At 68.8% G+C, this 112,746-nt stretch carries 107 protein-coding genes, 1 tRNA gene and 1 pseudogene (2 of these 109 cut by a window edge); 53 read left to right on the forward strand and 56 right to left on the reverse strand.

Annotation, left to right across the window (positions count from 1 at the left end; translation table 11 throughout):
• On the reverse strand, positions 1 to 23 hold the start of the coding sequence (locus tag H7F30_RS13505; protein WP_187035710.1) for a hemolysin family protein. The gene continues 1,342 nt to the left of window position 1, outside the view; only the first 23 of its 1,365 coding nucleotides appear in the window; the start codon lies at positions 21 to 23; its stop codon lies off the left edge, out of view.
• 178 nt (positions 24 to 201) lie between these two features.
• Here H7F30_RS13505 and H7F30_RS13510 point away from each other — a divergent pair, with 178 nt between their 5' ends.
• The 3 genes from H7F30_RS13510 (at position 202) to H7F30_RS13520 (ending at position 5,055) form a co-directional block, all read left to right on the forward strand.
• Positions 202 to 4,083: a multifunctional oxoglutarate decarboxylase/oxoglutarate dehydrogenase thiamine pyrophosphate-binding subunit/dihydrolipoyllysine-residue succinyltransferase subunit gene (locus H7F30_RS13510; protein ID WP_187035712.1), complete on the forward strand. Its 3,882-nt coding sequence runs from the start codon at positions 202 to 204 to the stop codon at positions 4,081 to 4,083.
• 118 nt (positions 4,084 to 4,201) lie between these two features.
• On the forward strand, positions 4,202 to 4,381 hold the full coding sequence (locus H7F30_RS13515) for a DUF6104 family protein (RefSeq protein ID WP_047310269.1): 180 nt from the start codon (positions 4,202 to 4,204) through the stop codon (positions 4,379 to 4,381).
• Positions 4,382 to 4,398: 17 nt separating this feature from the next.
• Positions 4,399 to 5,055: a GDSL-type esterase/lipase family protein gene (locus tag H7F30_RS13520; protein ID WP_187038073.1), complete on the forward strand. Its 657-nt coding sequence runs from the start codon at positions 4,399 to 4,401 to the stop codon at positions 5,053 to 5,055.
• 524 nt (positions 5,056 to 5,579) lie between these two features.
• On the opposite strand, the gene H7F30_RS13525 is transcribed toward H7F30_RS13520, so the two are convergent.
• Positions 5,580 to 7,043, reverse strand: coding sequence for a sugar transferase (locus tag H7F30_RS13525; protein ID WP_187035714.1), 1,464 nt, complete (start codon positions 7,041 to 7,043; stop codon positions 5,580 to 5,582).
• A 290-nt stretch (positions 7,044 to 7,333) separates the two neighbouring features.
• On the opposite strand from H7F30_RS13525, the gene H7F30_RS13530 reads away from it, so the two are divergent.
• The 6 genes from H7F30_RS13530 to H7F30_RS15165 all read left to right on the forward strand — a co-directional run bounded on the left by H7F30_RS13530 (position 7,334) and on the right by H7F30_RS15165 (position 11,167).
• Complete coding sequence (locus H7F30_RS13530; RefSeq protein ID WP_187035715.1) at positions 7,334 to 8,257, forward strand: ABC transporter substrate-binding protein; 924 nt, start codon at positions 7,334 to 7,336, stop codon at positions 8,255 to 8,257.
• A 9-nt stretch (positions 8,258 to 8,266) separates the two neighbouring features.
• Complete coding sequence (locus tag H7F30_RS13535; RefSeq protein WP_187035717.1) at positions 8,267 to 9,208, forward strand: amino acid ABC transporter permease; 942 nt, start codon at positions 8,267 to 8,269, stop codon at positions 9,206 to 9,208.
• 22 nt (positions 9,209 to 9,230) lie between these two features.
• On the forward strand, positions 9,231 to 10,040 hold the full coding sequence (locus tag H7F30_RS13540) for an amino acid ABC transporter ATP-binding protein (protein WP_129662687.1): 810 nt from the start codon (positions 9,231 to 9,233) through the stop codon (positions 10,038 to 10,040).
• Between the two features lie 50 nt (positions 10,041 to 10,090).
• Positions 10,091 to 10,456 carry a S26 family signal peptidase gene (locus tag H7F30_RS13545; RefSeq protein ID WP_187035719.1) on the forward strand — a complete coding sequence of 122 codons (366 nt, stop codon included), beginning with the start codon at positions 10,091 to 10,093 and terminating at the stop codon, positions 10,454 to 10,456.
• A 56-nt stretch (positions 10,457 to 10,512) separates the two neighbouring features.
• Complete coding sequence (gene sodN / locus H7F30_RS13550) at positions 10,513 to 10,914, forward strand: superoxide dismutase, Ni (RefSeq protein WP_047310274.1); 402 nt, start codon at positions 10,513 to 10,515, stop codon at positions 10,912 to 10,914.
• 178 nt (positions 10,915 to 11,092) lie between these two features.
• Positions 11,093 to 11,167 (forward strand): 50S ribosomal protein bL37, encoded by a 75-nt coding sequence (locus H7F30_RS15165; RefSeq protein WP_369798754.1) that lies wholly within the window; start codon positions 11,093 to 11,095, stop codon positions 11,165 to 11,167.
• Between the two features lie 74 nt (positions 11,168 to 11,241).
• On the opposite strand, the gene rsrA is transcribed toward H7F30_RS15165, so the two are convergent.
• From rsrA to H7F30_RS13570, 4 genes are all read right to left on the reverse strand, one after another.
• Positions 11,242 to 11,496, reverse strand: coding sequence for a mycothiol system anti-sigma-R factor (gene rsrA, locus H7F30_RS13555; RefSeq protein ID WP_047310275.1), 255 nt, complete (start codon positions 11,494 to 11,496; stop codon positions 11,242 to 11,244).
• A complete protein-coding gene (locus H7F30_RS13560; protein WP_165357823.1) occupies positions 11,493 to 12,146 on the reverse strand; it encodes a sigma-70 family RNA polymerase sigma factor in 654 nt (217 codons plus the stop codon). The genes rsrA and H7F30_RS13560 overlap by 4 nt, the downstream gene beginning before the upstream one ends.
• Positions 12,147 to 12,402: 256 nt before the next feature.
• Entirely contained in the window at positions 12,403 to 13,065 is a 663-nt protein-coding gene (locus H7F30_RS13565; protein WP_255464860.1) for an alpha/beta family hydrolase, read from the reverse strand.
• A 2-nt stretch (positions 13,066 to 13,067) separates the two neighbouring features.
• A complete protein-coding gene (locus H7F30_RS13570; protein ID WP_187035722.1) occupies positions 13,068 to 13,907 on the reverse strand; it encodes an SOS response-associated peptidase in 840 nt (279 codons plus the stop codon).
• Between the two features lie 111 nt (positions 13,908 to 14,018).
• On the opposite strand from H7F30_RS13570, the gene H7F30_RS13575 reads away from it, so the two are divergent.
• Genes H7F30_RS13575 through hisN form a run of 5 tightly spaced genes read left to right on the forward strand, consistent with a single transcriptional unit; the run spans position 14,019 to position 18,682 of the window.
• Positions 14,019 to 14,546, forward strand: a complete 528-nt coding sequence (locus tag H7F30_RS13575) for a DoxX family membrane protein (RefSeq protein ID WP_187035724.1) — start codon at positions 14,019 to 14,021, stop codon at positions 14,544 to 14,546.
• Entirely contained in the window at positions 14,543 to 15,889 is a 1,347-nt protein-coding gene (aroA, locus tag H7F30_RS13580) for a 3-phosphoshikimate 1-carboxyvinyltransferase (RefSeq protein WP_187035725.1), read from the forward strand. The genes H7F30_RS13575 and aroA overlap by 4 nt, the downstream gene beginning before the upstream one ends.
• 1 nt (position 15,890) lies before the next feature.
• Entirely contained in the window at positions 15,891 to 16,964 is a 1,074-nt protein-coding gene (gene rsgA, locus H7F30_RS13585) for a ribosome small subunit-dependent GTPase A (protein WP_187035727.1), read from the forward strand.
• Positions 16,961 to 17,794, forward strand: a complete 834-nt coding sequence (locus tag H7F30_RS13590) for a phosphatase PAP2 family protein (RefSeq protein WP_187035728.1) — start codon at positions 16,961 to 16,963, stop codon at positions 17,792 to 17,794. The genes rsgA and H7F30_RS13590 overlap by 4 nt, the downstream gene beginning before the upstream one ends.
• Before the next feature lie 60 nt (positions 17,795 to 17,854).
• Entirely contained in the window at positions 17,855 to 18,682 is an 828-nt protein-coding gene (gene hisN / locus H7F30_RS13595) for a histidinol-phosphatase (RefSeq protein WP_187038075.1), read from the forward strand.
• Positions 18,683 to 18,758: 76 nt separating this feature from the next.
• On the opposite strand, the gene H7F30_RS13600 is transcribed toward hisN, so the two are convergent.
• A complete protein-coding gene (locus H7F30_RS13600) occupies positions 18,759 to 20,198 on the reverse strand; it encodes an NAD(P)/FAD-dependent oxidoreductase (protein WP_187035731.1) in 1,440 nt (479 codons plus the stop codon).
• Between the two features lie 223 nt (positions 20,199 to 20,421).
• On the opposite strand from H7F30_RS13600, the gene H7F30_RS13605 reads away from it, so the two are divergent.
• The gene (locus tag H7F30_RS13605; RefSeq protein WP_187035733.1) at positions 20,422 to 21,504 is read left to right on the forward strand and encodes an FHA domain-containing protein; all 1,083 of its coding nucleotides are present in this window, start codon (positions 20,422 to 20,424) and stop codon (positions 21,502 to 21,504) included.
• A gap of 77 nt (positions 21,505 to 21,581) precedes the next feature.
• A complete protein-coding gene (locus H7F30_RS13610; protein WP_255464861.1) occupies positions 21,582 to 24,206 on the forward strand; it encodes an ATP-binding cassette domain-containing protein in 2,625 nt (874 codons plus the stop codon).
• Positions 24,207 to 24,222: 16 nt separating this feature from the next.
• On the opposite strand, the gene H7F30_RS13615 is transcribed toward H7F30_RS13610, so the two are convergent.
• The 5 genes from H7F30_RS13615 to H7F30_RS13635 all read right to left on the reverse strand — a co-directional run bounded on the left by H7F30_RS13615 (position 24,223) and on the right by H7F30_RS13635 (position 30,197).
• Positions 24,223 to 25,263, reverse strand: coding sequence for an endonuclease/exonuclease/phosphatase family protein (locus tag H7F30_RS13615; RefSeq protein WP_187035735.1), 1,041 nt, complete (start codon positions 25,261 to 25,263; stop codon positions 24,223 to 24,225).
• Positions 25,260 to 25,646, reverse strand: coding sequence for an RNA-binding S4 domain-containing protein (locus H7F30_RS13620; RefSeq protein WP_187035737.1), 387 nt, complete (start codon positions 25,644 to 25,646; stop codon positions 25,260 to 25,262). Before H7F30_RS13620 ends, H7F30_RS13615 begins: the two co-directional genes overlap by 4 nt.
• 134 nt (positions 25,647 to 25,780) lie before the next feature.
• Positions 25,781 to 26,860, reverse strand: a complete 1,080-nt coding sequence (locus H7F30_RS13625; protein ID WP_187035739.1) for a hypothetical protein — start codon at positions 26,858 to 26,860, stop codon at positions 25,781 to 25,783.
• Between the two features lie 180 nt (positions 26,861 to 27,040).
• Positions 27,041 to 27,114: transfer RNA gene (locus H7F30_RS13630), tRNA-Met, on the reverse strand.
• A gap of 86 nt (positions 27,115 to 27,200) precedes the next feature.
• Positions 27,201 to 30,197, reverse strand: coding sequence for a UPF0182 family protein (locus H7F30_RS13635; RefSeq protein ID WP_255464862.1), 2,997 nt, complete (start codon positions 30,195 to 30,197; stop codon positions 27,201 to 27,203).
• A gap of 138 nt (positions 30,198 to 30,335) precedes the next feature.
• On the opposite strand from H7F30_RS13635, the gene H7F30_RS13640 reads away from it, so the two are divergent.
• A complete protein-coding gene (locus tag H7F30_RS13640; protein ID WP_225911204.1) occupies positions 30,336 to 30,863 on the forward strand; it encodes a PPA1309 family protein in 528 nt (175 codons plus the stop codon).
• 15 nt (positions 30,864 to 30,878) lie between these two features.
• On the opposite strand, the gene H7F30_RS13645 is transcribed toward H7F30_RS13640, so the two are convergent.
• Positions 30,879 to 31,925, reverse strand: coding sequence for a PDZ domain-containing protein (locus H7F30_RS13645; protein WP_187035743.1), 1,047 nt, complete (start codon positions 31,923 to 31,925; stop codon positions 30,879 to 30,881).
• A gap of 189 nt (positions 31,926 to 32,114) precedes the next feature.
• Here H7F30_RS13645 and H7F30_RS13650 point away from each other — a divergent pair, with 189 nt between their 5' ends.
• Positions 32,115 to 33,785: a zinc-dependent metalloprotease gene (locus H7F30_RS13650; protein ID WP_187035745.1), complete on the forward strand. Its 1,671-nt coding sequence runs from the start codon at positions 32,115 to 32,117 to the stop codon at positions 33,783 to 33,785.
• Positions 33,786 to 33,808: 23 nt separating this feature from the next.
• Positions 33,809 to 34,372 carry an NUDIX hydrolase gene (locus H7F30_RS13655; RefSeq protein ID WP_187035747.1) on the forward strand — a complete coding sequence of 188 codons (564 nt, stop codon included), beginning with the start codon at positions 33,809 to 33,811 and terminating at the stop codon, positions 34,370 to 34,372.
• A gap of 64 nt (positions 34,373 to 34,436) precedes the next feature.
• Here H7F30_RS13655 and H7F30_RS13660 read toward each other — a convergent pair whose 3' ends face one another.
• Positions 34,437 to 35,423 (reverse strand): nitronate monooxygenase family protein, encoded by a 987-nt coding sequence (locus H7F30_RS13660; RefSeq protein WP_187035749.1) that lies wholly within the window; start codon positions 35,421 to 35,423, stop codon positions 34,437 to 34,439.
• 142 nt (positions 35,424 to 35,565) lie between these two features.
• Positions 35,566 to 36,213 carry a M48 family metallopeptidase gene (locus H7F30_RS13665; protein WP_222617812.1) on the reverse strand — a complete coding sequence of 216 codons (648 nt, stop codon included), beginning with the start codon at positions 36,211 to 36,213 and terminating at the stop codon, positions 35,566 to 35,568.
• Positions 36,214 to 36,368: 155 nt separating this feature from the next.
• Between H7F30_RS13665 and H7F30_RS13670 the strand changes: the two genes are divergently transcribed.
• Complete coding sequence (locus tag H7F30_RS13670; protein ID WP_187035751.1) at positions 36,369 to 37,031, forward strand: hypothetical protein; 663 nt, start codon at positions 36,369 to 36,371, stop codon at positions 37,029 to 37,031.
• A 41-nt stretch (positions 37,032 to 37,072) separates the two neighbouring features.
• On the opposite strand, the gene H7F30_RS13675 is transcribed toward H7F30_RS13670, so the two are convergent.
• From H7F30_RS13675 to nudC, 4 genes are all read right to left on the reverse strand, one after another.
• Positions 37,073 to 37,348, reverse strand: a complete 276-nt coding sequence (locus H7F30_RS13675; RefSeq protein ID WP_047310292.1) for a WhiB family transcriptional regulator — start codon at positions 37,346 to 37,348, stop codon at positions 37,073 to 37,075.
• Between the two features lie 152 nt (positions 37,349 to 37,500).
• The gene (locus tag H7F30_RS13680) at positions 37,501 to 37,743 is read right to left on the reverse strand and encodes a hypothetical protein (RefSeq protein ID WP_187035753.1); all 243 of its coding nucleotides are present in this window, start codon (positions 37,741 to 37,743) and stop codon (positions 37,501 to 37,503) included.
• Between the two features lie 161 nt (positions 37,744 to 37,904).
• The gene (locus H7F30_RS13685) at positions 37,905 to 40,025 is read right to left on the reverse strand and encodes an ATP-dependent DNA helicase UvrD2 (RefSeq protein WP_187038084.1); all 2,121 of its coding nucleotides are present in this window, start codon (positions 40,023 to 40,025) and stop codon (positions 37,905 to 37,907) included.
• A 20-nt stretch (positions 40,026 to 40,045) separates the two neighbouring features.
• A complete protein-coding gene (nudC, locus tag H7F30_RS13690; protein ID WP_187035755.1) occupies positions 40,046 to 40,987 on the reverse strand; it encodes an NAD(+) diphosphatase in 942 nt (313 codons plus the stop codon).
• Between the two features lie 41 nt (positions 40,988 to 41,028).
• Here nudC and H7F30_RS13695 point away from each other — a divergent pair, with 41 nt between their 5' ends.
• Positions 41,029 to 42,183, forward strand: a complete 1,155-nt coding sequence (locus tag H7F30_RS13695) for a phosphotransferase (RefSeq protein WP_187035757.1) — start codon at positions 41,029 to 41,031, stop codon at positions 42,181 to 42,183.
• A 16-nt stretch (positions 42,184 to 42,199) separates the two neighbouring features.
• On the opposite strand, the gene H7F30_RS13700 is transcribed toward H7F30_RS13695, so the two are convergent.
• From H7F30_RS13700 to H7F30_RS13715, 4 genes are read right to left on the reverse strand one after another with little or no spacing between them, the layout of a single operon-like run.
• On the reverse strand, positions 42,200 to 45,670 hold the full coding sequence (locus H7F30_RS13700; protein ID WP_255464863.1) for an ATP-dependent DNA helicase: 3,471 nt from the start codon (positions 45,668 to 45,670) through the stop codon (positions 42,200 to 42,202).
• Entirely contained in the window at positions 45,667 to 48,864 is a 3,198-nt protein-coding gene (locus H7F30_RS13705; protein ID WP_255464864.1) for an ATP-dependent DNA helicase, read from the reverse strand. Before H7F30_RS13705 ends, H7F30_RS13700 begins: the two co-directional genes overlap by 4 nt.
• Positions 48,865 to 48,909: 45 nt before the next feature.
• Positions 48,910 to 49,257: an MGMT family protein gene (locus H7F30_RS13710; protein WP_118912151.1), complete on the reverse strand. Its 348-nt coding sequence runs from the start codon at positions 49,255 to 49,257 to the stop codon at positions 48,910 to 48,912.
• Positions 49,254 to 50,438 (reverse strand): ThiF family adenylyltransferase, encoded by a 1,185-nt coding sequence (locus H7F30_RS13715; protein ID WP_187035761.1) that lies wholly within the window; start codon positions 50,436 to 50,438, stop codon positions 49,254 to 49,256. Before H7F30_RS13715 ends, H7F30_RS13710 begins: the two co-directional genes overlap by 4 nt.
• Positions 50,439 to 50,531: 93 nt before the next feature.
• Here H7F30_RS13715 and H7F30_RS13720 point away from each other — a divergent pair, with 93 nt between their 5' ends.
• The 3 genes from H7F30_RS13720 (at position 50,532) to H7F30_RS13730 (ending at position 51,981) form a co-directional block, all read left to right on the forward strand.
• Complete coding sequence (locus H7F30_RS13720; protein ID WP_118912153.1) at positions 50,532 to 51,167, forward strand: TetR/AcrR family transcriptional regulator; 636 nt, start codon at positions 50,532 to 50,534, stop codon at positions 51,165 to 51,167.
• A 93-nt stretch (positions 51,168 to 51,260) separates the two neighbouring features.
• Positions 51,261 to 51,482: a DUF3107 domain-containing protein gene (locus tag H7F30_RS13725; RefSeq protein WP_118912154.1), complete on the forward strand. Its 222-nt coding sequence runs from the start codon at positions 51,261 to 51,263 to the stop codon at positions 51,480 to 51,482.
• Between the two features lie 220 nt (positions 51,483 to 51,702).
• On the forward strand, positions 51,703 to 51,981 hold the full coding sequence (locus H7F30_RS13730) for a GlsB/YeaQ/YmgE family stress response membrane protein (protein ID WP_118912155.1): 279 nt from the start codon (positions 51,703 to 51,705) through the stop codon (positions 51,979 to 51,981).
• A gap of 79 nt (positions 51,982 to 52,060) precedes the next feature.
• Here the strand turns inward: H7F30_RS13730 and H7F30_RS13735 are convergent, their stop codons facing one another.
• Positions 52,061 to 52,774 carry a ferritin-like fold-containing protein gene (locus H7F30_RS13735; RefSeq protein ID WP_255464865.1) on the reverse strand — a complete coding sequence of 238 codons (714 nt, stop codon included), beginning with the start codon at positions 52,772 to 52,774 and terminating at the stop codon, positions 52,061 to 52,063.
• A gap of 201 nt (positions 52,775 to 52,975) precedes the next feature.
• Between H7F30_RS13735 and H7F30_RS13740 the strand changes: the two genes are divergently transcribed.
• The 3 genes from H7F30_RS13740 (at position 52,976) to H7F30_RS13750 (ending at position 58,426) form a co-directional block, all read left to right on the forward strand.
• On the forward strand, positions 52,976 to 54,631 hold the full coding sequence (locus H7F30_RS13740) for a DEAD/DEAH box helicase (RefSeq protein WP_187038089.1): 1,656 nt from the start codon (positions 52,976 to 52,978) through the stop codon (positions 54,629 to 54,631).
• A 136-nt stretch (positions 54,632 to 54,767) separates the two neighbouring features.
• The gene (locus H7F30_RS13745) at positions 54,768 to 56,276 is read left to right on the forward strand and encodes an AI-2E family transporter (protein ID WP_255464866.1); all 1,509 of its coding nucleotides are present in this window, start codon (positions 54,768 to 54,770) and stop codon (positions 56,274 to 56,276) included.
• 332 nt (positions 56,277 to 56,608) lie between these two features.
• Positions 56,609 to 58,426, forward strand: coding sequence for a BCCT family transporter (locus H7F30_RS13750; protein ID WP_118912156.1), 1,818 nt, complete (start codon positions 56,609 to 56,611; stop codon positions 58,424 to 58,426).
• A 96-nt stretch (positions 58,427 to 58,522) separates the two neighbouring features.
• Here H7F30_RS13750 and H7F30_RS13755 read toward each other — a convergent pair whose 3' ends face one another.
• Positions 58,523 to 59,374 (reverse strand): PHP domain-containing protein, encoded by an 852-nt coding sequence (locus H7F30_RS13755; protein ID WP_047311042.1) that lies wholly within the window; start codon positions 59,372 to 59,374, stop codon positions 58,523 to 58,525.
• A 24-nt stretch (positions 59,375 to 59,398) separates the two neighbouring features.
• Between H7F30_RS13755 and H7F30_RS13760 the strand changes: the two genes are divergently transcribed.
• Complete coding sequence (locus H7F30_RS13760) at positions 59,399 to 59,905, forward strand: hypothetical protein (RefSeq protein WP_147362579.1); 507 nt, start codon at positions 59,399 to 59,401, stop codon at positions 59,903 to 59,905.
• Between the two features lie 23 nt (positions 59,906 to 59,928).
• Complete coding sequence (locus H7F30_RS13765) at positions 59,929 to 60,750, forward strand: hypothetical protein (protein WP_118912158.1); 822 nt, start codon at positions 59,929 to 59,931, stop codon at positions 60,748 to 60,750.
• Between the two features lie 6 nt (positions 60,751 to 60,756).
• Here H7F30_RS13765 and H7F30_RS13770 read toward each other — a convergent pair whose 3' ends face one another.
• Complete coding sequence (locus tag H7F30_RS13770; RefSeq protein ID WP_187035763.1) at positions 60,757 to 62,223, reverse strand: threonine/serine exporter ThrE family protein; 1,467 nt, start codon at positions 62,221 to 62,223, stop codon at positions 60,757 to 60,759.
• 107 nt (positions 62,224 to 62,330) lie between these two features.
• Between H7F30_RS13770 and H7F30_RS13775 the strand changes: the two genes are divergently transcribed.
• Entirely contained in the window at positions 62,331 to 63,833 is a 1,503-nt protein-coding gene (locus H7F30_RS13775) for an aminopeptidase P family protein (RefSeq protein ID WP_370562647.1), read from the forward strand.
• A 79-nt stretch (positions 63,834 to 63,912) separates the two neighbouring features.
• On the opposite strand, the gene H7F30_RS13780 is transcribed toward H7F30_RS13775, so the two are convergent.
• Complete coding sequence (locus H7F30_RS13780) at positions 63,913 to 64,614, reverse strand: L,D-transpeptidase family protein (protein WP_052946711.1); 702 nt, start codon at positions 64,612 to 64,614, stop codon at positions 63,913 to 63,915.
• A 258-nt stretch (positions 64,615 to 64,872) separates the two neighbouring features.
• Between H7F30_RS13780 and H7F30_RS13785 the strand changes: the two genes are divergently transcribed.
• From H7F30_RS13785 to H7F30_RS13800, 4 genes are all read left to right on the forward strand, one after another.
• Positions 64,873 to 65,517 (forward strand): hypothetical protein, encoded by a 645-nt coding sequence (locus tag H7F30_RS13785; protein WP_052946713.1) that lies wholly within the window; start codon positions 64,873 to 64,875, stop codon positions 65,515 to 65,517.
• Complete coding sequence (locus H7F30_RS13790) at positions 65,514 to 66,821, forward strand: magnesium transporter MgtE N-terminal domain-containing protein (protein ID WP_047310304.1); 1,308 nt, start codon at positions 65,514 to 65,516, stop codon at positions 66,819 to 66,821. The genes H7F30_RS13785 and H7F30_RS13790 overlap by 4 nt, the downstream gene beginning before the upstream one ends.
• On the forward strand, positions 66,818 to 67,492 hold the full coding sequence (locus H7F30_RS13795) for a DUF1003 domain-containing protein (protein WP_370448500.1): 675 nt from the start codon (positions 66,818 to 66,820) through the stop codon (positions 67,490 to 67,492). The genes H7F30_RS13790 and H7F30_RS13795 overlap by 4 nt, the downstream gene beginning before the upstream one ends.
• A 99-nt stretch (positions 67,493 to 67,591) precedes the next feature.
• Positions 67,592 to 68,725 (forward strand): Mrp/NBP35 family ATP-binding protein, encoded by a 1,134-nt coding sequence (locus tag H7F30_RS13800; protein ID WP_187035766.1) that lies wholly within the window; start codon positions 67,592 to 67,594, stop codon positions 68,723 to 68,725.
• Positions 68,726 to 68,954: 229 nt separating this feature from the next.
• On the opposite strand, the gene H7F30_RS13805 is transcribed toward H7F30_RS13800, so the two are convergent.
• The 3 genes from H7F30_RS13805 to sigE are packed head-to-tail and all read right to left on the reverse strand — an operon-like array spanning position 68,955 to position 70,751.
• Positions 68,955 to 69,449, reverse strand: coding sequence for a hypothetical protein (locus H7F30_RS13805; protein ID WP_052946715.1), 495 nt, complete (start codon positions 69,447 to 69,449; stop codon positions 68,955 to 68,957).
• 31 nt (positions 69,450 to 69,480) lie between these two features.
• On the reverse strand, positions 69,481 to 70,065 hold the full coding sequence (locus H7F30_RS13810) for a hypothetical protein (protein ID WP_187035768.1): 585 nt from the start codon (positions 70,063 to 70,065) through the stop codon (positions 69,481 to 69,483).
• On the reverse strand, positions 70,062 to 70,751 hold the full coding sequence (sigE, locus tag H7F30_RS13815) for an RNA polymerase sigma factor SigE (RefSeq protein ID WP_187035770.1): 690 nt from the start codon (positions 70,749 to 70,751) through the stop codon (positions 70,062 to 70,064). Before sigE ends, H7F30_RS13810 begins: the two co-directional genes overlap by 4 nt.
• A gap of 204 nt (positions 70,752 to 70,955) precedes the next feature.
• Between sigE and H7F30_RS13820 the strand changes: the two genes are divergently transcribed.
• Positions 70,956 to 71,588: an O-methyltransferase gene (locus H7F30_RS13820; protein WP_187035772.1), complete on the forward strand. Its 633-nt coding sequence runs from the start codon at positions 70,956 to 70,958 to the stop codon at positions 71,586 to 71,588.
• An 89-nt stretch (positions 71,589 to 71,677) separates the two neighbouring features.
• On the opposite strand, the gene H7F30_RS13825 is transcribed toward H7F30_RS13820, so the two are convergent.
• Positions 71,678 to 71,845: a DUF3117 domain-containing protein gene (locus H7F30_RS13825; RefSeq protein ID WP_082128596.1), complete on the reverse strand. Its 168-nt coding sequence runs from the start codon at positions 71,843 to 71,845 to the stop codon at positions 71,678 to 71,680.
• Between the two features lie 231 nt (positions 71,846 to 72,076).
• Here H7F30_RS13825 and H7F30_RS13830 point away from each other — a divergent pair, with 231 nt between their 5' ends.
• Entirely contained in the window at positions 72,077 to 72,874 is a 798-nt protein-coding gene (locus tag H7F30_RS13830; protein WP_255464867.1) for an enoyl-CoA hydratase/isomerase family protein, read from the forward strand.
• An 81-nt stretch (positions 72,875 to 72,955) separates the two neighbouring features.
• On the opposite strand, the gene H7F30_RS13835 is transcribed toward H7F30_RS13830, so the two are convergent.
• From H7F30_RS13835 to H7F30_RS13845, 3 genes are read right to left on the reverse strand one after another with little or no spacing between them, the layout of a single operon-like run.
• A complete protein-coding gene (locus H7F30_RS13835) occupies positions 72,956 to 73,537 on the reverse strand; it encodes a DNA-3-methyladenine glycosylase I (RefSeq protein ID WP_187035776.1) in 582 nt (193 codons plus the stop codon).
• Positions 73,524 to 73,928 carry a DivIVA domain-containing protein gene (locus H7F30_RS13840; protein WP_187035778.1) on the reverse strand — a complete coding sequence of 135 codons (405 nt, stop codon included), beginning with the start codon at positions 73,926 to 73,928 and terminating at the stop codon, positions 73,524 to 73,526. The genes H7F30_RS13835 and H7F30_RS13840 overlap by 14 nt, the downstream gene beginning before the upstream one ends.
• A complete protein-coding gene (locus H7F30_RS13845) occupies positions 73,925 to 74,719 on the reverse strand; it encodes a TIGR00730 family Rossman fold protein (RefSeq protein ID WP_255464868.1) in 795 nt (264 codons plus the stop codon). Before H7F30_RS13845 ends, H7F30_RS13840 begins: the two co-directional genes overlap by 4 nt.
• Positions 74,720 to 74,939: 220 nt before the next feature.
• On the opposite strand from H7F30_RS13845, the gene H7F30_RS13850 reads away from it, so the two are divergent.
• Positions 74,940 to 75,569: a TetR family transcriptional regulator gene (locus H7F30_RS13850; protein ID WP_187035780.1), complete on the forward strand. Its 630-nt coding sequence runs from the start codon at positions 74,940 to 74,942 to the stop codon at positions 75,567 to 75,569.
• 90 nt (positions 75,570 to 75,659) lie between these two features.
• On the opposite strand, the gene H7F30_RS13855 is transcribed toward H7F30_RS13850, so the two are convergent.
• From H7F30_RS13855 to dapE, 4 genes are all read right to left on the reverse strand, one after another.
• Positions 75,660 to 76,241 carry a cysteine hydrolase family protein gene (locus H7F30_RS13855; RefSeq protein ID WP_255417449.1) on the reverse strand — a complete coding sequence of 194 codons (582 nt, stop codon included), beginning with the start codon at positions 76,239 to 76,241 and terminating at the stop codon, positions 75,660 to 75,662.
• Positions 76,242 to 76,487: 246 nt separating this feature from the next.
• Entirely contained in the window at positions 76,488 to 76,847 is a 360-nt protein-coding gene (locus tag H7F30_RS13860) for a DUF202 domain-containing protein (RefSeq protein ID WP_165357817.1), read from the reverse strand.
• Complete coding sequence (locus H7F30_RS13865) at positions 76,844 to 77,227, reverse strand: YidH family protein (protein WP_255464870.1); 384 nt, start codon at positions 77,225 to 77,227, stop codon at positions 76,844 to 76,846. The genes H7F30_RS13860 and H7F30_RS13865 overlap by 4 nt, the downstream gene beginning before the upstream one ends.
• A gap of 23 nt (positions 77,228 to 77,250) precedes the next feature.
• Positions 77,251 to 78,321: a succinyl-diaminopimelate desuccinylase gene (gene dapE, locus H7F30_RS13870; RefSeq protein ID WP_187035784.1), complete on the reverse strand. Its 1,071-nt coding sequence runs from the start codon at positions 78,319 to 78,321 to the stop codon at positions 77,251 to 77,253.
• A gap of 70 nt (positions 78,322 to 78,391) precedes the next feature.
• On the opposite strand from dapE, the gene dapD reads away from it, so the two are divergent.
• The gene (gene dapD / locus H7F30_RS13875) at positions 78,392 to 79,321 is read left to right on the forward strand and encodes a 2,3,4,5-tetrahydropyridine-2,6-dicarboxylate N-succinyltransferase (RefSeq protein ID WP_187035786.1); all 930 of its coding nucleotides are present in this window, start codon (positions 78,392 to 78,394) and stop codon (positions 79,319 to 79,321) included.
• Between the two features lie 152 nt (positions 79,322 to 79,473).
• A complete protein-coding gene (locus H7F30_RS13880) occupies positions 79,474 to 79,680 on the forward strand; it encodes a hypothetical protein (RefSeq protein ID WP_187035788.1) in 207 nt (68 codons plus the stop codon).
• Positions 79,681 to 79,751: 71 nt separating this feature from the next.
• Here the strand turns inward: H7F30_RS13880 and H7F30_RS13885 are convergent, their stop codons facing one another.
• The 3 genes from H7F30_RS13885 to fdxA form a co-directional block, all read right to left on the reverse strand.
• Positions 79,752 to 81,014 (reverse strand): citrate synthase, encoded by a 1,263-nt coding sequence (locus H7F30_RS13885; RefSeq protein WP_187035790.1) that lies wholly within the window; start codon positions 81,012 to 81,014, stop codon positions 79,752 to 79,754.
• Between the two features lie 121 nt (positions 81,015 to 81,135).
• Positions 81,136 to 82,251 carry a succinyldiaminopimelate transaminase gene (gene dapC, locus H7F30_RS13890; protein WP_187035792.1) on the reverse strand — a complete coding sequence of 372 codons (1,116 nt, stop codon included), beginning with the start codon at positions 82,249 to 82,251 and terminating at the stop codon, positions 81,136 to 81,138.
• Between the two features lie 140 nt (positions 82,252 to 82,391).
• Positions 82,392 to 82,715, reverse strand: coding sequence for a ferredoxin (gene fdxA / locus H7F30_RS13895; RefSeq protein WP_047310317.1), 324 nt, complete (start codon positions 82,713 to 82,715; stop codon positions 82,392 to 82,394).
• Between the two features lie 119 nt (positions 82,716 to 82,834).
• On the opposite strand from fdxA, the gene H7F30_RS13900 reads away from it, so the two are divergent.
• Genes H7F30_RS13900 through H7F30_RS13915 form a run of 4 tightly spaced genes read left to right on the forward strand, consistent with a single transcriptional unit; the run spans position 82,835 to position 86,202 of the window.
• Positions 82,835 to 83,902 (forward strand): GNAT family N-acetyltransferase, encoded by a 1,068-nt coding sequence (locus H7F30_RS13900; protein WP_187035794.1) that lies wholly within the window; start codon positions 82,835 to 82,837, stop codon positions 83,900 to 83,902.
• 31 nt (positions 83,903 to 83,933) lie between these two features.
• Complete coding sequence (locus H7F30_RS13905) at positions 83,934 to 84,716, forward strand: LamB/YcsF family protein (protein ID WP_187035795.1); 783 nt, start codon at positions 83,934 to 83,936, stop codon at positions 84,714 to 84,716.
• The gene (locus H7F30_RS13910) at positions 84,713 to 85,339 is read left to right on the forward strand and encodes an allophanate hydrolase subunit 1 (protein WP_222617813.1); all 627 of its coding nucleotides are present in this window, start codon (positions 84,713 to 84,715) and stop codon (positions 85,337 to 85,339) included. The genes H7F30_RS13905 and H7F30_RS13910 overlap by 4 nt, the downstream gene beginning before the upstream one ends.
• Positions 85,336 to 86,202: a biotin-dependent carboxyltransferase family protein gene (locus tag H7F30_RS13915; protein WP_187035798.1), complete on the forward strand. Its 867-nt coding sequence runs from the start codon at positions 85,336 to 85,338 to the stop codon at positions 86,200 to 86,202. The genes H7F30_RS13910 and H7F30_RS13915 overlap by 4 nt, the downstream gene beginning before the upstream one ends.
• 39 nt (positions 86,203 to 86,241) lie before the next feature.
• On the opposite strand, the gene H7F30_RS13920 is transcribed toward H7F30_RS13915, so the two are convergent.
• The 8 genes from H7F30_RS13920 to H7F30_RS13955 form a co-directional block, all read right to left on the reverse strand.
• Entirely contained in the window at positions 86,242 to 86,727 is a 486-nt protein-coding gene (locus tag H7F30_RS13920) for a hypothetical protein (protein WP_047310321.1), read from the reverse strand.
• Between the two features lie 124 nt (positions 86,728 to 86,851).
• Positions 86,852 to 87,841 carry a hypothetical protein gene (locus H7F30_RS13925; protein ID WP_187035800.1) on the reverse strand — a complete coding sequence of 330 codons (990 nt, stop codon included), beginning with the start codon at positions 87,839 to 87,841 and terminating at the stop codon, positions 86,852 to 86,854.
• Positions 87,842 to 87,979: 138 nt separating this feature from the next.
• Positions 87,980 to 90,892 (reverse strand): FAD-binding and (Fe-S)-binding domain-containing protein, encoded by a 2,913-nt coding sequence (locus H7F30_RS13930; protein WP_187038096.1) that lies wholly within the window; start codon positions 90,890 to 90,892, stop codon positions 87,980 to 87,982.
• An 81-nt stretch (positions 90,893 to 90,973) separates the two neighbouring features.
• Positions 90,974 to 92,692, reverse strand: coding sequence for a VanW family protein (locus tag H7F30_RS13935; RefSeq protein WP_187035802.1), 1,719 nt, complete (start codon positions 92,690 to 92,692; stop codon positions 90,974 to 90,976).
• A gap of 108 nt (positions 92,693 to 92,800) precedes the next feature.
• Entirely contained in the window at positions 92,801 to 93,304 is a 504-nt protein-coding gene (locus tag H7F30_RS13940; protein WP_047310324.1) for a flavin reductase family protein, read from the reverse strand.
• Positions 93,301 to 94,248, reverse strand: a complete 948-nt coding sequence (locus tag H7F30_RS13945) for a PIG-L family deacetylase (protein ID WP_187035804.1) — start codon at positions 94,246 to 94,248, stop codon at positions 93,301 to 93,303. Before H7F30_RS13945 ends, H7F30_RS13940 begins: the two co-directional genes overlap by 4 nt.
• Positions 94,249 to 94,371: 123 nt before the next feature.
• Positions 94,372 to 96,285: a translational GTPase TypA gene (typA, locus tag H7F30_RS13950; RefSeq protein WP_187035806.1), complete on the reverse strand. Its 1,914-nt coding sequence runs from the start codon at positions 96,283 to 96,285 to the stop codon at positions 94,372 to 94,374.
• A 100-nt stretch (positions 96,286 to 96,385) separates the two neighbouring features.
• Positions 96,386 to 96,538 (reverse strand): hypothetical protein, encoded by a 153-nt coding sequence (locus H7F30_RS13955; RefSeq protein WP_187035808.1) that lies wholly within the window; start codon positions 96,536 to 96,538, stop codon positions 96,386 to 96,388.
• On the opposite strand from H7F30_RS13955, the gene H7F30_RS13960 reads away from it, so the two are divergent.
• Positions 96,537 to 97,259 (forward strand): VIT family protein, encoded by a 723-nt coding sequence (locus H7F30_RS13960; RefSeq protein WP_047310326.1) that lies wholly within the window; start codon positions 96,537 to 96,539, stop codon positions 97,257 to 97,259. The genes H7F30_RS13955 and H7F30_RS13960 overlap by 2 nt on opposite strands.
• Positions 97,260 to 97,309: 50 nt before the next feature.
• Here H7F30_RS13960 and panD read toward each other — a convergent pair whose 3' ends face one another.
• Complete coding sequence (gene panD, locus H7F30_RS13965; protein ID WP_187035810.1) at positions 97,310 to 97,720, reverse strand: aspartate 1-decarboxylase; 411 nt, start codon at positions 97,718 to 97,720, stop codon at positions 97,310 to 97,312.
• A 270-nt stretch (positions 97,721 to 97,990) separates the two neighbouring features.
• Here panD and H7F30_RS13970 point away from each other — a divergent pair, with 270 nt between their 5' ends.
• The 3 genes from H7F30_RS13970 to H7F30_RS13980 all read left to right on the forward strand — a co-directional run bounded on the left by H7F30_RS13970 (position 97,991) and on the right by H7F30_RS13980 (position 101,384).
• Positions 97,991 to 99,631, forward strand: coding sequence for a VWA domain-containing protein (locus tag H7F30_RS13970; protein WP_187035812.1), 1,641 nt, complete (start codon positions 97,991 to 97,993; stop codon positions 99,629 to 99,631).
• Positions 99,632 to 99,722: 91 nt separating this feature from the next.
• Positions 99,723 to 100,391: an HAD-IA family hydrolase gene (locus tag H7F30_RS13975; RefSeq protein WP_187035814.1), complete on the forward strand. Its 669-nt coding sequence runs from the start codon at positions 99,723 to 99,725 to the stop codon at positions 100,389 to 100,391.
• Positions 100,392 to 100,439: 48 nt separating this feature from the next.
• Positions 100,440 to 101,384 (forward strand): L-lactate dehydrogenase, encoded by a 945-nt coding sequence (locus H7F30_RS13980; RefSeq protein ID WP_129662523.1) that lies wholly within the window; start codon positions 100,440 to 100,442, stop codon positions 101,382 to 101,384.
• 78 nt (positions 101,385 to 101,462) lie between these two features.
• Here the strand turns inward: H7F30_RS13980 and fumC are convergent, their stop codons facing one another.
• Positions 101,463 to 102,860, reverse strand: coding sequence for a class II fumarate hydratase (gene fumC / locus H7F30_RS13985; RefSeq protein WP_047310331.1), 1,398 nt, complete (start codon positions 102,858 to 102,860; stop codon positions 101,463 to 101,465).
• 156 nt (positions 102,861 to 103,016) lie between these two features.
• Between fumC and H7F30_RS13990 the strand changes: the two genes are divergently transcribed.
• Together H7F30_RS13990 and H7F30_RS13995 are read left to right on the forward strand one after the other, a co-directional pair.
• On the forward strand, positions 103,017 to 103,418 hold the full coding sequence (locus H7F30_RS13990; protein ID WP_187035816.1) for an SMI1/KNR4 family protein: 402 nt from the start codon (positions 103,017 to 103,019) through the stop codon (positions 103,416 to 103,418).
• Positions 103,419 to 103,547: 129 nt separating this feature from the next.
• A complete protein-coding gene (locus H7F30_RS13995) occupies positions 103,548 to 104,276 on the forward strand; it encodes a trypsin-like serine protease (RefSeq protein ID WP_255464873.1) in 729 nt (242 codons plus the stop codon).
• Between the two features lie 89 nt (positions 104,277 to 104,365).
• On the opposite strand, the gene H7F30_RS14000 is transcribed toward H7F30_RS13995, so the two are convergent.
• Both H7F30_RS14000 and H7F30_RS14980 read right to left on the reverse strand, forming a co-directional pair.
• Positions 104,366 to 105,112 carry an SDR family oxidoreductase gene (locus tag H7F30_RS14000; protein WP_187035818.1) on the reverse strand — a complete coding sequence of 249 codons (747 nt, stop codon included), beginning with the start codon at positions 105,110 to 105,112 and terminating at the stop codon, positions 104,366 to 104,368.
• A gap of 60 nt (positions 105,113 to 105,172) precedes the next feature.
• Positions 105,173 to 106,150: a DUF664 domain-containing protein gene (locus H7F30_RS14980; protein WP_082128602.1), complete on the reverse strand. Its 978-nt coding sequence runs from the start codon at positions 106,148 to 106,150 to the stop codon at positions 105,173 to 105,175.
• Between the two features lie 36 nt (positions 106,151 to 106,186).
• Here H7F30_RS14980 and H7F30_RS14010 point away from each other — a divergent pair, with 36 nt between their 5' ends.
• A complete protein-coding gene (locus H7F30_RS14010) occupies positions 106,187 to 107,401 on the forward strand; it encodes an MFS transporter (RefSeq protein WP_255464874.1) in 1,215 nt (404 codons plus the stop codon).
• A 20-nt stretch (positions 107,402 to 107,421) separates the two neighbouring features.
• Here the strand turns inward: H7F30_RS14010 and H7F30_RS14015 are convergent, their stop codons facing one another.
• Positions 107,422 to 108,759, reverse strand: coding sequence for an MFS transporter (locus H7F30_RS14015; RefSeq protein ID WP_222617814.1), 1,338 nt, complete (start codon positions 108,757 to 108,759; stop codon positions 107,422 to 107,424).
• 336 nt (positions 108,760 to 109,095) lie between these two features.
• On the opposite strand from H7F30_RS14015, the pseudogene H7F30_RS15015 reads away from it, so the two are divergent.
• Positions 109,096 to 109,257 (forward strand): annotated as a pseudogene (locus tag H7F30_RS15015) (hypothetical protein); the annotation flags it as partial.
• 120 nt (positions 109,258 to 109,377) lie between these two features.
• Positions 109,378 to 110,583, forward strand: a complete 1,206-nt coding sequence (gene trpB / locus H7F30_RS14025; RefSeq protein ID WP_187035822.1) for a tryptophan synthase subunit beta — start codon at positions 109,378 to 109,380, stop codon at positions 110,581 to 110,583.
• Positions 110,584 to 110,614: 31 nt separating this feature from the next.
• On the opposite strand, the gene H7F30_RS14030 is transcribed toward trpB, so the two are convergent.
• On the reverse strand, positions 110,615 to 111,763 hold the full coding sequence (locus H7F30_RS14030) for an alpha-hydroxy-acid oxidizing protein (RefSeq protein ID WP_255464875.1): 1,149 nt from the start codon (positions 111,761 to 111,763) through the stop codon (positions 110,615 to 110,617).
• A 190-nt stretch (positions 111,764 to 111,953) separates the two neighbouring features.
• Between H7F30_RS14030 and H7F30_RS14035 the strand changes: the two genes are divergently transcribed.
• Positions 111,954 to 112,553 carry a hypothetical protein gene (locus H7F30_RS14035; protein WP_187035824.1) on the forward strand — a complete coding sequence of 200 codons (600 nt, stop codon included), beginning with the start codon at positions 111,954 to 111,956 and terminating at the stop codon, positions 112,551 to 112,553.
• A 57-nt stretch (positions 112,554 to 112,610) separates the two neighbouring features.
• Here the strand turns inward: H7F30_RS14035 and gdhA are convergent, their stop codons facing one another.
• Positions 112,611 to 112,746, reverse strand: partial view of an NADP-specific glutamate dehydrogenase gene (gene gdhA, locus H7F30_RS14040; protein WP_222617893.1) — the final stretch only. It continues 1,202 nt past the right edge of the window; only the last 136 of its 1,338 coding nucleotides appear in the window; the start codon falls outside the window, past its right edge; the stop codon is at positions 112,611 to 112,613.

A 112,746-nucleotide genomic window follows, 5' to 3' on the forward strand; every position in this document is an offset into this window, starting at 1 on the left:
AGAATCAATATCCACTGCGTCATCAGGGCTTGAAATTATCATGGGGCTCATCGTGTTCTCGTCTTCCTGACCCGTACCTCGTAGCGCCCTCTCGCCCGAAGTGGCGCTGCGGGATAGGCTGGTCGTCGTATGCCGTGCATCCACCTGCGGCAGCGGCCATCAGGCCCAACCGAACGACGCACATGAAAGAGGCGCATCTGCGTGTCATCCCAGTCCCAGAGCTCTGACCTCGAGGCCTTCGGACCGAACGAGTGGCTCGTCGAAGAGCTTTACGAGCAGTACCGCCAGGACAAGAACTCAGTGGACGCCGCGTGGCAGGAGTTCTTCGCGAACTACCGCCCCGGCCAGGGCGGCTCGGGTGCCGGCACCTCCAAGTCAGCGGCTTCCGACGCGGGCTCCACCGATGCGAAGTCCTCGACATCCACGAAGTCCGACTCCGCCAAGGAGAAGACGGAGAAGCCCGCAGCAGCCGAGGCGCCGCGTGACCAGCAGCGCGCCGAGTCGCAGCAGGCGGCCGAGCCCACGAAGGACACCTCCGACCAGGGCGCGGACGACAACCAGGGTTCCCAGCAGAAGCTCGACCCCAAGCAGGCGGAGGGCTTCACGCCCCAGCCGACGCCGCGTGACCACGGCGACGCCTCGGTGGGCGACCTGCCGGAGGCCGAGGACGTCGACACCCCGCTGCGCGGTGTCGCGGCCAAGATCGTGCAGAACATGGAGGCCTCGATCGAGGTCCCGACGGCAACGTCCGTGCGCGCGGTGCCGGCCAAGGCCCTCATCGACAACCGCATTGTCATCAACTCGAACCTCGCCCGCGGCCGCGGCGGCAAGGTGAGCTTCACCCACATCATCGGCTACGCCATCGTCAAGGCGCTGCGCGTCATGCCGGAGATGAACGCCTCCCTCTCGGTCGACGAGAAGGGCAAGCCGCAGCTTCACCAGCCGGGCCACGTCAACTTCGGCCTCGCCATCGACCTGCAGAAGCCGGACGGCTCGCGCACCCTCGTCGTGCCCTCGATCAAGGGCGCCGAGCGCATGAACTTCGCTCAGTTCATGGCCGCCTACGAGGACATGGTCAAGAAGGCCCGCAACAACAAGCTGACGCTCGACGACTACGCCGGCACGACGATCTCGCTGACTAACCCGGGCGGCATCGGCACCGTGCACTCGGTGCCGCGCCTCATGAAGGGTGCGGGCACGATCATCGGTGTCGGCGCGCTCGACTACCCGGCCGAGTGGCAGGGCGCGAGCAACGACACGCTCAACCGCAACGCCGTCAGCAAGATCCTGACGCTCACCTCGACCTACGACCACCGCATCATCCAGGGTGCGACGTCGGGTGAGTTCCTTCGTCAGGTCCACCAGCTGCTGCTCGGCGAGCAGGGCTTCTACGACGAGATCTTCGAGTCGCTTCGCATCCCCTACGAGCCGGTGCGTTGGGTTCAGGACATCTCGGCTAACCACGACGACGACATCAACAAGGTCGCCCGCGTCCAGGAGCTCATCCACGCCTACCGCGTGCGCGGCCACCTCATGGCCGACACCGACCCGCTGGAGTACAAGCAGCGTCGTCACCCGGACCTCGACATCACGAGCCACGGCCTGACGCTGTGGGATCTCGACCGCACCTTCCCCACGGGCGGTTTCGGCGGTCAGAACTTCCTCAAGCTGCGCAAGATCCTCGGCATCCTGCGTGACTCGTACTGCCGAACCGTCGGCATCGAGTACATGCACATCCAGAACCCCGAGGAGCGGGCCTGGATGCAGTCCAAGGTCGAGCTCGCCTACGCGAAGCCGACGCAGGACGAGCAGGAGCGCATCCTCAAGAAGCTCAACCAGGCCGAGGCCTTCGAGACGTTCCTGCAGACGAAGTTCGTCGGCCAGAAGCGCTTCAGCCTGGAAGGCGGCGAGTCCGTCATCGCCATCCTCGACCGCATCCTGAGCGAAGCGGCCGAAAACGAGCTGGACGAGGTCGCGATCGGTATGCCGCACCGCGGCCGCCTCAACGTGCTCGCGAACATCGCCGGCAAGTCCTACGGCCAGATCTTCCGCGAGTTCGAGGGCACGCAGGCCCCCAACTCCGTGCAGGGCTCCGGTGACGTGAAGTACCACCTCGGCACCGAGGGCGAGTTCGTGGCCGATACCGGCGCGAAAACCAAGGTCTACCTCGCCGCCAACCCGAGCCACCTCGAGGCCGTCAACCCTGTCCTCGAAGGCATCGCCCGCGCCAAGCAGGACCGCATCAACCTCGCCGGCACGGCGTTCACGGTGGTGCCGGTCCTGCTGCACGGTGACGCGGCGTTCGCCGGCCAGGGTGTTGTCGCGGAGACGCTCAACCTGTCGCAGCTTCGCGGCTACCGCACGGGCGGCACGATCCACGTCGTCATCAACAACCAGGTCGGCTTCACCACGGCGCCCAGCGCGTCACGCAGCTCGACGTACTCCACCGACATCGCCCGCATGGTTCAGGCGCCGATCTTCCACGTCAACGGTGACGACCCCGAGGCCTGCGTCCGCGTGGCCGAGCTGGCCTTCGAGTACCGCCAGACGTTCAACAAGGACGTCGTCGTCGACATGGTCTGCTACCGCCGTCGCGGTCACAACGAGGGTGACGACCCCTCGATGACGCAGCCGCTCATGTACAAGCTCATCGAGGCCAAGAAGAGCGTGCGCCGTCTGTACGCCGAGGCCCTCGTGGGCCGTGGTGACATGGACCAGGAACGCGCGGAACTGCTGCTCAAGGACTACCAGCAGCAGCTGGAGCGGGTCTTCGTCGAGACGAAGGAAGCGACGAAGACGCAGAACGCCCCCGCTCCGGACTCGAGCCAGGGCACCGACGCCGAGGGCCATGGTGGTCTCGAGCGCCCGTCCGCCCAGATCGAGGACGACGCGAAGAGCGCCTACTCCTCCGGTCGTTCGTCGGCCATCACCGAGGCCGCCCTCCGGCGGATCGGTGACGTGTGGACTAACCCTCCCGAGGGCTTTACCCTGCACCCCAAGCTCAAGCAGCTGCTCGAGCGCCGCACCAAGATGGTCAGCGACGGCGGCATCGACTGGGCCATGGGCGAGCTCATCGCCTTCGGTTCGCTCCTCATGGACGGCACCCCGGTGCGTCTGTCGGGTCAGGACAGCCGTCGCGGCACGTTCGTGCAGCGCCACGCCGTCCTCATCGACAAGCAGAACGGCAACGAGTGGACGCCGCTTCGCTACCTCACCGACGAGCAGGCGTGGCTGTGGATCTACGACTCGCTCCTGTCGGAGTACGCGGCGATGGGCTTCGAGTACGGCTACTCGGTCGAGCGTCCCGACGCGCTCGTGCTCTGGGAAGCGCAGTTCGGCGACTTCGTCGACGGCGCGCAGACGATCATCGACGAGTTCATCTCGAGCTCGGAGCAGAAGTGGGCGCAGCGCAGCTCCGTCGTCCTGCTCCTGCCGCACGGCTACGAGGGTCAGGGTCCCGACCACAGCTCGGCGCGCATCGAGCGCTTCCTGCAGCTGTTCGCCGAGGACAACATGACGATCGCCTACCCCTCGACGCCGGCGTCGTACTTCCACCTCCTGCGTCGTCAGGCATACGCCCGTCCGCGCAAGCCGCTCATCGTCTTCACGCCGAAGCAGCTGCTGCGCGTCAAGGCCGCCACGAGCTCGCCGGAGGACTTCACGACCGGCCAGTTCGAGCCGGTGCTGAAGGACGCAAAGCAGCTCGACCCGTCCAAGGTCGAGCGCGTGCTGCTCGCCTCGAGCCGCGTGGTCTACGACCTCGAGGCGGAGCGCGAGAAGCGCGGCGACGAGACGACCGCCATCGTGCGCGTCGAGCAGCTCGCACCGATCCCGGCCAAGGAGATCGCGGAGGCGATCAAGGAGTACCCGAACGCCGAGATCGTGTGGGTGCAGGACGAGCCGAAGAACCAGGGCGCCTGGCCGTTCATGTTCTTCAACCTGCCCGACATGCTCGAGGAGCAGGGCGAGACTCGTCGTCTGCGCGTCGTGTCGCGTCCGGCGTCCGCGTCGCCCGCCACGGGTAACAGCAAGCGTCACGCGGCGCAGCAGGCCGAGCTCGTCGAGCAGGCCTTCACCCGCTGATCGCTCAGCACTGACGAGAGCGGCGTCGCCCTTCGGGGCGGCGCCGCTCTCGTCGTCCGCGGACGTGCAGCCAGCGCACCGGGCGACAGCGGGAAGGGCGTGACGATAAGCTGCCCACGTGTATTTCACGGATCGAGGCATCGAGGAACTCGCCCATCGGCGCGGCGAAGAAGAGGTGACGTTCGAGTGGCTGGCCGACCAGCTGCGAACGTTCGTCGACCTCAACCCCGAGTTCGAGATCCCGGTCGAGCGCCTGGCCACGTGGCTGGCGCGCCTCGACGATGACGACGACGAATGAGTGAAGGCGAAGACACCGTGGCATACCCGCACGAAGGCAGCGAACCGCAGTTCCGGCCGAGCGCCGACTTCCAGGTCACCGAGGGCGATCGGCGGATCGGCCTGTGCTTCGTCGGGGACAGCTACGTCAACGGCTACGGCGACCCCAAGGCCCTCGGGTGGGTCTCGCGCGTCGTGGCGCGCACCCCGCACGACGGCTCGGCGCTGACGACGTACAACCTCGGTGTGCGCGGCGAGAGCTCCTCCGACGTCCTCGCCCGCTGGCGCAGCGAAACGGCCCTGCGGTGGAAGAACTGCAACGAGCGACGCCTCGTCATCGGCTTCGGCACGAACGACGTCGCGCAGGGCATGACGACGGCCCGCTCGCGCCTCAACCTCGCCAACATCCTCGACGACGCGTCGACGAACGGCATCGCGACGTTCGTCGTCGGCCCGCCGCCCACGAGCGACCCCGAGCTCAACGCGAAGCTCGAACTGCTCGTCGACGCCCACGCCGACGTCTGCGCGCGCCGCGGCGTCACCTACGTCGACTGCTTCCGCCCACTGCTGGGGCACGACCAGTGGCAGTCCGACCTCGCCGCGAGCGACGGATACCACCCCGGCCAGGCGGGCTACGGCCTCATGGCTTGGCTCGTCCTCCACGCGGGGTGGCAGGACTGGCTGAGCCTTCCCTAGTCCTGTCTTCCGGCGCGCCTACCTCGCAAGCTCGGTAGCCTCGCTCGGTGCGACAGGCCTTCGGGCCTCACGCTTCACGCGCTCTGCGCGACGACCTCGCAAGCTCGGTCGTCGCGCGGGGCGCGTTCGCGTTCGGGCGCGTCCCCTCCCAGCGTGGTCGCGTCGGCCGTGCGCAGGGCACCGGGTCCGTGGTGCCCTCACGAACCCGCATGGGACACGGAATCCGCATGACCATCCGATGTTGCCTTCAAAACGAGGCACCAGTGCCCACATGCCCGCTCAACATCGGGATGGGCCCGGCGAACTCCAGGGGCGCGGGCCTGAGGAGCCTCCCCCCTCACCAGGCGCCCGGCGCACCGAAAGCCGAGTCCGCTGCGAGGGGACGCGCCCGAAACGCGAACGTGGCCCTTGTGACGACCGAGCTTGCGAGGTCGTCACAAGGGCCACGAGAAGCGTGAGGCCCGAAGGCATGTCGCACCGAGCCGAGCCGCTAGGCGAGGCCGGAAGACATGGCGAGGGAGCGGCTAGTACGCGCCGTCCCTCGCGAGAACTGCGTGGACGGTCTTGAAGAGAATGACGACGTCACCGGAGAGCGACCAGTTCTCGACGTAGTAGAGGTCCTTGCGGACCGATTCTTCCCAGGAGAGGTTGGATCGTCCGCCGACCTGCCAGGGGCCGGTGATACCCGGCTTCACGTTGAGGCGGCGGTGGACGTGCGTCTCGTACTCGTCGACCTCTTGCGGCAGTGGCGGGCGCGGCCCGACGAGGGACATGGAACCGGCGACGACGTCGAACAGCTGGGGCAGTTCGTCGAGGCTGTAGCGGCGCAGGACGTTGCCGACCCGGGTGATGCGTGGGTCGTCCTTCATCTTGAACAGCAGGCCGGAGCCCTCGTTCTGGGCTTGCAGTGCGGCGAGGCGCGCTTCGGCGTCCACCACCATGGAACGGAACTTCGTCATCTTGAACGGGGAGCCGTTGACGCCGACGCGTGTCTGACGGAAGAAGATAGGCCCCGGGCTGTCGAGGCGCACGGCCAGAGCGATGAGCAGGAGCAGCGGCGAGAGCAGCAGCAGCATGCCAATGGCGACGACGACGTCGAAGAGTCGCTTGAGCGAGTACTTGAGGCCGCTGTAGCGCGGCATCTCGACGCTCATGAGCGGCAGGCCCTCGATCGGACGCCAGTGGATGCGCGGGCCCGCGACATCCGTCATACGGCTCGCGAGCGCCAGACGAATGTCGGTGTCCTCGAGTTGCCACCCGAGTTCGCGAAGCTGCTTGCGGTTGACGCGGTTGTGACCCGCGACGATGACCATCGACGCGTGGTGGCTGTGCACGGCCGGCACAACATCGGCCAGCCCACCGATCTGCGGCACCACCAGTCCGTTGGCCAACTCGAAGGTAGGAACATCGTGAGTCTCGGTGGCCACCCCGCGCACGACGAGGCCGGCTTCGGGGTTACGGGTGATGCCCTCGGCGACGTAGCGAACCTCTTGCGGCGAGCCGACGACGATGACGCCGTCGACGAGCCGGAAACGACGGCGGCGATTGACGATCCAGCGCCGGACGAGCGCACGCTCGATGAGGAGCAGCACGAGCCCGAGTGGGAGTGCGATGGCGAGGAAGCCTCGCGCCACCTGGAGACGAAGTAACTCACTGACGATGGCGAGCGCGCCGAACGTACCGAACGTCGCTCGGACGATGCCTCGGTACTCGTCGGAGCCGATGGCCAGGGCGTCGACGTGGTAGGCCTGGTTCCACTGGAGCGCCGCGACCCATCCCACGACGAGGCTGACAACGACGGCGACATACAGCTTGAACTGACCGTCGACCGCTTCGAGGGACGTCTCGGCCGTCCAGAATCGTGCGAAGAAGGCTGCCACCACACTGAACGTCACGACGGCGAGGTCGAGAACGAACAGGACGAGCACGATTTTGCGTCGCCAGTCGCTTCGCGGGGAAGCTCCCTGCTTCGCGGTCGGTGTCGTCATGGTGGTGTCAGGATTCCTAGGTCTGCCTGGGAGAAGTGGTGGGGCACGAAGCATCTTAGCGCTCACTATGCGACTCGACCTATTCCTGAATTCGAGCCACGGCGAACGCCTTGACGGGGTCGCAAATACGACCTGAACCGGCGTCCAACGCAGGCTGGGGCGGCGTCTGGCCCAAAAAGGTCACGATCGGGAACACAAATGCGCGTAGTTCTTCCACGGCGCCAAACCGGGTGGCACTCTTAACCCACAACTGGGACGAGCGACTCGTCCCGTCCGCGGAAGGATCCTCCATGCGTACCACCACTTCGGCCGTCGCCGCTTTCGGCGCCGCCGCACTCCTGCTCTCCGGCTGTGGCTCGGACTCGCTCGATGACTCGAAGGACTCCGGTTCGGGGGGTTCGTCCTCGTCCTCGAGTGCGGCCCCGGCCGTCAAGAAGGACGATGCGCTCGCCAAGCTGGTTCCCGCCGACATCGCGAAGATGGGAAAGCTCACGGTCGGCACCGACGCCTCCTACGCCCCCAACGAGTTCACGGCCGCGGACGGCAAGACGATCCAGGGCATGGACATCGACCTGCTCAAGGCCGTCGCCGCGAAGCTCGGCCTGAAGCTCACCTTCCAGAACGGTGGCTTCGACTCGCTCATCGGCGGTGTCACGTCGAACAAGTACCCGCTCGCCATCAGCTCGTTCACCATCAACGAGAAGCGCATGCAGCAGGTCTCGATGGTGCAGTACTTCAACGCCGGCACGTCGTGGGCCACGGCCAAGGGCAACCCGAAGAAGGTCGACGTCGACAAGGCCTGCGGTCTCACGATCGGCGTCCAGAAGGGCACGGTCCAGGCCGACGACGACCTGCCGGCCCGTAACAAGAAGTGCGTTGCCGAGGGCAAGAAGGCCAACAAGCTCGTCGTCGAGGCCGAGCAGTCGAAGGTCACCGCCGACCTCATCGCGGGCAAGGTCGATGCGTTCGCCGCCGACTCCCCCATCACGGCGTGGGCTGTCGCGAAGAACGAGGACAAGCTCGAAAAGGTCGGCTCCGTCTACGAGGCCGCCCCGTACGGCATCGTCGTCGCGAAGGACCAGACGAAGTTCGCCGAGGCCCTTTCGAAGGCTCTCGAGTCGCTCGAGAAGGACGGCACCTACAAAAAGATCCTCGAGCAGTGGAACAACGGTGACGGCGCCGTCAACGAGTTCCCGGTGAACCCGAAGGCCTGATCACACCCCATGTCTGGTTCCGCCCCGCCCCCCGCCCCGGACGAGCAGCGGCCCGGCGTCATCGACGCCAAGCCGGTGCGACACCCGGGGCGCTGGGTTGCCGTCGCCGTCATCGCGATCGTCATCGCGATGATGATCAGTTCGTTCGTCACCAACCCGAAGTGGGACTGGCCGTTCGTCTTCAAGGTGATGAACTACTCGCCGGTGCTCGAAGGCCTGGCCAAGGGCACCATCATCGTCACTGTCGCGTCGATGATCATCGGCGTCACCCTGGGCATCCTCCTCGCGATCATGCGCCTTTCGGACAACCCCGTCCTGCGCGGCGTCTCGTTCGTCTACACCTGGTTCTTCCGCGCGGTGCCGCGTTACGTCCTCATGGTCATCCTCGGCCTCGGCGTGCTGTACCTGTACCCGACGCTCGACATCGGTGTGCCGTTCATGAAGGACTTCGGCCTGACGTTCTACTCGCTCGACGTCAAGACGATCAGCTCGGGCATCACCGTCGGCATCATCGGTCTCGGCCTGTCCGAGGCCGCGTACATGGCGGAGATCGCCCGCGCGGGCATCCTGTCGGTCGACAGGGGTCAGCGTGAGGCAGCCGAAGCGCTCGGCATGGACAGCTCGAAGACGATGCGCCGCATCGTCCTGCCGCAGGCCATGCGCGTCATCGTGCCGCCCACCGGCAACGAGGCCATCTCCATGGTCAAGGACACCTCGCTGCTCGTCGCCGTCCCCGTGTCGGCCGAGCTCTTCTACCAGGCGCAGGTCGTCGCGAACAACACGTACAAGATCATGCCGAGCTACTTCGCCGCGCTGCTGTGGTACCTCATCATCTGCTCGGTGCTCATGCTCGTGCAGGCCCGCCTCGAGCGGAAGTACGGACGCGGCTTCGGCGGCGCGGCGACGGACGGCGGTCTCATGACCAAGGTCAAGTCACTGAGCTTCGGGTGACGGGGTGATCATGGAAGGCAACATGAACAAGCCACTGGTCCACGCCGTCAACGTCGGCAAGTCGTTCGGCAAGAACGAGGTGCTCAAGGGCATCGACCTCGACGTCCACCCCGGTGAGGTCGTCGTCCTGCTCGGCCCCTCAGGCTCGGGCAAGACGACGTTCCTGCGCTGCATCAACCAGCTCGAGACGATCGACGCCGGCCGCATCTGGGTCGACGACGATCTCATGGGATACCGCGACAAGGAAGGGCAGCTGTACCGCCTCAAGGATTCCGAGATCGCGGCCCAGCGTCGCGAGATCGGCATGGTGTTCCAGCGCTTCAACCTCTTCCCGCACATGACGGCGCTCGAGAACGTCATGGAGGCGCCTGTGCAGGTCAAGGGGGTTTCCAAGGCGGAAGCGAAGTCGCAGGCCGTCGACCTGCTCGAGCGGGTCGGTCTCGGTGAGAAGACCGGGCACTACCCGAGCCAGCTCTCCGGCGGTCAGCAGCAGCGTGTCGCCATTGCGCGCGCTCTTGCGATGAAGCCGAAGCTCATGCTGTTCGACGAGCCGACGTCGGCCCTGGACCCCGAGCTCGTCGGCGAAGTCCTGTCGGTCATGAAGGAACTCGCTCGCGAGGGCATGACGATGGTGGTCGTCACTCACGAGATGGGTTTCGCCCGTGACGTGGCCGACCGGGTCGTCTTCATGGACGCCGGGGTCGTCGTGGAGACGGGCCCGCCGCTGGAGGTCATCAACAACCCCCAGCACGAGCGGACGAAGTCGTTCCTCGCCCGCATGCGCTCCGAGCACGAAGCCGTCGCGGCGCTCGTGGCCGACGAGGCCGTCTGACCCGAGCCGGCGCTCAGCGCGAAGCCCGGCTGCTCCCCTACCCTGGGGTCATGCAGCTGGGCTTCGTCGTCGTCAGAGGTCGATCGATGGAACCTACGTACGTCGACGGCGACGTGCTGCTCGCCGCCTACGGCGCGCAACCGCGGATCGGCGATCCTCACGTCGTGCGGCTGCCCGACGGGCCGGAGGGGCCGCGCCCCATCGCCGTCAAGCGCGTCACCTCACGTGGCCCCGACGGCTGGTGGGTCGAACGCGACAGCACCCGTGAGGGTGTGGATTCCTGGCTGGTCGGTGCGCTCGCCGACGACGCGGTGCTGGCACGGGTGCTGTGGCCGCGAAAACCGCGCCACGTCGCGGCAATGCGACGCTGTCGCACCTTGGTTGTCACCTTTCGGAAGAAGCGAGAAAAGCGATAGGTTGGAACCAGAGTTGCTGTTCGGCAACTGTCCACCACCAGCAGAAGGAGTTCCCCATGCTGAAGCGTTTCTTCGCCCCCACCACCGAGGTCTCGGCCCACTGCGACCTGCCCTGCGGCGTCTACGACCCCGCCCAGGCCCGTATCGAGGCCGAGTCGGTCAAGGCCATCATCGCCAAGGTCGCCGACAACGACGACCCCGATTTCCGCACGCGCGCCGTCGTCATCAAGGAGCAGCGCAGCCAGCTCGTCAAGGAGCACCTGTGGGTGCTGTGGACGGACTACTTCAAGCCGCCGCACTTCGAGAAGTTCCCCGAGCTCCACACCCTCATCAACGAGGCCACGAAGCTCGCCGGTGCCACGGGCACCAAGGGTGAGTTCGACGCCGGCAAGGCCGACGAGCTCCTCGCCAAGATCGACCGCATCGCGGAGATCTTCGCCGAGACGAAGAAGGGCTGACCCTTCGCCGCTCGCGTACTGCGCAACGAACGGCCCCGACACTGCCTGCGTGGCAGGTCGGGCCGTTCGGCGTCTCGGCAGAAATCCGGCGATGTGGTCGCCGGCCTCGCATGTGACAGAATGGACAGGTTGGCCCCCGACTTTCGGGGGGAATTAACCCCGACACAGGGAGTTCACGATGAGCAAGCGCGCACGCAAGCGTCGCTCGCGCAAGGGCAAGGGCGCGAACCACGGTAAGAAGCCCAACGCCTGAGCGTTGATGCAGTGAGTCACGAAGGCCCGCTCCCCCATTCGGGGTGAGCGGGCCTTCGTCATGGCTTCGGGGCGTCAGTTCTCGTAGCGCACCTGGGTGTAGCTGTAGCTGATCTGCGTCATGATCACGGACCGGAGCTGCTCCGGCGCCTGCTCACGGCCACACGCTCGCTTGACGAGCTTCTTGAGCAGCATGTCGCGCTCGTACTCCGTCAGGCACGGCGGGCAGTCGAGCAGGTGCTGACGCAGCTCCTCGTACTCCTCCGCGGAGAGTTCACCGTCGATGTAGGAATAGAGGTTGGCGACGTAGTCGGGGCATTTGTCGCTCATTTCTTCGTCTCCCCCTTCGACTCCTTGAGGAAGCCGCGCTCACGCGCGTAGTCCTCGAGCTGCTCACGCAGGAGCTTGCGTCCGCGGTGCAGGCGCGACATCACGGTGCCGATGGGCGTGTCCATGATCTCGGCGATCTCCTTGTACGGGAACCCCTCGACGTCGGCGTAGTACACCGCCAGGCGGAAGTCCTCCGGAAGGTTCTGCAGAGCGCGCTTGATGTCGTTGTCGGGCAGGTGGTCGAGAGCTTCGTTCTCGGCCGACTTCAACCCTGTGCTCGAGTGCGCCTCGGCGCGGGCCAGCTGGTAGTCCTCCACCTCGGCAGCATCCGACTCGAGCGGCTGACGCTGCTTCTTGCGGTAACTGTTGATGTAGGTGTTGGTCTGGATGCGGTACAGCCACGCCTTGAGGTTCGTGCCCGGCTTGTACTGGTGGAAGGCCGCGAAGGCCTTCGCGAACGTCTCCTGGACGAGGTCCTCGGCGTCGCTGGGATTGCGCGTGGTGCGCAGGGCGGCGCTGTAGAGCTGGTCGAGGTACGGCATGGCATCGCGCTCGAACCGCGCGGCACGCTCCGCCGGGGTCTCCGTGCTCGGGTCGGTGGCGGCGGAGTCCGTGGAGCTCTCGGCGTCGACCGTGGTGTTCTCACTCATCGCCTTCAACCCTAGCGCGGGTCGCGACGCGGCACGAGCGCGTTGCGGGGGCGTGGCCGCGAAGCCGGCCCCAAGGCTCAGGCCGGACGGCTCCACCGGCACCACAGGTGTGACAAGCATCCTGATTCACTTTCGGTTCCTCGAAAGCCCGCGGGCGGGCTTGCTGTTCGCTCACGTCAACAGGAGGTGGATGAACGTCATTCCCGAAAGGGAATTCGGCGGAGGACAGGCTCGTGTCAATCAGTCGGACGCACCCTCACTCAGAGAGGTTCGTCAGCCAGCCTCGAACCGCGTCGACGACATCGGTCGGGTTCTTGCTGAAACCGTGCGGCCCCTGGACGCCGACGACCCGCGCACCTGGAACGGCGTCGCGCACCGCGTCGGGTCCGCCGAACGTGTCCGTCGCGCCCTGCACGACGAGGAGTGGGATCTCGGCCTCGACGACGCTCTGCGCTTCACTCGTGCGCCACTTCTCGGGTACGTCGAGCTTGCCCGGCGGCATGAGGGGGAACGCGAGTGCCACAGCGGCGTCTGCGCTGCACTGCGCCGCCGTGCGACAGGCGACACGGGCCCCGGCCGAGCGTCCGCCCTGCGCGAACCGGCCCTCGATCTCCCCCGCCGCGCGTAGGTGCTCGATCACGGCGAGCCACGCTTCGTCGAGGGTCTTGGGTGGGGTGGCGAGGCGCCGTCCGGCAACGACCCACGGCTGGTCGACGAGGACGACGCGCCAGCCGTCATCGGCCAGCGCCGTGAGTCCGTCGAGGTCGGGGGTGTTCGTGCCCTTGCCGGCTCCGTGGCCGAGGACGAGCGTGCCGTCAGCGGCGCCGTTGGGGTCGACGACGTAGACGCGGGCGGTGCCGCGGAGTGTCTCGACGTCGAGCCTGCGGTGGGCGCGGGTCGGCGGAACGGACGTCGCCATCATCAGCCTCCGATGATCTCGCCGGTGACGGGATCGAGGACCCCGACGAGCTGGTCGCTCGGCAGCGGGGTGAGCAGACCCGGGCCGTTGTTGCGCGTCGCGCTCACCGCGCTGGAAATGGGATACGCCTCGAAGGGTGAACTGTCCCCCGGGCGCAGGAAAGCCGCCACGTCGGCCTCGTCGGTGAGCGACGGGTCGAGCCAGTCGTCCCACTGCTCCCGCTCGAGGCTGAGCGGCTGACGGTCGTGGATGCGGTCCAGCCCCTCGCCCGCGCTCGTCGTGATGATCGAGAAGGAGACGACCCACGCGTCCGGGTCACCCTCGGGCAGCGTCCGGTCACGCCAGAACTCGTAGATGCCGGCGAAGGCGGTGTCGTGACCGTCGGTGCGGTGCATGTAGAACGGCTGCCTGCGCGGCTTGCCCTTGGCGTCGTGCGCCACCGGCGAGACCTGCCACTCGTACCAGCCGGCAGCCGGCACGAGGCAGCGGCGCGCCTTCGCGGCCTTCGCGAACGAGGCCTTTTCGAGCAAGGTCTCGGCGCGCGCGTTGATCATCCGCATCCCGACCTTCGTGTCCTTCGACCACGACGGCACGAGGCCCCACGTGAGGTGGCGCAGCTGCCGGGTGGGCTCGCCGCGGCTGCCGTCGTCGAGCTTGCTCGCACGCGTGAGCACGACGGGCGCCTGCTTCGTCGGCGCCATGTTGTAGTCGGGCGCCCCCACCGGCGGTTCCTGCGCCGAGACGAGGAGCGAACGCGTCGCTTCCCCACTCGCGTCGACGTCCACCTCGAACTCCTCGACGAGCTCACCCGCCCCGGCGCTGGCCGCATACCTGCCACACATGAGCCCCAGCGTAGGGGCATCCGTCCGGAAAACGTTCCGGCCCGGGAGGTCGCGACGTCGCACGACGCCGACTAAGTTGGAGGTAGAGATCATTCGACCAAGGAGGACACGATGCCCATTCGTCGTATCGCCCGCGCGGCTCTCGCCAGCTACTTCCTCAACGAGGCTGCCAAGGCGTTCAAGAACACCCAGTCGCAGGCCGAGGAGGCCGCGCCGTTCGTCGAGTTCGTCAGCCACGAGAGCGGCAAGAAGGTGCCGAACGACCCCGAGCTCGTCGTCAAGGCCCAGGGCGCCCTCATGGGTGGCGCCGGTGCCGCGCTCGCGCTCGGCAAGTTCCCGCGCCTTTCGGCGGCGCTGCTGACGCCGACCGTCGGTGCGAACGCCTACATGCACGACGCCTTCTGGGCCGAGAAGGACCCGGCCGCTCGCGCCCGCAAGCAGTCGAACTTCTTCCGCACCGTCGCGATCGTGGGCGGAGTGCTGCTCGCGGCCGCTGACACCGCGGGCAAGCCGGGCCTCGCCTGGCGCGCCTTGCACGGCGTGAAGACCTCGCGCCGTGAGGCCGCTCGTGCGGCCAAGACTGCCCGTCGCGAGGCGAAGCTCCTCGCCGCCCAGGCAGGAAACGCGCTTCCCTCATGACCCCTGGTAGTCCCGTGACGACCGACTGGCCCGCCCCCGTGGCGCGCCGGTCGGTCGTCGGCACGTTCAGCGTCCCCGGTTCCAAATCCCTCACCAACCGCTATCTCGTCCTCGCAGCGCTCGCCGACGACGAATCACTCCTGCGAGCGCCGCTGCGCTCCCGCGACACGCTGCTCATGGCCGAGGCCCTGCGCAGTTTCGGCGTCCGCGTCGACGACGTCGAGGGCGACTCCCCCGAAGGCGCCGACTGGCACGTCGTGCCCGGCGACCTGCGGGGCCCTGCGAACGTCGACTGCGGCCTCGCCGGCACCGTGATGCGGTTCCTGCCGCCGGTCGCCGCGCTCGCCGACGGCCCGGTCACCTTCGACGGCGACCCGCACGCCCGCAAGCGCCCCATGGGCCCCGTGCTCAAGGCCCTGATCGACCTGGGCGTCCCCGTCGAGGACGCCGACGGTGGCCCCGCGAGCGCCCTGCCGTTCACCGTGCGCGGCCAGGGTCGCGTGGACGGTGGCCGCGTCGAGGTCGACGCCTCCACGAGTTCCCAGTTCGTCTCCGCACTCCTACTCGCGGGCGCGCGCTTCAGCGAGGGCGTCACGGTCGTTCACACCGGCGAGGCGCTGCCGAGCATCCCGCACATCGACATGACCGTCGAGGTGCTGCGCGACGCGGGCGTCGTCATCGAGGTCGACGAGAACGACGGCGCCTGGAGCTGGACCGTCGAGCCGAGCGACATTCGTTCCCTCGACGTCATGGTCGAGCCCGACCTGTCGAACGCCGCGCCCTTCCTCGCGGCTGCTGCCGTCACCGGCGGTGAGGTGTTCATGGCGGACTGGCCCACGTACACGACGCAACCGGGCGACCAGATCCGTGACGTGCTCGAGCGCATGGGCGCCACGTGCACCCTAGACCGTGAGGGTCTGCGCGTCACCGGCCCGCAGCAGCTGCGCGGCATCGACGTCGATCTCGCGGAGGCCTCGGAACTGACGCCCGTCGTCGTCGCGCTGTGCGCGTTGGCCGACGGCGAGTCGCGCATCCGCGGCGTCGCCCACATCCGCGGCCACGAGACCGACCGCCTCGCCGCGCTCGCGGCCGAGTTCGGCGCCCTCGGAGTCGACGTGTCCGAGACCGAGGACGGCCTCGTCATCCGCCCGCGCCCTGCCGACCAGTTGCGTGGCGGCTTGTTCCGCACCTACGACGACCACCGGATAGCCATGGCCGCCGCCGTGGTCGGTCTGCGGGTTCCGGGCGTCGTCATCGAGAACATCGCGACGACCGGCAAGACCCTGCCGGAGTTCGACCGACGCTGGAGCGCGCTCGTCTCCGCGAGCGCCGAAGCGCACTGACGTGGCGGGTCGCAACTGGAGCGAGGCCGACGTTCGGGTACGCCCAGGTCGCAGGAATTCGCGCCCGCGCACGAAGGATCGTCCGAAGCACGAGGACGCCGTCGTCGGCATGGTCATCGGTGTCGACCGTGGGCGCTGGTCGGTGCTGCTCGACGGTCGGCGCATCACGGCGATGCGGGCACGCGAGCTGTCCCGCACGCCCGTCGTCGTCGGTGACCGCGTCGCCCTCGTCGGAGACACGAGCGGCGACGCCGGCACGCTCGCGCGCATCGTGCGCGTCGAAGAACGCACGAGTGTCCTGCGGCGAACGGCCGACGACACCGACCCGTACGAGCGCGTCATCGTCGCCAACGCCGATCAGCTCGTCATGGTGACGGCGCTCGCCAACCCGGAACCGCGCACCGGCCTCATCGATCGGTGCCTCGTCGCCGCGTACGACGCGGGGCTCGACCCGCTGCTCGCGCTGACGAAGGCCGACCTCGTCGACCCGGCCGCCTTCCTCGCGAACTACGCCGCGCTCGACGTGCCGTACACGGTGACGTCGGCGCAGGAACTGAGCGACGACCAGCGCGAGGAGCTCATCGCCTCCAGTGGCCGAGTGCCCCGTCGTCTCGACGGGCTGGACGAACTGCGCGAACGGCTCGCCGGTCGCGTCAGCGTGCTCGTCGGCCACTCCGGCGTCGGCAAGTCGACACTCGTCAACGCGCTCGTGCCCGACGCGGCGCGCACGACCGGGCACGTCAACGACGTCACCGGTCGCGGTCGCCACACGTCGACGTCCGCTGTTGCCCTCGAGTTGCCCGGCGGCGGTTGGGTCATCGACACCCCGGGCATCCGCTCGTTCGGCCTCGCGCACGTCGACCCGACGACGATCGTCGAACACTTCCCCGATCTCGCGCCGGGCACCGCGAACTGTCCACGCGGTTGCACGCACGACGAGCCGGACTGTGCCCTCGATGTCTTCGTCGCCGAAGGTGGCGCCGGTGAGAGCGGGGAACAGCGGTTGGAGTCGTTGCGGCGTCTCCTGCGCTCCAGGGACGTCCCCGACAAGGACGAGCACATGGAACGGCGATGACGCCGCCGACGGAGCAACGACGCACCCGAGTTGCCGAGGAGGCAAGTCGCGTCGCCGGCGGCGTGCGCACGCTCAGCGAGGCTCTCGCCCGACTGCTCCAGCCGGAGGCCCACCGCTTCGGACTGGTCGGCGCGGACATCGTCCCGCTGCTCGTGCTCCTCGTGTGCGCCGTCGTGCTCTTCGTCGGCCTCGCCGGTGGCGCCGAGGTCTACGAGGGCGTGCGTGAACGCGGCGATCTCGCCCGCTTCGACCAGCCAGTTCTCGACTGGGCCGTGAGCCACCGCAGCGGCAGGCTCGACTCGGCCATCACCGCCTTCACGCATCTCGGTGGGCCGGTCTACTTCCCGATCATCCTCGTGCTGCTCCTCGCCGTGTTCACGTGGCTGCGCCGCACTGCGTCGCCCTTCCTCGTCCTGGCGCTCGGCCTCGGCTCAGCTCTGGCCTTCACTGCGGCGGGCAAGGACATCACGGCGCGCTCCCGACCGCCGCGTGCCCTCGCGGTGCCGCCCTACGAGTCGTCACCCTCCTTCCCGAGCGGCCACACCGTCACCGCCACCGTGACGGCGGTGCTCGTCGCCTATCTCGTGTTCCTCACCGCTCACTCACGACGGGTGCGCACGGTCGCCGTCGTGCTGTGCTCCCTGTGGGCCCTGCTCATGGGACTCTCGCGCGTCTTCCTCGGCCACCACTGGCTCACCGACGTCATGGCCGGGTGGTGCCTCGGCCTCGCGTGGGGCGCGCTCGTCATCGTCGTCAACACGGCACGGCTCCTGCTGCGCACCCGCCACCGCCGCCTCGACGACGCCGGCGACACGCCTGTCGCCGGCTGACGGAGCACGCGGCGAGAGGGGACACCCGCGCCGACCGGGTAGCGTGACGGCGTGACCTCCATTCTTCGAGAAGCCAGCCCGTACCACGACGATCTGCGGCTCGCCCACGTGCTCGCCGACTCCGTCGAGGAGATCACGATGGGGCGCTTCGGCGCGCCCGACCTGAGCATCGATACGAAGCCGGACCTCACCCCCGTCACAGAGGCCGACCGTGAGGCCGAGCGCGTCATTCGGGAGAACCTCAAGCGCGCGCGGCCGCGGGACGCCATCAAGGGCGAGGAGTTCGGCGAAACGGGCAAGGGCCCGCGTCGCTGGATCATCGACCCGATCGACGGCACGAAGAACTACGTCCGCGGCGTCCCGGTCTGGGCCACCCTCATCGCGCTCGTCGACGGCGACGAACCCGTGGTGGGCCTCGTCGCGGCGCCCGCGCTGCACCGACGGTGGTGGGCGGCCAAGGACGCCGGCGCCTGGACCGGTCGTAACCTCACGAGCGCGACGCAGATCCACGTCTCCAAGGTCGACTCGCTGGCCGACGCGTCCCTCAGCTACTCCTCCTTCAACGGCTGGGCCGAGCGGGGCAAGGACATGGACCTGTTCCGCCTGAGCAAGGAGGTGTGGCGCTCACGGGCGTACGGCGACTTCTTCTCCCACATGCTCGTCGCGCAGGGAAGCGTCGACATCGCGCCCGAGCCGGAGCTCGAGGACTACGACATGGCGGCACTCGTGCCCATCGTCACCGAAGCCGGCGGGCGCTTCAGCGGTCTCGACGGGCGCGACGGCTGCTGGAGCGGCAACGGCGTCTCGACGAACGGCCTGCTCCACGCCGAGGTTCTCGCGCGCCTCGGCGACAATTCCCCGGCGTCCTCCCTCATCCCAGGGGAGTGACACAGCCTCCTTTGACCATGACGAAGGCCCCAGCCGTTTCCGGCTGGGGCCTTCGTCACGGTCGCTGGGACGCAGATCAGTTCTTCGGCGTCTCGATCTGAGCCGGCTCGTCCTTGGCCTCGATGGCGTGGTTGGTCTTGGACTCGGCCAGCAGGCCCGGCACCTCGACGCTCGGGCGGTACTTGTCGCCCAGTTCGTCGATCGCGAGGCGTGCGTGAACCTGCTGCTCGGTGGCCGTGCGCTCGTCACGGTTGTCGCCGAGGAAGGCCAAGGCCCAACTGATCATCGTCGTCAGACGCGACTTGAAACCGATGATGTAGAACAGGTGCACGCCGAGCCACATGAGCCAGGCGATGAAGCCCTCGGTCTCGAGACGACCGACCTTCGTCACGGCAGAGAAGCGCGAGATGGTGGCCATCGAACCCTTGTCGAAGTACTTGAACGGGCCCGGGGACGGCTGGCCCTTGACACGCGCGAGGATCGACGTCGCGGCGTAACGGCCGCCCTGGATGGCTACCTGCGCCACGCCGGGCAGCTTGTTGAGGCTCATCATGTCGCCGACGACGTAGATCTCCGGGTGGCCCGGCAGCGACAGGTCAGGCTGCACTGCGATACGACCCGAGCGGTCGACCTCGGCACCCGTCTTCTCGCCGAGCAACTTGCCCAGCGGGCTGGCCGCGACGCCGGCGGCCCACACCTTGCACACCGAGTCGATGCGCGTGACGGTGCCGTCCTCGGTCTTCATCTCGATGCCCGTGGCATCGACGTTCGTCACCATCTGGCCGAGGAGCACCTCGACGCCCATGCTCTCGAGCTGCCCGTGGGCCTTCTTGCCGAGGTTCGCCCCGAACGGCGGCAGCACCTGCGGTGCGGCATCGACGAGGACGACGCGGGCGTCCTTGGGGTTGATGTGACGGAAATCGTCGGCGAGCGTGCGGTTGGCGAGTTCGCTGATCTGACCTGCCATCTCGACGCCCGTCGGACCGGCACCGACGACGACGAACGTCAGCAACGAGCGCACGTCGTCCCACTGGCCGGCGGCCGCTGCGAGCTCGGCCGTCTCGAAGGCGCCGAAGATGCGTCCGCGAAGCTCGAGTGCGTCGTCGATGCTCTTCATGCCCGGCGCGAACTCGGCGAAGTGGTCGTTGCCGAAGTACGACTGGCCGGCGCCCGCGGCGACGATGAGCGAGTCGTAGTCGTAGACCTGAGTGGAGTCGAGCAGTTCGGCCGTGACGCGCTTGGCATCGACGTCGATGTCCGTGACCGTGCCGATGAAGATCTCGACGTTCTTCTGCTTCTTGAGCACCTCACGCGTGCTCGGGGCGATGACACCCTCGCTGAGGATGCCGGTGGCGACCTGGTAGAGCAACGGCTGGAAGAGGTGGTGCGTCGTCGACGAGACGAGCACGACGTCGACGTCCTCGTCCTTGAACTTCGTCGCGGCGAAGAGGCCGCCGAAGCCAGAGCCGACGATGACGACGCGGTGGCGTCCCGTGGACTTCTTCTCAATCTCCATGAATTCCTCGCACATCTCTCGCGGCGCGTCTCGCCTGGCCCGAGCACGCACTCACGCACTGCCGCCAAGCTTACTCACCCGCGCGGGCGGGTCGTGGGGCGCACCGGCCGGTAGGGTAGGCCTGAAACAGGTGTGCCGGGACGAGATTCGACCCGTGCGCACGAGGCCAGGACGAGTCAGACGATTCGGTCGCGCCACGCGACACGAGACGACGGAGTGTGCGATGAACGGCGAGCACAACCAGAGGCAGCCCCAAGCCATCCAGTGGAGCGCCCCGCAGCCCGGCGGCGCCGAACCGGCGTGGCAGGGCCCGAGCCCCGACGCCCCCGCAGCGAAGGCCCCCGAACCGACGCCCCCGCAGAGCGAGGCGGCGCCCGGCCTCGGCGCCCATGGCAACTGGGGTTATTCGTCCGAGGCGTCTCACCCGAACCAGCAGGGTGGGCAGGTGGGCGCTCGCGAGCCCCGCCGCGACGAGGCCGGGCACGGCGAAGAAGCATCGGCGCCCCTCGGTAACCCGTGGGGCTTCGAGCCGAATGCGGGTTCGGACGCCGGAGCCTCGCGCTCCTTCCCGTCCGATGCCCAGTCCGCATCCGCTCCCGGCTGGGCCGGTGCGGCGGGCAGCGGCTCCACCGCCGAGGAGATCTCGAGCTCCCACCCCGACAACGCCGGATACGGCTGGTCGGGTGCATCAGGCGCATCGCGCTTCGACGCCCCGGATCGCAGTGACCACGCGCCACGCGCGAGCGACCCCTCGTCGGATTCCGCCTCACACGGTGCGTACGGGAACGAGTCGCGCTACGAGAGCGCACCGCCCCAGGCCGAATCTGCTCGCTCCTACGAGAGCGCACCGCCCCAGCAGCCGCGTGACGGTGGCGACACCGGCGGCTCCCGGCCCGAGCGGAACGAGGGACCCTCGTCCGCGAGCGCGGCGCCCGCCAGCTACGCCTCGGCGCCGAACCTCGGCCAGACCGGCGCCGACAGCTCGGCCAGCTCGGCCGCCACGCCGCACGAGTACGAGTCGAACCCGCCGCAGGTCATCGGTCAGAACGACGACCTGCCGGACGACTCCCTGACGATCGGACGCAGCCGCAGTAACAGCATCGTCCTCGACGACATGCTCGTCTCGCGTCGTCACGTCGTCATCACCGCCGACGAGGAAGGCCTCCTCCTGCGCGACCTCGGCTCGCGCAACGGCACCTTCGTCAACGGCCGCCGCGTCGAACAGACGCACCTGCACGAGGGCGACCGCATCGGCATCGGCGCCTCGACGTTCGAGGTGCGCGACGGCTGGCTCGTCTCGGTCTGATCGCCACGCGACCGCCGGCGGGCGTGCACGCCGGTGGTCAGCTTCGTTCGAGCACGTACCAAAGGGGAAGGACGAGCGTGAACGACGCTCAGCAGGAGCTGCACATCGAGGTGGAGGGGCGCCGCATCCGGCTGTCCCCAGGTCAGAGGTTGACGTTGGGGCGTGATCGGGCCGCGGACGTGCCCCTCGCGAACGCCGACGTCTCCCGCCGTCACGCAGAGATCCGTCATGAGAACGGCTCGTGGCAGCTTCGCGACCTCGACAGCTCGAACGGCACGTGGGTCGGCGGACACCGGGTGCGCGGATATGTCGCACTCCGTGGCGGCGAGAGTGTTCGCCTCGGCGGTGAACGCGGCGTCCCGTTCCGGGTCGGAATCTCGGCGGCCCCCGCAGAACGCACGGGCTCGAACACGAGCGCCACCGAGCACGCCGGCACCGGTCCCGTTTCCGCACCCATGCCGCGCGCCAAGACCTCCTCCGGTGACACTCAGGCCACGCACACGGGTGGCCCCACGGCGGCGAGCGGCCCGCTCCCCAGGGCCGCTGCTCCGGCCAACCAGGACGGTTCCGGCGTCACGACGACCGGGCCCATCCGTCTCCCCCGCCCGCCACGGGCCCCCGAACAGCGCCGCGCGACGGGCGACGTCTTCCAGGGCTGGAGTGGGCAGGTCGAACCGCAGCCGACCGGCCGCATGACCGTCCAGGGAGCGGCTCCACAGGCCATGAACGCGCCGACCGGCACCATCACCATCGGCCGCGGTCTCGAGAACGAGATCGTCATCAAGGACCTGCTCGCCAGCCGCCAGCACGTACGTCTCGTCCCCCAGGGCGACTCGTTCGCCGTCGAGGATCTCGGCAGCCGCAACGGCACCTACATCAACGGTGCTCGCATTCACCGCGGAACCCTGCGCGAGGACGACCTGCTCGCCGTCGGCCGCACACGCTTCACGCTCAAGCAGGGCCGACTCGTCGCGAGTGAGGACGAAGGTGACGTCAGCTTCGTCGCCAACCACCTCTCGTTCGTCCTGCCCGACGGCAAGAAGCTGCTCGACGATGTCAGCTTCGGCCTCGAAGGTTCGAGTCTCGTCGCCGTCATCGGCCCTTCCGGCGCCGGAAAGTCGACTCTGCTCAAGGCCCTCATCGGTGCGCAGAAGGCCACCGAGGGCGAGGTCTACTACGACGGCCGTGACCTCTACGACAACTACGAGGATCTGCGCCACCGCATCGGTGTCGTGCCCCAGGACGACGTCGTCCACCCGGAGCTGACGGTCCGCCAGGCCCTGCGCTACGCCGCCGAGCTCCGGTTCCCGGACGACCTCGACAAGGAGCCGCGAGAGGAGCGCGTCGAGGAGGTCATCGACGAACTCGGCCTCACGGCGCACGCCGACACCCAGGTGGCGCGCCTGTCCGGTGGTCAGCGCAAGCGCACCTCGGTTGCTCTGGAGCTGCTCACCCGCCCGTCGCTGCTCTTCCTCGACGAGCCGACCTCGGGCCTCGACCCGGGCCTCGACAAGCGTGTCATGCTCACCCTGCGCGGCCTCGCCGACGGCGGCCGCACCGTCGTCGTCATCACCCACAACGTGGCGAGCCTCGGCGTGTGTGACCGCGTGCTCATGCTCGCTCCGGGCGGCAAGGTGGCCTTCTTCGGCCCGCCCGAGGAGATGCTGCCGTTCTTCTCCGCGTCCGACCACGCCGACGTGTTCAACACCGTCACCGACGACCCAGAGCGCTCGCAGGACACGTTCCGCCGCTCTGCGCTCATGGACAGCCACGTCTCGGCGCCGCTCAGTGCACCTCGCTCACCGGCATCGACGACCGAGGACAAGGCTCCGCGCCAGCAGACGATCGGACGCCAGCTGTCGACGCTCATCCGCCGTCAGTTCCGCGTCATTGCGGCCGACCGGGGCTTTGTCGGATTCATGCTCCTGCTGCCCATCGCGCTGGCGGGCCTCGCCATGCTCGTGCCGGGCAGCCACGGGCTGCACACCGTCTTCTTCGAGAAGGAAGTCGCGGCCGCAGGGGGTGATCCGAGCAAGGTCACGCTGACCCCCGAATCGAGTCAGATCATGACGCTCATCGTCATGGGTTCGGTGTTCATGGGCCTCGCCGCGACGATCCGAGAACTCGTCGCCGAGCGACCGATCTTCCTTCGGGAGAAGGCTGTCGGCCTCTCCCCGTTCGCCTACATCGGGAGCAAGGCCGTCACGTACGGTCTGCTCATCGCCGTGCAGTGCGGCGTCATGGTGGCCCTCGTCATCCTCGGCAAGGGTGCTCCGGACGCAGCAGTCACCCTCGGCAGCCCGATTCTCGAGACCTACCTCATCGCGTTCCTCACCGGTCTCGCGGCTGTCGGTATCGGTCTCGCGCTCTCGAGCTTCGCGAAGACGAACGAGCAGGTCATGCCGATGCTCGTCATCGTCATCATGGGCGCCCTGGTGTTCTCCGGCGGACTGTTCGACCTCAACTCGGCGGCCATGCGCGCCATGGGCAGTATCTTCCCGAGCCGCTGGGGTCTCGCGCTCGGCGCACAGACCGCCGACGTGCACCAGAGCCTCACCATCCCCGGGCGCGAGCGTGAGTGGGATCCGTTCTGGCTGCGTGACAGCAGCAAGTGGGCTCTCGGCGCTGCCATCCTCATCGTGCAGTTAGTCGTGGCCTTACTCGTGGCCCTCGTGAGCACGCGCCGCCGCAAGAGCATGTGACGGCTGCGCGGGCGCCTCAGTAGCGCAGGTCGCTCCAGACGCCCGCGTGGTCCGTGCCCTCCACGGTGACGATGCCCGCCTGCTCCGGCACGAAGCCGCGGGTCAGGATGTGGTCGATCTGGCTGAAGGCCGGGATCGAGCCGCCCATCGGCCACGTGGGGCGCCAAGCACCGTGGACGTGCGGATAGGCGTCCACCATCCCTCGGGACAACTGCCGGAACGCGGGGTGGGCTCTCGAGGCATTGAAGTCCCCCGCCATGACGACGTGCTCGGCTGCCCGCTCACGCTGCCACTCCCCCTCCGCCCGTAGCTGGGGACGCCACTGCGCGACACCGTCGCGAAGCGGCGGGTAGGTGTGAACGCCCTTGACGACGATCTGTGCACCCGGTGCGTGCACGCGTACGACAGGCGACTGGAGATCCCACGGGCCGAGCTCGGTGTCGGCGTCCAGCGTCTCGGTCGGGAACCTCGACAGGATCACGGTCCCGCGTGAGCCGTCGTCGATCATGCCGCGTGAGCGGTGCGCAAAGCGCTGGGCGAGGCCTGCGTCGTCGAGGGAGCGCAGACGCGCCGTCGTCATCTCGACGAAGACGACGACGTCCGGATTCGTCTCGCGAACCGCCTCCATGACGGAGGCCGTTTCCGCTTCTCCCAGTTCGCTGTTGAGGGAGAGCACACGAAGATGGTGATCGCCGGCCCTGGTTGCGACCTCGCGTGGCACGTCCGGGTGACTGCTCAGGGCGACGGCGGCAGCGAGTGTGCTCACCACGAGCGGCACCAGCGCGACGAAGCTCGCTCGTGTTCGCACAACGAGCGTGAGGGCGAGGCAACCGAACGCGGCGACGATCCACACCGGCGTGAGGGCCTGAAGGACCGGCACGACGTTCCCGGCGAGCACATCAACCCACATGAGGGAAGCGAGGAACGCCACCCCGAGCGACGCGGCCGTCACGAAACGGCCTGCGGTACGCCGCAACGGCGGAACTCCACGACCGCTCGGACCGACGCCGTGCCGCTGAGCCGACGCCGTGAAATCAGCGGGGCCGGGCTCGCTCATCCGCGCAGGACCTGTCGCAGTCGGTCCATCTCCCGACGGTCCTTCTTCGTCGGACGCCCTGCACCGCGGTCGCGTACGGGCACCTGCGGGATGACCTCGCGGGGGCGCTCCGGGGTGCGGTCGTCGTAGCAGCGTGCCGCGACGGGGGCGCCGACGCGCTTGCTGATGAGGTCCACGACCCCGAGGATCCGATCGAAGCCGTGCAGACGAACGCGCACCTCGTCACCGACGGAGACGTTCGTGGCGGGTTTCGCGCTCACACCGTTGATTCTCACGTGACCGGCCTTGCAGCCGCTCGTCGCGGCCGAGCGTGTCTTGTAGACGCGCACGGACCACAGCCACACGTCGACGCGGACGCTGCCGCGCTTTACAGGAGTGCTCACCCGCTCAGCCTAGGCAAGCAGGCTGCGGCCCGACTGCATGTTCGCTCCGAGAACGCGCCTGGAGCCTCGAGGAGACGGAAAGACGACGTCCGCTCCTCGCCGGAGCGAGGAACGGACGTCGAAGGGCTGAGCGATCAGTGCATGAACCGCCGGCGTAGGAGAACCGCACCGGCGGCGAGCACCCCCGCAACGGCCAGGCCCGTCAGGCTCACGCGAGAACTCGCCGCCGTGTGCGCCGGCGCCTCGTAGTCGGTCTGCACAGTCGGTCCGACGGCCGCAGGGGCCTGAGCGTGCGGCGCTGCTGCCGGCACGGCAGCAGGACGGGCCACCACAGGCGACGCGGGGCGCGGGGCGACTGCACGCGGCGTCGCGACCGGGGCCTTCGGCGCCATCGGCTTCGAGACGGGCTTGGTGGCGGGCTTCGGGGCCACGACGCCGCAGCGCAGCGACGTCGAGGTGCGGGCGCCGACGGCACCCGTGGCCGGGTTGACGAAGGCGACCGCGTGGCGGCCGTTCGGCACACCGATGGCTCCGTAGTCGTGGCTCTGCGGCAGCACCCGGGCGCCGGCGTACCCGCGACCGTCGAGGGTGACGTTCCAACGCGCTTCGGTCGCCGCAAGGTTGATCGCCCAGACGCCGATGTAGCCCTGGCCCTTGTCGCACACGGAGCCGAGAATCTCGACCGCCGCCGGATAGCGGATACCCATTTCCTCCGCGATCTGGTGACGCTCGGCCACCGAGGCGTTCTTGATCGTCCAGGCGAGGATCTCGTCGTCGTTCGTCGCGTCCTCGGGGTTCTTCGGCGCCTTCATACCGAAGACCTTCTCCGGCACGGCGCCGGAGGGCTTCGACGTGGGCTCTCCCGCTGGCGTCTTGACCGGCATCGTGGCTGCGGGCTTCGGCGCAGGTGTCACCGACGCCGGCCCTTCGAGCGTTGTGGTCGTGGCCGGGCCCGCGGACGGGACGGTCGCTGCAGGCACAGTCTGGGGGGTTCGCGTCGGCTTCGCCGCGTCGGTCTCCTCCGCAGCCACCTGCTGGCCCGTCGTTGCCGGAGCCACCTTCGCCGCGTCGTCGGTCGTCAGCACGACCGGGGGCGTGACATCGGCGGCCGCTGCACTGGGGGCGATGGCGAGCCCGCCGAGAACGAGTGCGGGGAAGAACGCCGAAGTGACGGCGGTGCGACGCAGACGCGTACGCAGGAGGGAAGAGGGCACGAAGACTCCGGGGAAAGCGCAGAAGAAGGCGCGACGACGTCGCAAGACGAATCGTCCCACGCGCTCGGCCCGGAGAGGACACCCAGCTGACATTGTGACCAACTTGTTGCGTGAGCACGCAAAAGGCCCGGAACCTCGTACGAGATTCCGGGCCTTCCGTGGTCCGACGTGGGACCGCAGTAGCGGGGACAGGATTTGAACCTGCGACCTCCGGGTTATGAGCCCGGCGAGCTACCGAGCTGCTCCACCCCGCGTCGGTATGCCTCAACCATAAGAGCAGGTGAACGGAATACGCAAATCGGTGGCGGCGTGAGGTGCCTCACGCCGCCACCGACGCGCCTCACTTCGCCGTGACCGAGCCCGACGGCGCGGCCGACGTGGCCGAGTCGAGAGCCTTCTGCAGACGCTGCTGCGCCTCGCCGTAGGCCTTCCAGTCGCCCTTCTTCATGGCGGCCTGCCCGTCGTCGTACGCCTTCTGCAGATCCTTCAGGGCCTTGTCGAGCGTTGCGTTGGACGAGGTCGACGGCTTCGTCGTCGAATCCTTCCCGGAGTCCTTCTCCGAGTCCTTGCCCGAATTCGCGTCGTCCTGGGACGGCTGCGGCGCCCCGTCCGCTCCGGAGTCTCCTGCGAACAGATCGTCGAGCGCCGCCTCGAGGGTCGGCGCCCATGCGAGCTTGTTGCCGAACCCGACGACGACCGCTCGCTGCAGCGGGTAGGACGTTGCACCACGGGCCTGGACGTAGATGGGCTCGACGTAGAGGAAGCCTCCCCCGACGGGCAGCGTGAGCAGGTTGCCGCGCGCCACCGTCGAACCGGACTGTCGCGCCTGGCTGAGGAACTGCGTGAGGGGCACGCTGCCGTCGGCCGAGGTGCGCGTCGTCGAGTCGAGATCGTTCTGGAACTGCGCCGGGCCCGTGACCGAGGTCGAACCGGGCATCTCGAGCAGACGCACCCGCCCGTAGGTCGAGGCCTTCTTGCCCGCCTCGGAGCCCGCGTCGGAGTCGACCGACAGGTAGCCGGTGAGGTTCTGTCGCGAACCGACCGGAATGTACGTGGACGTGAGCGAGTAACTCGGCGCCTTCTGCCCCGGCATCGCGAGCGTGAGGTAGTACGGCGGCTGCGGCTGGCCCTTGGCGTTCTCACCGGCCGTCGGGTCGTCCGGCACCTGCCACTGGTCACTCGCGTTGAAGAACTCACCCGCATCGTTCTGGTGGTAGGTCTCGAGCACCGTTCGCTGCACCTTGAACAGGTCCGAGGGGTAACGAACGTGGGAGACGAGATCGGCGCTCATCTGCGACATCGGCTTCACCGAACCGCCGAACGCCTTCGTCCAGGCCTTGAGCATCGGGTCGTTCGGCTCCCACGTGTAGAGCTTCACCTCGCCGCTGTAGGCGTCGACCGTGGCCTTGACCGAGTTGCGGATGTAGTTGACCTGGCCGTCTCGCAGGGCACGGACGTTGCGCGAGGTCGCCGTCGTCGAGTCGGATGTGGCACCGGAGAGGTTCGACTTCGCCGCGCCCGGGTAGTTGTCACTCGTCGTGTAGCCGTCGACGATCCACTGCACCCGCCCGTCGACGACGCTCGGGTAGACGTCGCCGTCCGTGGTGAGCCACGGCGCCACGGCCTTGACGCGCTCGGAGGGGTCGCGGTTGTCGATGATGCGGCTGCCGTCACCCACCGCGTCGGACAGCAGGATGTTCTTGTCGCCGTAGGTCACGGCGTACGCGAGGCGGCTCATCGGGTTCGACAGGGCGACACCACCCTTGCCGGCGTAGCGCGTGCGCTTCTGCTCACCCGAGGCGTCGGGGTGGTCGAGTTCGCGAGCGCCCTGGCCACCGACAATGGAGAAGCCGGGCATGTCCTCGCCGAAGTAGATACGCGGTTCGTACTTGCCGAGCACCCCGCTCGTCGGCATGTCCTTCTCGACGAAGACGGGCGCACCCTCGGACGTGAGCTTTCCGCCGTCGGCCGCGACGACGCCGTAGCCGTGCGTGTACACGGTGTGGTCGTTGACCCAGTTGCGCTGCGAGGCGGGCACTCCCGCGAGGTTGAGGCCGCGCACCGCGACGACGGTGTCGCGCTTCTCGCCGTTCGTCGTGTAGCGGTCGACGTCGAGGCTGGCCGGGAAGCGGTAGTAGTTCACGCGCCCCTGCAGCTGCTGGAACGTGGCGCCGACGACGGTGGGGTCGAGCAGGCGGATACCGCGCATCGTCGCGGTGTCACCACGCAGCTGCCCACCGGATGCGTCGGTCGTCGCGCTGTAGCTGCGCCGATCGATGTCGCCGAGCCCGTAGGCCTTCATCGTGGCCGCCATCGCGTCCTTGATGTACGGGGTCTCCTTGCTCGCCTCCGAGGGCTTGACCTGGAAGCGCTGGACGAACGCCGGATACACCTGACCGACGAGCACCGCCACCGCCGTCATCATGGCGACGCCGACGAGCGGTACGCGCCAGGTGCCCGTCACGATCGTCGCGATGAACATGGCCGCGCAGCACAGCGCCGCGAGGGCGAGGACGCCGCGCGTCGGAATGATCGCGTGATCGACCGTGTACGTGACGCCGGTGATGCGCGACCCCGCGGCCGTCGTGCTCTCGTAGCGAGACAGCCAGAAGGAACCGGCGCGCACGAGCAGGAGCGCAGCCGCGAGGACGCACAGGTGCACGCGAGCCGCGGCCGACGTACGGGGGCTGCGGGAATGAGCGCCTCCCCCGGCACCGCGGAAGTTGAGGCCGCCGTAGAGGTAGTGCGCGAGCAGTGCCGCCAGGAGGGCGAGCATCAGCACCATCGTGAGGAAGCCGACGAGAAAGCTCAGCCACGGCACGGTGAAGACGAAGAAGCCGATGTCCTTGTTGAAGTGGGCGTCCTTCGTGCCGAACGGAACACGGTTCAACCACAGCAGGGCGAGCTTCCACTGGGAGGCCGCTGTCGCCCCGCCGAAGAAGCCGACGAGCGCCGGGACGGCCATCCACACTCGGCGACGGATCGGCTCGAAGGCGCCGCGGTAGCGCTCCATGACGAGCTCATCGTCGGATTCCGGCACGATGACGGGCTGTGCCCGGTGCGCCACGGCGAGGGACGTCCAGACCGCGCCGCCGGTGAGGAGCGCCCCGATGACGAACAGCACGCCCTGGGTGATCCACTGGGTTCGCAGCACGCCGACGAAGCCGACGGAGTCGAACCAGGCCCACTTCGTCCACGCGCCGGCGACGAGCCGAACGAGGAAGATCGCTACGATGAGCCCACCGACGACGAGCCCGAGGCGCCTCGCACGCTTGACCGAACGGGGGTCGAGAGCAACCTGCTGCTCGCCGCCTTCGGGCACCCGATCTGCAGGCACCGGCCCCACCCCTTCACCGCGCAGCGCGCGTTCGTTCGCGCTCAGCGCGCAGACTCGTTCCAGCGTTCTGCCCCAACCTAACCCGTGGCCCACCTCACGCGTGCGGGCGGGGTCCCCGGGCCGCCTACGATGGGATCCATGAGTGCCGTCAAGCCCGTCCTGTCACCCCTGACCCGCTGTGCGCTCGAGACCGAGGCGCATGTCGCCTCCGAAGGGTGGGGCCAGGCGCCCCGGCTCTTCGCACTCGCCCGCAACGGCGAACTGTTGCGCGCCCAGCCCGCGCTCGCAGCCGTGCTCGGGGACATTGATCCCGACGAGTACTCCGCCATCGAGCAGGAGGACGCCATCGTCGGCGACGACCTCGAGAAGGCCCTCGGCCACACGGCGTGGCCCGATGACGTCGAAGGCGTGGCACTCGCGGTGGAGCGCATCATCGTGCCGCCGAGCGCGCAGACCGACACCTTCGGCACACGAGGTTCCACGACGGAGCGTCTGGCCTCTCACGCGGAGCGCGAGGACGTCCGCCTCCTCGTCGCTGCCCTGCGTGGCGGCGAGATCATCACCCTCGTACGACGCAAGGCCGAGGACAGCGACGACAAGGTTGCCATCGGAACGAACATCGCCCCCGGTCTCGTCGATGCGCTGAAGGCCACTCTCGCAGGCTGACGACCTCTCGGTGCCTCAACCGCAGCGGGCGAGGCCCTTAGTGTCGTTCTTCGCGATGCCTTCGACGGCCTTGACGGCCTCGTCGATCGTCGCCACGCGGTAGACGCTCAGCCCGTCCGGCACATTGCCCTTGAGTTCGGCGCAGTTGTCGGCCGGTGCGAGGAACGCCGTAGCACCCTCTTCACGAGCGCCGACGACCTTTTCCTTGACCCCGCCGATCGGCCCGACCTCGCCGACGGAATTCATCGTGCCCGTGCCGGCGATGTGCTTGCCACCGGTGAGCGGGCCCGGCGTCACCGTGTCGTAGATCGCGAGCGTGAACATGAGGCCCGCGCTGGGGCCGCCCACGTCGCCGACAGTGAGCTTCACCGTGAAGGGCAGGGAGGCCTTCGGGTTGAGGGCCACTCCCATGACGGCACGCCCGTCGACCTCCTGTGTTGGCACCTCGAGCGTCATCGGCTTGCCGGCGCGAGTGATGCCGAGCTTCACCTTCTCCCCCGGCTTCACCTTCTTCATCTCCCGCTGCAGGGTCGGCGAATCCTTCACCGCAACACCGTTGACGCTCGTGATGACGTCCTTGGTACGCAGGAGCTTCTTCGCGGCGGCCTTCTCGGAGACGGCGGCGATCTCGATCGTCTCCGGCACGGTGAATCCGGCCTTGCGGGCCGCGACCACCTCGGCGGCACTCTGCGAACCCGTCATCTCCGCGGCGTTCTGCTGCTCGACCTGCTCCCTCGTCGTCTCCGGAGCGAAGAGATCGGACTCCTTGTAGATCTCCGCGTGCGAGTCGGTGAGCGCAAAGGCGTACTCGAGTGCGCTCGGACGGTTGCCCGGGCCTCCGTACATCGAGACCGTCGTGAAGCGCAGCGAACCCGTCGTCGGATAGGTCTTCGTGCCGCTGACCTGGAGGATGCGCTTGCCGTCGAGCGAACCGAGCGTGTCCGGAGCCGGCCCGGGACGCAGGATGACGTACGGCACCTTGATCGCGACGGAGGCGATGAGGGCAGCCAGGAGCAGCAGGAAGACGCCGAGGACGATCTTCGTTCGACGCTGCAGGGCCATCACGAGTGGGCCCGGCTGATCGTGACGAAGGAGGCGCGGGAACTCATAGCGACCTTTCGATGTTGTACGGGGCGAGGTGCCGACCGCCGCTCATCCTCTCACCCGCGGCTGCAAGAACGCCGAGGAGTTCGAGTTGGTGCGAGCGGTAGTGTCGGTCGCAAAGCGACGACGCCCAGTGCGGAGGTTTCCATGCCCGACGTTCCCAACCCGATGAACCCCTACGGGGGCCGCGACGACGACGACCGCGACGAGAACCGGAACAACGGAGACGGTCTCGAGGACATGCTGCGCAATCTCATGGGCGGCACCCCCGACGCCGGCATGGTCGACGCCCTGCGCCAGATGGGTCTGGGCAACATCGACCCTGCTCAGCTCGGCATGATGCAGGCCCAGTTCCAGGCCATGATGAGCGGCGACACCGGTTCTGCTTTCAACGAGCGCATGGCCGGTGACGTGGCCCGCCGCGTCGTCGCCGCTGAAGGTGACCCGAGCGTCCCCGCCTCGACGCAGAGCGATGTCGCCCAGGTCGCGCAGGTCGCCAACCTGTGGCTCGACGCCGTCACAGACTTCGCCGCGCCGAGCGCCCGCCCCCGCGCCCTGTCACGCAGCGAGTGGATCGAAGCGACGATGCCCACGTGGCGCAAGGTCGTCGAGCCGGTGGCCACCGGCGTCGGCAACGCCGTCTCCGACGCGATGATGAAACAGCTCGGTCAGATGGACGCCGGCGACCTCTCCCAGCTCGGCATCCCCGAGGGCATGCTGCCCGCGGGCTTCGACATCTCGAGCCTGTCGTCGCAGATGACGCCGATGCTCAAGCAGATGAGCAGTTCGATGTTCGGCATGCAGGTCGGCCAGGCCATCGGTGCTCTGGCCGGAGAAACAGTCACCGGCACCGAGGTTGGCCTGCCGCTCGTCACGCCGAACGCCGTGACGATCCTGCCCGGCAACGTCGCGTCGTTCGCCGACGGCCTCGGGGTCGACGCCGGAGAGGTGCACCTCTACCTCGCCGTGCGCGAAGCAGCCCGCGTCCGCCTCTACGAGCGTGTGCCGTGGTTGGGCGCCGCCCTCATCGCAGCCGTGCAGAGCTACGCCGGCGACATCCGCATCGACACCGAGGCAATCGAGGAGAAGGTGCGCGACATCGACCCCTCCGACGCCGAGGCGATGCAGGAGGCCCTCGCCGGCAACCTGTTCTCCCCCGAGCCGTCGCCGGAGCAGAAGCGCGCCCTCGCCCACCTCGAGACGCTGCTCGCGCTCGTCGAGGGCTGGGTCGACGTCGTCACCGACGAGGCCGTGCGCGGCCACCTGCCCAACGCCGCGGCCCTCTCCGAGGCCGTGCGCCGCCGTCGCGCGTCGGCCGGCCCGGCCGAGAAGACGTTCAGCTCACTCGTCGGGCTCGAACTGCGTCCGCGCCAGATGCGCGAGGCCGCCGACCTGTGGCGCAAGCTCGCCGAGGCGTCCGACGCGGCCACGCGTGACGAGGCGTGGGGTCACCCCGACTTCATCCCGACCGCGGACGACATCGCCGACCCGGAGGGCTACATCGCCAAGCGCACCGGCGCCGAGGTGGCCGAGCCCGAGCGTGACGCCATGGACGACGAACTCGAAGCGCTGCTCACGCAGGGGCGCGCCGAGTGGGACGCCGACCGCGCCGATGACGCTCCTGGCGCGTCCACCGCCGGCGCGACCTCCGAAACGCCGGACTCCGGCGGCGCGAAGGCCGGCGACCCCGACGCGCGGCCGAGCGGCGGCGCCTCGGACCCGCGTCACGGTGCGGCAGAGAACCGCTCCGAGGGTGACGAAGACAAGGACGACGACGGAGACGACGCGCCTTCGGGTCCGTCCGACTCCGAGAAGTGAGCCCCGCCCACCAGGCAGGGCCCATGCCGGAGGGGTTCGTGCTCCTGCGCGACGACGCCCGCGCTGCGCTCACGGCGTGGCAGGCGCCGACTGACGCCTTGGAGGCGACGCGAGCGCGGATGCTCGACGTCCTCGAAGCCGAGCCGCAGTGCATGTGGCGCCACGGCGTGCGAACGCACTTCACGGCGTCACTCGTCGTACTCGACGCGTCGCTCGAACACGTGGCGTTGACGCTGCACGGCAAGGCGAAGCGGTGGTTCCAGTTCGGCGGGCACCTCGAAGCAGGCGACGCGAGCGTCCGCGACGCGGCGGCCCGCGAGGGGCGTGAGGAGTCAGGTCTCGGGGATCTCCTCGTGAGTACCGACCTCGTCCAGGTCGACGCGCACGCGTTGCCGCCCGTCTTCGACTGGTGCCGTGAACACCTCGACCTGCGCTACGCCGCGATCGCCCGGAGCGGCGACCTCGTCATGAGTGACGAGTCGGACGACGTGCGGTGGTGGCCGGTCGACGCGTTGCCCGAGGGTACGGAAGAATCTCTCGTCGAAGCCATCCACCTGGCACGCGAGAACCTCTCCGCCCGAACCTGATTCGCCGACACGAAGCTCAGCCCGCCACCTCACGCGGAGGTGGCGGGCTGATGCGTTCGGGGCGTCAGCTGTGCGCCTCGGCATCGAGAGAGAAGGTCGCCGTGAGCCGGCGCAGGATGTTCTCCGCCTCGGCGACCGTACGCGTCACGATCTCGCCGGCGGGGACGATGTCGTGGATGAGGCCCTGCACCATGCCCGCCGTCCAGATACCGGCCTCGAGGTCGCCGTCCTCGTAGACCCTCTTGCCGCGCGACCCGGCAACGAGATCGCGAACGTCGGCGAATTCGCCTCCGTCCTCGAGGATCTGGACGACCTCGCGACTGATGCTGTTGCTCGCCACACGGGCCGTGTTGCGCAGCGGGCGGAAGATGAGTTCGGTGTCGCGCTCCGTGGCGTCGACGATCGCCTTCTTCACGCCGTCGGCGATGGGCGACTCGGTCGTGCACATGAACCGGGTGCCCATGTTGACGCCGTGCGCGCCGAGGGAGAGCGCCGCCGCGAGCCCGCGTCCGTCGGCGAAACCGCCCGAGGCGATGAACGGAATGCTGAGCGCGTCGGCGGTGGCGGGTACGAGCACGAGCCCCGTCACGTCGTCCTCGCCGGGGTGGCCCGCACACTCGAAGCCGTCGATGCTCACCGCGTCGACACCGATGCGCTCCGCCTTGAGCGCGTGCCGCACGCTCGTGCACTTGTGAACGACGCGAATGCCGGCGTCCTTCAGCTTGGGCATGAACGGCTCGGGGTTGGCGCCGGCCGTCTCGAGGATCGTCACGCCGGATTCGATGATCGCGTCGAGGTACTCCTCGTACGGCGGCGGGTTGATGCTCGGCAGGATCGTGAGGTTGACGCCGAACGGCTTGTCCGTGAGTTCTCGCGCGGCCTCGATCTCCCGGACGAGCTCGGCCGGCGTCGGCTGGGTGAGGGCGGTGATGATGCCGAGGCCACCGGCCTCGGAGACGGCAGCTGCGAGGGGCGCCCGTCCGACGAACATCATGCCGCCCTGAACCACCGGGTGCTCGATGCCCAGAAGTTCGGTGAACCGTGTACGCATGCCTAGCAATTCCTCTCGTCGGGTACGTGCCCCCAGCCGTGCCGGAAACCCCCGACCCACGAGGGTGAAGCCGGACGGTTTGGTCGACGCTGCCCACGACCCGAGATGCCCCGAACGAGCTCTGAGCCCCGGGAGGAAGTGGTCAGCGCACGACCGAGGGCGCGTCGTCACCGGGCGACGATGTCGCGTGGGCATCGGTCGCGGCTCGCTCACTGTTGTCGTCGCCGAGGCCGTGCTGAGGCAGCGCATCGGCGGTGCGGCGTGCTCCGAATGACGCCCCCGCGAGATAGGCCTGCGCGACGTCGTGTTTCGGGTCGGCCCGGACGATGGCCTGGAACGGCGCACCGTGACCGCGTTCCACGAGGTGCGCCACCTCGTGCAGGAGCACGGCGTCGACGACGTAGGCGGGCATACCCACCATGGCGTCGGACAGGCGGATCGAACCGTCGGCGGGTGAGCAGGAGGCCCAGCGGCTCGTCATGTTCGACACCCACCGCACCGACGACGGGACCGGCGCACCGGGAACGTACGTGCGGCTGAGCTGCCTCGCCCGCTCCATGAGGGCGTCGTCGTTGCGCGCCGAGCGGCTCTTGCGCGTCACTCGCCGAACGAGATCCTCGACGGCGCGCCGCTCCTCTCGCGCCGACATCGAAGCGGGCGCCAACACGACGACGACACCGTCCTCGAAGCGCGCCTGAATGGTGCGCTTACGGCGGCTGCTACGGCGAATCTCCACGGGCTGGTCGTCGATCGTGAGGTGGGTGGGGCGCCGATCGCTCGAGCTGGTCATGACGTGAACGCTAGTGGAGAGTGCTGACAACGCTCCGGCGCCTGTCCACAACCGCGACGGCTGTGGACAACGGCGGACTCGCTTCCCGACACGCGAGGCACGCTGAGTCGACCAAGCCACGTCCAGGAGACGGTGGCCAGGCACGAGGAGCGAGCATGTCCCAGCCCAGCGGCACGACCCCCACCCCGCACGTCGCCGAACGGCGAGCCCTGCGCCACCTCGTGCCCGAGGACCCCGAGCGCTCGAGGCGCGCACCGGACGCGGCCGTCCGCGCGTGGCACGAGTTCGCCGAATCACTGGCCGCTCCCGTCCGGCGACCGTGCCGCGTTCTCGTCACCGGCCCGGATGCTCTCGTGCGCCCCGTCGTCTCCGTCGTGGCCGGCCTCGTCGACGCCGTCGGCGAATGGGACGGACGCCGTCCCGTGCCCGCCCCCGACCTGCTCATCGGCGCTCTGCCGTGGCGCTACGAAGCGATCGGGGACGTGCCCGATCTGCCGGGGCCGTTGATCGGACCTCGACCGGCCGTCCTTCCTCTGGCCTTCACCTCACGCACCGTCACGGTCGGCCCCGTCGCGGGCGCCGGTGGGCCGTGTCCCGACTGCGTCCACCCCGCCTTCGCCGCGGCAACGGTCAGACCGGAGACTCCGGTCGCTCCGGCGCTGCACGCCTTCGCTGCCGGGGCCGCCGGCCTGTTCGTCCGCTCGTTCACGGCGTCGAACATCAACGCCCTTTCGATGAGCCTGACCTTCGACATCGCGGCGCCCCAGGTGGAGCACCGCCTCTGGTCGTGCACCGCCTCGTGCCGCCGGGCGGCCTGAGCCCGCTCGGACGCAGACCGCCGCGGTCACCGGTGACGGCATCACGCCGCGTTCTTGCGGGGGCGGCCGCGCGGACGCTTGCGCGGCACGACGACGCCGCGCTCGAACAGCTCACCGCCCCAGACGCCCCACGGTTCCTCGCGCTCCTTGGCACCGGCCAGGCACGCCCGCACGACGGGGCAGGTGCTGCACAGAGCCTTGGCGAACTCGACGTCGGCAGGCTGCTGCGCGAACCACAGTTCCGGGTCGGCAGTGGCGCAGGGAGTCTCTACCTGGGCCACCGCCACGGGTATGAGGTCTTCGAACAATGCGGTCATGGTGTTCCTCGCTTCACGGATGACGCCCGCTCATCGGGCGATGTGTCTCGGGCGGGTCCACCGGCTCGACGTGTCGACATCTCATCGACACGAAAGAAGCCGCGGACCCGGGTTTCGGATCTCGCGGCTTCGCTTCGAAGGCTGATGTGTGACTACACCAGACCCCCGAGCGGATGCGGGGAGAACCGAGAAAGGTGGGGACGACGCTTGCCGAAGCCGCGCGCACCGGCCGAAGCGATGTTCGGCTTCTGTGCGGCGACGACGCCGGTGCGCTCAGCGCCGGCGTGGCCCAGGGCAGACGGGTACCCCGAAAGATCGAAGGTGAAACCCGTACCGCAGGCCTGGCGGGCAGCGCGCAGGGAGGCGGACGACGTCATCGTGGTGATGATGTCCATGAGGCACCTCCCTGGTCGGTCCGCTCGGCGAGCGGAGCTTTCTCGATTCTGCTCACGCGAATGCAAGGCATCCGCCGTGATGTGAGATCACAGTAGTCGGGGCGACGAGAAGCGGGCAACCGAATTAACGGGAAGATTTCTCGCAGGCCCCGAAATCCGCGTCAGGCCGGGTCGAACTCCCCGAACGCGCTCGGCGCTTCGACCTCCGCCTCCGGGTCGGCGCCGGCGAGGACTGCGAGCACGGACGCGCCGTATTTCGTCACCTTCGAGGTGCCCACACCGGAGATGGCACGCAGCCCCGCCGGCGTCGTCGGACGCGTCTCGGCGATGGCGACGAGCGTCGCATCGGTGAAGATGACGAAGGCTGGCACCTTGTCGCGCTGCGCGGCGCCACGTCGCCACGTCTTGAGCGCCTCGAACTGCCCCTCGTCGTAGGTGGCCGGGCATTCGGAGCAGCGCCCGATCTTGCGCTCGGCGGCCGTGTCGAGATCGCGGCCACAGGTGCGGCACTTCGCCGCCTTGAGCGGCTTGCTCGTTCGGGTGCTGCGAGCGCCCGGACGGCGCGCAGCGGCCGCTCCTTCCAGTACAGAACCGGTGCCGTCGAGGAAACGGGACGGCGAACGGGTGGCCCGTCCGCCCTCGTGACGGGCCAGCGCGAAGCTCAGGGAGAGGTTCTTGCGTGCTCGCGTGATGCCGACGTACATGAGGCGTCGTTCCTCCTCGATCGCCTCGGGCGTCGTGGCCATCATGATCGGCAGCAGCCCGTCGCTCGCACCGGCGAAGAAGACCGAATCCCACTCCAGCCCCTTGGCCGAGTGCAGGGAGGCGAGCGTGATGCCCTCCACCTTCGGCGCGTGTTGTTCCGCGGCCCGACGGTCGAGTTCGGCGACGAACTGACGCACCTGGGCCCCGGGCACGGTGCGCGCGACGTCCTTGCTCAGTTCCACGAGCGACTGCAGCGATTCCCACCGCTCGCGGGTGGCCCCGGCAGCCGGCGGATGTGGCGACCACCCGGCGCCCATGAGGACGTCGGCGACGGTGTCGGGCAGGGGCTTGGAGCCGTCGTCGCTACGCGCTGCACCGCGCAGCAGAAGGATGCCCCGACGGACCTCCTCACGGTTGAAGTACCGCTCGCCCCCGCGGATCTGGTACGGCACACCGGCATCCGCGAGTGCCGTCTCGAAGGCCTCGGACTGTGCGTTGGTGCGGAAGAGGATGGCGATGGTGCTCGGCTTCTCCCCTACCTTGAGAAGGGCGCGGATGTCCTCGACGACGCCGCGCGCCTCGGCCGCATCGTCGGGGTAGGTGACGAGGCGCGGCGTCGTGCCGGACCCGCGCTGGGCCTGGAGCGTCACGCTGCCGAACGCGCGGTCGGCCTTCTTCATCACCTCGTTGGCGAGCGTGACGATCTGCGGGGTCGAGCGATAGTTGCGCACGAGTTCGACGCGCTTCGCGCCCTCGAACTTCGACGCGAACGTGCGCAGATGACTGGGCGATGCGCCGGTGAACGAGTAGATCGTCTGGGCCGGGTCGCCGACGACGCACAGGTCCTTGCGCTCGCCGAGCCACAGCGACAGCAGGTGCTGTTGGACGGCGTTGACGTCCTGGTACTCGTCGACGATGAAGTGGCGATACTGATCGCGCACGGTGCGGGCGATGTCCTCGCGCTCGGCGAGGATGCCGGTCATGAGCAGCAGCACGTCCTCGAAGTCGATGACGTTGCGCGCGGACTTCACGTCCTCGTACGCGTCGAGCAGCCGCGCCATGGCCGTCAGGTCGAGGTCGGCCGGCTGACGTCCGGCTCGTCGAGCGGCGACGGGGTAGGTCTCCGGAGTGAGCATCGAGACCTTGGCCCACTCGATCTCGGAGGCCACGTCACGCAGGGCAGTGCGGTCCATCTGCAGGCGCAGGCGCCCGGCGGCCTCGCCGACGATGCTGCCCTTCGTCTTGATCACCTCGGGGGCGCCTCCACCGATGGCCTGGGGCCAGAAGTACTGCAACTGCTTGAGGGCCGCCGAGTGAAAGGTGCGGGCCACGACCTGTGGGACGCCGAGGTCGCGCAGTCGCGTGCGCATCTCACCGGCCGCCCGGGCCGTGAACGTGACCGCCAGGGTGCGCTGGCCGACGAGCGCACCGGAGTGGACGCCGTAGGCGATGCGGTGCGTGATGGCGCGGGTCTTGCCGGTGCCGGCACCCGCGAGCACGACCATGGGGCCGAGCGGGTTCGCGGCCACCTCGCGCTGCCCCGGGTCGAGCCCTTCGAGTACCGCGTCGGCATCCATCGCCCCTGGGGAGACGGAGCTCACGCGGCGCCCCCTTCGACGCCGTCGGGCAACTCGGCGCCGTACCAGTGCTCGATGAGGGAGCGAGCGATCGAGATGCGCCCCGGCAACCGCAGCGTGCCCTCGGCGAGGCCGCGCTCGATGTCGGCGCGCGAGTACCAGCCGATCTCCTCGATCTCGCCGTCCTCCGGTGTCAGCGCTGTCGTGCGAGCCGTGGCGACGAAACCGATCATGAGTGAGGCCGGGAACGGCCACGGCTGGTTACCGAGGTAGCGCACGTCGTCGACGACGACCCCGGATTCCTCGAAGGTCTCCCGTGCGACGGCGGCCTCGAACGATTCGCCGGGCTCGACGAAGCCCGCGAGCACCGATCGGTGCGGGCCCTTCCAGCGCGGCCCCCGGGCGAGCAGGATGCGCTCGTCGTCCCGGCCCTCACCGGGGTGGACGACGGCCATGATGACGGCGGGGTCCGTGCGCGGGAAGTGCAACGATTCGTCGTTCGGGCAATAACGCACCCATCCCGCCTGACGCGGCAACGTGGCGCCACCGCAACGCGGGCAGTGCCCGTGCGTGGCGTGCCAGTGCGAGAGCGCAACGGCCGTCGTGAGGGCCGCCAGGTCGTCGTGGTCGAGGTCGAGGGCCACATGACGGAGCGTGAGCAGATCCTCGCGGGAGTCGTCGGCCGGGCGCAGAAGCGCGAGGCGAGCAGACTCACCCGCGCGCCCCAGGTAGAGCACGACACCCTCGTTCTCGTACCAGTCGAGGTCGGCTGCGGAGGGCGCCCGCCACCCGAGCGCACGCCCGTCCAGCGCCGTGCGGTCACCGAAGACCTCGAGCACCTTCGTCGAGGCGTCCTGCAGCAGCCCCCGGACGAAACCGTGCCCGGCGCGGGCCGCTGCGTCACGGTCGATCTCCGACGACGCAAGCAGGAGATTCGGCAAAGAAGGCGTGGCGTCGGGCATGCCTCCCAGCGTAGGCGGCGGGTCCGACATACGGTGAAGGGGTGTTGCGCTCCCCCGTCCTTCTCGCTGCCCTCGCCGACGCTGCCGTGCCCGGCATCCGCCCCGTCAAGGTCGAAGGTCTCGCCGTGCCTGCCGGCGCGGTCTACCAGAGCGCCCACGTCACCGGCCAGGACGGCCGTGTCTGGGTGGTGCGCTCGGCCCTGACGGGTGCCGCGGGTGCCGAACTCGCTGCCTCGGACGCGCTCGTCCAGCTCCTCGACCGCCGCCTTGCGTTCGACCTTCCGCGGGTCGAGGGCTCGGCCCGCCCCAAGGAAGGGCCCGCGGTCGCCGTCTACGCCCAGCCACGCGGTAACGCCCTGGAGTGGAACGACCTGCAGGGACGCGCCGCGGCGGCGCGCGCCGTGGGTGTCGCCCTCGCGAAGCTTCACGACGTCGATCCGCGTGTTGTCGAGGAGGCGGGGCTTCCGAGCTACGACGCCGAGACCTACCGCCAGCGTCTGCTGGCCGATCTCGATCGCGCGGCTGACACCAAGCGCGTACCGTCTGCGCTGCTTTCCCGCTGGGAAGAGGCTCTCGAGGCGCCCGAGCTCTGGCGTTTCTCCACGTGCGTGACGCACGGCCCGTTGCGCGGTGAGGACGTTCTCGTCGACGAGGGTGAGGTCAGCGCGATCACCGGGTGGGAGCACGCCGGCGTGGCGGACCCGGCCCGAGACTTCTCCCTCCTGTGGACACACGCCCCGCAACAGGCGTTCGACACCGCCTTCGAGGCGTACGCCGCCGAGCGCTCCGACCGCCCCGACAGCTACCTCGAACGACGCATCCGCCTCATGGGCGAGATGGAGCTCGCCTACGCACTGCTCGCGAGCCGCACGATGGGCGAAGAGGAACTGGTCGAGTACCACGCGGAAGCTCTCGAAGAGCTCGCTTTCGACGTGGAGGACGACACGAGCCTCGTTCCGCCGCCGCGCCGTGCAGGCATCGAGCCGATCGACCTCGAAGCTCCTCTCGACCCCGCCGACATCGAGTCGGTCGGCGAGGGCGACCTCGCCCCGGATGACGATCTCACCGTGGAGATTCCGGTGCGGGTGGCCCGCGCCGAGGGCGACGCCCCGGCCGAGGACGGAGCCACCTCCACGGGTGCCACCCGCGTGGACGCCGACACCCCGAAGACCCGCCTGCCACAACGCGAAAGCTGAGCTCGCTCGGCTTCCGTCACCCCTCGGTGGCGGTGACGAGCAACTCCTCGATCTCACGCTGGGTCTGCATCGGCGGGCGGTACGTCTCTCCGCTCGCGGCGTAGAAGAACGCCCCGTCGACCATGGCCGGGTCGAGCCCCTTGAGGCGCGCGTACGCGAGGGCGTACGTGGCGAGCTGAAGGCTGCGATGGCGCAACGTCGCGGCGTCCGGGCGGGCGCCTGTCTTCCAGTCGACGACGGTGACGCCACCGTCGGCGCGCGCGAAGACGGCGTCGATGCGACCGCGAATGGCGTAACCCGCCACGACCGTTTCGACGGAGACCTCGAGATCGAGCGGGGTGCGCGCGGCCCACTCGCTCGCGAGGAAGTTCTCCTTCAGGCGCGGCAGGGCGTCATCGGTGGCCGGTTCCTCGTCGAAGAATCCGGGCAGCTCGTCGACATCGACGAGCGCAGCCGAGCCGTAGTGCTGCTCGACCCAGGCGTGGAACGCCGTACCGCGGCGCGCGGCGACCGCCGGCTCGCTCGGCATGGGCCGACGCAGGCGCCGCGCGAACGTGGCCGGATCGCTCGCGAGCGCGACGACGGCCGAGGCCGACAGGTGGGAGGGAAGCACGACCGAACGATCCTCACGCCGACGCTCACGAGCGCGCTCTGCGAGAAGGAGTTCGACCTCGAGGTCGCGGTCCTCCGGGGTGCCTTCGAGCGGCAGGCCGGCCTGACCCGGTGCTTCGAGGTCCCCGCCCTCGGCGAGACGTTCGCGCGCCTGCTCGACGAGGCGGGCACCAGGCGTCATGGCTGCGCGGTGATCGGCCATCGCGTCGACGGGCCAGATGACCTCGTGCGCGTTCTCCTCGAGGGGGTTCGTCGGAGGTTCTCCGTCGACGAGCGTGGGCGGCATCGGCGACCACTGCAGCACCTCGGCGAGGTCGGCGGCGATCACCTCCTCGAGGAAGCTCGACGCCAACCGCGGCGACTTGCTCCCGCTCGTCCACGGCGCAGCGGTGAGGAGCATCTCCGAGCGAGCGCGGGTGAACGCGACGTACGCCAGGCGCCGTTCCTCGACACGCTCGTGAGCCTGGCCCGCCTCCCGGTAGACGCCGTAACGGTCGTTGAGGTCGTCCGAGTCAGCGGCGGCTCGCCAGTCGAACGCGGGAAGGCCGCCTCGGTCGCCGCGCAGGTCGTACGGGATGCTCGCGAGGCCCGAGAGCCAACCCTTGACCTTGTGCTGCGAGAAGGCCCACTCGTCGCCGGCCGCCTGCGTTCGCCCGTCGAGCCCGGGGAAGGACCCCTCGACGAGGCCGGGCACGGCGACGAGATCCCACTCGAGGCCCTTGGCGGCGTGCACGGTGAGCACCTGAACGGCCCGGGGGTTCACCTCGATGGCCGGCATTTCTAGGCCACGTTCCTCCTCACGTGCAGCATCGAGCCAGTCGAGGAACCCTCCGAGCGTGGGACGCTCCGCCTGCGCCGAGAAGGTACCGGCGACGTCGGCGAACGCGTCGAGGTGAGCACGCGCCGTCGACGGATCGTGCCCCGGCCGCGCGAGCACCTCGATGTCGAGTCCAAGCACTCGCTCGGCCTCTCCCACGAAGTCGGCCAGCGGCAAACCGGTGAGCAGACGAAGTCGGTTCAAGGAGGTATGAAAGCCCGCCAGCCGAGCCAACGCCTCCGGCGAGAAGCGCTCGTCGTCCCGCCCACGCCACGATTCGTCTGGCAGTTCACCGATGGCTTCGACGAGGCTGATGTCGTCGCGGGTGCCTTCGGCGAGATCTGCCTCCCGGCGCGCCACCGGCGCGATCAGACCCGGTGACGCCTCGCCCTCCGAACGGCCCGGGGACTGGCTCTCCCCTGCGCTGCCGGCGGATTCGGCGGCACGCGCGAGCGCTGCCGCGGCCTCCTCGCGGTGACGCTCGTGCAGTTCACGGGCCCACGTGCCGAGGGCGTCGAGGTCGGCCGGGCCCAGGCGCATGGCCGGACCGGTGAGCAGCCGCATGAGGTGATCACCTCGACCCGGATCGTCGACGACCCAGAGCATCGAGACGAGATCGACGACCTCGGGGGTCTGCAACAAGCCACCCAGGCCGACGGCTTCGGCCGGGATGCCCTCGGCGTCGAGGGCTTCGAGAACCGGGACGAACTGAGAGCGCTTGCGGCACAGGACGGCTGCTGTTCGCTCGTGCCCGTCTGCATTGACGACGGCACGTCGTTCCGCGATCCACCGCGCGACGTAGCGCGCCTCCTCGACATCCGTCTCGAGGCGGGCCGCCTGCACGGTGCCCGGCCCGGCGTCAGGACGCGCACGCAGCGGCTCGACCGGAACACGGGAAGCCTGGGTGAGGGGCGCCGCCACGACGTTGGCCACATCGAGGACGGCCTGGTCGTTGCGCCACGACGTCGACAGCGACGCCACCGGCGTCACGTCCTCACCCGGCAGAGCGAACTCCTGACGGAACGAGGCGAGCGTCGTGGCACTCGCGCCACGCCAACCGAAGATCGACTGGTGCGGGTCACCGACGGCGATGACGCCGGGACGCTGCTCACCGCGCGCGAAGACCGAGGCGAGGAAACTGATCTGCGCGGCACTCGTGTCTTGGAACTCGTCGAGCAGCACCGCGCGGTAACGCAGACGCTCCCCCTCCCCGATCTGCTCGAAGCGCTCCGCCAATCGCGCCGCGAAGGCGATCTGGTCGGAGAAGTCGAGGGCCGAGCGTTCGGCCTTCAGCCGCGTATAACCCTCGACGAGCGGAAGCAGTTGAAGATGCCCCTTGGCCTTGATCCGCAGCGCCTTTCCAGCGTCTCCCAGGCTGCGCTTGCGGGGTGCGTACGGGATCGTTTCGAGGCCTGCGAGCAGGCCCTCGTAGTAGGCGCGCAGATCGTCGACGTCGCGCTGGTGTTCCTTGAGTTCGCCGCTCGTGGCGAGAACCCCCGCGCTAACGCTCGCTTCACCCACCGTGATGTCGGACATGTCGCCGTCCCACGAGGCCACGACCTCGTGGGCGAACTGCCAGGATGCCGACTCGGAGAGCATCCGGGAGTCGGGTTCGATGCCGAGGCGCAGCCCGTGTTCGCTCACGATGCGCCCGGCGTAGGCGTTGTAGGTGGAAACGGTGGGCGCCTCGCCGAGGCCTTCGGTGCCGTCCTCGTCGGCCTGTGGCTTCCACAGCCCGCTCGCCTCGAGCAGGCGCAGGCGCTGCCCGATGCGCTCGGCGAGCTCACCCGCTGCCTTGCGCGTGAAGGTGAGCCCGAGAATCTGCGCAGGACGCACGATGTCGTTCGCCACGAGCCACACGACGCGTGAGGCCATCGTATCGGTCTTGCCCGAGCCCGCACCTGCCACGACGAGCAGGGGCTCGAGCGGAGCCTCGATGACGGCCTTCTGCTCGGGCGTGTGCCGGTAGCGCCCCAAGGCGTCCGCGATCTCGTCCGCGCTGACGTACCGCCGACCGTTCGACGTAGCCGTGGCGGGCTCGGTGGGGATGTCGCTCACAGCGTGCGTCCTTCCGGCTGGAGAGGGCAGGAACTCTTGACCGGGCAGATCGTGCATCCCGGGTTGATGGCGGCGCGGAACGTAGCCGCGCCCATCCCGTCGGCGGTGCGTTCCATGAGGTCGCGCGCCCAGGCGCTCGTTCCGACGGAGGCTTCGGTCGAAGCCTCGTCCCCGGCCGGATCCTGGCGGGATTCGTCGGCCACGAGGGGCGGTTGCACCTGGAGCTTGGCGGGACTTCGGCTGCTGTCGCCCGCGGCTTTGCCGAGCTGAACGAGTGCGGCGCCGCCGCTCGTCACGCCCGGACCGAAGGCTCCCGCTTCGAGCGCGGCCTGGTAGGCGGCCAGCTGCGGGTGCGCCGCCACCTCGGCATCGTTGGGCTTGGACCCGCCCGTCTTGTAGTCGATGATGCGCAGGCCGCGGCCGTCGTGGCTCTCCAGCCGGTCGACCATGCCGGAGATCTTGGCCCGGCCGATGACGGCACTGAAGGGCCGCTCGACTCCGGCGCCGGACCAACCGTCTGCCTTCGCGTCGGCGAGATAGCCCTCGAGCCGGCCGATCATGCCACTCGTTCGTTCCTTGGCGACCCTCGCCAGCCAGGTTTCGCCGAGCCCGAGACGTGGCCAGCGTTCGTCGAGCGCGGCCTGCATCGCGGTGGGATCGGTGTCGGCGAACTCCTGCGCGATCTCGTGGACGAGGGTGCCGATGGTGCTTGCTCCGATCGAAGGGCCGAAGGCACCGTTCGTCGTGAGCAGCCAGTTGAGCGAACAGCGGTGGAAGCTCTCCACCTTGGACGGGCTCACCCGCACGACGCTCTCAGGGGCGCGCACCGGTCGGTCGTCGGACTGGGCGACGAGGGCCCACCAACTGCTCGGGTCAGCGCCCGGAACACCGGCTGCGGCGAGGCGGGCGAGGCGCCGGGAGGCTTCGTCTCGTTCGATCTCGTCGGTGGAGGCGAGCATCCGGCGCGCCTCCGCCACGACACCCGCCAACGTCATGGGGCGTGCCACCGAGGTGAACTCGCGCAAGGCGTCCGCTCCGGCCGACGTGGTGAGCGGGTCGACGATGTCGAGGTAGACGCTCGGCTGTTCGTCGTCGTCACGAACCGCTGTGACGAGGAGGTTCTCGCGCGCGCGGCTGACCGCCATGGCGAACTGCCGTGTCTCGTCGTAGCGCACAGCGGCCTGACGCGCGGCCAGCGAACGGCCACGGCCCGCGAGGATGTCGACGAGTTCCTCCGAGCCGAGGACCGAACCACGCAGCCGAAGGTCCGGCCAGACGCCCTCCTGAACCCCGGCGACGACGACGGTGTGCCACTCGCGTCCGGCCGCGCCGGCCGGCGTGAGCAGCGCGACGGCGTCGTCGTCCGGCGCCGCCGCGACGAGGCGGTCACCGGGAACGTCCTGGCCGCGCACGTGGTCGAGGAAGTCGCGTACCGCGGCGCCGGGCAACCGGTCGGCGTACGTGGCCGCTGCCCCGAAGAGCGCGACGACGGCGTCGAGGTCACGGTCGGCCCGGGTACCTGCGACGCCACCGCTAAGGGCGTTCGCCTCCCACGGCTCGGCGAGGCCACTGGCCTGCCACATGGCCCACAGCACGTGCTCCGCGTCGCCGGACTCACCGGATTGGGCGAACGCGGCTCGTCCGGCGTCGAGGACACGCGCCACCCGACGAGCCGGCGTGCCCTCCGGGCCGAGCGACGCGAGCAGGACGGGCTCGAACAGCGCAGCCCCGAGAAGTTCGTCGGACGTACGAGCACCGCCGAGTGCCAGTTCCTCGCGCCGCAGCGCACGCCGCAGCCGCCGCAGGACGACCGGATCCGCCCCGCCGAGCGGGGAGGTGAGCAGATCGAGCGCGAGGTCACCGGGCACCGTCTCTTCCCCCGCAGTGACGAGGTCGAGGGCGGCCAGGAAAGGACGTACCGCCGGTTCGTCCCGCAGCGCGAGTGAGGCGGGCGGGATGGCGACGGGAACCTTGGCGGCATTGAGCGCCCGACGCAGCGCCGTGGTCATGCCGGAGCCGCGCACGATGACCGCCATGTCGCGCCAGGCCACCCCGTCGACGAGGTGGGAGCGGCGCAACGTACCGGCGATGTGCGCTGCCTCCTGCGAGGCACTACGCAGCAATGCGACGTCGACCTGACCGCCCGGTCGCGTGGTGACGCTGCGGTGCGCCGCACCGTCGACCGCACCGATACGGGCGCTGACGCGTCCGCGGACGGCCGCCAGGGCACGCGGCGCGCGATGCCCCACGCCGAGCGTGAGACGCCGCGTGGCGCCGTGATCCTCGGCGACCTCGGCCATGTAGCGCGGGTCGGCTCCCCGGAAGCCCTGCACCGTGACGTCCGGGTCTCCGATGAGCACGAGTCGTTGCGTTGGCCCGACGAGCGTTCGGAGGAAGACGACGCCTGCGCGGGTGAGCTCCTGCGCATCGTCGACGACGACGAGGGAGAACTGCGAGCGGTACTGGGCGAGCAGGTCGTCGTTCGAGCGGAGCGCCTCGGCGGCCGCGCCGAGGATCCACGCCGGGTCGAACGCCCCGGGGCGCGACAGCGCCGTGACGTCGTCGTACTCGTCGAGGACGCTCGCCGCGGCACACCACTCGGGTCGGCCGTGCTCGTGGCCCAGTGCCACCAGCTCGTCCGACGAAAGGCCCCACTCCACGGCACGCATGAGCAGGTCACGCAGTTCGTTGCGCAGGCCGCGGGTGGGCAGTGCCTCGCTCAGATCGGCGGGCCAGTTCGGAACACGGCCCAGCCCGGCGCGGTGTCCCGCGAGCAACTCCTTGATCACCACGTCCTGCTCCGGCCCGGCGAGCAGCCGCGGCGCGGGAAGCCCCTCAAGAGCGGCGCGGGCGCGCAGGATGCCGAAGGCGAGCGCCTGCGGCGTTCGGGCGATCGGTTCGCTCGATGTACCTCCGACGCGCGTGGTCACCCTGGCCCGCAGCTCGCTGGCGAGCGTGCGCGTGGGAGAGAGCAGAACGCAGGCGTCCGGGGCCAGGCCGTCGCGGACTGCCTGAGCCACGAGTTCCACCGCGAGCGTCGACTTGCCCGTACCCGGCGCGCCCACGACGTGCAGCACTCGGTCGTCCGCGTCGAGCACCGCCTGCTGTGTCGCATCGAACAGCATGGCGGCCGCGGGGTCGCCGCCGGGTGTGGCGCGCGGCATCGAGCGGAGCTGGAGCGGTGGCGTCGACATGTGCGTCATCCCATCACCAGCCACCGACAACCGCGCAACGACGCGTCATTCGTCGAACCCGGGCCGCCATCGCGCGCGACGCAGATCGGCGTGATCACCGCGGATCGGTGTTCCTTCCTCGCGATAGGCCGCGAGCGCCTCCGCCTGCAGGTGCTCCGGAAGGCGACCCGCGGCGTTCGTGACGCGCCACCACGGCCAGGCCGCATCGCCCTCGCTCATGATGCGGCCGACCTGTCGGGCGCCGGTTCCGACGACCGCGGCGATGTCGCCGTAGGTCGTCACGGCGCCCTCGGGCACGTCGTGGACGACCTCGACGACGCGCTCGCGCAGTTCCTCACGCGCCCTCTCGTGCGGACGAGGTTCTGATCGAGATGTCCCGCCTGCTGCGCTCATCCGACCTCACGAGAAGTCGGCTCCGCGTGTTCCTGCCACGCGGCCAGGCCACCGGCGAGCGACATGATCCGCGGTCCCGTCTGGTCGCGACTCTCATCGAGCAGCACCCGCGCGGCCCGGGCCGAACGCGATCCTGCCGCACAGACCGTCACGACGTCACGGCCCTGTGCCGCGGTGAGGAGCTCGCGGCCCGTCGACGACTCCCACGCGCTGAGCGGCCGGACCACGACCTCACCCCACCCTGCGGGAACGGGCGATGCGTCCACTTCCGTCTGCTCCCGAACATCGACGACGAACGGGTCACCGAGCGCAGCCAGCTCCGCAGCATCGATTTCGCACACCTCGCCCACCTCGGCCCCACTGGCCCCGACGTCACTCCCCCGCCCGGCTTCGTCGAGCCCCTCGAACAGACGCTGGTCCCCGTCACCGCACACGACGCACTGCGCGTCACGCGCGAGCGGCAACCGCGTCAGGCTCGTCGAGAGCGCGTCGTAGAGCCAGACCCCGTCGCGGGCCACCTCCCCGGCGCCGGTGACGAGCTTGATCACCTCGACCGCTTCCATCGTGCCGACGACACCCGGCAACACGCCGAGCACGCCGCCGACGGCGCAGTCCGGCACCTCGCCGTCCGCGAGCGGGTGCGGGAACAAACAGCGATAACACGGGCCGACGCCCGGAACAACCACCCCGAACTGGCCCGAGAACTGCGAGATCGACGCCCACACCAAGGGAAGGCGCAACGCGACACACGCGTCGTTGAGGACGTAACGCGTCGAGAAGTTGTCGCTCCCGTCGACGACGACGTCGTACTCGGGAAGAATCTCGAGCGCAGTCCGGGCGTCGAGGCGGACCCGGTGCTCCATGATCGTCACTCCGCTGTTGAGCTGCGACGCGAACCGCGCCGCGGAGGAAACCTTGGCCTCGCCCACCCCGGCTTCGGTGTGGATGACCTGCCGCTGCAGGTTCGAACGCTCCACCACGTCGTCGTCGACGACACCGATGACCCCGACCCCGGCCGCGCTGAGGTACGAGACGACGGGCGCCCCCAGACCTCCGGCGCCGACGACGAGGACCCGTGCGTCACGCAGCGCACGCTGCCCCGTCTCGCCCACACCGGGCAGCGTCAGGTGGCGCGCGTAACGCAGGCGCTCACCCGGGTCGAGTGGTCGCGACGATGCCACAGATGTTCCTTCCCGCTAGCTGCCGCCCGCTCTGGCGGGGCGGGGCGCTAAAGTCACACCCAGCTTATGACCGCCGACGAAGGAGTTCACCCGATGACCGGCACGGACGACCCCACCAAGCGCGGACGTCTGCCCCGCTCGGCCCGGCGAGCCCAGTTGATGGAGGCCGCGCAGTCGGTGTTCGTCGAGTCGGGGTTCCACAGCGCCGCGATGGACGAGATCGCGGAGCGGGCGCACGTCAGCAAGCCCGTGCTCTACCAGCACTTTCCCGGCAAGCTCGACCTCTACCTCGCGCTGCTCGACCAGCACACCCGCGAGTTCCCCGAACTCGTGCGCAAGGCCGTCGAGTCGACCACCGACAACAACGAACGTGTCGCCGCCGCCGTCGGGGCCTTCTTCGAGTTCGTCGAGCGTGAGGACGCAGGCTTCCGCCTCGTCTTCGAGTCCGACCTGACGAACGAGCCCGCTGTCGCCGAGCGCGTCGAACGCAGCCTCGCCGACACGGCCGACATCGTCGCGCAAGTCGTACGGGAGGACACCGGGCTGCCCGAGGCGGAGGCGACGCTCGTCGCCGTCGCGCTCGTCGGCATGTCCCAGGTCGTGGCGCGCTACTGGATCGCCCAGCATGAACCCATCCCCCGCGAGGAGGCAGCGCGCATCGTCGGCATCCTCGGTTGGCGCGGCCTCACCGGTTTCCCGAAGACCGCCGGGGATGAAATCACGCGCTGAGGCGTTGACCTCAACAGGCCGTCGGCGGTCGACGGCGTACACGAGTCGTCCGCCGACCACGTCACCATTCACCGAGACACACGAGGAGGGGCCGTGGAGGTCCGCATCGGCGTTCAGAACGTCGCACGAGAGATCGTCATCGAGTCCAACGAGTCGTCCCAGGCCGTGCGCGAGGCGGTCGCCGCGGCTCTCAGCGCCGGCACGCCGCTGACGCTCACCGACGAGAAGGGGCACTCGGTCACCGTTCCGGCCACCGCCCTCGCCTACGTCGACATCGCAGCCGAGCAGAAGGGCCGCGTCGGCTTCGGCGGCTGAGTGATCCCAACCCTGCGCGAGGCGCCGCTTTCCCCTGGGAAAGGCGGCGCCTCGCCGTGTCGAGACTCGATGACGGCACGCGCCTCACGACGACCCGGGAGACGGCGACGGGATAGCACACCCGCACGGGTGGATAGTTGAAAGTGGGCTGAAAGTTCGCTTAAGTGAGCACAGAAGCGTTGGGGACACCAGCCCCAGCCAGCACTGTAAGGAGATCATCATGATCGGTACGCTCATCAGCGCCATCATCGCGGGCATCATCATCGGCGCGCTCGCGCGCCTCGTCCTGCCGGGCAAGCAGAACATCTCGATCCTCATGACGATCGTGCTCGGCGCCATCGGCTCCCTTGCCGGCTCGTGGCTCTACACGGCCATCTCCGGCAAGTCGGGCACGAACGGCATCGACTGGATCGCGCTGATCCTCGGCGTCATCGTCGCCGCGGTCCTCATCACGGTCTACCTGTCCGTGATGGGCCGTAAGAACGGCACGCGCGTCTGATTTCGCGTTCGCATTAGAGAAATCCCCCGCAACCACACGGTTGCGGGGGATTTCTCTTCGTCTGCGTCACCACACGGCGTCAGGCCGTCAGCCCCAACGCCTGCATGCGCTCGGAGTGGTTGGTCGTGAGCCGCTCGAACATGCGCGTCAGTTCGGCGAGGTCGGCGCCGACGCCCGAGCCGTCGTCGACGAGCAGGGCCGTGAGGGCGTCGTGGGACGCCGCCACACGCTGGGCCTGGCTGAGCGCCTCGCCGACGAGTCGGCGCCCCCAGAGCGCAAGACGCGAGCCGACGCGCGGATCCTGGGCGATCGCCTCGGCGAGCACCCGCTTGACGAAGGCATCCTGCTCGTCAGCGCCGACCGCGCGCTCGACGAGTGCGCGGGTCTCGGGGTCGACGTAGCGGGCGATCTCCGCGTAGAAATCATTCGCGATAGCGCTGCCTGCATAGGCCTTCATGAGGCCCTCGTACCAGTCGGCCGGCGGAGTGCGGCGGTGCCACTCGTCGATGGCGGCCGTGAAAGGCTCCATCGAGGATTCGGGCTCGGCGCCGATCTCGCGCAGCCGAGCAGCGAGCTCCTCGTAGTGGTCGAAGTCCATCCGGGCCATGCGGGCGAGAGCCAGCTTGTGGTCGAGGCGCGGCGCACGCGAGGCGTCGTCGACGGTGGCGAAGGCTCCGGAGAGTTCGCCGTAGGCGATGACGCTCAGAAGATCCACGACCCCGGCCCGGTAGTCCGGGTCGTCGAGGGTGCGCAGGACGGCAGTGGCGGGCGCGGGCGTCACGGAGTCGCTCATGAAGGCGATGCTATCGCCGCAGCCACTGCTTCGTCGCGCGGCGAGTACACTGAAACGGACAGCAGGTGCCCGGTCGGCCACGATGCCGCGACCGAGGTCGGCCCTCCGCCGCCCCCAAGGTCCACCCAAGGTCGTTCCCCGCGTGAGCGCAGTGAACGAGAAGACCTCCGATCGGCCCTCCTTCGCTCCGGCGTGGCAACCATGCCCCGGGGCCCGACAGGAAGCACGATCGTGACCCAGACCCAGCCGAGCGCGGCCGAACTCGATTCGGCCGGCATCACCTCCATCGAGGCCGAGGCCCCCGCCGAGCCCATCGCCACCCAGACGTTCGCCGACTTCGGGGTCCACCCCGACATCGTGGCGGCCCTGGCCGACAAGGGCATCGTCCACCCCTTCCCCATCCAGGCGATGACGCTGCCCGTGGCCCTTTCGGGCCACGACATCATCGGCCAGGCCCGTACCGGCACCGGAAAGACGCTCGGTTTCGGCGTCCCGCTCCTCGCCCGCGTCACCGTGAAGGGCGAAACGTCGAACTCCCCCGTCCCGGCACCCGAGGGCAAGCCACAGGCCATGGTCGTCGTGCCGACGCGTGAGCTCGCCGTCCAGGTCGCCTCCGACCTCGAGGCAGCCGCCAAGCGCCGCGGCATCCGCATCGTCCAGATCTACGGTGGCCGCGCCTTCGAGCCGCAGATCGAGGCACTCGAGCGTGGCGTCGAGGTCGTCGTCGGTACGCCCGGTCGCCTTATCGACCTCGCCTCCCGCGGACACCTCGACCTGTCGTACGTCGGCGGGCTCGTACTCGACGAGGCCGACGAGATGCTCGACCTGGGCTTCCTGCCGGACGTCGAGAAGATCCTCGCGATGACGCCGGCCGCCCGCCAGACCATGCTGTTCTCCGCGACGATGCCCGGCGCCGTGGTCGCGCTGGCGCGCCGCTACATGACGCAGCCCACGCACATCCGCGCCATGCAGGACGACGCGAGCGAGGCCGAGACGGTGGCCGCCATCGAGCAGATCGTCTACCGCGCACACGCCATGGACAAGGTCGAACTCCTCGCCCGCGTCCTGCAGGCCAAGGACCGTGGCCTCACTATCATCTTCAGCCGCACGAAGCGCACCGCCGCCAAGGTCTCCGACGAGCTGAACGCGCGCGGCTTCGCGGCAGCACCGCTGCACGGTGACCTCGGCCAGGGCGCTCGCGAGCAGGCCCTGCGCGCCTTCCGTGCGGGCAAGGTCGACGTCCTCGTCGCCACCGACGTCGCCGCGCGCGGCATCGACGTCGAAAACGTCACGCACGTCGTCAACTACCAGTGCCCCGAGGACGAGAAGACCTACGTCCACCGCATCGGCCGCACGGGCCGCGCGGGCAACACCGGTATCGCCATCACGCTCGTCGACTGGGATGACCTGCACCGGTGGACGCTCATCAACAAGGCGCTCGACCTCGGCGTCCCGGAGCCGCAGGAGACGTACTCGAGCTCCGAGCACCTCTTCACAGATCTCGACATCCCGACGAACGCCACGGGAAAGCTCCCGAAGTCGGCTCGCACCCGCGAAGGACTCGGCGCAGAGCGCGTCGAGGACCTCGGCGAGACGGGCCGCTCCGGCGGTGAGCGCTCGAGCGAGCGTTCCGGTGGTCGTGGCGGTCGCGACAACCGTTCCGGTGGCCGCGGCCAAGGTGGCCGAGGCGGCTCCCGCTCGAACGGCGATCGCCCACGTGGCGGTGACCGTCAGAGCCGTGAGAGCAACGGAGCCGACTCCTCCAAGGATTCCGGCGACGGCCAGCCGCGCCGACGTCGTCGCCGCACGCGCGGTGGTTCGGGCGGCGCGAACACGCCGCCGGCCGACCTGAACTGATCGGTCGAAACAGGGTGCATCCTTTGGGGTGCACCCTGTTTCGCATCGTGCGACACCCCGCTCCGCCACCTCGCGGGCGGCACCGCACGCCCATTACTGTGGGCCCAAAGACACTGCCACGAAAGGTCGCCCACCCATGACGCCAGCCAAGCGCCAGGACGACGATATGCCGGCTACAAACCCGGACGATTCCAGGCCACTCGACGCCGACGCCGACGTTCCGCCCCAGCAGGACGACAGCCGCAACTCCGGCGACCAGAACTTCGACGAGCGCAACCTCGATGCGCGCCGTGAGAGTCAGGACGAGAACGAGCCGGAGAACGGCCCCATGGCCGATCGCTCGCAGATCCTCGCGTCGGGCTTTGCCTCGATGTCGCGTTGGGCACTACGTATCAGCGTCGTCATCGTCACGCTCTACCTGCTCGGACGCGCGCTCGCGCCGTTCTGGGTCATCATCCTGCCGCTCATCCTCGGCCTCATCATCGCCACGGTCCTGTGGCCGCCGACGGCGTGGCTTCGTCGACGCGGCTGTGCTCCGGCGTTGGCGGCTTTCCTCTCGATCCTTGGCGCCCTCGGCATCCTCGGCGGTGTCATCTCCGCCATCGTGCCCTCGGTCGCGAACCAGGCTCCGGAACTCGCGACCCGCTCGACCCAGGGTGTCTCACAGGTTCAGGAGTGGGTCCAGGGCCCGCCGTTCAACGTTCCGCAACAGCAGATCGACAACGCAGTCGGCACGATCAACGACAAGATCACCAAGTCCGGTGACGTCATCGCGTCCGGAGTGTTCTCCGGCGTGACGACGGTCGGCAGTGTCCTCGTGACGCTCGTGCTGAGCCTCATCCTGTCCTTCTTCTTCATCAAGGACGGTGACCGATTCCTGCCGTGGGTGCGTCTGGTCACGGGTGAGCGCACCGGCGCGCACCTCACCGAGGTCTTCACCCGCGCGTGGCACACGCTCTCGGGCTTCATCCGCACCCAGGCGATCGTGTCCCTCATCGACTCGATCTTCATCGGAATCGGTCTCGTCATCCTCGACGTGCCCCTGGCCCTGCCCCTGTGTGTCATCACCTTCTTCGGTGGCTTCATCCCGATCGTGGGCGCGTTCGTCGCGGGTGCTCTCGCGGTGCTCGTCGCCCTCGTGACGCAGGGTCCGACGACGGCGCTCATCGTGCTCGGCATCATCGTGGCCGTGCAGCAGATCGAGGGCCACGTGCTCCAGCCGATGCTGCAGAGCCGCTCGATGTCGCTGCACCCCGTGCTTGTCCTGCTCGGTATCGCGGCGGGCTCCGAGGGCCACGGCGTCGTCGGTGGCTTCCTCGCCGTGCCGGTCGTCGCCACCATCGCCGTGCTCTTCCGCTACGTGGGCGAGCAGATCGACCTGCGGGCGGGCACGATCAGTGCCGACGATCTCGAGTACCGCACCGACCGGGGGCGCACCGCAGCCCTGCGCACGGAGCGTCTTCGGCGCCTCGCCGACCGGAAGGCGCGGGGTGAGGAGACCAGCATCGGCGCCGAATCACGTGCCGCGATAGCCGCGGACGACGGGGAGAAGAGCACGCTGTCGGAGGTCATTCCGCACGGCTCCGCACCCTCCGACCGCGCCCGGTCCGTCGTCGGCGGACTGCGCCGCCGCTTCCGGCGCTGAACGCATGTCGGTCACGCCCCCGTCCTCGGTCTCGCTTCCGACGGCGGGGGCGTTTCGTGCTCGGACGTGACCCGTCTGACGGGGCGGCTTAACTGATTTCATTCGCTATGCGTCACGGCCCCCGGTAGGCTCACACGGTTACCGGTCTCCCTTCCTTCGGGGGAAAGCGGTTGTCCGAGTACGAAAAGTAGGCGCCCGCAAGGGGCCGATACGGGAGGTTCCGCGTGTCCGACACGACACCACCAGCGGAACCTGACAGCGTTTCGCAGCAGCACACAACCTCGGACGAGGGCACGTCGTCGGATTCGTCGACCGCGCACTCGTCCCACGAAATGCTCGTCGGCGTCGACGAGCCCATTCCCCAGCACGAGGCCGTCCACAAGGGCACTCTCGACAAGATCATCTTCGGCGTGACGGCTACCTTCGCCATCGCGTTCGTCGCGTGGGGTCTTCTCTCGCCCAAGACGATGTCGTCGGGCTCCTCGACCGCCCTCGGGTGGGTCATGGACTCGATGGGCTGGGCGTTCATCCTGTTCGCCACGTGCTTCGTCATCTTCGCCATCTGGCTGGCGGCGAGCCGTTACGGCAACATTCCGCTCGGTCACGACAACGAGAAGCCCGAGTTCAAGACGACCTCGTGGATCGCGATGATGTTCAGCGCCGGCATGGGCATCGGCCTCATGTTCTACGGGGTCGCCGAGCCGCTCACGCACTTCGTCACCCCGCCGCCGCGTAGCGGTGCCGGCGCGGAGAGCCCCGAGGCCCTCCAGGTCGCCATGGCGACGACGATGTTCCACTGGGCGCTTCACCCGTGGGCGATCTACGCCGTCGTCGGTGTCGCCATCGCGTACGGAACGTTCCGCAAGGGGCGCAGCCAGCTCATCAGCTCGACGTTCGTTCCGCTCATCGGACGACGCCGCGCCGAAGGACCCGTCGGCAAGGTCATCGACGGTCTCGCGATCTTCGCGACCTTGTTCGGTTCGGCCGCATCGCTGGGCCTCGGTGCCCTGCAGATCGCCGCGGGCCTCGAGAAGAACGGCTGGGTCAACAAGGTCGGCGGCACGGCACTCGTGTCGATCATCGTCATCCTGACGATCTGCTTCATCTTCTCGGCCGTCTCCGGCGTCGAGAAGGGCATCCAGTACCTGTCGAACTTCAACATGGTGCTCGCCCTCGTGCTCGCCGTGTTCCTGTTCGTCGTCGGCCCGACGGCCTTCATCCTCAACCTGCTGCCGACCGGCCTCGGCGACTACATGGACCAGCTGCCCTTCATGGCGTCGCGCAGCCAGGCCACCGGCTTGCAGCCGATGCACGACTGGCTCGCGAGCTGGACGGTCTTCTACTGGGCCTGGTGGATCAGCTGGACCCCGTTCGTCGGCATGTTCATCGCGCGCATCTCGCGTGGCCGTACGATCCGCCAGTTCATCACCGGCGTTCTCCTCGTGCCGTCGCTCGTCTCGCTCGTGTGGTTCGCCATCTTCGGTGGCACGGCCATCGACGTGCAGCGTGAGACCCACGACATCGCGAAGAAGGTCGAGGGTGTCTTCACCGTCGACTCGAACGCGGCCCTGTTCGACGTCCTCGACCACTTCCCGCTCGCGGGTGTGACCACGGTCGTCGTCATGGTGCTCGTCGCCGTGTTCTTCGTCTCGGGCGCCGACGCGGCCTCGATCGTCATGGGCACGCTGAGCGAGCGTGGCCGCATCGAGCCGAGCCGCTGGGTCGTCATCTTCTGGGGTGCCGCCACCGGCGCCGTGGCCGCCGTCATGCTTCTCGCCGGCCTGGCCGAAGGAGATTCGTCGGCCGCTCTCACGAGCCTGCAGAACATCACGATCGTCAGCTCGCTGCCGTTCGTCATCGTCATGGTGCTCATGTGCGTCGCGCTCGTGCGGGAGCTGCACTCCGACCCGATGATGCTGCGCGCCCAGAAGGGACGCGACCTCATCGAGAAGGCCGTCATCAGCGGCGTCAAGACGCACGGCGGTGACGACATCAGCCTCGTCGCCGTGCCGTCCGAGCACGCCGAGAGGGTTTCGACGCTCGCCACCGAGGTCGCCACGGGTGACAGCCGTGCCACGCGTGTGCCCGGTGAGACGCCCCGACGTCCGCGTGTTCGCCCGAAGGGGCAGCCGCCGCGTCACGACGTCTGATCGGCCCCGAGACTCGAGCAACGCCGTCGGCCCGGGAACCACGTGGTTCCCGGGCCGACGGCGTTCGTCCTTCACTTCACGACGCGATCACACGGCTCAGTGGCGGGCCCGCACGACCTCGGTACCGCCGGAAGCCCCGGCGAGCAGCCGTTCGTATTGGTCGGGAGCAGTCGTGTTCTCCCCCAATCGGTTGGGCTTGCCGGCTCCGTGGAAGTCGCTGGAGCCCGTGACGACGAGGTCACGCTCCCGGGCGATCGCGAGCGCCCGCTCGACCTGTGAGGCATCGTGGTCGCGGTGGTGCGCCTCGATGCCGACGAGGCCGGCGTCAGCCATGGCACGCACGACGTCCTCGTCGACAATGCGCCCGCGCGATTCGGCGAAGGGGTGCGCCATGACAGGCACTCCACCGCCCGCGCGCACCAACTCCACGGCGCGCACGGGATCGAGCGCGTAATGGCCGACGTGGTACGGGCTGCCGTTGTAGAGGTAGCGCTCGAACGCTTCGGAGCGATTCGCGACGACGCCGTTCGCGACGAGAGCGTCCGCCATGTGCGGCCGCCCGATGGTCGCATCGGCACCGGCGACGGAGAGCACCTGCTCGTACGTGATGTCGACATCCTCACCCAAGCGCTCCACCATGCGCTGCGCTCGCGTGAGGCGCGACGAGCGGGCCTTCTCGAGCTCGGTGATCAGTTCGCCGTCCGTGGGCGGGAGGTAGGCAAGCAGATGGATGCTGATTCCCTCGTGCTTGCACGAGACCTCGATGCCGGGTACGAGGTCGATGCCGTGCTCACGGGCGGCAGCGGCTGCCTCGTCCCAACCACGCGTCGTGTCGTGATCGGTGAGGGCGACGACGTCGAGGCCGGAGCGAGCCGCTTCTGCGACCACCTCAGCCGGCGTCGTCGTGCCGTCGCTACAGGTGGAGTGGGTGTGAAGGTCGATACGCACGCTCACACGTTAGCCTTGCTCGTCGTGGAATCCTCCCGCTCCGACGACGACACGACCACAGGCGAGGCCATGCCCCAACCCGTGCGGTACGCGGTGTGGCTCATGCTTGCAGGCGCGCTCGTCCAGGCGTTGTCGACCCTCACGACGGCACTCGATCGGGAGGGTATCCGGGCCCAGACGGCCCGCCTCGCCGACGAGTTCGACCGCTCCCTCGACGGCAAGGCGCTCGAGCGAGCCACCGATCAGGCGTACTGGTTCGGTGTAGGCACCGGCGTGACGTTCGTGGCGCTCTGGCTCGTGGTCGCTCGGCTGTGCGCCATCGGTCGCACCAGCGGACGGCCTCTCGCGACGCTCTTCGCCACCGTCTACACCTTCACGTTCGCCTTCTCCGCGGTGCGTTCCTTCGGCCCGGGAGCGTTTCTGGGGCTCGTCACCGTCGTCGTCGGTGTCTCGGCCGTCTATCTGCTGTGGCGCAGGCCGGTCACGCCGTGGCTCGCGCGGTGCGCCGCGCGTCGCTCCCAGGGCGCGTGAGCCACGTCGATAGGCTGGATTTCATGCCTCGCCACGTCGTCGCCGCCCTCACCGCTGCAGTCCTCGTCTCGTTGACGGCCTGTAGTTCGGGCGCCGACCCGAAGGACGTCACACCGACGTCGTCGACGTTCACGAACGGTGCCCAGTCGCCGACGACGGCTGCGCCCAACCCGAACCCGGTGACGTCGCCGAGCCCCGGCGCCGTCGTGAGTTCCGACAAGGTCTTCAACTTCGTGGTGCCCAGCGGATGGAACCTGTCGAAGAAGGCCCAGGCCGTCGCCTACCTCTCCTCGGCCACCGTCGCTCACAACGTCGCCCCCACGATCGCGATCACCCGCTCGAAGGTCTCCCCCGCGCCGGCTCTCGACAAGACCGTCCAGATGGCGATGATGCAGGCTCGCCAGGACGGCGCGAGCGTGGAGCGGCTCCCCGAGCGCACCGTCGGGGGTGAGAAGTCGGTGGCCTTCACGGCCAAGTCGACGGAGAAGAACGTCGAACTGCAGCGGACCTACACGATGGTGGCGCACGACAAAGCCCTCTACGTCATCACGCTGACGAGTGCCCAGGCCGACGCGAAGCGTGACGAGGCCACCCTCACGTCGTTCCTCGCCGGCCTAACGTGGACGAAGAAGGGCGACAAGGGTTCGACCGCCAGCGGCACGACACCGGCCCCCGTTCCCACCTCGACGTCCAACCCGCCTAAGCCGAGCTCCAGTTCGTCGAGCACAGCGTCCTCGTCGAGTTCGTCCTCGATGGCGCCCTCCTCGTCCAACAAGACAACCGGCTCGGCGAAACCCTCGAGCAGCACGTCCACGAAGCCCACGGCGTCGTCGACGTCGAAGTGACGCGCGTCAGTCGGTCTGCTGGACGGTGCGACGCAACACCTTCGAGGTGAGTGAGTCCGCGCCTGCGGAAATCTGACGGCCGAGCAGCGTCCCGAGGGAGACGCCGACCGACAGCGCAAGCCCCACGAGCATCGCCAGCAGGAACGAGTCGACCCAGTTGTTGTCCTCGTTGTCCGTGACGAAGTACATGATGCCCTTGTAGACCGCGAGACCGGGGAGCAAGGGAACAATGCTCGCGGCGGTCACTGCGATGCTCGGCACGTGCAGTCGCCGCGCCACCGTCGGTGCCGCACACCCGATGAGGAAGGTCGCGATTCCGGAGGCAACGGGCTGCGAGGTGCCCCCCAGGATGTTGAACGTGGCGAAGAGGAGCCACGAGACCCCGCCCGTGACGATCGAGACGAGGACCGCTCGGGGCGCGCAGTAGGCCGAGACGGCGAAGGCGCCGCCGAGCAGCGCTCCGGCGAGGATCTGGACGACGACGTTCTGCGCCAACCCGTCCGAGGGGATGACGTACAGGTTCACCCCGATGCGACGCGCGAGACTCAGCACGAGCAGAACCCCGGCCACGACGCCGCCGGTCAGCAGCATGACCTCGTACGTGCGCGCACCGGCGGTGAGGTAGAAGCCGTCCAGGGTGTCCTGCGCAGCGGTGACGACGGACATACCGGCCAGCAGCACCACGATGCTCGAGGCCACGACGATGCTCGGGCGCACTTGTGCGAGCCACCAGATGCCGCCGGTGTGATCGCGGATGACGAGCAATGCCACCGCGATGCCGGCTGCGATGGTCGCCCCGATGACCTGTCCGAAGAAGGTCGACAGCCCCATCCGCGCGAACCGCACCTGGACGTAGTCGATGAGCGCGGTGGCGACACCGGAGATGAGGATCATCATGAGACCACCACCGAGAAGCATGGCGACACCGGCGCCCATGAGACCCCACGCTGCCGTCACGACGCCGCGACGGTATGAGTGCGGCATCTCGAGGATGCGTTCGAGCTCACCGAGGTTGTCCTCGATGTCGACGGGCTCGCTGCCGCTGGCACCGATCTCGCGCACGAGGGAGTGGAGCGCCTCGAGGCGCGAGTAGTCCGTACCCATCGAACTGACGATGCGCATGACGGTGATGGGGTCGCGGTGCACGCCGCGGTGCATGCTGAGCGTCACGGAGGTGTAGGTGATGTCGACGTGGACGCTCGAGAGGCCGTAGGCGCGGCAGACCCGCAACAGGGCGGCTGTCGTGTCGGCGACGGAGGCCCCGGTCACGAGCATGGCCTCACCGAGACGCAGGCAGAAGTCGATGACGGCGCGGGTGTGCCACTCCGAGACGTAGTCACTCCCGCCCCGAACCGCGATGGGCATCGTCGGAGGACCGCTCGGACGCAGCACCGATCGAGCTCGTCCTCGCACGCGTGTCGAACCGCCCGGCGTCGATCGTTGGGGCCGTCCACGCATGCTGCCCTCGGGCATTTTCACCACCTTGTCGCATCCACCATCAGCCACCCGTCATTGTGCGGCATACCCACCCCGGGTCGGCAAGCCGCCCACCCGGCGCAGTGTCGGCGCGAAGGGGCACAATGGGAGGTGTGAGTGAGAAGCAGCAGCAAGCAGAGCACCGAAGCCGTCCCGGCGGCGCGCAGTTCCGCGAGTTCGTCGCCTCCGGTTGGGCGCCGCGTGACACGACACCGACGCCACGCGCCGCGGTCGCAGACTTCACGCCGGCCCGTCGCGAGGCCCTCTCGCGGGAGTTCCCCGACGCACGGCTCGTCATCCCCGCAGGCGGACTCAAGGTCCGCAGCAACGACTGCGACTACCAGTTCCGTCCCCACTCGGCCTTTGCCTGGGTGACGGGCCTGGGCGCCGATCGTGAACCGGACGCCGTATTCGTCCTCGAGCCGCGCCCCGAGGGCGGCCACGAAGCCCAGATGTTCTTCAAGCCCCTCGCAGGCCGCGACACCGAGGAGTTTTTCGGTGACAGCCGCTACGGAGAGTTCTGGGTTGGTGCCCGACCCACACTCGATGACATGTCGAACGAACTGGGCGTGACGGCCCGTCACATCGACGAGTTCGGTGACGCCGTCGCGAAGGACGCCGGCGTCGTCGACGTCCTTGTCGTGCGCGACGCCGACGCCGACATCACTGCCCAGATCGAGCAGGTGCGTTCCCACCTCGACGAGGCGGCCACCGAGGCCGTCCAGGCCAAGGACGCCGAGCTGGCACGCTTCCTGTCCACCGCGCGCCTGACGAAGGACGCGTGGGAGGTCGGCCAGATGCGCGAGGCCTGCGACGCCACGGCACGTGGCTTCGAGGCCGTCGTCGCCGACCTTCCGGAAGCGGTACACCGCGGTCGCGGTGAGCGTTGGGTCGAGGGCGTCTTCGGACTCCACGCGCGTCACGCCGGCAATGGCGTCGGCTACGACTCCATCTGTGCGAGCGGCGACCACGCCAACACGCTGCACTGGATCAAGAACACCGGCGAGATCCGCTCCGGCGACCTCATCCTCATCGATGCCGGAGTCGAGGTCGACTCGCTGTTCACCGCCGACGTGACGCGTACGCTGCCGGTCTCGGGAACCTTCTCGCCTGCCCAGCGCGAGATCTACCAGGCCGTCCTCGACGCTCAGAACGCCGGTTTCGCGGCCGCGAAACCCGGTGCGAAGTTCTCCGACGTCCACGCCGCGGCCATCCGCGTCATCGCCGAGCGCCTGCACGGGTGGGGCCTTCTTCCCGAGGGTGTCGACGTCGAGGCGACGCTCGACCCGGAGAACGGCCAGTACCACCGTCGCTGGATGGTGCACGGTACGAGCCACCACCTCGGCCTCGACGTCCACGACTGCGCCCTGGCGCGCAAGGAGGAGTACATGGACGCCGAACTCAGCGAGGGCATGATCATCACGATCGAGCCGGGCCTGTACTTCAAGGCGGACGACGAGCTCGCCCCCGAGCGCTTCCGCGGCATCGGTGTGCGCATCGAGGACGACGTGCTCATCACGGCCGACGGCAACGAGAACCTGTCGAAGGCCCTTCCCCGTGAGCCTGACGAGGTCGAGGCCTGGATCAAGGACGTCTGGAGTCGCTGACGTTCTGCCCGGACGAGCGACGGCCCGTCACTTCCGAGAGGAGGTGACGGGCCGTCGTCGATCGTGGGGGCGTCCGCGATCAGTAGACGCTGACCGGCTCGCCGATATAGAGCAGGCGGTTCGCGATGAGGAAGTTCTGCGCCGACACGGACAGGCGGCAGCAACCGTGCGAGGCCGGGTAGGCCGGGATGGACGCGGAGCCGTGGAAGGCGATGCCACCGTTGAAGTAGAACGGGCGCCACAGGCCACCGAGTGCGCCGTAGTCCCAGCCGTTCGATCCGCGACGGTTGATGCGGAACTCGCCGGACGGCGTGGTCGCGCGGATCTTGCGGCCGTAGTAGGTGAACAGCTCACCGTTGCCGGTGGAGGTGTTGAAGATGTACTTCACCGAACCACCGCGCACGACCATGACGATCTGGCGACGCTTGTCGACCTCCATGCGGTTACCACCGCGACGGCTGCCCGGGCGGGTTCCGCGGTTGACGGCGCCCCACGTCTTGGCACCCACAACCCCGTCGCGGCCGAGACCAGCGACCTTCTGGATGGCGAGGACGGCCTGCACCGTCAGTGCACCGAAGACACCGTCGGGCGTGCCACACCAGTAGCCGAGCGAGTTGAGGCGCTTCTGAAGCGCGGTGACGGACGAACCGCGGCTACCGGCCTTGAGAACCGGGTTGGCTGCGGAGGCGCTGGTGGCCACGCCGGTACCCACGGCGGCCAGTGCGCCCATGGCGGCAGCACCCGCGACGACACCGCGGCGGCTGATTTCGTTGTGTTCCATGACACGTCTCCTTCTCGTGGAACGGGCGACCACTCGGCCGCTGCGGTTTCCCTCCCGCGTACCTATGACGCAACTGCGAGGCGTCCGGTTCCCCAAGAGGTCGATGTTCGTCGAACCGTCGACGACACCGCGCCCGCAGCGCTCGTACGTCGTTCCATCCAAACCAACGTCCATCATGCCAGAGAAACCCGATGCGGCTCCGCCGCCGGAGCCGTGTAGCGAGCACCTGCAACGAAATCGCAATGAAATACTGCGTGCATGAGTGCACCCACCGACCGTCTCGTCGCCGAAGCCCTCGCGAAGTCGGGGTTGCTGTGGCTCACCTCCGCGGCCGGGTCTGCACCGTGTTGGCACGTGGTCGTCGATGGTGTCGCGTACGTCGTCACGGGCCCGGGTGAGCAGTACAGCCCCGTCCACGTGGGGCGTACGAGCGTCGTCGCTCGGGCCAAGGAGTCTCGCGCTCGCCTCGTCGCGTTCGACGCGGAGGCCTCCGTCGTCTCGCCCGAGGACGACGATTGGGAAGCCGCCACGGGCGCTCTCAAGGTGGGGCGTCTCAACGCTCCCGGAGGCGACATCGTGGCTCGGTGGCGTGAGGAGGCCACGGTTCTGCGGCTCGTTCCCGACCTCACCACGGTCGTGCTGCGCGGACAGAAGCTGCCGCCGCCAGCCGCGGAGAGTGGCTCGACATCCGACACACCCACCCCGGCGCAGCAGACACCCGGTGACCGTCCCGATGACGGCCGGCGTCCGGCGTCCGGGCCCACCCGCTCCGCACGGGCCGCCGCCGAGCGCGCGAACCGTGCCGCGCAACGCGCCGACGAACAGGCGACGAACGAAAGCGGTCCTGCTTCGCCGGAAGCCGGGTCGGGTGACGACGGCGGCGCGGCTAAGGTGAGCCCGTGAGTACCCGCGTCTTCGTCGCCCGCCTCGTCGGCCTCACCGTCTTCGATCCGCTCGGAGACCGTGTGGGACGAGTTCGTGACGTCGTCGTCGTCTTCGGCAAGAACCCGAGCCCGCGCGTCATCGGCCTCGTCGTCGAGGTCGTCCAGCGTCGCCGCGTGTTCCTGCCGCTGACGCGTGTCACCTCCATCGACGCGGGCAAGGTCATCACCACCGGTCTCGTCAACATGCGCCGCTTCGAGCAGCGCCACAACGAGACCCTCGTGTGTGCCGAGCTCTTCGACCGCCAGGTCACCGTGCGCGACCCCGAAGCCGAGGAGTTCGTCGGCACGGTCGAGGACATGTCGATGGAGCAGAACCAGCGCCGCGACTGGAACATCACGAAGGTCTTCGTGCGTGAGTCGGGCAGCGCCTCGAGCGCGTCGCGCGCCATGAACCGGCTGGCGCGTCGACGCGCGGGCAAGACGAGCCTGCACGACATCCGCGACGTCTTCGGTCTGCACCGCGAGCACCAGGAGCAGTCGGCCGAGCGACTCCTCGAGGCGTACGACGACCTGCGCGTCGAGGACCTCGCCGAGGTCATCCACGACCTCACACCGAAGCGGCGCGCCGAGGTGGCCGCGGCCCTCGACGACGGCAAGCTCGCCGATGTCCTCGAGGAGCTCCCCGAGGACGACCAGGTCGAGATCATCGCCGCGCTCGGCACCGACCGTGCCGCCGACGTCCTCGAGGCCATGGAACCGGACGACGCCGCCGACCTCCTCGGCGACCTGCCGCCCGAGACGGCCGAGGACCTGCTCAAGCGGATGGAGCCCGAGGACGCCGCGCCGCTGCGACGCCTCCTCTCCTACGACGAGAACACCGCCGGTGGTCTCATGACCACCGAGCCCGCCATCCTCGGCCCGGAAGCCACGATCGCGGAGGCACTCGCCGTCGTGCGCCGTGAGGAGCTCGACCCGGCCCTCGCGTCGGCCGTCTTCATTGCGCGCCCGCCGCTCGAGGTGCCCACGGGACGCTTCCTCGGGATGGTGCACACGCAGCGTCTGCTGCGCGAGCCGCCGCACACGTCGGTCGGCAACGTCGTCGACTCGACCATCGACCCGCTGAACGTCGAGGCTCCTCTCGGTGAGGTGACGCGCACGCTGGCGCAGTACAACCTCGTCTCGCTGCCCGTCGTCGACGACAACGGGCGCCTGCTCGGCGCCGTCACGGTCGACGACGTGCTCGACCACATCCTTCCCGAGGACTGGCGTGAGGAGCGCCACGACCTTCACCACGACCGCAAGCTGCCGGGGGTGGACGCATGAGCCGTAGCGGCAAGGACGAACGTCGCGACAACCGCGAGGAGATGCGCCGCGACGCTCTCAAGGAAGCGCGCCGCGAGATGCGCGGCGACGAACGCGGCGAGAGCACGGGGCGCCTCGATCAGCCCCAGGAGAAGCGCGCGAGTGTGCTGCCGCGCTTCTCGATGGACTCCGAGAACTTCGGTGTCGCGAGCGAGAAGTTCGCGCGCTTCATGGGCACGGCGACGTTCCTCATCTGGATGACGCTGTTCGTCGCCATCTGGCTGGCGTGGAACACCTTCATGCCCGAATCGGCCCAGTTCGACCCTCGTGCGCTCAACTACACGCTGCTCACGCTCATCCTGTCGCTGCAGGCCAGCTACGCGGCGCCGCTCATCCTGCTCGCGCAGAACCGTCAGGACGACCGTGACCGTGTCGGTCTCGAACAGGACCGGGCACGCGACGAGCGCAACCTCGCCGACACCGAGTTCCTCACCCGCGAGGTGGCCTCGCTCCGTCTCGCGATGCGTGAGACCGCGACGCGTGACTTCGTCCGTTCCGAGCTGCGCTCGCTCCTGGAGGAGATGGAGGAGCGCGGCATGCTTGCCTCACCGGAGGACGACGAGGAGGAGGCGGGCGGTCGCGCGGAGCGTTCGAAGAACGAGCGCAAGCCGCGGCGCAAGGACGGCGCCTGATCAGCGTCCTTCCCGCCGTCTCCGGGCGGCAAGGCGGACGTGTGCAACACCACGTCGCCCCGGCATGAGCACTTCCTACTGGGTCGTACGATGGATGGCATGTCCACTCCCACTCTCGATGCCATCGGCGCTGCCCTCGCGACGGTCGAAGACCCTGAAATCAAGAAGCCCATCACCGAACTGGGCATGGTCGACTCGGTCGACGTCTCCGAGAGCGGCCACGTCGCCGTCACGATCCTTCTGACGATCGCGGGCTGCCCGCTGAAGTCGAAGCTGACCGAGGACACGACGAAGGCCGTCATGGGCGTCGAGGGCGTCACCGGCGTCAACGTGACGCTCGGCGTCATGACCGACGAGCAGCGCAAGGACCTGCGTGAGCAGCTGCGTGGCGGTCAGGCCGAGCGCGAGGTGCCCTTCGCGCAGCCGGGTTCGATGACGCGCGTCTACGCCGTCGCCTCCGGCAAAGGTGGCGTCGGCAAGTCCTCCGTCACGACGAACCTCGCTGCCGCGATGGCGGAGCAGGGCCTCAAGGTCGGTGTCGTGGACGCCGACATCTACGGCTTCTCCGTGCCGCGCATGCTCGGCGTCGAGCAGCGCCCGACGCAGGTTGACGACATGATCCTGCCGCCGGACAGCCACGGCGTGAAGGTCATCTCCATCGGCATGTTCGTGCCCGGTAACCAGCCCGTCGTGTGGCGTGGCCCGATGCTGCACCGTGCGCTGCAGCAGTTCCTCGCGGACGTCTTCTGGGGCGACCTCGACGTCCTCCTGCTCGACCTGCCGCCCGGCACGGGTGACATCGCCATCTCGGTGGCGCAGCTCATCCCGACGGCGGAGATCCTCGTCGTGACGACGCCGCAGCAGGCTGCCGCGGAGGTCGCGGAGCGCGCCGGCGCGATCGCGTTGCAGACGAAGCAGCGCGTGGCCGGCGTCATCGAGAACATGTCGTGGCTGGAGCTGCCGGACGGCACGCGTCAGGAGATCTTCGGTGCGGGTGGCGGCCAGACGGTCGCCGACTCGCTGACGCAGGCCATCGGCGCGAAGGTCGAGCTGTTGGGCCAGATTCCGCTCGACACGACGCTACGTGAGGGCGCTGACGCGGGTACGCCGGTCGTCGTGGGCAACCCCGACTCCCCCGCCGCGGTGGCGCTGCGCGGTATCGCGAAGGGCCTCGGCACGCGTGCGCGCGGCCTGGCGGGCCGCAGCCTGGGCCTCACCCCGAACCGCAAGTAAAGCGAACACGAAGCGCCTCGGCCGGACCGAAAGGTCCAGCCGAGGCGCTTCGTCATGTAGCGGAAGCACGCACGTCGCCCGCTGAAGAGTGAGGATGTGGCCCGAAAGGTGAGCAGCGCAGACCAACCGGACCGCGCTGGGAGCCGACTCGCCCCCGAAGGCCTGTCGCACCGTAGGATCTGACCGAGCTTGCGAGGTCAGATCACCGGAAGATAGGGCAAGGGAGCGCCTACGTCGCGTCGGTGTCGAACGGCGTGGTGCGGTCGGGGTGGTATTCGGCGGTGATGTGGGAGCGCGGGGCGCTGGGGATCGCTTGGGTGTCCTCGCCGCCGACGCCTGCACTGTGGGTTTCGGCGCCGACGCCGGACGCAGCGTGGTCGGGGCCGACGGCGCCGGCCGCGGTGGAGCCGTTGGCTCGACGTTCGGTGAGGCCGACTTCGGCGGCGATATCGGCGTCGGGGTCGTCGAAGAGGGCTTCGCGAACGATGCGGCGCGGGTCGTACTGACGCGGGTCGTACTGACGCCAGTCGATGTCCTGGTATTCGGGGCCCATCTCGGATTTGAGTTGGGTCTTGGCACCTTCGGCCATGTCGCGTGCGGTGCGGATGAAGGTGCGCAACTTCGCGATGTATTCCGGCAGGCGCTTCGGGCCGATGAGCGCGAGAGCGATGATGACGATGAGAATGAACTCGCCGGAGTTGATGTCGATGAACGGGATGTTCACGCGCGCGTCACCCCTGCGAAGTCGATCTCGATCATGGTGCCATTCTGCCTGATCGCTCGTCGTTCGCCTGAATCAGGACGACGGACCAGGCGCTGCGGGCAACCGATCGTGGCCCTTCGCCGCGCACCTCGGGCGCGTCGAAGTGGTCGGTGGTCTGGGCGTTGGACGCCATGGTGGGGGCGCCGGGTGCCGTGCTGCGCGGGTGGGCGGCGCTGCTCATGACGATGGCGCCGCAGGCTGCCGCGAGCGCGACCATGCCGAGAACCGGGCGTCGGGAAGATCGGTTGTACTGCGCGGGGGCGTCCGGGGAGAGGAGGTGGACCCGCTCCTCCTTCGCCGGGGAATGCACGGCGGCCTCGCCACGAGGTGTGTCGTCCGACGGATCACGCGTGTCGAGCGCAACGAGCCCTGCGACGAGGCGAGCGTGACGTCCGGGGTCGAGGGGCACTCGGCGCACCTGCAGGACGATGGCACGTTCGGCTTCGACGCTCTGGCGGCAGCCCTCGCAGCTGATGATGTGCCGTGCGGCGAGGTGAGAGCTCGTCTCGTCGAGTTGGCCGTCGACGTAGGCGTCGACGAACTCTCCGAGGTGGCCCTCCCTGTAGCGGCGCGTCACGACATCCCCAGTGCTGTGCGGGGCCCTCCGAGCCCGTCGGTGGCTGCGCGCACGACATCTCCGGCGCGTCGGCGCTCCTCGCGGGCCGCAGGCGAACGGTGCGCGAGCGATTCACGCAGTGCGGCACGCCCGCGGTGGATGCGGGAGCGCACGGTGCCGAGCTTGAGTCCGAGGGTGGCCGCGATCTCCTCGTAGGAGAGCCCCTCGATGTCGCACAGGACGACAGCGGCACGGAAGTCGGGCGCGAGGGCGTCGAGCGCGCGCTGCACGTCGTCGTCGAACTCGGCGTCGAGTACGACCTGCTCGGGGCCTCGGGCCGTGGAGGGCAGGCGCGTGTCGGCATCGTCGGCGAGCGCGTCGAAGCGGATGCGCTGCTTTCGACGCATGCGGTCGAGGAAGAGGTTCGTCGTGATGCGGTGCAGCCAGCCCTCGAAGGTTCCCGGCCGGTAGGAGCTCAGGGAGTTGAACACGCGGACGAAGACGTCGTGCGTGAGGTCCTCGGCGTCGTGAACATTGCCCGTGAGGCGGTAGGCCAGGCGGTAGACGCGCGGGCTGTGCTCAGTGACGATCTCCTCCCACGTCGGCGGAGCCCAGCCTTCGGGTGCCCGTTCGGGCACGACGACGCGCGAGCGCGTGTTGACTGGGTGGGCCGGGTCGCTGACCGTGTCCGGCACCTGGCTTCTCATCTCATGTCCTCCCCGGTCGAACGAGTCGACACCGCATGGTTTCTGTCCTCATCCTGACCGGGCCGTCTGTGCGTGGCCTGAGCGTCGCCCAAGCCCCTCTTCGACGGTTTCAACGCGAACGGCCACCCGTTCGTTCCCTCCGCAGCCGATCGATGTGCTCCGACGGTTCGCGGGCGAGACTTGCTTCCAAATAGAATCAACCTCATGACGAGCTTCAAACCGGCCAGCTGGGCGTATGCCGAGGACTTCGCGTACGAACCGGCCCACATCGAGGCTGCGCGCCAACAGGGCGAGCACCTCGGCGCGACGCCGGTGAGCCCCGCCGCGGGAGCGGCCCTTCGCATGCTCGCTGCGACGACGGGCGCACGCACCGTCGTCGAGGTGGGCACGGGCGCCGGCTGCTCGGGGCTGTGGCTGCTCGAGGGCATGCCGAGCGACGGGGTCCTCACGACGATCGACGTGAGTCTCGAACACCAGCGCGCAGCCCGCGCTGCCTACCAGCGCGCGGGTCACGCCCCGCAGCGCACCCGCATCATCTCGGGCAGTGCACTCACGGTGCTGCCACGTCTGGCCGATCGCGCGTACGACCTCGTGCTCGTCGACGGGGAGAAGGACGAGTACCCGGCCTACGTCGAACAGGCGTTGCGCCTCGTACGCCCGGGGGGCGTGGTCGTGCTCGACAACATGCTGTGGCACGACCGCGTGGCAGACCCCGCGGTACGCGACGAGACGACGATGACCCTGCGCGCGCTGGCCAAGACGCTCCGTGAGGACGACGACCTCATGACGACGCTGCTGCCTGTGGGCGACGGCCTCCTCGTGTGCGTCAGGCGCTGATCAGCCGACGACTCAGCTCGAACATACGAAGAAGACGCTCGCCCCGTCGCGGGGTGAGCGCCTTCTTCGTGGTTCGCGATCAGCGTGCGTCAGCCGACGCAGCCCTTGATCGCGTCACCGAGGGCCTTCGCCTCGTCAGCATTCATTTCGACGACGAGACGGCCGCCGCCCTCGAGAGGCATACGCAGCAGGATGCTGCGACCCTCCTTGGTGACCTCGAGGGGACCGTCGCCGGTCCGAGGCTTCATGGCTGCCATGGGTGACCCCTTTCAGGTGCACGCGCGGGCGCGTGCCGTTCTCGATCGCGCTCCGCCGTCCACCGGGTGTTCCACGAGGGATTCACCGACGGGCCCACCGGGTGTGACGGGCCGTGTCGCGCGTGCGCGACGGGGCTTGTTGCTACTAGTATGACGCGCTTTTTCGGCCAGACGAAATCGCGGAGTGGCGCGCGTCACCATTCGTCGGGGTGAATGCGATTGAATCGGGGCATGACTTCTGACGCTCCCGTCCTCTACGACGTTTCGAATTCGGTCGCAACCATCACCCTGAACCGCCCCAAGGCACTGAATTCGCTCACCACGGAGGCGCGCGTCGAACTGCTCGACGCGCTGCGTCGAGCCGCCTCCGACGAGTCGGCGCGCGTCGTCGTCCTCACCGGCGAGGGGCGCGGCTTCTGCGTCGGACAGGATCTACGCGAACACGCCGAACAACTCGCCAGTGGGGGCAGCGGGAGCACCCTGTCGACCGTTGCCGAGCACTACAACCCGATCGCGCGGGAGATCGCACGGATGCCGAAGCCGGTCGTCGCCCGGCTCAACGGCGTCACCGCTGGGGCCGGCCTGTCGATCGCCATGCTGGCCGACTTCCGCGTCGCCGTGGAATCAGCCACTTTCACCACGGCCTTCGCCGGCATCGGGTTGAGCTGTGACACGGGTGCGAGCTGGTCCCTGCAACGCCTCGTCGGCCCTGCGCACGCCCGTGAGCTCCTCTTCGACGCAACACCCATCAAGGCCGATCGCGCCCTTGAGCTGGGCCTCGTCAACACGGTGGTGGCCGACGACCAGTTGGACGCGACGGTTGATGCTCTCGTCGCCCGTCTCGCGGCAGGCCCGACGGCGGCCTACGCCGCGATGCGCGAAGCGCTCATGTTCGCCTCGACCCACTCCCTCGATGAGTCGCTCGACTTCGAGGAGCCGCGCATGGTGGCGACGGGTGCCACCGAGGACCACAGCCGCGCCGTGACCTCGTTCCTGGCCAAGGAGAAGCCGACCTTCGAGGGCCGCTGACGCAACGTCGCCGAACGGTGACGAGCCGGGGTGGCGAGGAACGCCCTGACCACCCCGGCTCTCTCGGAAGGGCTAGGGCGTTCACTCCCCCGCGATCTCGTCGCCCGCAGCACAGCCGACCGCGTGGTCGTTGACGAACCCGCAGGCCTGGAAGAGCGAATAGCAGGTCGTCGGGCCCACGTGCGCGAAGCCGTGACGCTTGAGCGCTTTCGACAGGGCGGTGGACTCGCTCGAGAACCCCACGACCTCGTCCGGCGTGCCGGGACGCGAGTGTTCGACGGGCGCGTGTTCCTCGATGAGCCGTTCGAGGCCAACCGTGTCACGCAGCCGCACGACGGCACGCGCGTTCGTCAGGGTCGCATCGATCTTGCGCCGATTACGGACGATGGCGGCATCGCCCATGAGCCGTGCGACATCGGCGTCACCGAAGCCGGCGACGGTGTCCGGGTCGAAGTCACGAAAGGCCGCCCGGAACGCCTCGCGCTTGCGAAGAATCGTCAGCCAGGACAGCCCGGACTGGAAAGCCTCGAGCATGAGGCGTTCGAACAGCTCGCGCTCACCGCGCACCCGTCGGCCCCACTCGCTGTCGTGATAGCGCAGGTAGTCGGGCGCACTCGTCACCCAACCGCATCGCGCGACGCCGTCGGGCTCATGCGTCAGCATCGTCGCCTTCGCTGCGGCGGCGACGGAACTGCACGACGTCCGCGGCGCGGTCAGCGCGCTCCGGCTCGACGCGTCCGGCACCGAAACGCGACACCGGCACCCTCTCGCCGCGCGGTTCGTCGTGCTCGCTCCGCTCCAGCCGTGCCTCCAGGTCGTGGATCTCGTCGAAGAGCCGGTCGAGCACGGCGTCGACCTGCGCCATGTTGTAGCCGCGCAGCGACTGATCGAGGCGCACGGCATCGACTCCCGCCGAGCCGAGCTTGCCCTTCGGCAGGTCGAATGCCGACGTCGCCGTGGGCGAACTCATGGTGTCGGCCCCCACGCGCCCGACGACGACGGCGACCACGCCACCGATGACGAGTACGAGCACGACGATGAGCAAGATCATCATGAGGTGGCCTCCTGGTCGTTCGACTGGTGGGCGCGAACCTTTGCGACGTCCTCCGGGTCGGCTTCCAGAGCAGCTGCGTGCGCCTCACGGATGAAGGCGAGCGCCTCGTCGGCCGTGTCGACGATGCGCAGACGCTCGACGTCGGCAGCCGAGATCATGCTGCGCGAAAGGAGCGTCTCGCGCATCCAGTCGCGCAGAGGCTCCCAGAAGTCGGCGCCGACGAGCACGATCGGGTAGTGGTTGACCTTCTGTGTCTGCACGAGGGTGAGCGCCTCGAACATCTCGTCGAGCGTGCCCACGCCGCCGGGCAGCACGACCGCGCCCTGCGTGTACTTGACGAAGACCGTCTTGCGCACGAAGAAGTAGCGGAAGTTCATGCCGGTCGTGACGTAAGGGTTGAGGCCGGTCTCGAACGGCAGCTCGATGCCGAGCCCGACGGAGACACCGCCCGCCTCCCGCGCACCCTTGTTCGCCGCCTCCATCGCACCCGGACCGCCGCCCGTGACGACGGCGAAGCCCTCCTCGACGAGGGCGCGACCCACGTCGACTCCGACCTGGTAGGCGGGATCGTCGGTGGCCACACGCGCAGAACCGAAGACGCTGATGGCCGGGCCGAGTTCGGCGAGCGCCGAGAAACCGCGGATGAACTCCGACTGGATGCGCATGGCTCGCCAGCGCGTGGCAACGAGCTCGCGCCAGCCGAAGAGTCCCCGATCGGCGCGCGTCACCCGCGTGTAGGGATTGTCGTCGAGCAGGTCGACGTCGGCTTGCTGCCGCTCTGGTGCGCTCACGGAAGACAGCTTCTCAGAAACGATGGGGCCGGGCACGTCCTGCCCCTCACCGAGGACGTACGGCGTGCCGCGCCCCCGCCACAGGGTGGGGCGACGTCGTCGCGTCGCGTTCGCCACAACCCGCAGTGCAGGTCCAACTGTTACGTTGCTGCGAAGAATGAAGAATGTTGCGGCGCACCACCGTGCGACGCCCAGGGGTGGGAAGGCACAGGGCACGAGCATGGCGTGGGACACCGAGAAGACGAAGAGTCGCATCCTCGAAGCAGCCCTGCTCGAGTTCTCCGAGAAAGGTCCGGCCGGCACGACGATCGACAACGTCGCCCGGCGCTCCGGCGTGAACAAGGAGCGGATCTACCACTACTTCGGCAACAAGCAGGCCCTGTTCGGCGTCGTGCTCGACGGGGAACTGCGCACGATCTCCGAGGCCGTGCCCGTCTCAGCCACGGGGCGACTCGACATCGACGCCTACATCGGCGACCTGTTCGACTATCACCGCGAGCATCCGCACCTCAACCGTCTCGTCCTGTGGGAGGGGTTGACCTACAACGGAACCATCCTCGACGAGTCGCGCCGGCGCGAGTACTACGCCGCGCGCGTCTCGGCGGTGCGTTCCGGGCAAGAGAACGGTGAGATCGCCACGAACGTCGACGCCGACGTCCTCGCGTTCCTCCTGCTGTCGTTGGCCGGCTGGTGGTCGTCCGTTCCGCAGATCGCGCACACGATGAGCGCCGACCCGGACGGCGTCGACCTCGACACCCGCCGACGCAACGTCATCGAGGCGGCCAAGAACCTGCTCGGTCAGTGCGGCGTCGCGGGCGCCCGAGGCGGCGTGGACTCACACGGCTTCTGACGCGGCCGGTCGAACACGAGCACGGGCGAGGTCGAACCGCCGAAAGGTTCGACCTCGCCCTTCGTCGTTCGGGTGAGCTCGCTCTCGTGGTCAGCGCTTCGCGAGGTCCGCCACCACCTCGGCAACGGTCGCGACGCCACCGATCGAGGGGATGTCGTGGCCGAGCGAGGCACGCTGACGTTCGGGGTCACCGTCGACGACGGCGTCGGAGACGACCGTGACGGTGAAGCCCTCGTCGAACGCGCTGCGCGCGCTCGCCTCGACGCCCGCGCCCATGGCGATGCCGGTGAACACGACCTGCGTCACGCCCTCGGCGCGCAGCTTCTCCGCGAGGTCGGTGCGGGAGAAGGCACTGATGGTGCGCGGCTTGTCGATGTGAAGGTCACCCTCGCGGGCAGGCAGCCGCCCATCGAGGTCGGCGAACCACTCGGGCAGTTCGTCGTCCTCGGGAATCGGGCGCTCGACGCGCCCCGGCGGCAGGCCGGTGGCGTGCACCCAGACGACGGGCAGCCCCGCCGCGTGGAAGGCGTCGGCGAGCGTTACGTTCGCCTCGACGAGCTGATCGGCGACCTCCTTGGGCGGCATCGCAAGGATGCCCTTCTGGACGTCGACGACGACGAGGGCGGTGCGGGAATCGAGAGGTAGTACGGGTGTTCTTCCTTCCGTACGGATATGAGTGAGCGCCGACGCTCACGCTGGGCGGAGCGTCCTGCCGAGACCAACGACGGACGAGTCCCTCTTCATGCAGCAGCGGAGCGGGTTGTCGGCCGGCGCGAACGCTGCCGATGATGACGGCGAGGACGGGCTTGGACATGAGGTGGTCTCCTGGATTTAATTCCAACGATTCAGTTGGAAGTTTCGTCACGCCGAACCAGCCGCGCAAAACCACGAATTTGCAGGCGCCGAGTCGGAGTCCGCTCAGCCGCGCAGGAGGAGAACGATCTCTCCGAGGCCGAGCACGACGACGACGGCGCTCAGCCCGATGACGCTCTTGAGCGCGGGCTCGCGCCGCTCGCCCAACAGCCGCCGGGTGGCGTTGCGATAACGCAGGCGGGCCGTCGCGGACAGGACGAGCGCCGCAGCCGCGCAGAAGCTCGTCAGAACGAGCGCGGCCACGCCGTAATCAGGGACGAAGCGCAGTTGGAAGAGCCCCGCCACGAACAGGGCGAGGCACGTTCGTCCCCAGGCGAGGGTGGTGCGCTCGGGCTGCAGCCCCGGATCGGCGTGCCGCCGCTCGGCGGACCCGGGACGACGCCTCGCCGGGTGCAGGTCGGTCACCGGTTCAGCGTCGCGATCATGAGCACGGTCACGATCGACGCCACAGCGCCCGTGCCGCACAGGAGCGGAACGAGCAACGGCACCGGCAGGGGCCGCCCGCTTCGCATGCTTCGTTCGACGCTCAGCCATCGAGCGCCCGCCATGACGGAGATGACGAGGCCGGTGAGGACGACCAGCACAGCAACGACGCGCCGCCACACCTCGGGCATGAAGTCGTTCGTGAAGGCCTCGACAGCCACGCCGCCCGCGACGAAGGCGAGCGCGGTGCGCATCCACGCGAGGAAGGTGCGCTCGTTGGCCAGGGTGAAGCGTGGGTCTGGTTCCTCACCGTGCGGCAGGAGACGACGCGCCAGTGGTGACCGTCCGTCGGGTTCGCTCACAGCGTCCTCCCGCACCCGATCGCTCAGGCGAGCCAGCCGGTGAGCGCCTCGAGGGCGTCGACGATCTGGTCCTCGGAGCACCATTCGTCGTCCATGTGGGCGACGTTCGGGTCGCCGGGGCCGAAGTTGACCGCGGGCACGCCGACGGCCGAGAAGCGGGCCACGTCGGTCCACCCCTCCTTGGCCACAACGGGCAGGTCGAGCGCCTCGACGAAGGCCTTCGCGGCCAGGCGATCGAGGCCGGGGCGCGCTCCCCCGGCGAGGTCGTCGCACTCGAGGTCGAAGCCGTCGAAGAAGGCGGTGACGTAGGCGAGCGCCTCGTCGGCGCTCTTGTCCGGGGCGAAGCGGTAGTTGACCGTCACGGTGCAGGCGTCCGGGATGACGTTGCCCGCGATGCCACCGGAGATGTTCACCGCGTTGAGGCCCTCGTGGTAGTCGAGGCCGTCGACGTTCACCGTCTGCGGTTCGTACTCGCGCAGGCGGTTCAGGATGTCGGCCGCCCTGTGGATGGCGTTGTCGCCCTTCCACGGGCGCGCCGAGTGCGCAGCGAGGCCCTTGGTGCGCACGTGGACGCGCAGCGTGCCCTTGCAGCCGCCCTCGATGCCACCGTTCGTCGGTTCGAGCAGGACGGCGAAGGCCGCGCCCTCGAGCAGGTCGGGACGGGTGCGCGCGATGCGCCCGAGACCGTTGTACTGGTCCTCGATCTCCTCGCCCTCGTAGAACACGAAGGTGACGTCGCGGTTGGGTGCGACGAGATCGTGCGCGAGCTTGAGCTGGACGGCGACGCCGCCCTTCATGTCGGTCGTGCCGCGCCCCCACAGCTTGCCGTCCACGCGCTTGACGGGCAGGTTCGCCGGCTCGCTCGTGAGCGGCACGGTGTCGATGTGCCCCGCCAGAACGATGCGCTCGTCACGGCCCAGGCTCGTGCGTGCCACGAGCGAGTTGCCGTCCCGCACGACCTCGAGGTGATCGAGCTTCGCGAGCTCCGTCTCGATGGCGTCGGCGAGCGCCGCTTCGTTCAACGAGACCGACTCGATGTTGCACAGCGATTCGGTGAGCGTGACGACGTCCTGCGTGAGATCGAGAGAAGCCATGCGCCCACCCTAAGTGCTCGGCTCCCGAAACGGCCTGCCCGCAGCGGGGCCGGTCGCTAGGCTCGGGCGCATGACTGACGCACGTACCGCCTGGGGCTTCGGCCTCGCCACCGTGACCGATGACGACACCACCCTCGACACGTGGTACCCCGCCCCAGCGGTGGGCGAACCCGACGAGGACGCCGGCGCCCCGGCGGAGCTCCTCGTCCTCGAGGGCAAGGACGCCGACCGCGGCGTGACCCTGCGTGTCGTGCGCACCGTCGTCGACCTCGACGCCTCCCCGCGCGACGCCTCGGACGCCTACCTACGCCTGCACCTGCTCAGCCACCGCCTCGTCGCGCCGAACACGATCAACCTCGACGGCCTCTTCGGCGCACTCGCCAACGTCGTCTGGACGAACTTCGGCCCCTGCGCCGTCGAGGGCTTCGAGATGACGCGCGCCCGGCTGCGCCAGCGCGGGCAGGTCTCGGTCTACGGCATCGACAAGTTCCCCCGCATGACCGACTACGTCACCCCGAGCGGCGTGCGCATCGCCGACGCCGACCGCGCCCGCCTGGGCGCGCACCTGGCCGAGGGCACCACCGTCATGCACGAGGGCTTCGTCAACTTCAACGCCGGCACGCTCGGGCACTCGATGGTCGAGGGGCGCATCAGCCAGGGCGTCGTCGTCGGCAACGGGTCCGACATCGGCGGCGGAGCATCGATCATGGGCACTCTCTCCGGCGGCGGCACGCAGCGCGTGTCGCTCGGCGAGCGCTGCCTCCTCGGCGCGGAGGCCGGCCTCGGCATCGCGCTCGGTGACGACTGCGTCGTCGAGGCGGGCCTGTACATCACCGCAGGTACGAAGGTGACGATGCCCGACGGCAGCGTGAAGAAGGCCGTCGAACTCTCCGGCGGAAACAACATGCTGTTCATCCGCAACTCCGCCACGGGCGCCGTCGAGTGCCGTGCGCGTGCGGGCAAGGGCATCGAGCTCAACGCCGATCTGCACGCCAACTGACGCCACGGCTCGTTCCGCTCGGCCCTCCCCGCCACACGGCGGGGAGGGCCGAGCGTCGTTGATAGCGAAATTGCACGCATCGCAAGGGGTGTCCAGGCGCCCCACCGCGTGTCATAGTGAGCCCACCAACCCCGGCACCGGAAGGACGCGCCATGACGACCTCACACGTCTCGAGGATTCCCGAGCGCCCGGACCCGGTTCGTACCCACGACCTCCAAGCCGCGACAGCCCCCGGCCTCCAGTTCGCCTCCCAGCTCAACGGTGAGCGTCGCAGCAACCGGATCGTGGCCTGGCTCCTGCTCGTGGCGGTTCTCGCTCTTGTTCTTCTCATCGTCCTCGGCTGGATCGGCCTGTTCTGAGGCCACCCACGACCACGCGAAGCGGCCCGCCACCCCTCGAGGGGTGGCGGGCCGCTTCGGCAACTCGGCGATCAGGCCGGGTAGCTGCGCTCGGTGGCGCCGGTGTAGACCTGACGCGGTCGGCCGATCTTCTTGGCCGGGTCCTGGTTCTGCTCACGCCACTGCGCGATCCAACCGGGCATACGGCCGATGGCGAACAGGACGGTGAACATGTCCGTCGGGAAGCCCATCGACTTGTAGATGAGGCCGGTGTAGAAGTCGACGTTGGGGTAGAGCTTGCGCTGGACGAAGTAGTCGTCCTTGAGCGCGGTCTCCTCGAGGCCCATGGCGAGTTCGAGCTGCTCGTCCTTGCCGTTCTTCTCGAGGATCGTGTGCGTCGTCTTCTTGACGATGGCCGCACGCGGGTCGTAGCTCTTGTAGACGCGGTGACCGAAGCCCATGAGCTTCACGCCGTCGACCTTGTTCTTGACCTTGTCCATGAAGGACTCTGCCGTGTCGCCCGTCGACTGGATTGTCTCGAGCATCTCGAGGACGGCCGAGTTGGCGCCGCCGTGCAGCGGACCCGAGAGGGCGCCGATGCCTGCGGTGATCGACTGGAAGAGGTCGGCCTCCGAGGAGCCCACCATGCGCACCGTCGAGGCGGAGCAGTTCTGCTCGTGGTCGGCGTGCAGGACGAAGAGCATGGCCAGTGCGTCGACCGTCTCCTTGTCCTCCTTCTTGCCGAACATCATGTGCATGAAGTTCTCGACGTACTCGAGCGACGGGTCGGGAGCGATGAAGCTCTCGCCGATCGACTTGCGGTACGCGTAGGCAGCGAGCGTCGGGATGGCGCCGAGGAGAGCGGCCGAGGCCTTCTCGATAGCGGCCTCGTCCTTGATCGACAGCGAGTCGGCGTAGTAGGTGCCGAGCGCCGGGACGACCGAGGAGAGGATGTGCATCGGGTGCGCGCCCTCGGGGAAGGCGTCGAAGATCTTCTCGAGGCCCTCGGGAAGCACGGACGCTTCGCGCACGGCTTCCTTGAGGGTGGAAAGGCGCTCCTGGGACGGCAGTTCACCGTCGAACAGCAGAGCGGCGACCTCGAGGAAGGTGGCATGCTCGGCCAGTTCGTCGATCGGGTAGCCGCGGTAACGCAGGATGCCCTCGTCACCGTCGATGTAGGTGATGGCGGACTTGCACGCCGCCGTGTTGACGAAGCCGACGTCGAGCGTGACGTTGCCGGTCTCCTTCATGAGGGACGAGATGTCGTAACCACTGCAGCCCTCGACCGCGGGCACGAGCGGGAACTCGAGTTCCTTGCCGTCGGCCGAGAACGTGGCGTTGCCCTGTGAAGTCATTCGGTTGTTCCTCCTTGCGGACCGGCAGGGTTGTACCGGAGTAGCGAGCACGACGTTACCCGAGAATTTCCCCTGCTTTTAATCCGCTACTCGTACGTAGTCGGAAATCGTTGACGGACTGTCAAAGTGTTGTGAGGCGCGTCACAGCGGCATGGATGCGCTCGTCGGTCGCGGTGAGCGCGATGCGCACGTGCGCCTCCCCGGCGCGGCCGTAGAAGTCGCCGGGCGCGACGAGAATGCCGAGTTCGGCGAGGTCGGCGACCGACTCGCGACACGGGCGGCCCTGGGTGGCCCAGAGGTACAGCCCGGCGTCGGAGTGATCGATGCGCCAGCCCGCCTTCTCGAGGGCGGGGCGCAGCATCGCGCGACGCGCGGCGTAAACCTTCTTCTGCGCGGCCACGTGCTCGTCGTCCCCGACGGCCACCTCGAGAACCCGCTGCACCGGACGGGGCACGATCATGCCCGCGTGCTTGCGCACCTCGACGAGGCGTCCGACGATCGCCGGGTCCCCGGCGACGAAGCTCGCCCGGTAACCGGCGAGGTTCGACTGCTTGCTCAGGGAGTAGACCGAGAGCAGGCCCGTGTGGTCACCACCGCACACGCGGTCGTCGAGGATGCTCGGCGCTGTGAGGTTGCCGGGGCTGCCGGCACCTTCGCGCCAGTCGAGCTCGGCGTAGCACTCGTCGCTGGCGACGATGACGCCCCGCTCACGCGCCCACGAGACGACCTTGGCCAGGTGTTCGACGGCCAGCACCTGCCCGGTCGGGTTGCCGGGGCTGTTGAGCCACAGCAGCTTCGGCACCTCGGGGCCGAACTCGGTGAGGTTGCGCATCGGGCGCGGCGTTGCGCCGGCGAGGCGCGCACCGACGTCGTACGTCGGGTAGGCCACCTCGGGGAAGGCGACGACGTCGCCGGGGCCCAGACCGAGCAACGTCGGCAGCCAGGCGACGAGCTCCTTCGAACCGATCGTCGGCAGGACGCCGTCCGGGTTGACGCCGGTTGCGTTGCGCCGGCGCGCATACCAGCCCGCGATGGCCTCGCGCAGGGGCGGCGTGCCCCAGACCTGGGGGTAGCCGTGCGCGTCGGCGGCCTCCGCCAACGCCTCCTGGAGGACGCGGGGCGTGGGGTCCACGGGCGTGCCGACGCTGAGGTCGACGATGCCGTCGGGGTGCTCCTGGGCCTTCGCCTTGGCCGCAGCCAAGGAATCCCAGGGGAAATCGGGGAGATCGAGCGCCATGCGTCCATCCTCTCACCGGGTGCGACGCGGGATTCGCACTGTCCACGCATCCGGGTGACCACGCTCTCGGGAATACGCGAAGCCCGCCGCCCCACACGGGACGACGGGCAGCACGTCGGTCACGACGAAGAGGCTTCGCCTCACTCCTCGTTCTGCGGAGGCAGCTCCGCGATGATCGGGTGGTCCTTCTTGATGACGCCCATCTTGGCGGCGCCACCGGGCGAACCGAGGTCGTCGAAGAACTCGACGTTCGCCTTGTAGTAGTCGGCCCACTCCTCGGGGGTGTCATCCTCGTAGTAGATGGCCTCGACCGGGCAGACCGGCTCGCAGGCACCACAGTCGACGCACTCGTCAGGGTGGATGTAGAGCGAACGCTCACCTTCGTAGATGCAGTCGACCGGGCACTCTTCGATGCAGGCCTTGTCCTTGACATCGACACAGGGCTGGGCGATGACGTAGGTCACGAATAGCTCCTCGCTGATCGTCGTGCGTTGCGCTTTCGACTGCGGAAGCAAAAGCGAACGTTATGCATTTCAGAACATTACGTTACCAACGTTCCGAGTCCCACTCCTAGTATGCCGATGTGAGCAACTCCCCTGGAAATCGGCCCGACCCCACGTCCGCGCTGCGGGAGGGCACCCGCGTCATGGTGCGCCGCCGGTTGAGCGACGCCGAGAGGGGCTCCGCCGCCGGGACGCCGGGCGCCGGGCACACCCTCACCGACGTCGTCGGCACCCTCGTGCGTCGCGATGTTTCGACGCTCGTCGTCGAACCGCGGCGCGGGCCGCACGTCGAGATCGCGGTGTCGGATGTCGTGGCCGCCAAGGAGATTCCGCCGTCGCCCGGGCGGCGAGGCCGCCCGCACCGGGCCGTCACGGTGAGCGACCTCGAGGAACTCATGGTGGATGGCTGGCGCCCGCTCGAGGTCGAACGCCGTGGGCGCTGGCTGCTGCGAGCCGGCGAGGGCTACACGCGGCGGGCCAACTCGTGCCTCGTTCTCGGGCCCACCGAGCGGGAAACCGTGACGGCGCTCGACGACATCATCACCTGGTACCGCGAACGAGGCTTGCCGCCCCTGCTCCAGGTACCGCTCGCACCGGGCTTCGGACCGCAGGACGACGACTTCGTCCGTGAGGTCACGGCCCTGGGGTGGCAGGTGACCTCCCCGACGCTCGTCATGACGGCGGCGAGCGCCGAGGTGAGCGACCGAGGCACCGAGCCTTCGGCGAGGTCACTGCACGTCGAGGTCGACGCGGACATCACGCACGAGTGGTGGCAACTCGCCGACGAGCGCGCCCGCTCGCACGACGCCGTGGCACGACGGATCCTCACCGGCTCGCAGAATCAGGCCTTCGTCACAGTGCGCGAGGAAGGCGTGACGGTGGCGCACGGGCGCATGGCCCTCGCTCAGGGTTGGGGCGGGTTGTTCGAGGTTGCCGTCACGCCCGAGCGGCGCCGACGCGGTCTCGCGCGAGCCCTCGTCGGGCGGTGTGCCGACGAAGCGGCTCGCCGCGGTGCGCGCTCGCTCTACCTTCAGGTCGGTGCCGAAAACACGCCTGCCGTTGCGCTCTACAAGAGCCTCGGGTTCACGGTGCACCACACCTACGTCTACCTTCGCGCGCCCGAACCGGCGAGCCCGCGAACCGCTTGACGCGCCCGTGCGAGTCGACGATTCTGCCTGCATGTCTGCCGACGCGCGCACCATCGACCTCAACGCCGACATGGGCGAATCCTTCGGGGCCTGGACAATGGGCGACGACGCAGCCCTCCTCGATGTCGTCTCCTCGGCGAACGTCGCCTGCGGCTTTCACGCAGGCGACCCCCTCGTCCTCGCCCGCACGTGTGCCGCAGCAGCCGAGCGGGGCGTCACGATCGGCGCGCACGTCGCCTACCGCGACCTCACCGGCTTCGGGCGCACCTTCGTCGACGTCGAACCCGCCCGCCTCAAGGCCGAGGTGCTCTACCAGCTCGCCGCCATCGACGGCGTCGCCCGCGCGCACGGCACGAGCGTCGGTTACGTGAAACCCCACGGGGCGCTCTACAACGCCATCGTCCACCACGAAGCGCAGGCCGAGGCCGTCGTCCGAGCCGTCGAGCGGTTCAACGCGGCCGCGCGGAAGCCGCTCGCGATCCTGGGGTTGCCCGGTGGCGTCGTGCTCGACCTCGCCGAGTCCCGCGGTATCCGCGCCGTGCGTGAGGCCTTCGCCGACCGCGCCTACACCGCCGAAGGAACCCTCGTCCCGCGGCGCGAACCCGGCGCAGTCCTCCACGACCCCGCCCTCGTCGCCGAGCGCATGCTCTCGCTCGTGACGACCGGCGAGGTCGAAGCCATCGACGGTTCGCGGGTGCGCGTCGACGCCGAGTCCATCTGCGTCCACGGCGATTCGCCCGGTGCCGTGGACATGGCGGTACGCGTCAAGGAGTCGCTCACCGGAGCCGGCGCGGCGATCGCGGCGTTCGTGTGACGTTCGAGCTGCGCCCGGTCGGGGAGCGTGCCTTCCTCATCGACCTCACCGATGCCCAAGAACGTCGCAGGGTCGACGCGGCTCTGCGCCGCACGTCGATCGACGGCGTCGTCGAGCAGGTTGCGGCAGCGACGACCGTGCTCGTGCGCTGCACCGATCCGGACGCCGTGGCCGGAGTGGCAGCGGCTGTGCGGGCGCTCGACCTGACCGAAGAAGCTCATGGCAACGAAGCGACGAGCGACGTCGTCGAGCTCAGGGTGCGCTACGACGGCGAGGATCTCGACTGGGTGGCAGAGCACCTGTGCATCGACGCCGACGAGGTCGTGTCGCGCCACACCGGCCAGCTCTGGACGGTCGAATTCGCAGGGTTCATGCCGGGGTTCGGTTACCTCATCGGCTCTGACGGCGGCCTCACCGTTCCCCGCCGCGAGTCACCTCGAACCCGGATTCCTGCCGGTTCGGTTGCGCTCGCCGGCGACTTCACCGGCCTCTACCCCCGCTCCTCCCCCGGTGGCTGGCAGCTCATCGGAACGAGCGACGTCGACCTGTGGAACGCGGATTGCACGCCGCCGGCCCTGCTCGTACCAGGCACGCGGGTGCGGTTTGTCGAGGAGGACCGATGAGCCTCGTCGTGAAGGCGCTCGGGCCGCTGGCCCTCGTCGAGGATCTCGGACGCCCCGGGTATGGCCACCTCGGGGTGTGTCCCTCCGGCGCGGCCGATCGAGCGAGCCACCGACTGGCGAACGCCCTCGTCGGCAATGCAGAGGATGCGGCCACCGTCGAGGTGCTTCTCGGGGGTCTGCGCGCGAGCGTGACGACCGATGCCGTCATCGCGCTCACCGGAGCGCCCGCGGCAGTGAACGTGGCCGGGCGTCCTGTCGCCTTCGGCGAGGCCGTGCACTTGCGGGCGGGTGACGACATCGCCGTCGGTGCGCCGACGCACGGCCTGCGTACCTACCTCGCCGTTCGCGGTGGCTTTGCGGTGGCGCCGGTGCTCGGATCGCGTTCGAGCGACCCGACGACAGGCCTGGGGCCCGCCCCGGTGACGGTCGGCGACGAACTGCCGTTCGGCGACGACACCGCAGGCGACGTACCGGGCGTCGATGCCGGCACCGCGTTCGTGCGCTCCGGTGACCTGTTGCTCCGCGCGGTGTGGGGGCCACGTGACGACTGGTTCACCGACGAAGCTCGCGCCGCGTTCACGGCGAAGGCGTGGGAGGTGAGCGCCGAGGGTGATCGAGTCGGCGTCAGGTTGCTGGGGTCAGCTCTGGAGCGGTCGCGCGTTGGCGAGTTGGCGAGCGAAGGACTCGTGCGCGGAGCGATCCAGGTACCCGCGAACGGTCAGCCGATCGTGTTTCTCGCCGACCACCCCACGACGGGCGGCTACCCCGTCATCGCCGTGATCCGCGACGAGGACGTCGACCATCTCGCTCAGGCTCGGCCCGGCACCCGCGTGCGCTTCGTCTGCGAGCGCCGAACGCTCTGACCGAGCCTGGCCGAGTGACCGCGGAGGTCGGAGGTTCCCTCAGCGACGGTGCGTGAGGCGACGTGCGGCGAGGGCGACCCCGACGCCGATCACCACGCCCACCCCGGCGCGCAAGAGGTGCGCGCCCGTCGTGAGGTCGTCGGCCACGAGGTTGGTGTGCCTCGGCCCACCCACGAGACCGACGAGAGCCGCGACGAGGGCTCCGCTCAGGAGGAGAACGGCGGGCGCCAGCATGAGCGCCGCGAGAATCGTGGCGCGCGAATCGAACCCGGCAACCCGCGCACCGCCCGTCCAGGCCTTGGCCACCTGCCAGTGCGCGACGAGTAAGGCCAGCGCGGGCACGAGGCTCCACAGTGCGGCGCTGCGGTTCCACCCGGTGAGCAGGCCGACGGGCTCGACGACCCAGACGGCAACGGCGCCGAGTGTCGCAGCGACGCCCATTCCAACGGCGAGGACGAGCAGGTCACGCCCGAATTCCTCGGTGAACGACGTCTCGTGCTCCTGCGTGGCTTCCCACATGGCCATGACCAACCCCCTGCAGTTGTTCGATCGACGTTCGCCGACCGCCTTCAACCCCTAGGACGCAGGGACGCTCCGTTCGGTTGCAACCGATCTGCGTCACTGTGGCGATGCCTGTGCCCGTCGCGTGTCAGCCGACGGGAAGCTGCGTGACGTCGGTGCGGGCACCACGTCGCACGAACTGCGGGAGGACGAGCGAGAGCAGCGCCGGAACGAGCACCCCGTAGTCACCCGAACCGCCTCCGCCGCTGCCCGCGGTGGGAAACGCGATGAAAGCGACGATCTCGGTGAGCAGCCCGGTGCCGATACCGAACGCGGCGAGGCCGTAGGCGAAGAAGGCAACGGCGCGCGTACCGAAACTGAGGGGTTGTCCACGCACCGCGAGCACACACCCGAGCGCCGAGACGAGGAGGAGGGCCGTGGCGATCAGCCCGATGACAGCCCGCTGGCCCGACGCTCCAGCGCTCCCGCTTCCACTGACGGTGGACAGCGCGACGTAGCGGTTGACGAGGGCCAGGGCGATCGCAATGACAACCGCCGCGACGGCGCTGCTCCACCCGAACCACGTCGGCAGTTCGTGCACCTGGCCGACGCCGCGGAGCACTGGGTTGCCGGCGTGAGGCACCGCCGAGGAGCTCGGCGCCACGGGGGCACTCTCGACGGCACTGTGCGGGGCCAGCAGGGTCTGCGACCGCCGGTCGGCATGCCGCTCGATCGCCCCGAGGCCGGCCACGAAACCGCCCGCGAGGGCAAGGTTGAAGCAGGTGAGGACGAGTGCGAGCCAGGCGCCATCGGGGCCGGCCAGGCCGAAGTCGTGGCCCTGCTCGCCGCCGAACGCACTGACGAGGAACCAGATCGCCGCCACGATGACGAGGACGAACGGAATCGTGGCGAAGGCACGGCCGAGATCGCCCACGCGCGAGGTCCACAGTCGCAACACGCACACGAGCGCTACGACGCCCGTGCCGACGCAGGTCACGACCGTGAGCGTCGAACCGAGGGCCGACGCGCCGTCGAACCCGTTGTTCGTGGCGAAGATCGCGACGAACCCGAACCAAGCCATGAAGAAGCTGACGACGACCGCGAGCAGCACCGCCGGGATCGACGTACTGCGTCTCACGACGACCACCCCGGGTCGCTGCGGAGCGCAGGCACCCTCTGATCGGTGGCCCTGCAGTGCGTCCTCGGTTGTCCCTTCGCTCGTGGGTTCACCGTAGACGCGCCGCACGGCCACGCGGCGCGAACGCGCCGAACTGCCCTACTGCTCGCTCTGGGCGCGATCGAGCATCTGCGCCAGGTGGATGCCCCGACGCTCCGTGAGGTCGGCGATCTGGGTGCGGCAGGAGAACCCGTCGGCCAGCACGTCGGCGTCGGGACGGGCATCCATGGCGGGGAGCAACTGCTGTTCGGCGACCTTGACGGAGACCTCGTAGTGCCCCTGTTCGACGCCGAAGTTGCCGGCGAGTCCGCAGCACCCGCCGAGCTGCTGGAGGTTCGCGCCGGCGTCCTTGAGCAGCTTCGCGTCGGGCGACCAGCCCATGACGCCGTGGTGGTGGCAGTGCGGCTGGGCGACGACGTCGGTGCCGCTCAAGTCGGGCGCGGTCCAGGCGTCGTCCCCGGCGAGGAACTCCGCGAGCGTCGAGGTCGATCGCGCGACGAGAGCAGCGTCCTCGTCACCGGGCAACAGTTCGGCGGAATCACCCCGAAGAACAGCTGTGCACGACGGCTCGAGCCCGATGACGGGCACGTGGCGGCGCGCGACCGGCGCGAGATCCCCCACGAGGCCGCGCAGCTGCTTCTTGGCCCCGTCGAGCTGGCCGGTGGAGATCCACGTCAGCCCGCAGCAGCCCGCGCGCTCGACGATGTAGGGCTCCCATCCCGCACGACGCAGCACGCGCACGGCGGCCTGACCGACGTCGGGCGAGAAGTGGTCGGTGAACGTGTCGACCATGATGACGACGGCGTTCTCACTCACCGTGCCGGCGCGGTCGGCGTCCTCGAAGAAGCCCACGTCGTGGGTGCGGCACCAGTCGCGGAACGACTCACGCGCCATCGCAGGAACGCTGCGGCGCGGGTCGACGCCGGCCACCTTCTTGAGCACCGGCACCTTCTGCGTCGTGGCCAGCGCGAGGTTGAACAGCCCCGTCGCGCGACGGCCCAGGCGAACCCACCGCGGCAGCTGACCGAGCGCATAGTGCGAGCGCGGCCGCACGCGCCCCTTGTACGTCTGGTGCAACACCTCGGACTTGAACGCCGGCATGTCGATACCGGTCGGACAATCAGAGGTGCAGCCCTTGCACGACAGACACAGGTCGAGCGCGTCGTGCACCTCCTTCGACTTCCAGCCGTCGCGCACGAAACCGCCGTCGAGGCCGCCGTTCACCATCTCTTGCAGCAGACGAGCACGACCGCGCGTCGAGTCCTTCTCGTCACCGGTGGCGGCGTAGCTCGGGCACATGACGTTCGTGGTGCCGAGCGTGCTGGCGCGACACTTTCCGACACCGGTGCACCGGTGGACGGCCTTCGCGAAGTCGCCGCCGTCGTGGGCGTAGGCAAGAGCCAGGTTCCTCGTCAGGGGCGCGACGTGTGCCATCCGGACGTCGGCCGCAGCAGGGTTGGGGTCGACGAGAACACCGGGGTTGAGCAGGTTCGTCGGGTCGAAGATCTCCTTGACTCCGGCGAACAGCCCGAGTGCCTCGGGCGAGTACATCGAGGCGAGGTACTCGCTGCGCGCCCGCCCGTCGCCGTGCTCGCCGGACATCGAACCGCCGTAGCTCGCCACGAGTTTGGCCGATTCCCCGAGGAACTCGGAGAGCACGTCGGTGCCGCCGGGCGCGCCGAGCGGGAAGTCGATGCGGATGTGCAGGCAGCCGTCACCGAAGTGGCCGTACGGCAGACCCGACAGGTCGTAGCTCGCCATGAGCGCGTCGAAGTCACGCAGGTACGCGCCCAGCTTCTCCGGCGGGACGGCGGCGTCCTCCCAACCCGGCCACGCGGGCAGATCCTTGGGCGAGCGCCCGGCCAGGCCGGCGCCGTCCTCGCGCACCTTCCACAGGGCCGTCGACTCGGCGACATCGGTGACGACGCGTCCGTCGAGAGCATTGCAGCCGACGAGGCAGGCCTCAGCGCGCGCCATGACCTCGGCGTGGTCGTCACCCGCGATCTCGACGAGCAGCCACCCCGAGCCCTTCGGCAGAGCGGGCACGGCCTGCGCGCCGCGGCGAGCGATGAGCACGTCGACCAAGCGACGATCCATGCCCTCACACGCGATGGGGTCGAAGGCGCGCAGGAGCGGTGCCGCGTCGCCGGCACTCGCCATGTCCTCGTAGCCGAGGGCGACGAGGACGCGGTGCGTCGGGTCGGTGACAAGACGCACCGTCGCCTCCGTGAGCACGCCGAGGGTACCCTCGGTGCCCGCCATGAAGCGGGTGACGTCGAAGCCGCGCTCGGGCAGGAGCGTCTCCATGGCGTAGCCGGAGACCTGGCGGTCGAAGCGACCGAACTCCTGACGGACCGTGGCGAGGTTGCCGCCGACGAGGGCGTCGAGCCGCTCGAGGTAGGGATGAGTCGACGTCAGCTGATCGCGCGGCGCACCATGGTCGAGGCGCAGCAACTCCCCTGCGGCCGTGGCCATCTCCATGCCGAGGAGGTTGTCGCTCGTCTTGCCGTACGCCAGCGCGCGCGAGCCGCACGCGTTGTTGCCGATCATGCCGCCGATCGTGCACCGGGTGTGCGACGACGGGTCCGGCCCGAATCGCACGCCGTGCGGCACGACGGCCTTCTGCAGGCTCTGGTGCACGACGCCCGCCTCGACGACGGCCCGGCCTGCTGCGACATCGACGTCGAGCACCTTGTTCATGTGCTTGCTGAAGTCGAGCACGATGCCCGGGCCCACGGCGTTGCCCGCACAGGACGTACCGGCGCCGCGGGGCGTGATCGGCACCCCGAGCATGCGTGCGACGGCGAGAGTCTCCAGCACGTCGTCGGTGTTGCGCGGACGCACGATCGCCCGCGGCAGCACGCGGTAGAGGCTTGCATCGCTCGAGTAGGCGGCGCGGTTCGTACCGTCGACGAGAACGTCGCCCACCTCGTGGTGCCGCAGTTCGTGCGCGATGGTTTCGACATCGATCGTCGCGGCGTGAGCGGTCACTTCGGCGGCAGGCTTCGGCATCGTGGTCACGTCGCCATTGTCCCCGAGCACGCTCGTGGACGCGTCACCCTGTCACGAGTCAAGACGTCGCCTGCGCGCGTCTCAGTTCTGACACGTGATGATGTCGTCCGGCTTGTACTTCGTGTGGATCTTCTCCGTACGCACGGTCGTCGAGCCCGACTTCAGTTCTCGGTAGACGTCGACGTCGAAGCCCGGAACACCGCCACCGACCGTGTTCTCACAACCCTTGACGTTCTTGACCGTGCGGTGCTTGGGCGGCTGAATGTTGTACTTGCCGCTCGTGCGGGTGGCCACGTCGTACTTCTTCGTGCCGTAGAAGTCCATGACGACCTTGTTCGACTCGACGTGGGCCTTGATGAGAATGGGCTTGCCGGTGTCGTTCGTCCACTTGTTGTCGATACCGGGGTTCCAGATCGTCGCTTCGCGACCCATCGGGTAGCGCGAGATGTACACGGCGTGCGCCGTGTGCTCATCGAGCTGGACACCGGCGAAGAACGCCGTGTTGTACATCGTCGTGGAGACCTGCGAGACGCCGCCGCCCATGCCGTCGAGGTGCAGACCACCCTGCAGCGTGCCCGCTTCGACGTACCCGGATTCCTTCGTGAACTCGTACCCGAGCGCGCGCAACAGGCTGAACTGCTCGCCCGGCTGGACGACGATGCCGTTGAGGCGGTTGATGGCCGTCGTGATGTTGTGAATGCGAGCCTGCTGGCTGGGGCCCGTGGGGAACGGCGACTCGAAGTGAGCCATGGAGGTGCTGGGCAGTGCCTCGACGTTGACGTCCTTGGCCATGACCGCCGGCTTCTGCTCCTTCATGGCGAGCGTGGCCTTGTGATCGCCCACGAGGGCGTCACCGACGATCTTGGCGACCTTCGACTCGTCGATCTCCTTACCCGAACGACCCTCGACGACGGACGGCTGACCGTCCTTCCAGACGACCTTGGCGTCGACTGCCGGAACGCGCATCTTGTCGCCGCGCGAGAGAACCGTCGTCAGCAGAGCCCTGGTGTCGACCTTGATCGCCGGCTTGCCGTCGGCCCCGGTCGTGGAGGAGATGACGTCGGAGACCTGAGCCGGCGTCAGGGTGACGCTCTGTCCGTTGGCACTGACCTCCAGCGGGGCAGACATCGCCTTCTTGGCGTCGCCCTCCGCGAAAGCCTGCACGGCGTTGTCCGAGGCGTCGGAGTTCTTCTCGACGAGCTCGGTCGTGTAGTCCGTCTTCTTCGGCCAGCCGCTCGCGATGGCGTCGGCGACCTTCTTCTCGTCGACGCCGTGGCCCGGTGCCCCGTCGACGATGGACACCTTGCCACCGATGAACTTGACGCGTCCCTGCTTCGGAGCACCGTCGATCTTCGACTCCGCAGCCTTCTTGACCAAGGTCGTCAGGGCGGTTTTGTCGACGGAGTACACCGGCTCGATCTTCTCGCCTCCGCCGTTGATCTGATCGAGCAGTCGGCTCGGGGAGAGGCTGAACTCGGTGACGCCGTCCAAGGTCTTCTCGGCGTCGGGCTTCCACGCGGATGCCGGCGCCAGGTCGAAGGACTGGTCGCCGGCCGTGACGTTCGCCTTCGTCGAGGCGTTCGGGTGCTTGAGCGTGAGGACCTGGCGGGTGGCCTGTTCGGACGTCATACCACCGATGCTCTTACCCGCGACGGTCGTGCCCTCGGGGATGGCGTCCTTGTAGTGGTAGCACGCGCCGACGTAGGCGGCCGCGGCGAGAGCGACGACACCGACGCCACTGCCGATGAGCAGGCCCTTCTTCCCTCGGCGCTCAGATGCGTTCCGTGCGTCGTCGCTCACTGAAACCCCTTGAATACCGTTCGTCGTGTGAACACCCATTGCAACACGAGTTCGAGGCTGCGGCGTGCACTCTGACGCTCGACGCGCCGCCGTTCACCCGAACGAGTGTCATACGAGGCGACCGAAGGCCCCGCGGTAGTACGTGAGGGCATCGCCGGGGTCGTCGCCGATCGCCAGCGACAGCACCTCACCGACGACGAGCGTGTGGTCGCCGGCGTCGAGCGTGCTGGTCGTGCGGCACTCGAACTCTGCCAGCGCACCGTCGAGGAGGGCGACATCGGTGACCTCGCCACGGTGGTGCGGGACGCGGTCGAGCTGCCCGTGCAGGGGGCGGCCACGCGTCGACAACCAACTCGCGGTCTTCTGAGCGTCCGCACCGAGCAGGGACACACCCCATTCGCCGCACTCCATGACGGCATCCCAGAAGCGCGCCTCGCGCTCGACGCTGATGAGCATGAGGACGGGCTCGAGCGAAACGCTCGTGAGGGAGTTGACCGTCATGGCGTGATCAAGACCGCCGGCCTTCGTCGTGACGACGCTGACGCCCGTGGCGAATCGCCCGATGGCCTTGCGGTAGTGGTCCGGGTCGACCGGTTCGTGGTGGCTGCTCATCGCGTCACCAGGGGTGCTCGGTGGACGTCGGTTCCCGGCCCGGCGTGCTCGCCGGGAGCCGCGGCACCGACACGTGCACGCGCTTCGGCGTCATAGCGGGCGTACCCCTCACGTCCGGAAAGTCGCGCAGCGATGTCGTTGGACAGGGCGTACACCTCGTCGACGACGGTGACCTGGGTGCGGTGGGCACGCAGCGCCCGGATCTGCGCTGTGACGGCCTGCTCGTCGACGACGGCGTGCGTCACCTCGGCGTCCTCCGCGACGGACGGCGGGAACGGGTCGTCGGCCGAGGGCACGAGGAAGCCCGTCTCCTCGAGGAACTGCGGGGAGCACATCGCGTGCAGCCAGGCCCGGTCCTCGACGGCCCACGAGCGCGGCGTCAGCGTGATGAACAGCTGCGGCTGTGTTCGCGACGCCGCGACGGCGGCGACGGTGACGTCGTGGGTGCGGATGTGATCGGGGTGGCCGTAGCCGCCCTGCTCGTCGTAGGTGACGACGACGTCCGGAGCGAGCGCATCGACGTAGGCCGCAACATCGGCCGCCACGGCGTCGATGTCACAGCTCGCGAAGGCGCGCGGGTGCGCGGCGGACGGCGTGCCGGCCATGCCGGAGTCGCGGAACGCAGGCGCCGACTCGCGCCCGCTGAGGCGACGGAACTCCTCGTCGCCGAGGATGACCGACGAGGTGACGGCCATGGCCTCCATTGCGGCGCGCAACTCGTCGCGGCGCACCTCGGCCAGCGGGTCGGCTGCGTCAGGATCACGCGCCTCGCCTGCGGGAAGTTCGAGGTGCTTGAGGTCGTCGGGGATGACCTCGCCCTCCTCCCCCAGCGTGCACGTGAGCACGTGCACCTCGTCGCCCGCGGCGACATGATGGGCCAACGCGACGCCCGTCCACAGCGATTCGTCGTCGGGATGTGCGTGAACGAAGAGCAGACGGGCCATGAGGTCAACCTTCGTACGGGATCGATCGAAACGCAAAGCGTTCGTGAAGCGTCCCCGGCAACGACGGCAACGACGAAGGCGGCCACCCCCGAGAGGGTGACCGCCTTCGTCAGGCGCGGAGCGTCAGCTCTTGGCCGCGTTCTTCGCACGCGACGTGGCGCGGGCACGCTCGTTCGCGTTGAGCACGACCTTGCGGATGCGCACGGCGGTCGGCGTCACCTCGCAGCACTCGTCCTCGCGGCAGAACTCGAGGCTCTGCTCGAGGGAGAGCTGCTTCGGCGGGATGACCTTCTCGAAGTTGTCGGCCGACGACGCACGCACGTTCGTCAGCTTCTTCTCCTTGGTGATGTTGACGTCCATGTCGTCGGCGCGGCTGTTCTCGCCGACGATCATGCCCTCGTACACCTCGGTGCCGGGCGTGACGAACAGGACGCCACGCTCCTGCAGGTTCACCATCGCGTACGACGTGACGGGGCCGCTGCGGTCGGCGACGAGCGAGCCGGCGACGCGCGTCGTGATAACGCCGAACCACGGCTCGTAACCCTCGTGGATGCTGTGCGCGATACCCGTACCGCGGGTCTCGGTGAGGAACTCGGTGCGGAAACCGATGAGGCCACGCGCCGGCACGACAAACTCCATGCGGATCCAACCGGTGCCGTGGTTCGTCATCTGCTCCATGCGGCCCTTGCGGGCGGCGAGCAGCTGCGTGATGCCACCGAGGTGCTCCTCGGGGGTGTCGATCGTGAGGCGCTCGGTCGGCTCGTGCAGCTTGCCGTCGATCTCACGCGTGACGACCTGCGGCTTGCCGACGGTTAGCTCGAAGCCCTCACGACGCATCTGCTCGACGAGGATGGCGAGCGCGAGCTCACCACGGCCCTGGACCTCCCAGGCGTCGGGACGCTCGGTGGGCAGAACGCGCAACGAGACGTTACCGATGAGCTCCTTGTCGAGGCGGTCCTTGACGAGGCGCGCCGTCACCTTGGTGCCGCGCTCCTTGCCGACGAGCGGCGAGGTGTTCGTACCGATCGTCATGGAGATGGCCGGCTCGTCGACCGTGATGAGCGGCAGCGGGATCGGGTTCTCGGCGTCGGCGAGCGTCTCACCGATCGTGATGTCGGAGATGCCGGCGACGGCGATGATGTCGCCGGGCCCGGCGGCCTTCTCGGACGGCTTGCGCTCGAGGCCCTCGGTCATGAGCAGTTCGGTGATGCGCACCTTCTGCTGCGTGCCGTCGGCCTTGCACCACGTGACCTGCTGGTTCTTGGCGATCTCGCCGTTGAACACGCGCAGCAGCGCGAGGCGGCCGAGGAAGTTGTCGGAGTCGAGGTTCGTGACGTGGGCCTGCAGCGGCGCCTCGTCGTCGTACGTCGGCGCCGGGATCGTGTCGAGGATCGTGCGGAACAGCGGCTCCACCGAGTCGCCCTCGGGCAGCGTGCCGTCCTCGGGGCGCGTCATCGAAGCGATGCCGTTCTTGCCCGAGGCGTACACGATCGGGAACTCGATCTGGTCCTCGTCGGCGTCGAGATCCATGAAGAGTTCGTAGACCTCGTCGATGACCTCGCCGATGCGCGCGTCGGGGCGGTCGACCTTGTTGATGCACAGGATGACCGGCATCTTCGCGTCGAGTGCCTTGCGCAGCACGAAGCGCGTCTGGGGCAGCGGGCCCTCGGACGCGTCGACGAGCAGGACGACGCCGTCGACCATGGAAAGGCCGCGCTCGACCTCGCCACCGAAGTCGGCGTGGCCGGGGGTGTCGATGATGTTGATGGTGACGAATTCGCCGTCAGCGAGCCCGGCGACTTCCTTGGCCGCCGGGCCGTTGTAGTGGATCGCGGTGTTCTTCGCGAGGATCGTGATGCCCTTTTCGCGCTCGAGGTCACCCGAGTCCATGACTCGCTCACCGGTCGACTCGACCGTGGCGCGCTCGGCGAAGACGCCGGCCTGCCAGAGCATCTTGTCGACCATGGTGGTCTTACCGTGGTCAACGTGGGCGACAATCGCGACGTTTCGGACGTCGTTACGGGACTTCAAAGCCATACTTCCCATTGTCGCAGGGTTTTTCCGTGCTCGAGGACACGTCGTTCGGAGCATGACGAGGCACACATCGTCCGACACCTGCCGCGACCGCACGCAGCGCTCAGAAGTGCACGCGGCCGATGGAGGTGGCGGAGGCGCTGGCGTCGACGGCGTGAGCTGCGGCCGCTGTGGTGACCATGTCGGCGCTCCGGCGAATTACACAAGGCTTTCCTACCTTGGCGCGGGCAGGCTCGTTCTTCACACTGACGATCATGACGAGTTCCGCACCTGCCGCGCATGCCGGAGAGCCGCATGATGCCACTCACGCTTCGACGTTGAACTGGCTGCGTGCCGGGGTGCTCGGCGCCAACGACGGCATCGTGTCCGTCGCCGGTCTCGTCATGGGAGTGGCCGGCGCGACGACGCAGCGCACGCCCATTCTCGTCGCCGGCATCGCGGGCATCGTCTCGGGCGCGCTGTCGATGGCGGCAGGCGAATACGTCTCCGTCTCCACGCAGCGCGACAGCGAGAGGGCCCTCATCGCCAAGGAGCGTTGGGAACTGGCACACCTTCCCGACGAGGAACTCGACGAGCTGGCTGACATCTACGTCGACAAGGGGCTCGAGCCGGAGCTCGCCCGTCAGGTCGCGGAGCAACTCACGGCGAAGGACGCTCTGAAGGCCCACGCCGAGGCCGAACTCGGCCTCGATCCGGAGGCCCTGACGAACCCGTGGAGCGCCGCGGGTGCATCCTTCCTCGCCTTCGCGCTCGGTGCTCTCGTGCCGCTGCTCGCCATCCTGATGCCCCCGACGAACCTGCGGGTGCCGGTGACCGTCGTCGCTGTCGTCCTGGCGCTCGCCGTCACGGGTTTCGTCAGTGCCCGTCTCGGCGGCGCGGCACCCCAGCGCGCCGTCGTACGCAACGTCGGTGGCGGCCTGCTCGCCATGGCCATCACCTTCGGCGTGGGCGCGCTCGTCGGCACCGGCGTCGGCTGAGCCCGACACTGCCCGTCGTGTCACGTCTGCGACACGGCACCTGCGACCGGTCAGCCTTCGCGCGGGTCGACGAGGCCGGAGCCCTGCGGCGCGTGCGCCGGGTCGCTGCCCTTCTCGACGATGCGGTTGTCACCGTCGACGAACACGACGCGCGGCTCGTGCGACGCGAGTTCGTCGGGTCCGAACTGGCCGTAGGCGATGAGGATCACGGTGTCGCCGACGCCCACGAGGTGCGCGGCAGCGCCGTTGATGCCGATGCGCCCCTCGCCGCGCGGCCCTTCGATGACGTAGGTGGTGAGGCGGTTGCCGTTGTCGACATCGACGATGTCGATCTGCTCCCCCTCGAGCAGGTCGGCGGCTTCCATGAGGTCGGCCGAGATCGTGCAGGAGCCGACGTAGTGGAGGTCTGCGTGGGTGACCGTCGCCCGGTGGATCTTGGCGCGCATCATCGTGCGGAGCATGTCAAGGAGCCTTCCTGCTGGCTTGCGGGTCGAGCGTGACAGTACTGACGTAACGCTCACGGCTCACCGGTTTGTGCCGTGAGCTTGACCACCCCCGCCGGGAAGGCCCTGTGAGCCCCCGACAGCCGGTGCTCGAGGTTCGATCACGCCGACGCCCTAGACTACCGGCGTGAGACGCACGACATAGTCGTCTCACGAAGCACTGCCGTGCGGGCGACGCGCCGGCGGGTGCACCAGTGGCCGTCGCTCCGTTTCACAGGCAGGTTCCCCGTGGCTGACGCCGACTACACGAGCCGTTCAGAACGCCGTCGCGATTCCGCGCGCTCCAACACAGGCAAGACGGTCGCTGCGGTGGTCGTCGCCCTAGTCGCCATCGGCGGCGGAGCCTGGGCGTGCAACCAGTCGGGTGGCGGGGACGACAACGGCAACCCACAAGCCGGTGGCGGCGACAAGTGTGCGGGTGCTCAGGTCACGATCGCGGCGAGCCCCACGCTGTCCGGCCCACTCAACAAGGCGCTCGACGGATACAAGGGTGGCAAGGACGATCAGGGCTGCGAGCGCACGTACTCGGTTCAGGCCGCCACCGACTCGGAAACCCTCAACCAGATCAAGGGTGGCTCCCCGAGTGCCCAGATCTGGGTCAGTGACAACCCCGGCACCTTCGACGAAGCGTCGAAGGCCTCCGGCGCGAAGATCACGCCCGGCACGGCTTTCGCCTCGTCGCCCGCGGTCATCAGCGGTCCGGCCGACCAGTTGAAGAAGCTCGGCGGGGACGAGGCCTCCTGGTCGAAGATTCTTTCGGCCAAGCCGGCCCTCACCGTCGCCGACGTCTCCCGCGACCGCGCGAGCGCCCTCGCCGTGACGGCTGCGTCCCAGGCGCTCGGCACGGACAACCAGAAGGCGCGTGAGGCCTTCGGCCAGCTGGCTCTCACGGCGCGCGACAGCATCCCGTCCAACGCCCCGTACGTCACTTCGGAGGCCGCACTGGCTGCCCGAAACGCGAAGAGCTCCACCAAGCTCGCCGAGATCGGGCTCGAGGGTGGATCACCGCTCGTCAAAGTGAGCGCGGCCAAGATGATCGCCGACGACCCCCAGACCGACGCCGCCTACGAGGAACTCATGACGCGCCTCACCTCCGCCGAGGGACAGAAGGCTTTCGCCGACGCCGGATACCGCTCGGCCGACGGTTCGAAGCCGCCGTCGAACGCGCCCCAAGGCGCGGGCTCGGTGCGCACCACCTCCGGTGCCAGCGACCAGACGGTCAGCCAGGTCGTCGCCAGCTGGGCCGAGGCCACCAAGCCGCTGCGTCTGACCACAGTCGTCGACGTGTCCGGTTCGATGCGCGAGAAGACCCGCGGCGTCAGCCGTATCGAGGCTGTCTCCAAGGCGACGAAGCACGGACTCTCCCTGGTGCCCGCATCGACGTCCATCGCCGTGTGGGAGTTCTCGACGGAGCTCGACGGCAAGAAGGACTACGAGGAGCGCATTCCGATGTCGCCGATCTCCGACCCTGCCAAGCTCAAGCGCATCCAGGCCTCGATCGACACCCTTCCGCAGCGGGTCAAGGGCGACACCGCTCTCTACGACACCATCTGGGCCACCTACCAGGCCGCCCAGAAGGACTACAAGGACGGCCAGATCAGCACGGTCCTGCTCGTCACGGACGGCCGCAACGACGACCCGAAGGGCGGCCTGTCGCTCAGCGAGCTCAAGAAGAAGCTGCGGGACGCCGTCGACCCGAAGCGCCCCGTCGACATCTCGACGCTCGCGATCGGCGAGGACGTCAACACGAAGGAACTGAGCGACATCGCGAAGATCACCGGCAGCGGTGGCACGGTCTACACGGCCAAGACGCCGCAGGACGTGTCGGCCGTGCTCGCCGCGTCGTTGCAGAACCGCTCGAGCAACTGATCGTTCCCGCTGATCGTTCGCCGAAGGGCACGCGCCGCAGCTCGCGGTGCGTGCCCTTCAGCGTCCCGCGTCGACATGATGGGATGAGCCCATGCCCACGCTCGACGACCTCACCGCTCTGACCGGGCGCACCTACGCCGCCGTCCTCTTCGACAACGACGGGACGCTCGTCGATTCCACCCCGGCGGTCGAACGCTCGTGGCTCGCGTGGGCTCGTGAGTACGACGTCGACCCCGCGCTGCTCGGTCAACATCACGGCGTGCCGGCTGCCGGGATCATCGCGAGCATCGCCCCGCACCTCGACGCACGGGCCGCGCTGGCGCGCATCACGGAACTTGAGGTCGCCGACACTGACGACGTCCGTGCGATCGCGGGCGCCATCGAGGCCGTGGAGGCCATCGGCCCGAAGCGCTGCGCCGTCGTGACGTCGGCGACGCGCGAGCTGGGCCTCGCCCGACTCGCCGCAGCGGGCATTCCGTTGCCCGACGTCGTCGTCACGTTCGACGACGTGGAGCGCGGCAAGCCGCACCCCGATCCGTTCCTGCTCGCCGCCGAGCGCCTCGGCGTGGACCCCACCCACTGCCTCGTCGTCGAGGACGCGCCGAGCGGTCTCGCTGCCGCCAAGGCCGCCGGATGCGCCACGCTCGCGCTCACGTCGACGACGCCCGCCGACGTGCTCGACGCCGACGCCGTCGTCGAATCCCTGGCGTCCGTACAGTTCGTTCCGGGCTCGGAGGGCGTCGCGCTCGAATCCCGTTGACGCCCGGTCGATCACCTGGCGTTCACCCGGCCCACCTACGGTGGATTCATGAGTGATCGAGTCGTTCTCATCGGCGCCGGCGACGTCGGCGTCGCCTACGCCTACGCCCTCGTCAACCAGGGCCTCGTGCACGAGTTGTCGATCATCGACATCAACGAGCAGAAGGTCTTCGGCGAGGTCATGGACCTCAACCACGGTGTCGTCTGGGCACCGACACCGACCCGCGTCACCGTGGGCGAATACGCCGACTGCGCGGACGCCGACGTCGTCGTCATCACGGCGGGCGCCGCACAGAAGCCCGGCGAGACCCGCCTCGACCTGGTGGGCCGCAACGTCGAAATCTTCCGTTCCATCGTCGCCTCGGTCATGGAGACAGGCTTCGACGGCATCTTCCTCATCGCCACGAACCCCGTCGACGTCATGACGTACGCGACGTGGAAGTTCTCCGGCCTGCCGTCGGAGCGCGTCATCGGTTCCGGCACCGCGCTCGACACCGCGCGCCTGCGCTTCATGCTCGGTGAGCTGTACGACGTGGCACCGACGTCGGTGCACGCCGCGATCATCGGGGAGCACGGCGACACCGAGGTGCCCGCGCTGTCGTCGGCGAACGTGGCCGGTGCTCCCCTCGCGCGGGACCTCGACGCCGTGCCCGGCCGACGCGACGAGATCGAGCGCATCTTCGACGAAACACGCACCGCCGCCTACCAGATCATCGACGCCAAGGGCTCGACGTCGTACGGCATCGGCATGGCCCTTGCGCGGATCACCCGGGCGCTCCTTCGCGATGAGTACGCAGCCATCCCGATCTCGACGTACCTGCACGGGCCCTACGGCGTCACCGATCTCTACCTCGGTGTGCCTGCGGTACTGGGGCGCAAGGGTGTGCGCAGCGTCGTCGAACTCAGCCTGACCGACGCCGAGGCAGCCGGCCTCGCCCACTCGGCCGAGGTGCTCGGGCGCATAGTCGACGACGCGAACCTGCGCGGGACCTGACGAACGTCGCGGCGGCCGAGCAGCCACGACGAAGCCCCGGAGACAGCCTTTGCGTCTCCGGGGCTTCGCGTGTGCGGGTCAGGCCGACGGGTGCGTCATGTCGGCAGGCACGACCCAGGCGTCGAAGTCCTTCTCCGAGACCTCACCGGAGGCGACTGCGGCCTCGCGCAGCGTGGTGCCCTCCTTGTGGGCCTTCTTCGCGATGGCGGCCGCCTTGTCGTAGCCGATGTGGCGGTTGAGGGCCGTGACGACCATGAGGTTGGAGGCAAGGTTCGCCTCGATGCGCTCGCGGTTCGGCTCGATGCCGCGTGCGCAGTGCTCGGTGAACGAGCGGCACGCATCGGAGATGAGGCGGATGCTCTCGAGCACGGCGTGCGCCATGACGGGCTTGAAGACGTTGAGCTGGAAATTGCCCTGCGAGCCGGCGAAGCCCACCGTGGCGTCGTTGCCGAACACGCGCGTCGCGACCATCGTCATGGCCTCGGCCTGCGTCGGGTTGACCTTGCCCGGCATGATCGAGCTGCCCGGCTCGTTCTCGGGGATGTTGAGTTCGCCGATGCCGTTACGCGGGCCGGAGGCCAGCCAGCGCACGTCGTTGGCGATCTTCATGAGCGCGCCGCCGAGCAGCTTGAGCGCCGAGGACACGGCCACGAGTTCGTCGTGGGCCGACAGCGAGGCGAAGAGGTTGTCGGCCTGACGGAACTCCTGGCCGGAGATCTCGGAGATCTTCTTCGCGGCGAGCTTGCCGAAGTCCGGGTGGGCGTTGAGGCCCGTGCCGACGGCCGTTCCGCCGATCGCGAGAGCGCGCGTGGCCTGCTCCGCCTGACGCACCTGCTCCAGCGCGAAGTCGAGCTGGGCCACCCAGCCGCCGAACTCCTGGCCGAGCATGATCGGCGTCGCGTCCTGCAGGTGCGTACGGCCGACGCTGACGATGTCCGCGAACTCGTCGGCCTTGGCGGCGAGCACGTCACGCAACTCGGTGACGGCCGGGTACAGGCGCTCCACGAGGTCGAGGACGACGGCGATGTGCATGGCCGTCGGGAACGTGTCATTGCTCGACTGGCCGCGGTTGACGTGGTCGTTGGGGTGAACCGGCTTCTTCGAGCCGCGCTCGCCGCCGGCCAGTTCGATGGCGCGGTTGGAGATGACCTCGTTGGAGTTCATGTTGGACTGCGTGCCCGAGCCCGTCTGGAAGACGACGAGCGGGAACTGATCGTTCAGACGCCCCTCGATGACGTCGTCAGCCGCACGCTCGATGAGTTCGGCGACGTCGGCGGGCAGCTGGTCGAGTTCGGCGTTCGCCTGGGCTGCAGCCTTCTTGAGGATGCCCAGGGCCCGCACCATCACCGGACCCCACACGAAGGTGTCGCGGCCGATGTCGAAGTTCTCGATGCTGCGCTGGGTCTGAGCACCCCAGTACGCCGCCTCGTCGACCTCGATCTGCCCCATGCTGTCGGATTCAGTACGCGTAGCCATACCTTCACTCTAGGCACGCTCCAGCCCCCACTTCCACACGCGGTGCGGCCTGCGGCCGGGCGACGCAGAAGCTCGCCCCGATAGCCTTCGGCAAGGACCCCAGAGCGCTTCGACCGACGTGGCACGGGAGGGCTCGGGGAATGTCAGACTGGCGCCATGTCCTACTCCGAGTACTTCGCGTCCGACCAACTCGACACCCCCGCCACCGAGGACGAGATCGCTCACGCCGAGGAGGCCCTCGGCGTCACGTTCCCCGACGACCTGCGTGCCTTCTGGCTGACGTCAGCCACCTTCAACGGCCCGGTACTCACCGCCGACGGCGGTCCTGGCCCGTACCTGCGTGTGCTGCACCCGAGTTCGGTGACGAAGGTGGGCGAGGCGTGCGTGTTCGGTCGCGGTGAGGACTGGGATTTCGGTGTCGTTCCCGGCCACCCGACGCGCTGGGTCGACGTCGAGCGCGGCACGGGTGAGGAACTGAGCGAACTCGGCGCGACGTTCGTCGGTTTCCTCGAGTCGCTGCGCGTCGAGTTCGAGACGGAAAACAATCTCCTCGACTGACCAACATAGTTCCACGGTTCATAATTTGTAACTTTATTGTGACCTCGCTCACGCACTCTCTTTGCATCGCCTATGTAAGCGTTGTGGGCACTCACGACCCCACCTCCCGGGTCGACGCGAAAGAGAGGCATGAAAATGACCCGACCGACGCTCCGCCTCGCCGCTGCCGCGGCCGGCACGACCATGGCTTTCGCGCTCGCCCCCACGGCAGGCGCCTCCCCCACGGTCGACAAGCCCGAGTACATCGTCGGAGGCTCCCAGGCCTCCAACCCGTCCGTCGTACAACTCGTCTTCACGCAGGACGGCGGTCAGTACGGCTGCACCGGCGAGGTCATCGCCGCGCAGTGGGTCCTCACCGCACGTCACTGCACCGAGGGCAGCAGCCGGATGAAGGTCTACACCTCCAACTCGACGACGAATCCCGGCACGCCGGTCTCCGGCGACCGCCTCGTCAACTCCCCCTACGGAGATGTCGGACTCGTCCACCTCGCCAAGTTGGTCGGCGTCAACCCGATGCCGATCGCCAGCTCGTACACGGCGCAGCGTGGGCAGACGGGCGTCATCAGCGGCTACGGCCTTCGCGCCAACAGCCGGCAGTCCACCGGCCTGTTCAAGGCGAACGTCACCGTCCTCGGCTCGAGCACGGATGCCTACCGCGGCCGCGCGATCCACGTCCAGGGCATCGACGGCGCCTCGAACCACGGTGACTCCGGAGGCCCGCTCGTCATCAACGGTCAGATCGTGGGCGTCTGCTCGACGGGCGACACGGCCGACCCGGGCAGCAACATCCACGCCGGTTCGAACTACTCCAACATCACCGGCCACCGCGCCTGGATCCGTCAGACCGCGGGCGTCTGAGCCACGACCACGATTGACGAGGGGCGCCGCACTCACGACGAGTGCGGCGCCCCTCGTTCGCGCCACGCGCCGAAATCAGCGCGGGAGCGTCAGTTCTCCTGATCCATCCACTCGTGCCACGAGCGGCCACGCACGATGACGGCGTCCTCCTGCCGCGGCAACATGCCGCCCTCGGCCATGGATGCGGGCGCTTCGCCCGGTTTCACCGTGGCATCGAGCCCCTTGGCCGCAACGTGCTCGCGGGCCAGGCCGACGAGGCTCTCGGTGCGCGGCCCGGCGAGTTGGACATCGCCGTCGAACGACCCTGTCGCCATCTCGAGCAGCAGACGAACGACCTCGGCGGAGTCGACCGGCTGGAATTCCACGTCCATGACGTCGGCCACGCCGTCGGTGGTGAACCACTCGACCATCTGGCCCGGGAATTCGTGGAACTGGGTGGCGCGCAGAACGAGGACGCCCGGGGAGTTCTCCCGGTGGGCCTTCTCCTGTGCCACCTTGCCGACGTAGTAGCCGTAGTCGGGGCTCTCCTCGATGCCGACGATCGACAACACGACCGTGCGTCGCACGCCGGCCTCGTGAGCTGCCTGGCCGAGATGGCCGGCCACCGAACGGAAGAAGCTGACCGCCTCGTCTTCCTCGAAGCTCGCGCCCTGCGTGACGTCGACGACGGCGTCCACGTCCGCGAGCGCCTCGGCGAGGCGGGGCAGGACGGCCTCGTCCGTGAGGTCGAAGCCGGAGGAACGCGACACCTCGACGACGTCGTGACCGTCGGAGCGAGCCAGCTCGACGAGCTTGGTTCCGATGAGGCCGGTCGAGCCGGCGATGGCGACACGCATGACTTCTCCTTGCGTTGCGGTGGAATCGAGCGGCTGTGCCCAGTCAACCAGAGGGCGCGTTCAGAGCTTCTTCACGAGCGCGAAGCGCTGGAGGACAACCTGGGTGTCGTCGTTCACCGTGAAGTTCGGGTCGTCCAACTCGGCGCGCACGTCGTCACTCGTCCAGAAACGTTCGTGCGCTTCCCGCCATTCGGCGACGTCCCGGAAGCCTTCACCCTCGTCGAGGGCGTGATCGAGGTCGACCTCGTCGAGGCTGACGACGCGCACCTCGGTCGTCTCCGTGATGCCGACCGGCAGGCCGGTCGAGGAGATGAGCACCTCACGCTCCCCCACGACGGGCAACGGCTCACCGTCCGCGCGGTACCCCTCCAGCAATGCCGACGTGGAACTCTTCGTACCGCTGATGATGGCGGCGAGCAGCGTGTCGCGTAGCGGACCCGGGAATGCGTAGAGGCCGGCGCGGGCTCCCGGCCACTGGGCCTCGATGGCAACGTCGCGCAGCCGATCGACGTGGTCGGCCCACGACGCGTCGTCACCGAACGGCAGGTTCGGGTTCGCCTCACGCAACCCCACGCGTCCGTCAAGCTGCTCACGCAGAATGTCAAGATGCCCTGCGTGCCGAGCGATTTCGACGACAAGGTGAACGAGAATCCGGTGCAGCGTCACGTCGGGCTGGGGCCACCAGGGCACGCTACCCGGAGCCTCAAGATCGAGGGCATCGATCGTCGCGTCGGCGTGGGCAACAGCGCGGCGGTACAGGAGCGCGACGTCCTCGATCGATTCCTCCCCGGTCGCCCACATGTCGGCGTTGGGCTCCGCACCCGGCCCGATCCAGGGCATTTCCTCGCCGGGGCGGCCGAAGACGATGCCGAGATAGCCGTACTCCATCGCAGCAAGATGCTTGACGATGCCGAGGACGTTCGAGCCCGTCGACGTCATGGGCCATCGCGCCTGCCACTCGTCGAGCCCCTCGAGCTTCCACAACACCGCGGAACGCAATGAGTCGAGGTAGGTCTTGAGCATCGCCTTGTCGTCCATTCGACCAGCCTAGGGCCGCGCGTCACAATGGTCGATATGCCTGAATCCCCCACAGCCTTCACGCGCGAGCAGGGACGTGCGCTCGTGCGCGCCGTTTTCGCGATCTTCTTCGTCAACGGCGTGATGATGGGCGCATGGGGCGGTTCGCTGCCGGGCCTGCGTGAGCGCGTCGGTACGGACGCGGGCGGCATCGGCGCCGTTCTCCTCGTCACCGGCGCGAGCGCCATCGTCTCGATGCAGATCGGCGGGCGCGTCTCCGACCGCATCACCCCACGCTTGCCGTCTCTCGTGAGCGGCGTCGCGATGGCTGCGGCTGTCGGACTCCTCGCCTTCGTACCGAACTATGTGGCTCTCGTCCTCGCGGGAGCGCTCATCGGTGCGAGCAACGGCACCATGGACGTCGCGATGAACGCCCTCGGCATCGACGCGGAGAAGGCCTCCGGCATACCGGCGATGAGTCGTTTCCACGCGTTCTTCTCGCTCGGTGGCTTCGTCGGCGCGGTCATCGTCGTGGCGTTCGCCCGCCTGCAGGACGACGCCGATCCACGCTCGGCCCTCATCGTCATCGCCGTCGCGGCGCTCCTCGCGCTCGCCGCACTGCTGGCCCGCACCCCCAAGGCCCCCCACGACGACGCAGGCGCGCAGGAGACGGATGAGGCCGACGTTTCGGCGTCCACGAAGGCCACGGGCATCCCGCCGCAGGCGTGGTTGCTCGGCGTCATGGCCCTGTTCTTCGGCTTCACCGAAGGAACGGCCATCGACTGGGCCTCGATCCACGTCACCGACGTCGCGAAGGTCGACGCCGGCACCGGCGCAGCAGGTCTCGTCGCGGTGTCGGCGACGATGGTCGTCATCCGCCTCGTCGGCGACGCGCTCGTGCGCCGCTACGGACGCGTCGCGGTCGTCCGATTCGGAGCTCCGGTGGCCGTCGCCGGTTTCGCGGTGACGGTGGTGGCGTCGTCCCTGCCCGTCATCCTCGCCGGCTGGCTGCTCGTGGGCCTGGGTGTCGGCATGATCGCGCCGCAGATCTACGCGATCGCGGGCCACATCGGCGGCGGTCGGGTGCTCGCCATCGTCACCGGCTTCGGGTACACCGCGTTCCTGGCCGGGCCGGGCGTCATCGGCTACCTCAGCTCACACTTCGACATTCAGCGCGCGATGCTCCTACCGCTCGTGGCGGGCCTGCTGCTCACCGCGCTGACGTTCACGCCCGCCCTGCGCGATCCGCAGGACGAGCGCGTAGGCGCCTGAGCGACACCCAACGAGCCTGCTCAGGCCTCCTCGAGGCTCGCGCCACGTCGTTCGGGTAGGAGCAGTGACGCCACCGTGGCGACGGCGAACGCGAACGCGATGAGCACGAACGTCCACACCTCGCCGTGCTCGGTGAAGACGACCGGCACGATGAGCGGCGCGACGATCGACGCGATGCGGCCGAACGCCGTCGCGCTTCCGGCACCCGCGGCGCGGATCGCGGTCGGGTAGATCTCCGGCGTGATGGCATAGAGGGCACCCCAGGCGCCGAGGTTGAAGAAGCTGAGTGCACATCCGGCCGCGATGATCGTGGCTTCGGAGCCGGCGTTGCCGAACGCGAGCGCCGAGAGCGCGGAGCCGGCGAGGAAGGCGGCGAGCGTGGGACGTCGGCCGATCTTCTCGACGAGCACCGCGGCCGCGAGGTACCCGGGCAGTTGCGCGATCGTGATGATGAGCGTGAAGCCGAACGACTTGGCCACCGGGTAGCCACCGGCGACGAGGAACGTCGGAATCCACAGGAACGCGCCGTAGTAGGCGAAGTTGACGCCGAACCACGTGGTCCACAGCGCGGCGGTGCGGGTGCGGTAGGCCGGCGCGAAGGCATCGGTCATTTTCGGCTTGGGCGCAGCCTCGTGGTCTGTTGGCGCGACGGCGGCGCTCTTCGGAGCTTCGATGCCGGACGCCGATTCGAACTCGCGGACGGATCGCTCGGCCTCCTCCTCACGTCCGGCGCGTTCGAGGAAGCGCACGGATTCGGGCAGGCCTCGACGCACCCACACCGCGTAGAGCGCGGGCACGAGGCCGAGGAGCATGGCCCAACGCCACCCGTTCTCGCGCGGCACCACAGTGAAGCCGATGACGGCGGCGAGCAGCCAGCCCACGGCCCAGAACGACTCGAGAGCGACGACCATGCGGCCCCGCAGTCGGCGCGGCGCGTACTCACTCACGAGCGTCGAGGCGACGGGCAGTTCGGCGCCGAGGCCCAGACCGACAACGAAGCGCAGAGCGCACAGCACGAGGAACGTCGGTGCGAGGGCTGACAGGCCCGTCGCAAGGCCGTACACGATGAGCGTGCCGGCGAAGACCGTGCGGCGGCCGATGCGGTCGGCCAGGGCGCCACCGGCACCGGCGCCGATCGCCATCCCGATGAAACCGATCGACGCGAGCCACGACAGGTCGGGGGTCGACAGGCCCCACTCCTTCTTCACGGCAACCATGAGGAAGGAGATGAGGCCGACGTCCATGGCGTCGAGCGCCCAGCCGATGCCGGAGCCGACGAGCAACGAACGGTGACGACGGTTGAACGGCAGGGCGTCGAGGCGCTCCTCGCGAGTTCGGTGTTGGGTCGTCATGGACATGGGCACTCTTTTCGTCAGTTAGGCACAAAGTCGTGCCGGAGAAAGAGTAGCCCGATCGAACCCCTTTTGGTCAACAAGAGGAAAAGTCTGGTGCGTCACGCTGTCGACGGAGCAACCAGCGCGTCGAGGAGCACACACGCCCGCTCGATTCCAACCGGGCGTAGATGGCGGCGACCTCGTCACGCGGGGCCGGCTCGAGCAGCGACTGGACCGTGCCCGGGTGCTGGAAGACCTCGGAAGGAGAACGCGAAGGCTTCGAAACACGGCTGACGCCCCGAGAAGTGGGGCGAGTGGGTCGTCGCTGTCGTCCAGCCGACGCCCGGCGCTAACCCGGATCCGGCGCAGGTGGCGGCCTTCACGAAGGAACGCATCAGCAGCGTGAAGGCCCCCAAGGAGGTCTCCGTGTGGCCCGGCCTGAGCTCTCGGAGGTCGGCAAGGTGCTCAAGAGGACGTCAAGCAAACGCTGAGTTCGGCCTCTCAGGCCTGACCACCGCCTGACGCAGCCCCATGACGATCACGGGCTGAGACGGCCGGCCCGTCCGCGGCTCGAGGGTGCGGCGAGCATCCTTATGCCGGTTACGGTCGTGCCACGCCCCACCCGCGAAAGGAAGTTCGACCATGACCTCATACGACGCGAACGCCGAAGGCTTCTTCGGTGAGTTCGGTGGCCGTTTCGTGCCGCCGCACCTCGAGGAGCCGATGGCCGAGGTGGCACGCGCGTGGGCCGAGGCGAAGGCCGACCCGACGTTCCTCGGCGAGTACGAGCGTCTGCTCACCCTCTACGCGGGCCGCCCGTCGGTGCTGTTCCCCGCCGACAACCTGACGCGCCACGTCGGCGGCGCGCGCATCTACCTCAAGCGTGAGGATCTCAACCACACCGGGTCGCACAAGATCAACCACTGCCTCGGCGAGGCCCTGCTCGCGAAGCGCATGGGCAAGAAGAAGCTCATCGCGGAGACGGGTGCCGGCCAGCACGGCGTCGCTCTCGCGACGGCGGCCGCGTACATGGGTCTCGAGTGCGAGATCCACATGGGTGCGATCGACGTCGCCAAGCAGCACCCGAACGTCGTGCGCATGGAGATGCTCGGCGCGAAGGTCGTGCCGGTCGAGTTCGGCGGGCGTTCGCTCAAGGAGGCCGTCGATTCGGCGTTCGACACCTACGCCCGTGACTTCGAGGACGTCTTCTTCGGCATCGGCTCCGTCGTCGGCCCCGACCCGTACCCGTCGATGGTGCGCGAGTTCCAGTCGGTCGTCGGGCGCGAGGCGCGCGAGCAGATCCTGTCGCTCGAGGGCCGCCTGCCGGACGCCGCGGTCGCGTGCGTCGGTGGAGGGTCGAATGCGATGGGCCTGTTCAGCGGCTTCCTCGACGACGAGGGCGTCGCGCTCTACGGCGTCGAGCCGGCCGGGGAGGGCGTCGAGGTGCCCGGCCGTCACGCCGCGACGATGACGAAGGGCACCCCCGGCACCCTGCACGGCATGGCCACCACGGTGCTGCAGGACGAGTCCGGTGAGCCGTCGGCGGTGCACTCCATCGCGTCAGGTCTCGACTACCCGGGCGTGGGCCCGCAGCACGCGTACCTCGCGTCGCTGGGCCGCGTCACGTACGTGACGGCCACGGACGACGAATGTCTCGATGCCTTCAGCACCCTCTCGCGAGTGGAGGGCATCATTCCGGCGCTGGAGAGCTCGCACGCCATCGTCCACGCCATGAAGTTGGCTCGGGAGCTGGGCGAGGACGGCGTCGTCGTCGCCAACCTCTCGGGGCGCGGCGACAAGGATGTCGACTACGTCGCCGAGTACCTCGCGGAGCACCCGCGCTCCTGAGCGCGAGCCTCGTCGCGGCGCGTTCGTTCGGTCACCGAGCGAGCGCGCCGCGGTGTATCTCGGCCACGGACGCGTGACCCATCAGCGCCATCGTGAGGTCGAGCTCGGCGAGGGTGTGCTCGACGACGGCCTGCACCCCTTCGGCGCCCGCGAGCGCCAGACCGTAGACGTAGGGCCGCCCGAGGATGACGGCGTCTGCCCCGAGCGCGAGCGCCGTGAAAACGTCCGAGCCCGAGCGCACCCCGGAGTCGAAGAGCACGGTGAGATCGCCGACCTCGTCACCCAGGCTCGCGAGGACGTCGAGCGAGGCGACGGCGCCATCGACCTGCCGGCCGCCGTGGTTCGACACGACGATGCCGTCGAGCCCTTGATCGGCGGCGAGGCGCACGTCGTCGATGCTCTGGAGGCCCTTGAGCAGGATCGGGAGCGACGTCCATTCGCGCAGCTTGGCCAGGTCGTCCCAGGTGAGACCGCTCGAGGGGAACACGTCGAGGAACGTCTCGACCGCGGCGCGCGGCAGCGGCGAACGGAGGTTCTCGCGCAGGTCGCCCGGGTAGTGCCGGGCGCTCGACACCAGCGAGCGGGCCGCCGCGGGCGTCGGACGTTCGGTCGGTCGGGCCGATCCGCGGGCTGCGCGCTCCTCGACCCGCGCCATGAAGACCGGGTCGCTGAGGTACTGCGCGAGGCCCTGGCCACGCGCGAACGGCAGGTGCCCGAGGTCGAGGTCCTCGGGCCGCCACCCCATGAGGTGCGTGTCGAGCGTGACGACGACTGCCTCCGCACCGAGCGCCTCGGCGCGCTGGACGAGCGAACGGGCCAGGTCGTCGTCGTTGCTCCAGTACAGCTGGTACCAGTGCGGCGTCTCGTCGAGTTCGGCGGCGACCTCCTCCATGGCGACGCTGGCTTGCGTCGAGTGGATCATCGGCGTCTGTGTGGCCACGGAGGCCTTCGCCACGGCGCGCTCGGCCTGCAGGTGCGCCATTTCGAGGACGCCGATGGGCGCGAGCAGGAGCGGGTGCGCGTAGCGACGGCCGACGAGGTCGACGCCGAGGTCGCGTTCACGCACGTCGCGCAGCATGCGGGGCACCGAGCGGTAGCGCCCGAAGGCTTTGACGTTGGCGTCGTTCGTGCGTCCCCGTCCCGCGCTGCCGTCGACGTAGGCGAACGCACGATCGCTCATCGCCTTGCGGGTGGCTCGCTCAGTCGCCCCGGTTCGACGGGAACCACCGGGGTGCGTCCGTGGACACCGGCGCCGTAGATGTCGCCCTGAATCCTGCGTCCGAGGTTGATCGCGTCCACGCCACCCACGGTAGAAGTCCCTCCCCTGCAACGGGGCCGCAGGCGCTTTCCGCTTCGTTAGGTTGGGAGGCATGAAGGCGCGCCCCGAGATCATCGACGCCCACGTGCAGGAGCTGTGGCGTACGGGCGCGACGCGTATCGCGTCGAGCACCGGCAAGCTCGTGGCGTGCATGGTCGGCGCGCTCGGTTTCACGGCCATCGGCGGCGCCGGCCTCACGGTCGTCATCGGCGAGCGCGGCGTGCTTGGCGCGTTCACGAGCACACCGGGCTCGTGGGTATGTCTCGTCGCGGTGCTGTTCTTCGGGGTGCTCGGCATCCCGTCGTTGACGATCCAGTTCCTACGTCGCCAAACGCTCGTCATCGAACGCGAGGGGGTACGCGTGCTGCGCGGCGATGGGCGCCAGGTTGCAGCCTTGGCGTGGCAGAACGTCGCTGAGGTCAGCCAGTTCCGTCACCGGAGTACGTCGATGACCAACTGTGTCCTCACGCCCGAGGCGGCCGATCTCCGGCGTGCGACGTCGGGGGCGGTCGCGCGGGGCCTGGCCCGGGCCGACGCGGCAGTCGTCGGTACCCAGGTGTGGACCGTGCCGACGATCTTCACGTACCAGCGCGAGTTGCCCGAGATCCTTCGGGCGGCGCTGCACGGCTACCGCACCGGTTGGCGGCTGTAACGCGCAGAGCCCGCCCGAACGCTAGGTTCGAGCGGGCTCTGCGGCGAAGCGTCCGGGTCAGACGACGCCGAGGGCGAGCATGGCGTCGGCCACCTTGACGAAGCCGGCGATGTTGGCGCCCTTGACGTAGTCGCCGGGCACATCGAACTCGTCGGCGGTGCTCTGGCAGCGCTCGAAGACGCCCTTCATGATG

This window comes from Dermacoccus sp. PAMC28757 (assembly GCF_014302635.1).
Taxonomy (GTDB): Bacteria; Actinomycetota; Actinomycetes; order Actinomycetales; family Dermatophilaceae; genus Dermacoccus; species Dermacoccus abyssi.

Excerpts from the sequence above, each read along its gene's own strand:
- H7F30_RS13525 (WP_187035714.1), bottom strand. The coding sequence starts at position 7,043 with ATGACGACACCGACCGCGAAGCAGGGAGCTTCCCCGCGAAGCGACTGG.
- H7F30_RS13530 (WP_187035715.1), top strand. The coding sequence starts at position 7,334 with ATGCGTACCACCACTTCGGCCGTCGCCGCTTTCGGCGCCGCCGCACTC.
- H7F30_RS13535 (WP_187035717.1), top strand. The coding sequence starts at position 8,267 with ATGTCTGGTTCCGCCCCGCCCCCCGCCCCGGACGAGCAGCGGCCCGGC.
- H7F30_RS13540 (WP_129662687.1), top strand. The coding sequence starts at position 9,231 with ATGAACAAGCCACTGGTCCACGCCGTCAACGTCGGCAAGTCGTTCGGC.
- H7F30_RS13545 (WP_187035719.1), top strand. The coding sequence starts at position 10,091 with ATGCAGCTGGGCTTCGTCGTCGTCAGAGGTCGATCGATGGAACCTACG.
- sodN (WP_047310274.1), top strand. The coding sequence starts at position 10,513 with ATGCTGAAGCGTTTCTTCGCCCCCACCACCGAGGTCTCGGCCCACTGC.
- rsrA (WP_047310275.1), bottom strand. The coding sequence starts at position 11,496 with ATGAGCGACAAATGCCCCGACTACGTCGCCAACCTCTATTCCTACATC.
- H7F30_RS13560 (WP_165357823.1), bottom strand. The coding sequence starts at position 12,146 with ATGAGTGAGAACACCACGGTCGACGCCGAGAGCTCCACGGACTCCGCC.
- H7F30_RS13565 (WP_255464860.1), bottom strand. The coding sequence starts at position 13,065 with ATGGCGACGTCCGTTCCGCCGACCCGCGCCCACCGCAGGCTCGACGTC.
- H7F30_RS13570 (WP_187035722.1), bottom strand. The coding sequence starts at position 13,907 with ATGTGTGGCAGGTATGCGGCCAGCGCCGGGGCGGGTGAGCTCGTCGAG.
- H7F30_RS13575 (WP_187035724.1), top strand. The coding sequence starts at position 14,019 with ATGCCCATTCGTCGTATCGCCCGCGCGGCTCTCGCCAGCTACTTCCTC.
- aroA (WP_187035725.1), top strand. The coding sequence starts at position 14,543 with ATGACCCCTGGTAGTCCCGTGACGACCGACTGGCCCGCCCCCGTGGCG.
- H7F30_RS13590 (WP_187035728.1), top strand. The coding sequence starts at position 16,961 with ATGACGCCGCCGACGGAGCAACGACGCACCCGAGTTGCCGAGGAGGCA.
- H7F30_RS13600 (WP_187035731.1), bottom strand. The coding sequence starts at position 20,198 with ATGGAGATTGAGAAGAAGTCCACGGGACGCCACCGCGTCGTCATCGTC.
- H7F30_RS13605 (WP_187035733.1), top strand. The coding sequence starts at position 20,422 with ATGAACGGCGAGCACAACCAGAGGCAGCCCCAAGCCATCCAGTGGAGC.
- H7F30_RS13615 (WP_187035735.1), bottom strand. The coding sequence starts at position 25,263 with ATGAGCGAGCCCGGCCCCGCTGATTTCACGGCGTCGGCTCAGCGGCAC.
- H7F30_RS13640 (WP_225911204.1), top strand. The coding sequence starts at position 30,336 with ATGAGTGCCGTCAAGCCCGTCCTGTCACCCCTGACCCGCTGTGCGCTC.
- H7F30_RS13645 (WP_187035743.1), bottom strand. The coding sequence starts at position 31,925 with ATGGCCCTGCAGCGTCGAACGAAGATCGTCCTCGGCGTCTTCCTGCTG.
- H7F30_RS13650 (WP_187035745.1), top strand. The coding sequence starts at position 32,115 with ATGCCCGACGTTCCCAACCCGATGAACCCCTACGGGGGCCGCGACGAC.
- H7F30_RS13655 (WP_187035747.1), top strand. The coding sequence starts at position 33,809 with ATGCCGGAGGGGTTCGTGCTCCTGCGCGACGACGCCCGCGCTGCGCTC.
- H7F30_RS13660 (WP_187035749.1), bottom strand. The coding sequence starts at position 35,423 with ATGCGTACACGGTTCACCGAACTTCTGGGCATCGAGCACCCGGTGGTT.
- H7F30_RS13665 (WP_222617812.1), bottom strand. The coding sequence starts at position 36,213 with ATGACCAGCTCGAGCGATCGGCGCCCCACCCACCTCACGATCGACGAC.
- H7F30_RS13670 (WP_187035751.1), top strand. The coding sequence starts at position 36,369 with ATGTCCCAGCCCAGCGGCACGACCCCCACCCCGCACGTCGCCGAACGG.
- H7F30_RS13675 (WP_047310292.1), bottom strand. The coding sequence starts at position 37,348 with ATGACCGCATTGTTCGAAGACCTCATACCCGTGGCGGTGGCCCAGGTA.
- H7F30_RS13680 (WP_187035753.1), bottom strand. The coding sequence starts at position 37,743 with ATGGACATCATCACCACGATGACGTCGTCCGCCTCCCTGCGCGCTGCC.
- H7F30_RS13685 (WP_187038084.1), bottom strand. The coding sequence starts at position 40,025 with ATGGATGCCGACGCGGTACTCGAAGGGCTCGACCCGGGGCAGCGCGAG.
- nudC (WP_187035755.1), bottom strand. The coding sequence starts at position 40,987 with ATGCCCGACGCCACGCCTTCTTTGCCGAATCTCCTGCTTGCGTCGTCG.
- H7F30_RS13705 (WP_255464864.1), bottom strand. The coding sequence starts at position 48,864 with ATGTCGACGCCACCGCTCCAGCTCCGCTCGATGCCGCGCGCCACACCC.
- H7F30_RS13710 (WP_118912151.1), bottom strand. The coding sequence starts at position 49,257 with ATGAGCGCAGCAGGCGGGACATCTCGATCAGAACCTCGTCCGCACGAG.
- H7F30_RS13720 (WP_118912153.1), top strand. The coding sequence starts at position 50,532 with ATGACCGGCACGGACGACCCCACCAAGCGCGGACGTCTGCCCCGCTCG.
- H7F30_RS13730 (WP_118912155.1), top strand. The coding sequence starts at position 51,703 with ATGATCGGTACGCTCATCAGCGCCATCATCGCGGGCATCATCATCGGC.
- H7F30_RS13735 (WP_255464865.1), bottom strand. The coding sequence starts at position 52,774 with ATGAGCGACTCCGTGACGCCCGCGCCCGCCACTGCCGTCCTGCGCACC.
- H7F30_RS13740 (WP_187038089.1), top strand. The coding sequence starts at position 52,976 with ATGCCCCGGGGCCCGACAGGAAGCACGATCGTGACCCAGACCCAGCCG.
- H7F30_RS13745 (WP_255464866.1), top strand. The coding sequence starts at position 54,768 with ATGACGCCAGCCAAGCGCCAGGACGACGATATGCCGGCTACAAACCCG.
- H7F30_RS13750 (WP_118912156.1), top strand. The coding sequence starts at position 56,609 with ATGCTCGTCGGCGTCGACGAGCCCATTCCCCAGCACGAGGCCGTCCAC.
- H7F30_RS13765 (WP_118912158.1), top strand. The coding sequence starts at position 59,929 with ATGCCTCGCCACGTCGTCGCCGCCCTCACCGCTGCAGTCCTCGTCTCG.
- H7F30_RS13770 (WP_187035763.1), bottom strand. The coding sequence starts at position 62,223 with ATGCCCGAGGGCAGCATGCGTGGACGGCCCCAACGATCGACGCCGGGC.
- H7F30_RS13775 (WP_370562647.1), top strand. The coding sequence starts at position 62,331 with ATGGGAGGTGTGAGTGAGAAGCAGCAGCAAGCAGAGCACCGAAGCCGT.
- H7F30_RS13780 (WP_052946711.1), bottom strand. The coding sequence starts at position 64,614 with ATGGAACACAACGAAATCAGCCGCCGCGGTGTCGTCGCGGGTGCTGCC.
- H7F30_RS13785 (WP_052946713.1), top strand. The coding sequence starts at position 64,873 with ATGAGTGCACCCACCGACCGTCTCGTCGCCGAAGCCCTCGCGAAGTCG.
- H7F30_RS13795 (WP_370448500.1), top strand. The coding sequence starts at position 66,818 with ATGAGCCGTAGCGGCAAGGACGAACGTCGCGACAACCGCGAGGAGATG.
- H7F30_RS13800 (WP_187035766.1), top strand. The coding sequence starts at position 67,592 with ATGTCCACTCCCACTCTCGATGCCATCGGCGCTGCCCTCGCGACGGTC.
- sigE (WP_187035770.1), bottom strand. The coding sequence starts at position 70,751 with ATGAGAAGCCAGGTGCCGGACACGGTCAGCGACCCGGCCCACCCAGTC.
- H7F30_RS13820 (WP_187035772.1), top strand. The coding sequence starts at position 70,956 with ATGACGAGCTTCAAACCGGCCAGCTGGGCGTATGCCGAGGACTTCGCG.
- H7F30_RS13825 (WP_082128596.1), bottom strand. The coding sequence starts at position 71,845 with ATGGCAGCCATGAAGCCTCGGACCGGCGACGGTCCCCTCGAGGTCACC.
- H7F30_RS13830 (WP_255464867.1), top strand. The coding sequence starts at position 72,077 with ATGACTTCTGACGCTCCCGTCCTCTACGACGTTTCGAATTCGGTCGCA.
- H7F30_RS13835 (WP_187035776.1), bottom strand. The coding sequence starts at position 73,537 with ATGCTGACGCATGAGCCCGACGGCGTCGCGCGATGCGGTTGGGTGACG.
- H7F30_RS13840 (WP_187035778.1), bottom strand. The coding sequence starts at position 73,928 with ATGATGATCTTGCTCATCGTCGTGCTCGTACTCGTCATCGGTGGCGTG.
- H7F30_RS13850 (WP_187035780.1), top strand. The coding sequence starts at position 74,940 with ATGGCGTGGGACACCGAGAAGACGAAGAGTCGCATCCTCGAAGCAGCC.
- dapE (WP_187035784.1), bottom strand. The coding sequence starts at position 78,321 with ATGGCTTCTCTCGATCTCACGCAGGACGTCGTCACGCTCACCGAATCG.
- dapD (WP_187035786.1), top strand. The coding sequence starts at position 78,392 with ATGACTGACGCACGTACCGCCTGGGGCTTCGGCCTCGCCACCGTGACC.
- H7F30_RS13880 (WP_187035788.1), top strand. The coding sequence starts at position 79,474 with ATGACGACCTCACACGTCTCGAGGATTCCCGAGCGCCCGGACCCGGTT.
- H7F30_RS13885 (WP_187035790.1), bottom strand. The coding sequence starts at position 81,014 with ATGACTTCACAGGGCAACGCCACGTTCTCGGCCGACGGCAAGGAACTC.
- dapC (WP_187035792.1), bottom strand. The coding sequence starts at position 82,251 with ATGGCGCTCGATCTCCCCGATTTCCCCTGGGATTCCTTGGCTGCGGCC.
- H7F30_RS13905 (WP_187035795.1), top strand. The coding sequence starts at position 83,934 with ATGTCTGCCGACGCGCGCACCATCGACCTCAACGCCGACATGGGCGAA.
- H7F30_RS13915 (WP_187035798.1), top strand. The coding sequence starts at position 85,336 with ATGAGCCTCGTCGTGAAGGCGCTCGGGCCGCTGGCCCTCGTCGAGGAT.
- H7F30_RS13920 (WP_047310321.1), bottom strand. The coding sequence starts at position 86,727 with ATGGCCATGTGGGAAGCCACGCAGGAGCACGAGACGTCGTTCACCGAG.
- H7F30_RS13930 (WP_187038096.1), bottom strand. The coding sequence starts at position 90,892 with ATGCCGAAGCCTGCCGCCGAAGTGACCGCTCACGCCGCGACGATCGAT.
- H7F30_RS13940 (WP_047310324.1), bottom strand. The coding sequence starts at position 93,304 with ATGAGCAGCCACCACGAACCGGTCGACCCGGACCACTACCGCAAGGCC.
- H7F30_RS13945 (WP_187035804.1), bottom strand. The coding sequence starts at position 94,248 with ATGGCCCGTCTGCTCTTCGTTCACGCACATCCCGACGACGAATCGCTG.
- typA (WP_187035806.1), bottom strand. The coding sequence starts at position 96,285 with ATGGCTTTGAAGTCCCGTAACGACGTCCGAAACGTCGCGATTGTCGCC.
- H7F30_RS13960 (WP_047310326.1), top strand. The coding sequence starts at position 96,537 with ATGACGAGTTCCGCACCTGCCGCGCATGCCGGAGAGCCGCATGATGCC.
- H7F30_RS13955 (WP_187035808.1), bottom strand. The coding sequence starts at position 96,538 with ATGATCGTCAGTGTGAAGAACGAGCCTGCCCGCGCCAAGGTAGGAAAG.
- panD (WP_187035810.1), bottom strand. The coding sequence starts at position 97,720 with ATGCTCCGCACGATGATGCGCGCCAAGATCCACCGGGCGACGGTCACC.
- H7F30_RS13975 (WP_187035814.1), top strand. The coding sequence starts at position 99,723 with ATGCCCACGCTCGACGACCTCACCGCTCTGACCGGGCGCACCTACGCC.
- H7F30_RS13980 (WP_129662523.1), top strand. The coding sequence starts at position 100,440 with ATGAGTGATCGAGTCGTTCTCATCGGCGCCGGCGACGTCGGCGTCGCC.
- fumC (WP_047310331.1), bottom strand. The coding sequence starts at position 102,860 with ATGGCTACGCGTACTGAATCCGACAGCATGGGGCAGATCGAGGTCGAC.
- H7F30_RS13990 (WP_187035816.1), top strand. The coding sequence starts at position 103,017 with ATGTCCTACTCCGAGTACTTCGCGTCCGACCAACTCGACACCCCCGCC.
- H7F30_RS13995 (WP_255464873.1), top strand. The coding sequence starts at position 103,548 with ATGAAAATGACCCGACCGACGCTCCGCCTCGCCGCTGCCGCGGCCGGC.
- H7F30_RS14000 (WP_187035818.1), bottom strand. The coding sequence starts at position 105,112 with ATGCGTGTCGCCATCGCCGGCTCGACCGGCCTCATCGGAACCAAGCTC.
- H7F30_RS14980 (WP_082128602.1), bottom strand. The coding sequence starts at position 106,150 with ATGGACGACAAGGCGATGCTCAAGACCTACCTCGACTCATTGCGTTCC.
- H7F30_RS14010 (WP_255464874.1), top strand. The coding sequence starts at position 106,187 with ATGCCTGAATCCCCCACAGCCTTCACGCGCGAGCAGGGACGTGCGCTC.
- H7F30_RS14015 (WP_222617814.1), bottom strand. The coding sequence starts at position 108,759 with ATGTCCATGACGACCCAACACCGAACTCGCGAGGAGCGCCTCGACGCC.
- trpB (WP_187035822.1), top strand. The coding sequence starts at position 109,378 with ATGACCTCATACGACGCGAACGCCGAAGGCTTCTTCGGTGAGTTCGGT.
- H7F30_RS14030 (WP_255464875.1), bottom strand. The coding sequence starts at position 111,763 with ATGAGCGATCGTGCGTTCGCCTACGTCGACGGCAGCGCGGGACGGGGA.
- H7F30_RS14035 (WP_187035824.1), top strand. The coding sequence starts at position 111,954 with ATGAAGGCGCGCCCCGAGATCATCGACGCCCACGTGCAGGAGCTGTGG.